We start from the raw sequence: 115,343 nt of genomic DNA on the forward strand, positions 1-115,343 counted from the left end.
CGCGGCGGGGTTCTGGACGGCCTGGCCGAAGCCGCCGGACCAGGTCCAGCCGCCGAACGACCAGAGGACCTTGATGTGCGGGTACTTGGCCTTCAGCTTGCGCAGCTGGTTGAAGTTGCCGCGCAGCGGCTGGTCCCAGGTGTCGGCGACGCCGTCGACGGACTGGTCGGCGGTGTACGCCTTGTCGTAGTCGGCGTACGCGTCGCCGATGGTGCACTTGCCGTTCTGCACGTTGCCGAAGGCGTAGTTGATGTGCGTGATCTTCGCGGCCGTGCCGGACGTCACCAGGTTCTTGACGTGGTAGTTGCGCCCGTAGACGCCCCAGTTGGTGAAGTAGCCCAGGTTGATCTTGTCGCCGCCGGGCTGCTCGCCGCCGCCACCGGTGGTGCGTACGGCGGTGGAGGCGGAGGCCGGACCGGTCTGGTCGGCGGTGTCCCGCGCCTGCACGGCGTAGGAGTAGTCGGTGCCCGCGGTCAGGCCGGTGTTGGTGTACGTGGTGCCGGTGACCGTGGCGACCTTCGCGCCGTCGCGCAGGACGTCGTAGTTCTTGATGCCCTTGTCGTCGGTGGCCGCGGTCCAGCTGAGCTTCACCGAGGTGTCGGTGATGTCGCTCGCGGTGGGCTTGCCGGGGGCGGAGGGCGCGTTGTCGCCGGGGACGCTGCCGCCGTCACAGGAGGCGCCGTTCAGCTTGCAGCCCGTGGGGGAGCCGGAGCCGGTGCCGTTGAAACCGAAGCTGACGCTGGCGCCGGGCGCGACGGTCCCGTTCCAGGCGAGGTTCTTGGCGGTGTAGTGGTTGCCGCTCTTGGTGAGGCTCGCGTCCCAGGCGGAGCCCGCCGCGGTGCCCGCGGGGAAGTCCCACTCGATGGTCCAGGAGGAGAGCGCGGTGGTGCCGGTGTTCTTCACCGTCCACTGGCCCTCGAAGCCGCTGCCCCAGTCCGACTTCTTGGTGTACGTGGCGGTGGCCGACGCGGCTGCCGAGGCGGGGGAGGCGAGGCCCACCATCGCGGCCAGCGGCACGACCAGCGCGGTGAGGCCCGCGACGACCTTGGATCTGCCGCTGAGGGCGGGCATCCATCTGAATCTGGAACGGCGTTGGGGGGTTTCAGTGCTCAACGGTGCTCCTCGGGTGAGGTCCAACAAACGGGGGTGATTCGTGGACTGCAAACCCTGCGCCGCCCTGAGTACGGGTGCTCTCGTACTCACCGCAGTGTGTGTTCGGTGACAGTAGAAAGGTCTGGACCAACCGTCAAGAGGTCTGGACCAAAGATCGAGGCCTGGCTCAGATCCCCAACTCCTGTGCCAGCACCGCCGCCTGAACCCTGCTGCGCAGCTTCAACTTGCCCAGCAACCTGCTGACATGGGTCTTCACCGTGGCCTCGGCCATCGACAGGCGCAGCGCGATGTCCGCGTTGGACAGCCCCTCGCCCAGGCACCCCAGCACCTCGCGCTCACGCCGGGTGAGCTCTTCCAGCGCCTCCAGCACCGCCGGATCAACCGTGCTCCGCTCGCGTACGGCCCCGCCTCCGCCTCCCGCGAACTCGGCGATCAGCCGACGGGTCACCGCGGGGGCGATCAGCCCCTCGCCGCGCGCCACCGTCCGTACCGCCTCCAGCAGTTCGCGGGCGTCGGTGTTCTTCAGCAGAAAACCGGAGGCGCCCGCGCGCAGCGCCCCGAAGACGTACTCGTCGAGATCGAACGTGGTCAGCACGAGGACGTCCGCCAGCTCCTCCGCCACCACCTGCCGGGTCGCCGACACCCCGTCCAGCCGCGGCATCTGCACATCCATCAGGACGAGATCCGGCCGGAGTTCTCGGGCCAGGCGCACCGCCGCCTCCCCGTCCCCCGCCTCCCCGACGACCTCGATGTCCGGCGCGCTGGAGAGGATCAGTACGAGCCCCGCGCGCACCGCCGCCTGGTCCTCGGCCACCAGTACCCGGATCGTCATTCCCGCATCTCCCTCTCCCGTACGGGCAGTTCGGCCCGCACCCGCCAGATCTTCGCGCCGTCGCCGCCCGGTTCGGCCCCCGCCCCGAACGTTCCGCCGAGCAGCGCCACCCGCTCCCGCATGCCGACCAGACCCGCCCCCGAGCCGGGCGCCGTGGGCCCGGTCCGGCTGCCGAACACGCTGGTGACCTCGACCGTCAGCAGCTCCCCGGACCGGCCGAGCCGCACCGCGACCGGGCCCGGCGCCGCGTGCTTGAGGGCGTTGGTCAGGGACTCCTGCACGATCCGGTACGCGGCCAGCTCGACCGGCGTCGGCAGCGCCTCGGCTCCTCGGTCCCGTGTGTCCTCCAGGGTGCAGACGAGCCCACCGGACGCCCCGTTGGCGTTCGTCTGCTCGACCAGGGTGTCCAGGGCCGCCAGCGTCGGGGCCGCGGCCGGGGCGTCGTCCTTGCCGCCCTCGCGCAGCAGCCCGATCAGCCGGCGCATCTCCGCGAGCCCCTCGACGCTGTTCTCCCGGATCACCTTCAGCGCGTTCCGCGAGGTCTCCGGTTCGTCGATGGACAGGGCCGCCGTGGAGTGGATCGCCACCGCGGAGAGGTGGTTGGCCACCATGTCGTGCAGTTCCCGGGCCATCCGGGCCCGCTCGGCGATCACCGCCTGCGTCCGGTCCATCTCGGCGAGCCGCGCGGTCTGCGCGGCCGCCAGCCGGGCCGCGTCGGCGGCGGTGCGATGGCTGCGCACACTGACCCCGGTGAGGGCGGGGATGAAGGAGACCAGCCCGATGACCAGGCCGATCAGCAGCGCCTCGGGCTTGCGGAACCAGGCCAGGAAGCCGATCGTCGACGCCACGGTGACCAGCAGCGTGGCCGGCGGAAGGCGGCGGGCGGCGGCCGGGGTCCCGTACAGGACAGCGGCGTACATGACGTCCGTGAACATCAGGATGGTGGCGAGGCTGCCCCGGGTGAACTGGTCCGCCACCAGCGCGAGCGTGCCGACGGCCAGCGCCGTGCGCGGGGCGTTGCGGCGCAGCAGTTCGGCCGAGGCCATGGCGGTCAGCGGTACGAGGGTGACCCAGGACGCGGAGAAGGGGCGGCCGCCCTGGGTGTGGAGGCCCAGCAGCCACAGCAGCAGCCCCCCGAGCAGCCCGGAGACGGCGAGGGCCACCGCGTCGCGGTCGGGGCGGATCGAGGTGAGCACCCCTCCATCCAACACGCACCGCCGCCCCCGGACCTCCCTTCGCGGGCCGATCCGCGACTACATCGAAGGATGCAGTCCGGTTTCGTCTCCGCCGACGACGTCACCGCGCCCGGCGACCGGGAGGCTGGAGGGGAACGGGAGGAGAGAGTCGTGATCGCCCTACTGGTCGTGGCCTGCGAGGTCGCATTCTGGGTTCTGCTGGCCGTCGGACTGGCCCTGCGGTACGTCGCGAGGAAGCCGAAACTCGGCGCGGCCGTGCTGCTGTGCGAGCCGCTGCTGGAGGTCGTGCTGCTGGTGGTGACCGCCATCGACCTGAAGAGCGGGGCCGAGCCGGACTGGAAGCACGGCCTGGCCGCCGTCTACATCGGCTTCACGGTGGGCCTCGGCCACCACACCATCAAGAAGGTGGACGCCTGGGTCGCCCACCGCTGGTTCGGCGGCCCGCCGCCGGTCAAGCCGCCGAAGTACGGCACGGCCCGCGCGATCCACGAGTGGCGCACGGCCGCCCGCTGGATCCTCGCCGCGGTGGTCGCCCTGGCCCTGCTCCAGGCGGCGGTCTGGTATGTCGGCCCGGACGGCGCGATCAACTCGCTTCAGAGCTGGCAGCAGAAGATGCTTCTGGTGATCGGCATCAACGTGATCATCGCCGGCGGCTACACGCTCTTCCCGAAGCAGGCCCCGAAGGATGCCGACGCGGTTGACCGCGAGCCGGCCGACCGGCTCTAGGCTCCAGGACCTACCGCTCGCCGCCCGGCACCCACAGCACGTCCCCGACCTCCTTGTTCGCGCTCCGCGCCAGGATGAACAGGAGGTCGGAGAGGCGGTTGAGGTACGTGGCCGTCAGGGTGTTCATCGACTCGCCGTGCACCTCCAGGGCCGCCCAGGTGGACCGCTCGGCCCGCCGGACCACCGTGCACGCCTGGTGCAGCAGCGCCGCCCCCGGCGTACCGCCCGGCAGGATGAAGCTGCGGAGCTTCTCCAGCTCCTCCAGGAAGCGGTCGCAGTCCGCCTCCAGCTTGTCGATGTAGGACTGCTCGACCCGCAGCGGCGGGTACTTCGGGTCCTCGACCACCGGGGTGGAGAGGTCGGCGCCCACGTCGAACAGGTCGTTCTGGACCCGTACGAGGACCTTCACCACGTCCTCGGGCAGCTGCCCGAGCGCGATGGCGGTCCCGATCACCGCGTTGGCCTCGTTGGCGTCCGCGTACGCCGAGATCCGCAGATCGGTCTTGGCGGTGCGGCTCATGTCGCCGAGGGCCGTCGTGCCCTGGTCGCCGGTCCGGGTGTAGATGCGCGTCAGATTGACCATGGGGTCAGCGTAGTTATGCTCCGGCCCGCCGGAAGACCCGTGTGCCCACCGTCACGGCCGCGGCGGCGAAACCCGCGGCGACCAGGACCCCGTACAGCATGTGTGTCGTGGCGTACGAGCCGCTGTAGGCGTCCCGCACCGCGTCCACCAGATAGCGGAACGGCGTGAAGTGCGAGAGCACGTCCAGCCAGCCGGGGCCGAGCGTGATGGGCAGCATCAGACCGGAGAGCAGCATGGCCGGCATCGTCACCGCGTTGATCACCGGCCCGAACTCCTGCGGGGTGCTGACGCGCATCGCCAGGGCGTACGAGAGGGAGGCCAGCGAGAGCGCCAGCACGGCGGTGAACGCGAAGCCGATCAGGACGCCCGCCAGCGGGGCGCGCAACCCCATGAGCAGCGCGGCGAGCACCAGCAGGACGGCCTGGAAGGTGAAGAGCAGGGCGTCGCGCAGCACCCGCCCCAGCAGCAGGGCGAGTCGGCTGACCGGGGTCACCCGCATCCGCTCCACCACGCCCGTGGACTTCTCGACGATGATCGCGAAACCGGCGAAGGATGCTCCGAACAGGCTGAGTTGGAGGAGCAGACCGGGGACGAGGACCTGCCAGGAGTCGACGGGGGAGCCGAGCGGCAGGTCCTGGAGCAGCGGGCCGAAGAAGAACAGATAGAGCAGCGGCATCAGCATCCCGAAGAAGATCTGGAAGCGGGAGCGCAGGGTCTGCCGGGCGTACCGCCCGAAGATGATCGCGGTGTCGTGGAGAAGCACGGGAGGGGTCCTATACGGCTGCGGGGGCGGAGTCGGCGGGGGTGGCGGGGCGGCCGGTGGCGGCCAGGAACGCGTTCTGGAGGGCGGCGTCGGGGGAGCCGGCGTACCGGGTCTTCAGCTCGGCCGGCGTGCCCTCGGCGATCACCGTGCCGCCGTCGACGATGACCAGCCGGTCCGCCAGCGCGTCGGCCTCGTCGAGGTAGTGGGTGGTCAGGACGACGGTGGTGCCGTCCTTGTCGCGCAGGCCCCGCACCAGGTCCCACAGGTCGGCCCGGCTGCCGGGGTCCAGGCCCGTGGTCGGCTCGTCGAGGAAGAGCACGGCCGGGCGGTGGGTGAGGCCCATGGCGATGTCGAGCCGTCGCCGCTGGCCGCCGGAGAGGGTCACCGCCTTCCGGTCGAGCAGTCCGCCGAGGCCGAGCGCGGCGGCCAGTTCCTCGGCGCGCTCCGCCGCCTCCGCCCGGCTCAGCCGGTACAGCCTGCCCTGGGTGACCAGCTCCTCCCGGACGGTCAGGAACGGGTCGACGCCGCCGGACTGGGCGACGTACCCGCAGACGGCGCGGACGGCCGCCGGATCGGCGAGCAGGTCGTGGCCGGCCACGGTGGCCGCTCCGCCGGTCGGAGTGAGCAACGTGGTCAACATGCGCAGAGTGGTCGTCTTGCCCGCGCCGTTGGGGCCGAGGAGGGCGACGATCTCGCCCGCGCGGATGGTCAGGTCGACGCAGCGGACGGCTTCCACCGGGCCGCTCGGGGTCGTGAAGGTCCGGGCCAGCCCGGAGGTGCTGATGACGGTCATGGGGTCAGAAAAACAGAGCAAGCCCAAAATTGCAATGACACCAAAAATTCAGAGGCTCCATGATCGTGTGGTGCGTCCTACGATGGAGGCATGGCTGAGGGACTCAGGGAACGCAAGAAGCGCCAGGCCAGGCAGCGCATCTCGGACATGGCGACCGGACTGTTCCTCGAACACGGCTTCGTGACGGTGACCGTCGCCGAGATCGCCGAACTGGCCGACGTCTCCGTCAACACCGTCTACAACTACTTCCCGGCCAAGGAGGACCTCTTCCTCGACCGGATGAAGCACGTCACCCAGCGCGTCGCCCGGTACGTCCGCGCCCGCGACCGGGGCGAGTCCGCCGCCGAGGCCGTCCTGCGCGAGGTGCGCGCCGCCGTCGTCGCGGTCTCCCCGGAGTTCGGACTCATGGACGGCTTCGCCGACTTCATGCGCGTCATCGAGGACGCCCCCACCCTCAAGGCCCGCCTCTGGTACCTCCAGCAGGAGGTGCTCCAGACCGTCGTCGCCACGCTGCGCGAGGACACCGGGGCGAGCGAGGACGACCCGCTGCCGCTCCTCGTCGGAGGCCAGATCGCCTGGATCGAGCACGCCCTCGTCGGCTACGTCAGCCAGGAGATGATGAAGGGCCGCAAGGCCGTCGACGTCTCCCACGACGCCCTCGGCGTCCTCGACGAGATCGAGGGGCTGCTCGGCGATCAGGTCCTCAACTACGCGCGGCGCGGAGCCGAATGACGCGTCCCGGTGTGATGTCCGTCATCTGAGACGTGACGCGCATCTCTTCACCGCCCCAGCACGCCCGACGGGTACTAACCTCCGCCGGAGAGTATGTGAACCCCCGTGAACTCAAGCGCACGGGCGAACAGAAACCAAGGGGTGCGAACGTGGCCAGGAAGCTCGCCGTCATCGGTGCCGGACTCATGGGATCCGGGATCGCGCAGGTCTCCGCCCAGGCGGGCTGGGACGTCGTGCTGCGGGACGTCACCGATGCCGCGCTGACCCGGGGCCGTGACGGGATCAAGGCCTCGTACGACAGGTTCGTCGCCAAGGGCAAGCTGGAGGCGGCCGACGCCGAGGCCGCGCTCGCCCGCATCACCACGACCACCGACCTCGACGCCGTGGCCGACGCGGACGTCGTCGTGGAGGCCGTCTTCGAGAAGCTCGAGGTCAAGCACGAGATCTTCCGCGCCCTCGACAAGGTCGTCGGCGAGCACACCGTCCTCGCCTCCAACACCTCCGCCATCCCGATCACCAAGATCGCGGCCGTGACCGAGCGCCCGGAGCGCGTCGTCGGCGTGCACTTCTTCTCGCCGGTCCCGATGATGCAGCTCTGCGAGCTGGTACGCGGCTACAAGACCAGCGACGAAACCCTCGCCACCGCAAGGGAGTTCGCCGAGTCGGTCGGCAAGACCTGCATCGTCGTCAACCGCGACGTGGCGGGCTTCGTCACCACCCGGCTGATCTCGGCGCTCGTCGTCGAGGCCGCCAAGCTGTACGAGTCGGGCGTCGCGACCGCCGAGGACATCGACATCGCCTGCAAGCTGGGCTTCGGCCACGCCATGGGCCCGCTCGCCACCGCGGACCTCACCGGCGTCGACATCCTGCTGCACGCCACGAGCAACATCTACACCGAGTCGCAGGACGAGAAGTTCGCCGCCCCCGAGCTGATGCGCCGGATGGTCGACGCAGGTGACATCGGGCGCAAGAGCGGGCAGGGCTTCTACACGTACTGATCGGATCCGAGGGCGGAACCTGATCGGATCCGCCCTCTCGGCCCGGTCGGCCCACCGCCGTCCGGGCCGGGGGAGCCGGGCACTCTACCCGGCGGAGCCCGCAAGCCGACGAACCGGAGTCACTCCACCGAGTGAATTCGGTATCGGTTCGCTTACAGACGGCAACTTCCCCGTCGCTGCGGCAGTCAGTGGTGGCAGAGGCACGGCCGGCGGCGACGGCGGATCAGACGGACAGACAGACGGACTTACTACGGAGCATGACCGGGGAGCGCATATGCACATCAGGGGCGACCACGCCGAGCTGGTCGTCGGGGGCCGCCTCGACGTCCGAAGCGCGGCGGACGCCCGTACGGTCCTGCACTCCGCCGTGGACGACGGAGTCGGCGACCTCGTGCTGGACCTGACCGAGCTGGACTCCTGGGACGCCACCGGGCTCGGCGTCATCATGGGGGCCCACCGCCGGGCCGGACGGGCCGGCCGCCGCCTCGTGCTGCGCGGCGTGCCGCCGCAGATGCAGCGCCTCCTGGTGGCCACCCGGCTGCACCGCATCCTGGCCATCGAGGGCGGCATCGCCGCGGAGTCGCTGCCGCGCGTCTGAGGAGTGCCCGGCGGACGGGCACGGGCATCAGGCGAAGAAGTCACGCAATCCTCACCGGAACGTGACGGTCTGGACGGCGTGGCACCCCGGCGCTTCATGAATACTGTGCCAAGGTCTAGGGTTCGGCCGTCCGCCGAATGACAACGAACCCATGGCGGACACCGGACCGGAAGCGACAGCGGGGCGCGTGTGAGGCCGGGAGGGGCAACCGCGCACGACGCGTCTGGGGGACTTTGCGATGGACCCGACACACCGGGCACCCGATGAGTACGGGCAGGGCCACGACCGCTCGGGCGGCGAGCCCGGCCACCGTCGGCCGTCCCGCGACTCCGGCGGCGCCGACTTCGGCCCGCAGACACCGCAGCAGGTCCGCGTCGTCCAGCTGACCGCGGGCGACCTGCTGCTCACGGTGAACCCCGTCGACGGCAGTGAGGTCGAGGCGATTCCGCCCGGCTCGGGACCCGAAGCCCCGGTCCGCCGCACCCCCGCCGAACGCGCCGACCACGAACGCGCCGGCGCACCCCCCGTGCCCGCCGGTCCGCCCGCCCCGCAGCTGCCGCTCCTGGAGCGCCAGGAGGAGCGCGAGCGCCTGGTCCGCCTGCTGGCGCGCGGCCGCAGCGTCCGCCTCACCGGCCAGCCCGGCTCCGGCCGCACGGCCCTGCTCGACGCCGTCGCCTCCGACTGCGCCGACCTGGCCCCCGACGGGGTCGTCCGCCTCAACGGCCGCGGCCGCACCGGCGCCGACCTGCTGCACGCCCTCTTCGACGCCGTCTACAAGGCGCCGGGCCACCGCCCCGACCGCGACGAACTGCTCGCGCTCGTCCGCTCCATCGGGGCCGTCGTCACCGTGGACGACCTGGAGATCGGCGGAGCGGCCCTCGGCGAACTGCTCGCCGCCACCCCCGAGTGCGCCTTCCTGCTCGCCGCCACCACCGACACCACCGGCGTCGACGGCCACCTGGAAGAGGTGCTCCTCGCCGGCCTCGGCCGCGGTGCCTCGCTGGCCCTGCTGGAGAAGGTCGTCGAGCGCCCCCTCACCGAGGAGGAGCGGAACTGGGCGGGCGACCTCTGGTTCGAGTCCGAGGGCCTGCCGCTCCGCTTCGTCCAGGCCGGATCCCTCCTCGTCCAGCGCGACCGGCTGAGCGCCGCTCCCGAGGAAGCCTTCGACGAGTACGACTACTTCGAGCCACGCGCGGACGACGCGCCCCCGCCTCCCGCCGCACCCCCCGCCGACGGCCTCGACGTCCCCCTGCCGAGCCTCGGCGAGGGCGCCGCGCCCGCCGAGCTGCTCGCCTCCCGGCTCAGTGAGGCGGCCCGCGCCACCCTGCGCTTCGCCGTAGCCCTGGGCGGCGAGGTGCCCCACCAGGCGCATCTGCCGGCCCTCGTGGGCGACACCCACGCGGACGCCGCGCTCGGCGAACTCGCGGGCTGCCATCTGCTCTCCCCGGCCGGCCCGCGCTACCGCCTCGCCGCCGGAGTCCTCGCCCAGCTCGTGGCCGCCGGTTACGAGGACGACGCCGCCACCCACGCCCGTACCGCCGCCCAGCACTACGCCTGGTGGACCTCGCACCCCTCGGTCACCCCGCAGCGGGCCGTCGCCGAGTCCGACGCGATCGTCGCCGCCCTGGCCCGGCTGGTCCCGGGCGACGAGGCGGGAGCGGCCAGCGCGGCCGTCCTGCTGGCCCGCAGCGCCTCCCCTGCCTTCGCCGCCGGTCTGGGCTGGGGAGCCTGGGAGCGGGCGCTCAGGATCGGCCAGGAGGCCGCCAGGATCGCCGGCGAGGTCGCCGAAGAGGCGTACTTCCACCACGAGTTGGGTGTCCTCGCGCTCTGCACCGGCAACCCGGACCGGGCCCGGACCGAGCTGGAGACCTCGATCGGGATGCGCGGCGTGCTCGCCGACAAGTCCGGGGCCGTGGCCGGGCGCCGCGCGCTCGCCCTGGTCGCGGACCGCTCCGGCGACTTCGCCCCCCTCGGAGGGGCTCCCTCGGGCGACGAGGCGACCTCCGTACGCCAGGACTTTCCGGGTACGCCGCAGGGCGGGATACCCGGGGCGCCGCTGTTCCTCCGCAACACCGCCGAGGAGGAGCCCACGGTCATCTCCTCGCTGCCGCCCGGCCCCGCCGCGCGCAAGGTCTCCGGCCGCGCCGTCCTGGGCGGCGCCCGGCGCAACCTGGCCGCCGCGGGCGCGGGCGCCCTGCTGATCGCGGTGCTCGGCACCGTCGTCACCCTCGGCGTCACCTCGGACGGCGACGAGCCGGACAGCCGCAACGTCACCACCGAGCAGACCGCCACCGAGGACCCGGCCGACGACGGCCTGCCCGCGGACGAGACGGACGACGGCTCGTCCCCGACCGGGGCGGCCACCGACGAGACGTCCGCGGCCCCGAGCGCCTCGGACTCCGCGAGCCCCAGCACCTCCGGATCGCCCTCCCCGAGCGCCTCCTCGTCGAGCGGTACGTCACCGACGGGCGAGCCGACGGACGGGGAGAGCAGCACGCCGGGTGAGCCGACGCCGACCGGGAAGCCGACCAAGCCCACCAAGCCGCCGACGACCCCGCCCACCACGCCGCCGACGACTCCGCCCACCGAGACGCCGACGACCCCGCCGACCGAGCCGCCCACCGACGGGCCGGAGCCGCCCCCGGCGGAGAACTCCTCCTCGGCCAGTGGCCCGGTGGAATCCGCCTCCGCCCCCGTCGAGTCCGCGAGCGCGTCGGAGTCCGACCCGGCGGCCTGAGCGGGCCCGGACGAACAGAGAGCCCGGGTGGTTCACGCGGAAGCGTGAACCACCCGGGCTCTCTGCCGTGGACAGAGGTGCCGGACGGTCAGAACAGCCGCAGCTTGTCGTCCTCGATGCCGCGCATCGCGTCGTAGTCCAGGACCAGACAGCCGATGCCCCGGTCCGTCGCCAGCACCCGGGCCTGCGGCTTGATCTCCTGTGCCGCGAAGACGCCCCGCACCGGCGCCAGATGCGGGTCGCGGTTCAGCAGCTCCAGATAGCGCGTCAGCTGCTCCACGCCGTCGATGTCACCGCGCCGCTTCAGCTCCACGGCCACCGTCTGCCCGTTCGCGTCCCGGCACAGGATGTCCACCGGACCGATCGCGGTGGGGTACTCACGGCGGATCAGGGTGTGTCCCTCGCCGAGGATCTCGATCCGGTCCGCGAGCAGCTCCTGGAGGTGTGCTTCCACGCCGTCCTTGATGAGCCCCGGGTCGACGCCCAGCTCGTACGACGAGTCGTGGAGGACTTCCTCCATCGTGATGATCAGTTTTTCGCCCGCCTTGTTCACCACGGTCCAGACGCCTTCCTCACCGTCGACGCCCTCCTTCAGGGTGCACGGCGGGGACATCCAGTTGAGCGGTTTGTACGCCCGGTCGTCGGCGTGGATGGAGACGCTTCCGTCCGCCTTCACCAGGATCAGTCGGGGGGCGGAGGGCAGGTGGGCTGTGAGCCGGCCCGCGTAGTCCACGGAGCAACGGGCGATGACGAGACGCATGGTGGGCAACGCTACTCGACGACGGGGGCCCGACGCGATTTCCCCATGCGTCGCCTCCCGTCACTCGGTGCACGCCGCACCGGGGCGGCGCGGGCTTGCCCCTCTTTGCGCCCCTTCGTTATTGGCCGGTTGTGTTCCCAATCTCCTGGTGCGGCCCCGACTGCGCGCTTACCGTGGAAGCAGGAGGTCGCCGCCCGTGCACGCTGCGTCGTCGCCCCCCTTCCCTGCCCGTAAGGCCCCGGCCACTCTCCGGGGTCGCGAGAGGAGAACCCATGTCGCTCGACGTCTCACCGGCTCTGTTGGAACAGGCCGAGCGAGGCGAGGTCGACGAAGCCGACTTCGTCGACTGCGTCCGGACCTCCCTGCCCTTCGCATGGGAGATGATCAGCTCGCTGGTGGCTCAGCTGAAGGTCGACGGCGGAGAGTTCGCCGACAACCAGACGCCGCCGCCGGACGAGCAGGCTCGTGGTCAGCTGCTGCGCGCGCTCGCGAGTGATGCGATACGCGGCGCGCTGCAGCGGCACTTCGGAGTGCGTCTCGCATTCCAGAACTGCCACCGCGTCGCGGTGTTCCCACTGGACGCCTCGGTCGACGACCGACTGGCCAAGTTCACCTCGGTGAGGGGCCAGTTGCTCAACCAGTCGCCCGAACTACGGGACTGCTGAACGCTTCTGCTGCCGTTCCGGGCCGCGGGAGGTGCAACTGGCTCCGGGGCGGCAGCTCCCGTACCACCGCACCACATGTCCCACGCGAGGTCCTCGTCCATGCACAGGCACAGGTCAGGTGAGCAGCGGCAGCACGTCGGCGCCCAGCCGCCGTACGTTCTCCTCGGTCGCCGCGAGATCGCCCGACCCCTCCACCAGCAGGGCGAACCGCGTGATCCCGGTCCGCTCGGCGGTGGCCGCGAGCCGGTCCGCGGCCAGCCGCGGCGTCCCCACCGGGTGCAGCCCGCACAGCAGTTCCGTGTACGCGACCGGGTCCCGCATCACGCGGTGCCTGCCGTCGACCGTGACATGGGCGTCGAGCCCCTGGCGCAGCCAGCCCGGCATCGTCTTCACCAGCAGCTCCGTGGCGTCCCCTGCGCCGTCCGCGATCTGGGCCACCCCGGCGGACACATGTGCGGCCCCCTCCACCACCTCGGGCGGATGCCCGGCCTCCCGCGCGGCCGTACGCCACAGGGCGACCATCTCCGCCTTCTCCTCGTCCCCGCAGTGCATGCCCAGCAGCATCGGCAGCGCCCGCGCCGCCGCGAGCCGCACGGTCCTGGGGGAGGTGCACGCCACGACGGTCTCGGGCCCCGAGGCATCCGGTCCCGGTCCCTCCAGCAGCTCGTCCGCGCGCGGCACCACCGCCACCTCGCGGAAGCCGAACCGCTCGCCGCGCCCCGCGACGCGCGGCTCCCGAAGCCAGTCGAGCACCAGGTCCAGCGCCTCGGGGAAGCCGTTCTCGTACGCGTCGAGACCGCCGCCGAACACCTCCAGGTCCACCCAGGGACCGCCCCGGCCCACCCCGAGCGAGAAGCGCCCGCCGCTGGTCAGATGCAGCAGCGCGGCCTGCTCGGCGAGCGCCACCGGGTGGTGGTTGGGCAGCACGCTGACCGCCGTGCCGACCCGGATTCTGCGGGTGCGGCCCAGCAGCAGCGCGGCCAGCGTCGTCGCCGACGGGCAGACCCCGTACGGCACGAAGTGGTGCTCGGCCAGCCAGACCGAGTCGAGCCCGCTCTCCTCCGCGGCCTCGGTGGACCGGACGGCCCGGTGCAGGGCCTCACCCGGCCCCTGTCCCGGGAACTGGGCTGCCAGAACGAACGTTCCGATGCGCATCGTTACTTGCCTCCTTGCGGCCCGACGCGTTTCTCCCCCACCGGCAACAACGTCTGACACGTGCCAAAGGCACGGTCCGGACGGAAGTTGTTGCGATTTTCCGCTAACTCACCCCACTGCCGGACCGGACCGGCGGGCTGACCGACGACTGCCCCGGACGAGACCGCCTAGGCTTGGTGGAACCCAGCCCGATCCGCTCCCGTGAGGTGTCCCGTGTCCCCGCGCCGCAACCGCCCCCGTGGCGGCGAGAGTCCCGACGAACGCCCCGGTACGGCGCCCGGCAGGTACGGCGGGGGAGGGGCCACCGAGAGCTGGCAGGGCGAGGAGTGGTCGGTGCGCCCGGTCAGCGGCGCGAGCGCCCAGGGCAAGCGGTACCGCTGCCCCGGCTGCGACCAGGAGATCCCCTCCGGGGTCCCGCACCTGGTGACCTGGCCGGAGTACGGCGGCATCGACGACCGCAGGCACTGGCACAAGGCCTGCTGGAACGCGAAGGACCGCCGCACCACGAAGGTGCAGCGGTCCCGGAACGCGCCGCGCTACTGAAGCCCGTTGTTCGTATCCGGCCTGAATCAGACGTCGCGCCGGTTCAGCAGGGCGACCGCCCCGCCCAGCGCCACGGCGACCAGGCCCAGCATCACCAGCAGCGGTTCCCAGGCGGACGGGCCGGTACTGGTCATCGTCGTGCCGTAGAGCGCGCTGAGCTGGTTGGGGATCGAGTACTCGACCAGGAAGCGCTGAACGCCCCGCAAGGCGTCGGCGAACATGAAGGGCGCGAGGACCAGCGGCAGCAGCACCACGCCGATCATGATGGTGATCGCGCCCGCAGTGTGCCGCACGATCGCGCCGACCCCGAGCGACAGCAGGCCGAGCCCCGCGATGTAGAGCCCGACGCCGACCGTCGCGAGCGCCCACGCGCCGCCCGAGGCGGTGACCGTACCGCTCAGGATCACGGTCTGGAACACCGCCACGACCGTGGCGGTCACCGTCGTGATGACGAAGACCAGCGAGAAGAAGACGATCGCCTTCGCCGCGAGCACCCGGGCCCGGCTCGGGCACGCCGTCAGCGTCGTACGGATCATGCCGGTGCTGTACTCGGAGCCGATGGTCAGCACCCCGAGCGTGATCACGCAGAGCGAGCCCAGCAACACCCCGAAGAGGCCGAGGGCCAGCGCGGGCTCGCCTGCCAGGTTGGTGTCGTTCGCCGCGAGCAGCAGCGCGGTGCCCACTCCGAGCGTCAGCATCAGCGCGACCATCACGCCGAGCGTCCAGACCGTGGCGCGTACGGAACGGAGCTTGGTCCACTCCGAGGCGATCGCATCGCCCAGGGTGGCGGGCCGGATCGGGATAGGCGACTCGTAGAAGCTCAGCAGGCCCGTCTCCGGCGCCTGCCGGCGGTCCTGCGGGGTGGCCGGGGACGTCATCTCAGGTCCTTGCTGGTCTGCTCTCCGGCCGGGACGGCGGAAGAGGGCTCGGCGGCCGGGGACGGCTCTGCGGCGGGGGAGTGCGCGGGGGCCGGGCGTGGACCGGGCGGCGGCGGGGCGTACCAGCCCTCCTGTGGCACCTCCACCGGTGCGACGGGCTCATCGACGTGGCCGCCGATCGGATAGCCGTACGCGTCCAGCGGCGGCGGCTCCGCGAGGCCCGCCTTGGCGTCGTCCGTCGAACGGTAGTCCACCAGGCCCTGCGTGAGGCGCATGTACGCCTCCTCCAGCGACGCCTGGTGCGGCGACAGCTCCCAGAGCCGTACGTCGCAGCCGTGGGCCAGATCGCTGATCCTCGGCAGCGGAAGCCCGGTGACCCGCAGGGCCCCGCCCGGCTCCGACATGACCCGGCCGCCCGCCTCGACGAGCGTGGCCGTCAGCTTCTGCCGGTCCTCGGGGCCGTCCTCGGGCACCCGGACCCGGGCGAAGTCCGCGGAATTGGCGGAGATGAAGTCGGTGACGCTCATGTCGGAGAGCAGCCGGCCGCGCCCGATCACGATCAGATGGTCGGCGGTGAGGGCCATCTCGCTCATCAGGTGGGACGAGACGAAGACCGTGCGCCCCTCGGCGGCCAGCATCTTCATCAGGTTGCGGACCCAGTGGATGCCCTCCGGGTCGAGACCGTTGACCGGCTCGTCGAACAGCAGCACCTGCGGATCGCCCAGCAGCGCCGCCGCGATCCCGAGCCGCTGCCCCATCCCGAGCGAGAAGCCGCTGGTACGCCGCTTGGCGACGTCCTGGAGGCCGACGACGCCGAGGACCTCGTCGACCCGGGCCGCCGGGATACCGGCCAGCTGGGCCAGGGACAGCAGGTGGTTGCGGGCGGTGCGGCCGCCGTGCACGCCCTTGGCGTCCAGCAGCGCACCGACCTGGCGCGGTGCGTTGGGCAGGCTGCGGTAGGGGTGGCCGCCGATGGTGACATGACCTGCGGTGGGGCTGTCCAGGCCGAGGATCATGCGCATGGTCGTGGACTTGCCCGACCCGTTGGGACCGAGGAAGCCGGTGACGGCCCCCGGCCGCACCTGGAAGGAAAGGTCGTCCACGGCCGTCTTCGCGCCGTAGCGCTTGGTCAGGCCGACTGCCTCGATCATGCTCCAGCCCCATCGACTCACTCTGTCGTTCGGGGCTCGGGCCACCTGGCCGCACACCCCCGTAAGACTTAGGAGGATAACCAGGCGCTGTCGGTTCCGGCCAAGTTGCGCACAGGGCGCGAGCGGGCGGTTACGGGCGTTACGCGTCCCGGTTCTTCAGGACCAGGAAGCCGCCGAGCACCGCCGCCAGCACCCAGAGCACCATGATCCCGAGCCCTCCCCAGGGACCGTACGGGGCGGGATCGGTGTTCATCGCGTCCGGGACGACCTGCATGATCTTCGACCCGGCCTGGTCGGGGAAGTACCGGGCGACGTCCTTGGCCCCCGGCACCGCCGCGAGGATCTGCGAGACCAGGAAGAAGAACGGCATCAGAATGCCGAGCGACAGCATCGAGCTGCGCAGCATCGCCGCCACACCCATGGAGAAGATCGCGATGAGACCCATGTAGAGCCCGCCACCGACGACCGCGCGCAGCACGTTGTCCGCGCCGATGTCGGTGCCCCGGTCGCCGAGCATGGCCTGGCTCAGGAAGAACGAGACGAAGCTGGTGAGCAGCCCCACGACGAGGGCCAGCACACCGGCCACCGCGATCTTGCTGAAGAGGAAGGTCGCGCGCTGGGGCACCGCCGCCAGCGAGGTGCGGATCATGCCGGAGCTGTACTCCGTGCCGACCACGAGCACCCCGAACACCACCATCGCGAGCTGGCCGAGCACCGTCCCGGAGAAGCTGACGAAGGTCGGGTCGAACGTGGCCTGCTCGGCCTCGGAGAGGTCGTCGAACGTGGCGTTCAGCAGGGCGCTCAGCGCCGCGCCCATCACGACCGTGACCACGAACGCGGAGATGAGGGTCCAGGTGGTCGAGGAGACCGACCGGATCTTGGTCCATTCCGAGGTGAGAACCGCGGGTACCGATGCCATCGTCGTCACTTCCCCTCGGTGTCGTTGCTGCCCGGCTTGTTCCAGGTCTCGCCCCAGCCGGCCCCCACCGCGGGGGGTTCGGCCGCCGGATCCCGGTCCGAATGTGCGTGGTACTCCACCGAGCCGGCGGTCATCTGCATGAACGCCTCCTCCAGCGAGGCCCGCTGGGAGCTCAGCTCGTGCAGCACCACCTGGTGCCGGGCCGCCAGCTCGCCCAGCTCCTCGGTGGTGGCGCCGTCGATCTCCAGGACGCCGCCCGCCGTCTCGACGGCGGTGAAGCCCTCCTGGTGCAGCACGTCCCGCAGCCGCTCGAACTGCGGTGAGCGCAGCCGCGTGTAGCTGCGGGAGTTCTCCTGGATGAAGTCCGCCATCGAGGTGTCGGCGAGCAGCTTGCCCTGGCCGATCACGATCAAATGGTCGGCGGTCAGCGCCATTTCACTCATCAGGTGCGACGAGACGAAGATCGTCCGGCCCTCCGACGCGAGCGCCTTCATCAGATTGCGGATCCAGTGGATGCCCTCCGGGTCCAGTCCGTTGACCGGCTCGTCGAACATCAGGATCTCGGGGTCGCCCAGCAACGCGGAGGCGATACCGAGCCGCTGGCCCATACCGAGGGAGAACCCCTTGGACTTCTTCTTCGCGACCGCGCTCAGCCCGACCATGTCGAGCACCTCGTCGACCCGGCCGCTCGGGATGCGGTTGCTCTGCGCCAGGCACAGCAGGTTGTTGTACGCGCTGCGGCCGCCGTGCATCGCCTTGGCGTCGAGGAGCGCCCCGATGTACTTCAGCGGTTCCTGGAGGTCGCGGTAGTGCTTGCCGTCGATGCGCACCGTACCGCTGGTGGGGTTGTCGAGATCGAGCATCATCCGCATGGTCGTCGACTTGCCCGCGCCGTTGGGGCCGAGAAAGCCCGTCACGATGCCCGGCCTGACCTGAAACGACAGATGATCGACGGCGACCTTGCTGCCGAACCGTTTGGTGAGTCCCTCGAGCTCGATCATGCGCACACGCTAGAACGCCAGAGCGCCCGGCGCCACCACAAAGGCGGAACCGGGCGCACACGGGGGTACGGCGCTGCTGGGGGTCAGCGGCTCTGCTGGGCCGGGACACCGCGGGTCGCGGGCTCGTCCTCCACCGGGGTGCCGGCGGCGGCCACGGCGGCGCCGGTCAGCGTCGCCAGCATCTCGCGGACGTTGGTCAGCTGCGCGTTGATCGAGTCGCGGCGGTTGGTGAGCGCCGCCAGCTCGCGCTCCGATTCGCTGCGGATCCGGTCGGCCTTGGCGTTGGCGTCGGCGACGATGTCCTCGGCCTGGCGCTGGGCGGTCTCCACCGTCTGGCGGGCCCGGCGCTCGGCGTCCGTGCGGAGCTTCTCGGCCTCCAGGCGGAGCTGCTCGGCGCGGTGCTCGATCTCGGCGAGACGCTTCTCGGCCTTGGCCTGGCGGGAGGCGAGGTCGCGCTCCGACTGCTCGCGGCGCTTGGCGAGGTTGGTCTCGAAGTCGGCCGCGGCCTGGGCGGCCTTGGCGCGGGTCTCCTCGAAGAGGGCGTCGGCCTCCTCACGCTTCTGCTGGGCGTCCTTCTGGGCGTCGGAGCGGAGCGTGTTCGCCTCGCCCTGGGCCTTCTCGACGATGCGGACGCCCTCGTCCTCGGCCTTCGCCTTGCGCTCGGCGGCGAACGACTCGGCGTCGTTGCGCACCTGCTGGGCGGCGGACTCGGCGAGCTCACGGTGCTGCTCGGCGGCCCGGCGGGCCTCCTCGCGCAGGTCCTTCGCCTCTTCCTCGGCGAGGCGGAGAATCTTCTCGACACGGGCGCCGAGACCGGCGTACGACGGCTCGGCGTCGTTTACCTGGGCCTGGGCGTTCTGCGTCTCGAGGTGCAGCTCCTCGATGCGCTTTTCCAGAGAGGTGATTCGGGCCAGGGCACTGTCACGGTCCGCGATGAGCTTGGCGATGCGGTCGTCCACCTGACCGCGGTCGTAGCCACGGCGCACGTGCTCGAAGCCGAAGGGGGAGGAAGGGTCACTCATGGGGTTCCTGTCGAATGAGACCGGTGAGGTGATAGAGGGAATCCTAGGGGCCATTGCGGCGTGTCAACGTGAAGATGCCGGTTTGATCTGGAGAATGACACCCCTTTTGAGTGGCTGACCCCCGGAGTGCTTGCCACTCGAAGGCTTGAATGTCCATGACGAAGCACGGCGCACCGCGGACCGGTCACCGCTCGGACGACTTGCCCCCCGACCGTGTGCCCGCCGCCGCTGGAGCCTTGGCGCCTCCCGCGGAACCACCGGCCGGTTTCCCGCCCCCGCCCGGAGTCTCGAAACCTTCCAACGCTTCCAGCACGTCCTGGACACGGGAGATCTCCGCATTGATGTCCTCGCGCCTGCGCACCAGGACGTCCAGCTCGCGCTTGCCCTCGTCGACCGTGGCCTCGGCCTCGGCCTGGGCGTCGGCCTTCAGCTTCTCCGCCTCGCGGATCAGCCCGGCCTTCTTGGTCTCCGCCTCCTTCAGCAGCGACTCGGCCCGTTTCACCGCGGCGATACGGACCTTGCTCGCCTCCGAATTGGCCTCCGCCATCAGCTCCTTGGCCTTCGCCTCGGCCTCGTCGCGCTGCTCGGTCGCCGCCTTCATCAGATGGTCGACGCGCTCTCCCGCGGTCTTCATCTGCTCGGACGTCTCCCGGCGGGCCCGCTCGTGCATCTCCTCGATCTCGCTCTCCAGCCGGGCCCGCAGCTCCTCGGCCCGCTCCCGGATCTGCGTCGCGTCACGCCGGGCGCCGACCAGCAGTTCGTCGGCGTCGGCACGGGCGCGCTCCACCAGGGTGTTGCCCTCGACGGTCGCCTCCGAGGTGATCCGCTGGGCCTCCGTGCGGGCCGCGCCGACCATCGTGTCGGACTGTGTCTCGGCCTCGGTGGCCGTACGCAGCGCCTCTTCCCGGGCCTTGTTGATGAGCTGGTCCGCCTGCTCGGCCGCGTCCGCCCGGCGTTTGGCCGCCGCCTCGCGCGCCTCGTCCAGCAGCCGGTCCGCCTCCTCGCGGGCCGACGAGCGCAGCTCCTCCGCCGCCGACTCCGCCTCGGCGCGCAGCCGTTCGGCCTCCTCGTGGGCGCGGGCCGCGTGCTCCTGCGCGGAGCCGAGCCGCTCGGCCGCCTCCGTGCGCAGCCGCTCGGACTCGGCGGTGGCCTCGGCCAGCATTCGGTCCGCCTTCTCGGTGGACTCGCTGCGGCGGCGGTTGGCCTCCGTGGTGGCCTCGACGACGAGCTGCTCGGCGGCCTGGGCGGCCTCGTTGCGGATGCGTTCGCTCTCGGTGGTCGACTCGCCGATCAGCCGGTCCGACTGGGCCGCCGCCTCGGAACGGATCCGGTTGGCATCCTGCCGGGCCTCGGCACGGGCGCGCGAGGCGTCCTGCTCCGCCGACGCCAGCGCGTCGGACCCCTCGGTGCGCATCCGCTGGCTGTACTCGGAGGCGTCCGCGCGCAGCCGCTCCGACTCGGTGATCGCCTCGGAGACCGTCCGCTCGGCCAGCGCCTTCGCGGCCTCGGTCTCCTCGTGCGCCTCCTGCCGGAGCCGGCCCGACTCCTCGTTCGCCTCCCGGCGCAGCCGGACCGCGTCCTCCGAGGCCCGCTCCCGCTCGGCGTGCGCGTCGGCGCGGACCCGGTCCGCCTCCTCCTGCGCCTCGGTACGGGTGCGCTCCGCGGCGTGCTCCGCCGCCGAACGCAGGCCGGTGATCTCCTCCTCGGCCTGCTCGTGCAGACCCGAGACGGAGTCCCGTACCTGCTGGGCGGTCTGCTCGGCCGCCGCGACCAGCTCGGTCGCCCGGGCGTCCGCCTCCTCGACCAGTCGGTGCGCCTCGGCCTCCGCGTCCTCGACCCGCTTACGGGCGGAGGCGAGCAGCTCCTCGCTCTGCTCGCGGGCCCGCTCACGCTCCTGCTCCGCCTCGGACCGGGCGGCGCCGAGGGTCTCCTCGGCCTCCCGGCGGCGACGGGTCGCCTCCTCCTGGGCGGCGGCCAGCGCCTCGGCGGCCTCGGCCCCGACCCGCTCGGCGGCGGCCGCGGCCTCCGCGCGCACCCGGCCGGCGCTCTCCTGCGCCTCGGACTTGAGCCGCTCCGCCTCGGCGGCCGCTTCGCTCCGCAGCCGTACGGCGACGTTCTCGCCCTCGGCCCGGGACTGAGCGGCGTCCGCGGCGGCCTCGTCGCGCAGCCGCTCGGCCTCCGTCTCGGCCTGCTCGGTCAGCGCGCGCTGCCGCTCGGCGGCCTCCGCGCGCAGCCGCTCCGACTCCTCGTTCGTCTCGCGGCGGATCCGCTCGGCCTCGGTACGGGCCTCGCCCAGCGCCTCCTCGGCGGCCGCGAGCTTCGCCTCGGCCTCGGTGTGCAGCCGGGTCAGCTCGTCGGCGGCCTCGGCCTGCCGGGCGGCTACGCCGCGCTCGGTCTCCTCGCGCAGCTCGGCCGCCGCAGCCTCCGCGGCCGCCGTGACGGCCGCCGCCTGCTCCTCGGCCTCGGCCCGCAGCGCGTCGGCCTCGGTCCGGGTGCGCTCCAGCGTCTCCTCGGCCTGCTTGCGCAGGGTCGCGGCCCGCTCGGCGGCCTCGGTGCGGATGCGCTCGCTCTCGCCGTTCGCCTTGGCGCGCAGCTCGTCGGCGTCGGAGCGGGCCTTGGTCAGCAGCTCCTCGGCGGTGCGGGCGCCCTCCTCCAGCTGCTGGACCGCCTCGCGGCGGGCCTCGCCCCGGATCCGCTCGCCCTCGGCGACCGCCTCGGAGCGCAGCTGCTCGGCCTCGCCGCGCAGTCGCCGGGCCTCCTCCTGGAGCTCGACCGTCTTGGCCCGGTACTCCTTGGTGTCGTCCTTGGCCGCGCCCTTGAGCTCGTCGGCCTGCTCGGCCGCCTCGCCGCGCAGCCGGTCCGCCTCGGCCTCCGCCTCACGGCGGATCCGCTCGGCCTCCTCGCGCGCCGCCTTCGTCGTCGACTGCGCGTCCTCGGAGGCCTTGGTGAGCACCTCCTCGGCGCTGCGGGCCGCCTTCGCCAGCTGGGCGGCGGCGTCCTCGGCAGCCGCCGTACCGGCCTTCTCGGTGGCCTCGGCGACCAGCCGCTCCGCCTCGGCACGGGCGTCGGCGAGGGCCTGCTCGGCCTCCTCCTTCAGCGCCTCGGTGCTCTTGGTGGCCTCGCCGACCAGCCGGGCGATCTCCGACTTGGCCGTACGGGTGCGCTGTTCGTTCTGCGACTCGGCGGCGGCCAGTTGCTTGGCGGCGGCCTCCTTCGCCTCGGCGAGGACCTTCTCGGCCTCCAGGCGGGATTCGCGCAGCCGGGTCTCCGCCTCCGCGAGACGCTGCTCGGCGGCGCGGTTCAGCTCGGCGGTCTGCTGGCGGGCCTGGTCGGTCTCCGCGGTCGTGCTGGAGCGCAGCTGCTCCGCGTGGCTGGTGGCCTCCTGCGCCTGGGCGGAGGCGGCCCCGAGCAGCCGCTCGGCGTCCTTGCGGGCGCGCAGCAGGATCGCTTCCGCTTCGGCCCGGGCGGTCTCGGCCTCCGAGCCGGTCCGCCGACGGGTCTCCTCCGCCAGCCGGGCGGACTCGTCGCGGGCGGCGGCCAGCGCCTGCTCGGCCTCGGCGCGGGACTCCTCCAGCAGCCGGCGAGCCTGCGACTCGGTGCGGGCGCGGAGCTGTTCGGCCCAGGCGACGTTCTCGTTGACATGCGATTCGACGGTCTGGCGGCGCTCCGCCAGCTCCTGGTCGAGCCGCTGCCTTCGCTGGACGGCCTCGGTGTGCAACTCGGCCTGGAGGCGCGCCTGGTGCTCGGCGTGCTCCTGCAGGATCCGCTGCGTCTGGGCCCGGGCCTCGCGCAGCTCGCGCTCGGCGTCGCTGCGCATCTGCTCGGCCTGGGCCTGCGCGTTCCGCAGCATCTGCTCGGCCTGGTAGCCGATGTCCGCGCTGTCGTAGGCGGGACGGGTGGCGAGATTGCGCCTGGCCTCGTGCAGCTTGGCACGCAAGACCTCGACCTGGTAACCGAGGTCCTCGGCGTGCTGGACGGCCTTCTCCCGGTCGGTCTTCAGCCGGTCCATCTCGGCTTCGAACCGCGAGAGATGGTCGTCTTCAGCTCGGTGGCTCTCCTGGCGTTCGTAGCCCCGCACTGCGCGGTCCCATCCTTCCCCGAGCTCTCAACTTCTGCGAGCAGGGGAGACCCCAACCCTGGTCGTGACTCTGCACACGGGGGGCTCGCCGACGAGCGGTCCCCCGGGGAATGGTGACAGACAAACGACGAGGACGCGGTACGGCCCCGACCCGGCCCCGGCCCGGAACCGCCCACTCTACCGGGCCGGGTATGCGGCGGTCAGTGGTCCGCCCGGCTCGTGACCAGTTCGGTGAGGACACCGTGGCAGTCCTTGGGGTGCAGGAACGTGATCCGGGACCCCATGGACCCCGTCCTGGGCTCGTCGTACAGCACCCGGACGCCCTTCTCGCGGATGTCCGCGGCGTCCCCGTCCACATCCTCCGTACCGAAGGCGATGTGGTGCACGCCCTCCCCGTTCTTCGCCAGCCACTTGCCCACGGCGGAGTCCTCGCGGGTGGGCTCCAGCAGCTGGAGGTACGAGGCCCCGCCGTCCGACGTCTCGTTGATCTTGAGCATGGCCTCGCGGACCCCCTGCTCCTCGTTGACCTCGGAGTGGAACACCTCGAAGCCGTACGTGGCACGGTAGAACTCGACCGTCTTGTCCAGGTCGAAACAGGCGATCCCGATGTGATCGATTCGCGTCAGCATGGATTCAGCATGGAGTGACCGCGGCCCTCCCGCCATGGTTACGCAACGTGCGCGCCGTCACACCGGTAGCCGGATGACGGGCGGGGGAGTGCTCAGTACATTCAGGTAAACCCTCGTTCACATCCGATCCCAAGGGGCCGTGCCCATGCCAGCAACGACCGGTACCACCACCTCAGTGATCGTCGCGGGCGCCCGGACGCCCATGGGCCGTCTCCTCGGCTCCCTGAAGAGCTTCTCCGCGGCCGACCTCGGCGGCGTCGCGATCAAGGCGGCCCTGGACCGGGCCGGCATCGGCGGTGACCAGGTCCAGTACGTGATCATGGGCCAGGTGCTCACGGCCGGCGCGGGCCAGATCCCCGCCCGGCAGGCCGCGATCAAGGCCGGCATCCCGATGAACGTCCCCGCGCTCACCGTCAACAAGGTGTGTCTGTCCGGGCTCGACGCCATCGCGCTGGCCGACCAGCTCATCCGCGCCGGGGAGTTCGACGTGGTGGTCGCGGGTGGCCAGGAGTCCATGACCAACGCCCCGCACCTGCTCCCCAAGTCCCGCGAGGGCTACAAGTACGGCGCGATCGAGATGCTGGACTCGATGGCGTACGACGGTCTCACCGACGCCCACGAGAACATCCCCATGGGCGAGTCCACCGAGAAGCACAACGGGCGTCTCGGGCTCGACCGCGCCGCCCAGGACGAGATCGGCGCGCTCTCCCACCAGCGGGCCGCCGCCGCCCAGAAGAACGGCGTCTTCGAGGCGGAGATCACCCCGGTCGAGATCCCGCAGCGCAAGGGCGACCCGGTCCTGTTCTCCCAGGACGAGGGCATCCGCGCCGAGACGACCGTGGAGACCCTCGGCAAGCTGCGCCCCGCCTTCGCCAAGGACGGCACGATCACCGCGGGCACCTCCTCGCAGATCTCCGACGGCGCCGCCGCGGTCGTCGTGATGAGCAAGGCCAGGGCCGAGGAGCTGGGCCTCGACTGGATCGCCGAGATCGGCGCCCACGGAAACGTCGCGGGCCCCGACAACTCCCTCCAGTCGCAGCCCTCCAACGCGATTCTGCACGCTCTGAAGAAGGACGGCCTGACCGTCGACGACCTCGACCTGATCGAGATCAACGAGGCGTTCGCGGCCGTCGCCGTCCAGTCCATGAAGGACCTGGGCGTCACCTCGGACAAGGTCAACGTCAACGGCGGGGCGATCGCGCTCGGTCACCCCATCGGGATGTCCGGCGCCCGGGTCGTCCTGCACCTGGCCCTGGAGCTCAAGCGGCGCGGCGGCGGCACGGGCGCGGCTGCGCTGTGCGGCGGCGGCGGTCAGGGCGACGCGTTGATCATCCGCGTCCCGGGCAAGTAACACCGTAGCGACACGAGGCAAGGCGAGAACGGAGCGGTGAACGTGGACGTGGACGTCCCCACGCTGGTCGAGCAGGCGCGAGCAGGCAGGCCGCGTGCGGTGGCCCGGCTGATCTCGCTGGTGGAGGGGGCGTCCCCGCAGCTCCGTGAGGTGATGGCGGCGCTGGCCCCGCTGGCGGGCCATGCGTACGTCATCGGCCTGACGGGCTCGCCGGGCGTCGGCAAGTCCACTTCCACATCCGCCCTGGTCTCCGCCTACCGCCGGGCGGGCAAGCGGGTCGGCGTCCTCGCCGTCGACCCGTCCTCGCCGTTCTCCGGCGGGGCGCTGCTGGGCGACCGGGTCCGGATGTCGGACCACGCATCCGACCCGGGCGTCTACATCCGCTCCATGGCGACCCGGGGCCACCTCGGCGGCCTCGCCTGGGCCGCCCCGCAGGCCATCCGCGTCCTCGACGCGGCGGGCTGCGACGTGGTCCTCGTCGAGACGGTCGGCGTCGGCCAGTCCGAGGTGGAGATCGCGTCCCAGGCCGACACCTCCGTCGTGCTGCTCGCCCCGGGCATGGGCGACGGCATCCAGGCGGCGAAGGCCGGAATCCTGGAGATCGGCGATGTGTACGTGGTCAACAAGGCCGATCGCGACGGCGCCGACGCCACCGCCCGCGAGCTGAACCACATGCTGGGCCTGGGCGAGTCCCGGGGCCCCGGCGACTGGCGCCCCCCGATCGTGAAGACGGTCGCGGCCCGGGGCCAGGGCACGGACGAGGTCGTCGAGGCCCTGGAGAAGCACCGCGCCTGGATGGAGGAGCACGGCGTCCTGGCCGAACGCCGCACCGCCCGCGCCGCCCACGAGGTGGAGTCGATCGCGGTCACCGCGCTCCGCGAGAAGATCGCGGACCTGCGCGGCGACCGCCGCCTGCACGCCCTGGCGGAGCGGATCGTGGCGGGCAGCCTCGACCCGTACGCGGCGGCGGACGAGCTGGTGGCGGGGCTGACGGAGGGCTCCTGAGCGCCTGAGCGAGCGGAGAAGGCCCCCGGAGCGGCGTGTGTGCCGCTCCGGGGGCCTTCTGGCGTACGGGGCCGGTTACGGGGCCGTGTACGGGCTCCCGTCAGTCGTCGTCGCCGTCCCGGTCGTCGTTCCGGTCGTCACGGTCGTCGCCGTGGTCGTCCCGGTCGTCCGCGCGGTCGTCCCGGTCGTCGCCGTCGTCGTCGCGGTCCACGGTGACCTTGCCGGTCTTGGCGTCCACGCGCAGTTCGTGCTGCTTGCCGTCCTTGCCCGCGACGTCGACGTCCCAGCGCAGGACGTCGCTCCGGCTGCCGTTGTCGTCGTCATCGTCGTCGTCCAGGTCGATCGACGTGATGGTGCCCGGCGCGGTCTTCAGGGCGGCCGCGGCCGCCTCGTTCAGGGTGACGGCGGAGGAGCGGGGCGCGTGGTCGTCACGGTCGTCGTTGTCGTCGTCGCGGGTCTTGAGGACCTTGCCGTCGGCGGCGTCCACCGTGACGTCATGCCACTTCTTGTCGGAGCCCCGGACGTCCAGCTCCCACACCGCACGGCCGTTGTGGTCGTCGTCGTCCCGGTCCAGCTCGGCCTGGGTGACCGTGCCCGGAACGCTCTTCAGCGCGGCGGCGACGGCCTGGTCGAGGGAGATCCCGGCGCTCTTCGCGGCGGCCGGGGCGCGGTCGTCGGCCCGGTCGTCCGACCGGTCGTCGGAGGCGTCGTCCGTACGGTCGTCCCGGTCGTCGTCGGCGAGGCTCACGGTGCCCGCGCTCCTGGTGGACGTGCGGTCGCGGTCGCCGTCGCTGTCCGCGAAGGCGACGGTGGCGGCGGTCGTGCCGCTGATCAGAACGGCCGCGGTGATCGCTGCGATGGTGACGTTGCGCTTCATGAGGTTCCTCCCCGAGAGCTGCTGTGCTGGTTGACGGGGTCCACACTGCCGACCCGATGCTGAACGCAGCCTGAAGCCACCTGAAGGCGTCTTCAGGTGGAGTTTGCGAGGCTGTGCGCATGCGCCTGTTGATCGTGGAGGACGAGAAGCGTCTCGCGGTGTCCCTGGCCAGGGGACTGACCGCCGAGGGCTTCGCCGTGGATGTCGTGCACGACGGCCTGGAAGGGCTGCACCGGGCGAGCGAGGGCGGCTACGACCTGGTGATCCTCGACATCATGCTGCCCGGCATGAACGGCTACCGCGTCTGCTCGAACCTGCGCGCCGCCGGACACGAGGTGCCCATCCTCATGCTCACCGCCAAGGACGGCGAGTACGACGAGGCCGAGGGCCTGGACACCGGCGCCGACGACTATCTGACCAAGCCCTTCAGCTACGTCGTCCTCGTCGCCCGCGTCCGCGCCCTGCTGCGCCGGCGCGGGGCCGGAACCGCCGCGCCCGTCCTGACCGTCGGCCCCCTGCGCATCGACACCGCCGCCCGCCGGGTGATCCGCGGTGAGGACGAAGTCACCCTCACCGCGAAGGAGTTCGCCGTACTGGAGCAACTCGCCCTGCGCGCCGGGCAGGTGGTCAGCAAGGCGGAGATCCTGGAGCACGTCTGGGACTTCGCCTACGACGGCGACCCGAACATCGTCGAGGTCTACATCTCCACCCTGCGCCGCAAGTTGGGCGCCGCCGCCATCCGTACCGTACGCGGCGCCGGCTACCGGCTGGAGGCGAAGTGAGGTCCGTCCGGGCCAGGGCCGCCCTCGGGGCCACCCTGGTCGTCGCCGTCGCCCTGATCGGGGCCGGTCTCGCCGTGCTCCTGGTCCTGCGGGACAACCTGATCGGCCAGGCGGACCTCCAGGCCGAGGTGGCGGCCCGCGACGTGGCCGGACAGCTCGCCACGGGCACCGCGTACGACGACCTGGAGCTGGACGACGAGGAGGACCACCCGGTCCAGGTGGTCGACGAGGAGGGCCGGGTCGTCATCGTCTCCAAGGACCTGCGGGCCGTCACCGGCACCGGCGCGACGGACGTCACCCCCGTGCCCTCGGCCTCGGCGGGGGCCACCCCGTCACCCGACGACGATGACGACGGGGACGACGGCCAGGACGACGACAGCAGCCGCCCGGACTCGGGCGAGGTGTCCTCCGACGACCCGGAGTTCTCCGACGGCACCGCCACCGTCGACCGCACCACCGCCGACTACCGCTTCGCCGCCGTAAAGGCGACCACCCGGGACGGGGTCACCCTGACCGTGTACGCGGGCGCCCCGCTCGCCGCCGAGCAGGAGGCGGTCGGCACCGTGCGCGGGGCCATGCTGACCGGGCTGCCGGTCCTGCTGGTCGTCGTCGCCGGGGTGACCTGGCTGGTGACCCGGCGCGCACTGCGGCCCGTCGAGGACATCCGCCGCGAGATGGCCGCCATCACCGCCTCCGAGGACCTGGCCCGCCGGGTGCCGGAGCCCGATTCGCGGGACGAGATCGCCGCGCTGGCCCGGACGACGAACGAGACGCTGACCGTCCTGGAGGCGTCCGTGGAGCGGCAGCGGCGGTTCGTCGCGGACGCCTCGCACGAACTGCGTTCCCCGATCGCCTCGCTCCGTACCCAGCTGGAGGTCGCCGAGGCCCACCCGGAGCTGCTGGACCTCCCGGGCGCGGTCGCCGACACCGTACGGCTCCAGGTGCTGGCGGCGGATCTGCTGCTGCTGGCCCGGCTGGACGCGGGGGAGAAGCCCGGCGGCGGGACGGTGGAGCTGGGCGCGCTGGTCCGCGAGGAGGTCTCGCAGCGGACCGGGGACCGGATCGCGGTGGCGGTGGAGGTCCCGGAGGGCGGCGCGTTCGAGGTGAACGGGTCGCGGGGGCAGCTGTCCCGGGTGATCGGCAATCTGCTGGACAACGCCCAGCGGCACGCCGAAGGCAGCGTCGCGGTGTCGGTGGCGGCCGACGGGCGCGGCGTGCGGGTCGAGGTCCGGGACGACGGGGCGGGCGTACCCGAGGACGAGCGGGAGCGGATCTTCGAACGGTTCGTCCGGCTCGACGACGCCCGCAGCCGCGACGACGGCGGCGCCGGTCTCGGCCTCGCCATCGCCCGGGACGTCGCGGCCCGCCACGGCGGAACGCTGACGGTGCACCGGGCGGAGGAGGGCGGTGCGGCCTTCCGGCTGTGGCTGCCGCGCCCGGCCTGATCCGCCGGACAGGCCCCGGTCGCTACAGCTTGCCGCGCTTGCCGCGCAGGTGTTCCGCGATCGGGGTCAGTGCCGCGTGCAGATCGGTCAGCGCCTCGGGGGACAGCAGGTCCATGAAGTGCTGCCGCACCGAGTCGACGTGGTGCGGGGCGACCTTCCGCATCGTCTCCGCGCCGTGCTCGGTGAGGACGGCGAACAGTCCGCGCCGGTCCGATTCGCAGTGCGTACGCCGTACCAGACCGGCGGTCTCCATGCGGGTGATCTGGTGCGAGAGCCGGCTCTTGGACTGCAGGGTGGCGGCGGCGAGGTCGCTCATCCGCATCCGCTGGTCGTCCGACTCGGAGAGGTTGACCAGGATCTCGTAGTCGTTCATGGTCAGGCCGAACGGCTGGAGGTCCTTCTCCAGCTGGTGCATCAGCAGCCTGCTGACGTCCAGGTGGGTGCGCCATGCGCACTGCTCCGCGTCGCTCAGCCAGCGGGTGGCCGTCTCGGTCTCCATATATGGATTCTACCTAAGAAGTTGAAAGCCGGACGAAATCGGCGAGGTCTGGGGAGTGTGACAATCGGCGCAGACGTTCGATGTCACACTCCGCAGACTACCGCTCACAAACCGAAGCGACGCTGGAGGTCCCCCAGCTGGCCGGGCATGCGCGGGGTGGTGCCGTGTTGACCGCCACCGCCCGGCCCGCCCGGAACGCCCGGCTCGTTCGGCACGAAGCCCGTCGCCTGCTCCGCCGTCAGCGCCTCGGACGACTGGAGCAGCACCGTGCCCGCCCCGACGAACTCGAACTGGTGCTCCTCGCCCGACGTCCCGCCGATCCCCGTCAGTGACCGGATCCCGCCCATCACGCCCGTCATGTACCCGTGGTCGTAGTGGTGGCAGGGGGAGGGGCAGTCGGCCCACCCCACCAGCGCCTGCGGGTCCACCCGCAGCGGCGGCTCCATGAAGACCACCGGACCGTTGGAAGCGGCCACGAACTTCCCTGTGCCGATCAGCGTCACGAACCCCGGCACGATCGACTGCTTCAGCGCGAGCGACGGCTCGTACGCCAGCAGGTTCCCGGACCGGATCGTCAGGTTCCCGTCGTCCAGGTCGAAGGAGTTCACATCGAAGGCCCGGTCGGCCAACAGCATCTTCCCGCTGCCCTCGGCCACCACCCAGTCGCTCGCGTGCAGCGGCGAATGGAAGCTCGTGCGCACCAGCCGCTCGAACCGGCCGTGCCCGATGCCGTCGAAGTTGATCTGCCCGTAGTAGGCGATCATCTTGCCCTTCTGCAGGAACCACCGGCTCCCCTTGAGCTCCACGCAGAAGGTGTAGGAGTTGACGTTGTCGTCCGACGGCAGCGTCATCGGATCGAAGACCACGGGCGTGCTCACAGCTTCTCCTCCGACGCCTGGACGTACACCGCACCGTTCCCGCTCAGCTCCAGCTGGAACGCCTCGCCGGAGCCCCGCCCGACCATGTCCCGCCAGCCGACCGCCGTGGACAGCTTGTTGCGGACGTCCCCGTGGTGGGCGACATAGGCCTGCGGATCCACATGGACGTCCCGGCCCGGGGTGATCGGCAGCTCGATCACCCCGCCGTGCGCCATCACGGCGACCGCGCCGTGCCCCTTGAGCGTGGTGGTGAACAGGCCCTGGCCGGTCACCTGGCCGCGCACCATGCCCATGACCCCGCCCTGCGAGCCCATGAACATCGTGCCCTGCTGGAGCGTCCCGTCGAAGGCGAGCAGCCGGTCGGCCTCCACGTACAGGGTGTCGCCCGACAGATTGATCACCTGGATGTGGTGGCCGCCGTGGCCGAACATCACCGTGCCCGACCCCTCGACCGTCATCAGCGGCGTCGCCTCGCCCGCCACCCGGCGGCCGATCATCGACGCGACGCCGCCCTGGCCGCCCTGGATGTTCGGGGTGAAGGAGACCTCGCCCCGGTACGCCAGCATCGCGCCGCGCTGGCTGAACAGCTTCTGGCCCGGGGCGAGCGTGGCCTCGACCATCTTGGAGTTGATCTCGCGGAACGGCATCAGACATCGCCCCCGACGGTGTTGCGCTCGCTGGGCTGGACGTAGACGAGCCCGTCGCCCTCGAAGCGGATCTGGAACGCCTCGCCGGAGCCCTCGCCCATCAGCGTCCGGAAGTTCACACCCGACTGGAAGCTCTGCTGGAGCCGGCCCTGGTGGGCGATGTACGCGCCGGGGTCGACCATCAGCGGATACTGCGGCGACACCCGCAGCAGCACCGCCGCCCCGTCCGACATGATCGCCGCCTGCCCGGTGCCCTCCACCGTGGTGGTGAACAGGCCGTTGCCGCTCGCCCCGCCGCGCAGCCCGGTGAACGTGGTGCCCGTGCGCAGCCCGGCGTCGGTGGCCAGCAGATTGCTCGCCTCCACATACAGGGTGTCGCCGTGCAGGGAGACCAGATTGATCTCGCTCGCCCGGTCGGCGAAGTAGCAGGTGCCCTGCCCGGACACTTCCATCACGGTCATCTGCTCGCCGGTCAGCCGGCGGGTCACCATGCCGCGCAGCCCCTCACCGCCGCCGGACATCTTCTTGAAGGTCATCCGGCCGTCGTACGCGACCATCGAGCCGTTCTTCGCCTTGACGGCATCGCCGGTCAGATCGACGGCGAGCGTCTTGCTGCCTTGGAGTCGGAACATCGCCACGCCCCGAAGGTAGCCCGCCACCCCGCGCCCGTACCAGGTCCGACCGAACCGTTACGCCCCTGATGCGTACCCGGACCGGCCCTGATATGCGGTGATACGCGCGGCCCTACCACGCGGCGGCCCCCGGCTCCGGGGGCGTAGCGGAGCGATGCCACAATGGGGGCGGCTTGTGCCCGCGTTCACAAGCCCGCATGCTCCCTCTCACCGAAGGTGCCCTCGTGGACATCAAGACCGCTTCCGCCCTGCACCGGCTGCGCCTCATCTCGCTTCCCGAGGCGCTCTCCTTCCCGGCGCTCCTCATTTTCGGCTCGCTGCTCATGCGCGTCTCGGACATCGACTTCCTGATGCCGCCCCTCGGCATGATCCACGGCGTCCTCTTCACGATCTACGTCGTGTTCCTGCTGGATGTCTGGGTCAAGGCCAAGTGGCCGCTCAAGCGCGTCGCGCTCTTCTTCCTCCTCGCCGTCATCCCCTTCGGCGGTCTCTACGGCGACAAGCTCCTCAAGAAGTACGAGGCCGACGGCGTCATCGCCGCCCGCGCCCGGCGCGAGGGCACGGTCAGCGCATGATCGTCGCGTTCTCGGTCTCGCCGCTCGGAGTCGGCGAGGACGTCGGGGAGTACGTCGCCGACGCCGTACGGGTGGTGCGGGAATCCGGGCTCCCCAACCGCACCGACGCGATGTTCACCTCCATCGAGGGGGAGTGGGACGAGGTCATGGACGTCGTCAAGCGCGCCGTGGCCGCCGTCGAGGCCCGCGCCGGTCGCGTCTCCCTGGTACTGAAGGCCGACATCCGGCCCGGCGTCACCGACGGTCTGACCTCGAAGGTCGAGACCGTGGAGCGGTATCTCGGGGGCTCCTGACCCTCTGACACACCGTCCGCGCGGCCTGTCGTGCGTTCACCCGAAAAGCCCCCGGCGCCACACGGCCGGGGGCTTTTCCGGTCCCGGACCAAAAACCGCTCACTCGGACCTGCCAAGTCGACACGCCGTTAACCGTCCCCTTCTGTGGGGATATCAACCCGTTCGACAGTGGGAGGCACGGTGCGGTCGGAGGGCTACGACTACGACACCTACAGCCGGCTCGCGGGTCCGCTCACGGAGCCGGAACCGACGGGGTACCGGGTGCGGTACAAGAGCCTGCTCTCGACGGAGAAGCACCGAATAAGAGCCGTCCTGCTGATGACGCTCGCCCCGGTGCTCACCGGGATCCTCCTGCTGTACCTGGTCTGGCCCACGCACTGGACCGAGCGGGAGAACGGGGAGCGCTGGCTGGTCGTCGCCGACACCGTGATGCTGGTGTCGATCGCCCTGATCGAGCTGTTCATGCTGGTCAACGTGGTCTCCATCGCGCACGCCACGCTCGTCGCGCGCGACCCGGTCCCGGTGACGCCCGAGCCCGGCACCCGGGTCGCCTTCCTGACCACGTACGTCCCCGGCAAGGAACCGCTCTCCATGGTCCGCGCCACCCTCAAGGGCGCTGTACAGATCGAGCACCCCGGCCCGCTGGACGTCTGGCTCCTCGACGAGGGCGACGACCCCGGGGCCCGGATGCTCTGCGCGGAGCTCGGCGTCCACCACTTCACCCGGCGCGGGGTCCCCGAGTGGAACCGCGACAAGGGCGTCCACAAGGCGAAGACCAAGCACGGCAACTACAACGCCTGGATCGCCCTGCACGGCGGCGACTACGACTTCTTCGCCTCCGTCGACACCGACCACGTGCCCATGCCGAACTTCCTGGAACGGATGATGGGCTACTTCCGCGACCCGGACGTCGCCTTCGTCGTCGGACCGCAGGTCTACGGGAACTACGACTCGGCCGTCACCAAGGCCGCCGAGTCACAGCAGTTCCTCTTCCACGCCCTGATCCAGCGCGCGGGCAACCGCTACGGCGCCCCCATGTTCGTCGGCACCAACAACGTCGTGCGCATCGCCGCGCTGCGCCAGGTCGGCGGCCTGTACGACTCGATCACCGAGGACATGGCCACCGGCTTCGAGATCCACCGTCGCCGCAACCCGCGGACCGGGCACTACTGGCGTTCCGTCTACACCCCCGACGTGCTCGCCGTGGGCGAGGGCCCCGCCTCCTGGACGGACTTCTTCACCCAGCAGCTGCGCTGGTCGAGGGGGACGTACGAGACGCTGTTCAAGCAGTACGGCAAGGCGCTCCTCCGCGTGCCCCCCGGGCGTCTCTTCAGCTACACGCTGATGCTCGTCTACTACCCGATGACCGCCGTCAACTGGCTGCTCGGCATGCTCAGCTGTGTGCTGTTCCTCTGGTTCGGGGCCTCCGGCACCCAGGTCGCCGCCTCCATCTGGCTGATGCTCTACAGCGACGCCGCCGCCCTTCAGATCGGGCTCTACCTCTGGAACCGCCGCCACAACGTCTCGCCCCACGAGCCCGAGGGCTCCGGCGGCCTGGCGGGCATGGCCATGTCCGCGCTCTCCGCGCCGATCTACCTGAAGTCGCTGGGCTCGGCCGTGCTGCGCACCGACGGCCGGTTCGTCGTCACGCCCAAGGGCGGCCAGGTCTCCCCGGACCGGCTGCTCACCTTCCGTATCCACCTCTTCTGGGCGGCGGTCCTGCTGTCCTCGCTCGCCGCGTCGGTGTACCTCGACCACACCCATGTCGCGATGCGCACGTGGGCGACGCTGGGCCTCGCGATATCCCTCTCGCCGGTCGCCGTGTGGGCCTGGACCGTCCGGCAGGACAAGCGGGCCGAGGCCGCCCGCGCCGTCCCCGTCCCGGCGCCCCCGCCGCCCGAACCGGCGTACGTCACCACGACGACGGCGCCCGCCCCGTCGGCGACCACCACGGCGAGCGCCGGCACCACCGCCACCACCACCGCAGGAGGGAACTGAGCCATGGCCTACCGGCCCTCGAAGAAGACGAGGAAGACGCTCCTGGGCGGCGGCGCGGTGGTGCTGCTCGCCGGCCTGAACGCTCCCGCGGCGCTGTCCTTCGCCGAGGACAGGTATCACGCGTACAAGATCGACCAGCCGGCGTACAAGGCGGAGTACGGCTCCTGGGAGCGCGTGAACATCCCGAAGGAGTACCGCACCAACGCCATCCACGCGGCACTCCTGCACACCGGGAAGGTCCTGATCGTCGCGGGCTCCGGCAACGACGAGAAGAACTTCGACGAGGGCACCTTCGACACCGTGTTGTGGGACCCGGCCGAGAACACCTTCCAGAAGATCCCCACCCCGGAGGACTTCTTCTGCGGCGGCCACGCCCAGCTCCCCGACGGCCGCCTCCTGATCGCGGGCGGCACCGCCCGCTACGAGGTGCTCGACGACAAGGTGAAGCGGGCCGGCGGCGGGATGCGGGTCAAGAACGAGAACCCGGACAAGCCGCTGAAGCTCAAGAAGGGCACGGTCTTCCGCTCGCCGTCGGGCGTCGAGTACCGGGCCAGGTTCGACGTCACCGTGCCCAAGGCGAAGCGCGAGTTCGAGGTCGACTACTTCGAGAGCGGCCAGATGAAGCCGTGGAAGACGAAGGTGACCGCCGCCGAGCAGCGGGTGTTCGTCGAGGCGGTGGACGACGGCCCGGACGCGGTGGCGACGGACGCCGCCCAGTACGAGATCGTCGGGCTGAAGGGCAAGGAGGCCGCCAACTCCTACGGCCTCGCCGAGAAGATCACCATGGACAAGCAGGACTTCCAGGGGATCCGGGCCGCCTACGAGTTCGACCCGACGGCGGAGAAGTACATCAGGGTCGACCCCATGAAGGAGGCCCGCTGGTACCCGACCCTCGTCGGTCTGGAGGACGGCCGGGTGCTCTCCGTCTCCGGTCTCGACGACGTCGGCGCGATCCTGCCGGGCGACAACGAGATCTACGACCCCAAGACCAAGAAGTGGGGCAAGGGGCCCTTCCACTACTTCCCGACCTACCCGGCGCTGTTCCTCACCAAGGGCGGCAAGCTCTTCTACCCGGGCGCCAACGCCGGTTACGGCCCGGCGGACAAGGGGCGCGAGCCCGGTATCTGGGACCTGAAGAAGAACACCTTCACCAAGGTCCCCGGCCTCACCGACACCGACCAGCTGGAGACGGCGGCCTCGCTGATGCTGCCGCCCGTGCAGGACCAGAAGGTGATGGTGCTGGGCGGCGGCGGGGTCGGCGAGTCGAAGAAATCCACGTCCCGCACGGCCGTCATCGACCTGAAGCAGGACAACCCGGCCTTCGAGGCGGGCCCGGACCTGCCGCAGGGCACGCGCTACCTCAACAGCGTGATCATGCCCGACGACACCGTCTTCACCAGCGGCGGATCCGAGGACTACCGGGGCCGCGGGGGCAGCAACATCCTGAAGGCGCAGTCCTACGACCCGAAGACCAACACCTTCAAGGAGGCCGCCGAGCCGACGGTGGGCCGCAACTACCATTCCGAGGCGCTCCTGCTGCCCGACGGACGGGTGGCGACCTTCGGCTCCGACTCCCTCTACGGCGACAAGGACAACACCAAGCTCGGCAAGTTCGAGCAGCGCATGGAGGTCTACACCCCGCCCGCCCTGCACCGCGGCAAGGACAAGCGCCCGGTGATCGGCAACGGCCCCGGGAACGCCGAACGCGGTACGACGGTCACCTACGAGAGCGCCGACGCGGACCGCATCGCCACCGCCCGGCTGATGCGCCCCAGCGCCGTCACCCACACCACCGACGTGGAACAGCGCTCCATCGAGCTGGGGCTGAAGAAGGCCGGCGGCAAGCTGAGCGTCACCGTCCCGGACGACCCCACGCTCGTGCCGCCCGGCTGGTACATGCTCTTCGTCACCGACACCGACGGCATCCCCTCCGAAGCGAAATGGGTCAAGGTCGCCTGAGGGCGCGCGGCCGCCTCAGGAGGCGGTGCTGCGGCCTCAGGAGGCGGCGCGCCGGGCGAGGCCGAGGGCGTACTCCGGCCACCAGTCGCCGGCCGGGGGGCCGCCCCGGCAGGTGCCGTCGGAGTCGCCCGGCCGCTTGATCCAGAGGTAGGCGTCGAGCCGGTCGTCGCCGGTGTCGGTGGTCGGGGGCGTGCCGAGCCCCCGGCCCGGCGGATTGCACCAGGCCTCCTCACGGCCCCCGGACAGAGGGCCGTTGCCGTTGCGGCTGGTGTCGATCACGAAGTGCGAGCCGCCCACCGCGTCGGAGAGCTGTCCCGCGTACGTCTTCACGCTGTCGTTCGACTGGAAGTTGGAGACGTTCAGCGAGAAGCCGTCGGCCCGCTCGACGCCCGCCTGCCGCAGCGGCTGCGCCATCTTGGCCGGCTCGTCGATCCAGTCCGGGTTGCCCGCGTCCAGGTAGACCTTGGTGTTCGGGAGGGCCCCCAGTGTGTCCACCGCCTCGGAGAGGAGCTGGTAGCGCTCGGTGTGGTGCTCGGGCGGGGTGCAGCCGTCCGTGATGTGGGGGAGCGCGTCCGGCTCCAGGATCACGGTCGCGGGGGCGCCCCCGACGGCGCCGGCGAACTCCCCGATCCAGGAACGGTAGGCGTCCGCGTCCTTCGCGCCGCCTGCGGAGTACAGCCCGCAGTCGCGGTGCGGGATGTTGTACGCCACGAGCACGACGGTCTTTTTCGTGCGGGCGGCGGACCGCACGGCGGCCCGGATCCCCGGGGCCGGGTCGTCCCACGCGGGCCAGTCGGCCACCGGCCGCTCGGAGATCCGCCGCAGGATCTTCGCCTCCGCGTCGCGCCCCTCCTTCTCCCAGGCGCGCACCTGGCGGGCCGCATCGCTGTTCGGGTCGACCCAGAACGGGGAGGCCGCGCTCGGGGCGGGTTCCCCCCGGACGGGTCCGTCCCCCTCTTCGGCGGCCCCGGTGACGCGCGGCTCCGGCGTCGAGCACCCCCCGGTGAGGGCGGTCGCCAGGGCGAGGGCGGCCAGGACACGGACGGTACGGGGGAGAGCGCGCGGGACGATGCTGCGGCCGGACATCCAGACCCCTCGGGCGGCGGTGGCTCACGGACACGGGGAAACTGGGGCAATCGTGACATAGCGGTTACAGAGAGTGGGGGCACGACACCGTCCGTGACGCGTCTGTACGTACGCCCGCGGGATTCCTGAGCTTCCTTACGCCCGCGCGCCTTCCTTACGCCCGCGGGCGCGCCCTCAGTCCGAGGCGGCCAGCGCGATCCCCAGCGGTGTGCGCTCGTACAGCACTTGGTGCCCGTAGCGCCGCGAGGTCAGCAGCCCCGCCCCGCGCAGCACGGACAGATGGGCCGACACGGACGAGGCGGCCAGGCCCAGCCGGTGTGCCAGCGCGCTCGTCCCGGCCGGTTCGTCCAGCGCGCAGAGCACATCGGCCCGGACCCGGCCCAGCAGCCGGGCGAGGGTCTCCGGCGTCCGCTCCCCGGCCTCGCTCCACAGCCCGCCGATCCCGCGCGCCGGGTAGATCAGCCCGGGCTGCCAGGGTTCCAGATGGCCGCCCACCACCTCGGGCCAGACGAAGACGCTCGGCATCAGCACCAAACCCTGGCCGCCCAGCACCTGTTCGTGGTCGCCCCGCGTCCCCTTCACGGTGAGCGTCGATCCGTTCCAGCTCAGCTGGGTGCTCACCTCGCCCAGCAGCCCTTCCAGGCCGCTGTCCGCCAGTCGGCGGGAGTGGTAGGCGATGTCGGCCTCCAGCAGGGCCCGCAGCCGGGGCCAGTACGGCTCGATGAGTGCCCGCCAGACCTGCTCCAGCAGATCGGCGAGCTCGCGCACGGCCCGTGCCGGATCGGCCAGCAGCCGTCGGCCCGTCGCGGATTCCCGGGCGCCGGGCCGTTCCGCCAGTGCCAGCGCCATGTCCGCCCACGCCACCTCCGGGTCGACCGCCCGGACGCCCGCGATCTCCTCGTCGAAGGTGGCGAACGGGCCGATCGGCGGCGGGCAGATGAAGTCCGGGTTGTGGCCGCCGTCCGGCATCAGCAGCCAGAGCGGCTCCAGATCCAGGGCCGAGGCCGCCTCCCGGATCCGCCGGAGCCAGGGCAGGTGGTAGCCGTGCCGGTGACGACGGGCCAGGGTGCGCACGGCCTCCTGGGTCTCGAACAGCGGCGAGAGGGCGAACCGGCAGCGCAGCAGATCGCTCTCGGTGAAGTGCAACCGGAACGGCACGCCTCTCCCTCCGCCGTGAAGCCCTTGCGGGTCCTCAACATTCGTGCTGGGCCGAAAGTCTACGGAGGGCGGGGGCCTGGGCCCCAGTCTCGTCCCATGCCGACCGACAGCCCCGCCCCGGCGGACACACCCCGTACCCCGCCCGCCCCGGCGGCGCCGGTCCCGGCTCCGTTCCCGGAGCGTGCCGCCCTCCCCGACCCGGGCCCCGCGCCCACGCTCCGGGACCCCGACGCCCGGGCCCCCGGGCCCGGTGGCCCGGCTCCCGCCACCCCGCGCGGCTACCGCGCGGTCTTCGCCGTGGCCGAGTTCCGGGCCGTCTTCGCCGCGCATCTGCTCTCGCTGCTCGGCGTCGTCGTCAGCGAGCTCGCGCTCACCGTCCTCGTCTACGACCTCACCGGCTCCCCGCTGCTCAGCGCGCTGACGTTCGCGCTGGGGCTGCTCCCGTACATCGTCGGCGGCACGCTCTTCGCCGGGGTCGCCGACCGCTACCCGGCCCGCCGCGTCCTGGTCGTCTGCGATCTGCTCTGCGCGGCCTGCGTCGCCGTGATGCTCGTGCCCGCGACCCCGGTCGCCGGACTCCTCGCGCTGCGCTGCCTGGTCGCCGCGATCGCGCCCGTCTTCACCGGGACGCGGATGGCGGCGCTCACCGACATCCTCGGCGAGGGCGACCTCTATGTGCTCGGCCGCTCCCTCCTGCGGATCGTCTCGCAGAGCGCGATGCTCATCGGGTTCGGCGCCGGCGGGATGCTGCTCACCGTGCTGTCCCCGCGCGGCGCGATCACCGTCACGGTGGTGACCTTCCTCTGCTCGGCAGCTCTCCTGCGCTTCGGCACCCAGGACCGCCCCGCCCGCGCCACCACCGGCGAGGGCGCGGGCGCGGGCGGGACCCTCCTCAAGGAGTCGCTCTCCGGGGCCCGCCTGGTCCTGGGCGACCGCCGCATCCGCGCCCTGATGCTGCTGTTCTGGCTGCCCGCGATGTTCGTCGTGGCCCCGGAGGCGCTCGCCGCCCCCTACGCCGACGCGATCGGGGCCTCGCCCGCCGCGCTCGGGCTGCTGCTCTGCGCGATGGCCGTCGGGCACATCGGGGCCGAACTGTTCGTCGGGTCCGCGCTCAGCCCCCGTAACCGCTCCCGGATCGTCCTGCCGGTCGCCACCGTCGGCCTGCTGCCTCTGCTGGTGTACGCGGTCCGGCCCGGGCTGCCGCTCGCCCTGGCCGCCCTCGCGCTGGCCGGGGCGGGAGCGGCGTACGTCATCGGGCTCGACCAGTGGTTCGTCGACGCCGTGCCCCAGGAGCTGCGCGGCCGGGCCATGACGCTGCTCACCGCCGGGCTGATGACCGTGCAGGGTCTCGGGATGGCGCTGGCGGGGCTCGCGGCCGAGTTCTTCCCGGTCCACCAGGTGGTCGCCGGATCCGGAATCATCGGTACCGTCTGCACGCTCCTGCTCGTCGCCGAGGTCCGCCGGACGGACCCCCGGCGGATGTCGTATACCGAAGAACGAGACGGGGCTGACCGGCATGTGACCAGTCGGTAAGGTCGGTGCCGTGCCGAAGCCGCTCAGCCTTCCCTTCGATCCCATCGCCCGCGCCGACGAGCTCTGGCAGCAGCGCTGGGGACCCGTGCCCTCGATGGGGGCGATCACCTCGATCATGCGGGCCCAGCAGATCCTGCTCGCCGAGGTCGACGCCGTCGTCAAGCCGTACGGGCTGACCTTCGCCCGGTACGAGGCGCTGGTGCTGCTCACCTTCTCCAAGGCCGGGGAGCTGCCGATGTCCAAGATCGGCGAGCGGCTGATGGTGCACCCCACCTCGGTCACCAACACCGTGGACCGGCTGGTGAAGTCCGGTCTGGTCGACAAGCGGCCCAACCCCAACGACGGCCGCGGAACCCTCGCCTCCATCACGGACAAGGGCCGCGACGTCGTCGAGGCGGCCACCCGGGACCTGGTCGCGGTCGACTTCGGACTCGGGGTGTACGACTCCGAGGAGTGCGCCGAGATCTTCGCCATGCTGCGCCCGCTGCGGGTGGCGGCCAAGGACTTCGAGGAGCGCTGAGCGCGGCCTTCCCGTGAGGGGCGTTTCTCCGTGAAGGGGGCCCTTCCGGTAGGAGGGGTCGCGCGAAGATCGCCCCGGACGCCCGGTTACGCTCGATGCCATGAAACAGAACGTGCTCACCCGCTACCGGGTGATGGCCTACGTCACCGCCATCTGGCTGCTCGTCTTCACCGTGGCGATCATCGCGAAGTACGGCTTCGAGACCGGCGACACCATGCTGATCTCCCAGATCCACGGCGTGCTGTTCATCGTCTACGTCGTCTTCGCCTTCGACCTCGGCTCCAAGGCGAAGTGGCCCTTCGGCAAGCTCCTGTGGGTGCTGGCCGCGGGCTGCATCCCCTTCGCGTCGTTCTTCGTCGAACCGAAGGTCAGCCGCGAGGCCCGCGCCCTGGTCACCGACCCGGCCCCGGCCCCCGCGAAGGTCTGACCCGGCACCTCCGGCACTCCCCGACCGCCCCGCGCACAAAGCGCCGGGCGGTTTGCCATCGACATTTACTAGGACGTCCTAGTAAATTCGAGGTATGGACGCTGACGCGATCGAGGAAGGCCGCCTCCGCTGGCAGGCCCGTTACGACAAGGCCCGCAAGCGTGACGCGGACTTCACCACGCTCTCCGGGGACCCGGTCGAGCCCGCGTACGGGCCCCGCCCCGGTGACACGTACGAGGGATTCGAGCGGATCGGCTGGCCGGGGGAGTACCCCTTCACCCGCGGACTGCACCCCACCGGCTACCGGGGCCGTACGTGGACGATCCGCCAGTTCGCCGGCTTCGGCAACGCCCAGCAGACCAACGAGCGCTACAAGATGATCCTCGCGGCGGGCGGCGGCGGCCTCAGCGTCGCCTTCGACATGCCGACGCTGATGGGCCGCGACTCCGACGACCCGCGCTCGCTCGGCGAGGTCGGCCACTGCGGGGTCGCCATCGACTCCGCCGCCGACATGGAGATCCTCTTCGGTGACATCCCCCTCGGTGACGTCACCACCTCCATGACGATCAGCGGCCCGGCAGTCCCCGTCTTCTGCATGTACCTGGTCGCCGCCGAGCGCCAAGGCGTCGACCCGGGCGTGCTCAACGGCACGCTCCAGACCGACATCTTCAAGGAGTACATCGCGCAGAAGGAGTGGCTCTTCCAGCCCGAGCCCCACCTGCGCCTCATCGGCGACCTGATGGAGCACTGCGCCGCCTCCATCCCCGCCTACAAGCCGCTCTCCGTCTCCGGCTACCACATCCGCGAGGCCGGAGCCACGGCCGCGCAGGAACTGGCGTACACGCTGGCCGACGGCTTCGGCTATGTGGAGCTGGGCCTCTCGCGCGGTCTCGACGTCGACACCTTCGCCCCCGGCCTCTCCTTCTTCTTCGACGCCCACCTAGACTTCTTCGAGGAGATCGCCAAGTTCCGCGCCGCCCGCCGCATCTGGGCCCGCTGGATGAAGGAGACGTACGGCGCGAAGACCGACAAGGCGCAGTGGCTCCGCTTCCACACCCAGACCGCCGGGGTCTCCCTCACCGCGCAGCAGCCGTACAACAACGTCGTCCGCACCGCCGTGGAGGCGCTCTCCGCCGTTCTCGGCGGCACGAACTCACTCCACACCAACGCCCTCGACGAAACCCTCGCGCTCCCCTCCGAGCAGGCCGCCGAGATCGCCCTGCGCACCCAGCAGGTGCTGATGGAGGAGACCGGCGTCGCCAACGTGGCCGACCCGCTCGGCGGCTCCTGGTACGTCGAGCAGCTCACCGACCGGATCGAGGCCGAGGCCGAGAAGATCTTCGACCAGATCAAGGAGCGCGGCACCCGGGCCCACCCCGACGGGCAGCACCCCATCGGGCCGATCACCTCCGGCATCCTGCGCGGCATCGAGGACGGCTGGTTCACCGGCGAGATCGCCGAGTCCGCGTTCCAGTACCAGCGCGCCCTGGAGAAGGGCGACAAGCGGGTCGTCGGCGTCAACGTCCACCACGGCTCGGTCACCGGCGACCTGGAGATCCTCCGGGTCAGCCACGAGGTCGAGCGCGACCAGGTCAGCCAGCTCGCCGACCGCAAGGCCGCCCGCGACGACGCCAAGGTCACCGCCGCGCTGGACGCGATGCTCGCCGCCGCCCGCGACGGCTCGAACATGATCGCGCCGATGCTCGACGCCGTACGCGCCGAGGCCACGCTCGGCGAGATCTGCGGCGTACTGCGCGACGAGTGGGGCGTCTACACGGAGCCGCCGGGCTTCTGAGGACGTGCGGCCGGGGCGCGGAAACGCCCCGGCCTCGGACCGGGCCGCTCAGCCGGGCAGGCGGCGGCAGTACAGCGCGTCCGGGGTGCCACCGCGGCCGATCGCCGTGGAGAAGGCGATGCCCGCCGCGTACTCGTCGGCCCGGCACTGCGCCTTGTGGTACCCCGTCGCGTAGTCCCCGCCCTCGCCGGAGGCCGGGCGGCTGTCGCCCCGGTCGTCCCACAGGGTGCGCCCCTCGCCCGCGAGCGCGACCCGCGCCGGGGCGCACAGCACCGCCGACACCCGGTCGCCGCGCACGCTGTAGCCGGTCATGAACTGCCCCGTGGCGCACTGGTACTTGGTGAAGCCGCGGGCCCAGTCCGTGGTGACGCCGGCCTCCGAGGTCACCTTGCTCAGCGCCCCCGGAGCACCGAGACCGGCGGCCCCCGCGTCGGTGCACAACCCGCCCTGACCGCGCTGACTGATGCCGATGAGGCGCTGGTCGTCCGGGCAGGTCAGCTTCCGGGCCCCGTTGTCCCAGTCGGCCGCCGTCCGCAGGGAGCGGTTGGCGTCCGCGTGGGTGGCCTTCAGCATCGACCAGGTCCGCACCGGCTCCACCACGCCCTGCCGCCCCGGGGCCGAGGTCAGCGCGCGCCAGGCGGTGGAGCGCCAGTCGTGGGGGTCCAGAACGCTGCGCCGCTCGCCGTTCCCGTCGTAGCGGACCAGGCCCCACTGATTGCCCCGGTCGCCGTCGTGGAAGCCGACGACGGGCCAGTAGGCGAAGTCGAGATCGTGCGCGACCAGGAAGTCCACGGTGTTGGTGAACCACGCGCGGTCCGTGGCGTCCGCGTCCTTCGCCACGCCGAACTCGCTGATCCAGACGGGCGCGGTGAAGTGCCGGTCGGGGGTGTCGGCCACATAGGCGGAGCTGCGGTGCATTTCGGCGAACAGCTCCGAGCGGCTCAGATCGCGGTAGCGCGGATCGCTGGTCTCCCCGATCCCGGTCGCGCCGCTGTGCCGGGGGCCGGTGTAGCCGTAGTAGTGGGCGGCGTAGACGAGTTTGTGTGAGCGCACCAGCGTGTGCGACAGCTCCGCCACCGGCTTGAGGTGCGGGCGGTCGCGCCAGAAGCCGTCCACCGGGATACCGGCCCAGTTGATGCCCTCGACCATGATGAGCAGATCCGGGTTGGCGTCCTTGAGGATGCGGTCGCCGGCGCGCTGGGCGGCGGCGGCCCAGTCGTGTCCGTCGCCGCGCCCCCAGTTGGGGTCGTCCCACACGTCGCGGCGGACCTCGTTGCGCAGATCGGCCCCGACCACACGGGGGTTGGAGCGGTAGCGCTCCGCCAGCAGCACCCAGTCCTCGACCCACTCCTCGGTGCTCTGGCCGCTGTTCCAGCGCTCGCTGCCGTCCACCCCGCAGCACCAACGGGTCTGCGTGCTGTGGTTGTTGAGGATGACCGCGAACCCTGCGTCGGTCAGCGCGCGGACCGCCCGGTCGAAGACCTCCAGGGGGCGCAGGCCGTTCAGCTCCGGGTTGGCGGTCAGCCCGGAGACCGGCCGGGTGTCGTCGATCATCTGGTTGGAAAAGGGCAGCCGGACACTGTTGAGCCCCAACTCCCCGAAATCGGCGATGATCTCGCCCATCGGCTTCCGGTCGAGCCCGAGGGGCGCTCGGTGACCCACCTCGCCCGCGTGGTTGTTGGCCGGGTCGTCCTCCGGCCCCGAGCCGTTCCAGGTGCCGCTGGAGCCGTGCCAGTTACCGGACTTGAGCTTGAAGCGGCGGCCCTCGGCGTCCACGACATAGCGGCCGCGGGTGCTCAGGGGCGGCGTCCAGTCGGGCGACGCGGCCGGTTGTGCGGCGGCGGGGGCGGTCGGTGCGGGCCGTTCCGGCTGGGCGGTGGCCGCAGTGGGGGAGAGCAGCACTCCGGTCAACAGGAGGACGAGCGGGGCCAGTAAGCGCGTACGCACGGGGCGACTCCTCTGGTCGGAAGGATCGCCCCGAGACTAAGGTTCACGCGGCCACTCTTGAAGGGCCACTGACAACCTTGTCACCCCGCCTGGGCGCCCGCCAGCCCCAGCAGCAGCAGCGAGGTGAAGCCGCTCGCCCACTCGGCGTCCACCGGCTCCGCGCTCACCAGGGTCCGGTGCACCACCGCTCCGGCGATCACGTCGAAGATCAGGTCCGCGTTCCGGGCCGCGGCCGACGCGTCGTCCTCGTACCGCAGTTCACCGCGGGCCTGGGCGCGCTCCCGGCCCAGCAGGACCAGCCGCTTCTGCCGGTCCACGATGGCCGAGCGGATCCGGTGGCGCAGCGAGTCGTCCCGGGTCGACTCGGCGACCACCGCCATCAGCGCCGTACGGGCCTCCGGCCGCTCCAGCAGCGCGGCGAACTGGAGTACGACGCCCTGCACATCGGCGGCCAGGCTGCCCCGGTCGGGCAGCTCCAGCTCGTCGAACAGGACCGCGACCGCGTCCACGACCAGCTCGTTCTTGCCCGCCCAGCGCCGGTAGAGGGTCGTCTTGGCGACCCCGGCCCGGGTCGCCACATCACTCATCGTCAGCTTCGACCAGCCGAGATCCACCAGGGACGCCCGCGTCGCCTCAAGGATCGCGGCATCGGCCGCGGTGCTGCGCGGACGCCCTGTTCGGGTGGCTTTGGGGTCGGTGTCGCTCATGATGCGGCGACCATACCGGTCGGTAGGGAGAACGGTTGTGCCCCGGTGCCCGTGAGACAGATCACCGGGATCACCTGTTCCGCCGGGCTGATCGGCAGTTACGCTACGGGTCGTAGCGTAAGGAAGGCGGTCAGGATCGCCCCGGACGCCACGGAACACACGAGCGACAGCCACCGGGGCCTTCAGAGGGCCCCAGGCGCCGGGTGGGGACCCGGAGCCGCACGGACCGGCCCGGATGGGGATCCGGCAGGTCCACCAGGGTCTTTCCAGGCCCACCAGGGTCTTTCAGGGGCCCGCAGCCGTTCCGGTCCGTCCGCCCTCGCACGCCAGTGAGGGCCCCGGGCCGGGCCGGTTCTCGCGCTCGCTTTTCGCAGCGGAGCGCTCTCGGGGGAGGATGTACGTATGCAGCCTAGGAACATGTCCATGAGCGGCGTTGTCGACCTCGCCGCGGTCAAGGCGGCCGGAGAGGCCAAGGCCAAGGCGGAGCAGGCCCGCGCGGAGGCCGCCCGCACCGGGGGCGCTCGCGCCGTGCCGCCCGCCGCCCTGGTGATCGACGTCGACGAAGCCGGTTTCGAGCGCGATGTCCTCCAGCGCTCCGCCGAGGTCCCCGTCGTCATCGACTTCTGGGCCGAGTGGTGCGAGCCGTGCAAGCAGCTGGGGCCCCTGCTGGAGCGCCTCGCCGTCGAGTACAACGGCCGCTTCCTGCTGGCCAAGGTCGATGTCGACGCCAACCAGATGCTGATGCAGCAGTTCGGCATCCAGGGCATCCCGGCCGTCTTCGCCGTCGTCGCCGGCCAGGCCCTTCCGCTCTTCCAGGGCGCCGCCCCCGAGGCCCAGATCCGCGAGACGCTGGACCAGCTGATCCAGGTCGGCGAGGAGCGCTTCGGCCTCACCGGGATCGCCGTCGACCCGGACGCCGGGGCGCCGGACGCGGCCCCGGCCGAGGTGCCGGCCGGACCGTACGACGCGCTGCTGGAGGCCGCCGCGTCCGCGCTCGACGCCAATGACTTCCCGGGGGCGATCCAGGCGTACAAGAACGTCCTCGTGGACGACCCGGGCAACCCGGAGGCCAAGCTCGGACTCGCCCAGGCGGAGCTGCTCGGCCGCGTCCAGAGCATGGACCCGCAGGCGGTCCGCAAGGAGGCGGCGGACAACCCGGGCGATGTGAACGCCCAGATCGCCGCGGCCGATCTCGATCTGGTCGGCGGTCATGTCGAGGACGCCTTCGGCCGGCTCGTCGAGGCGGTCCGCCGCACGGTCGGCGACGACCGGAACGCCGCCCGGCTCCGGCTGCTGGAGCTGTTCGAGGTGATCGGTCCGGAGGACCCCAGGGTCACCGCCGCGCGCACCGCGCTGGCCCGCGTCCTGTTCTGACCCGGCCCGCGTTCCGGTCCGGACGCGCCCGATTGCGCCGATGTGACAAGGCGGCCGCACTGCCCACCGGGCAGCGCGGCCGTTTTTCCGTTCCGACGCCGAATACGGGCACCGTAAGCCTTCGCTTTACCAAAACTTGACAAAGATGCAAGCTGTTACTCGCAGTAAGCCGGGCGGGCTGTTCTGTCCTGTTTCCAGGAAGTTTCCCGCCATTCCGATGTCCCTTTCGTGCCACCCTGCGTCGCCGCTCGATGCCGCCCTGTCGTCCCGTGGTTATCGGGCCGTTACTAGCCAGTAACGATCCCCCTTGTGTCAGGGCCGTGAATGGACCACGATCGGCCACGCTCGGTCCAATACCTTCAGCCCGGTCTCCAGCCGGTGTCCGAGGGTCTGTTGGGTCCCCACCGGGTGGGTCGGCGGCAGAGGCGCCGGCCGTGGACAGGGGGGTTCCCGCTCACAGGCGGGGCCTGTCCGACCGGCCGCGCGGACAGTGCGGCCAGTGGTTGTCGCTCGGGGGTGAACGCCGGTGGATCGGATGCGGGACACGTCTCCGATACGGGCGCTCTCCTTCCCGAGGACGTAGCACTTCTCCCATCCCAGGACGGGCACGACGCCCGGCCGGAGATGTACGTCCGAGAAGAAGGAGCAAGTATGGGTTCCCAGGTTCGCGGTGGGACGAGATGGAAGCGGTTCGCTCTGGTCATGGTGCCGAGCGTCGCCGCGACGGCCGCGGTGGGCATAGGCCTGGCCCAGGGTGCGCTGGCGGCTTCGTTCAGCGTTTCCGGCCAGGAGTTCAAGGTCAAGGCCAAGGAGCTGGAGGGCTGGGACTTCGTCCAGTACGGCAGCGTGGCGTCGGGCAAGACGCTGGACGGCAAGCCGCAGCACGCGCCCGTCGCGGTGTCCGGCTTCAGCAAGGCCTACATCACCAACATGTGCCAGTCGGTGGTGACGCCGAACCTGCCGTTCGGGCTGGGTAACGTCACCCTCCAGCTGACGGCCGGCACCGGCGACAAGAAGGTCTACGCCAAGGACCTCTACCTGGATGTCTCGGAGCTGGGCGCGGACGCCGAGTTCCGGAACATCGACATCGGTGTCGCGGCGGGTTCGCTGCCCAAGGCGGACGGCAAGCCCGGCATCCAGCCGGGAACGCAGGCCAATCCGAACGGCTTCTCCCAGCGCGCGGACAAGGCAGTGCTGACGGATGTCGAGCAGAAGGCATGGGCGACGACGGCGGGCACGTTCAAGCTCCCCGACCTGTCGCTGAAGCTGGTCTCCGGCGTCAAGGAGTGCTACTAGCACTCGCCCGGGCGGTCGGGGCTTCAACGGCGTCCGGCCGCCCACCCTTTCTTCTTCTCCTTCAGCAGTACCGGTTCCAGGGAGCTGTTTTCCATGAGCCCCGAGTCCACAGGGCAGAACGAGCACTACATCCGCGTCTATCGGCGACGCTTCCGCGCCTGGCGGGGTAACCGGCCGTTCTGGGCCGGACTGTTCACCATGGTCGGTGGTGTTCCCATCGCCTACTTCCCGTATGCCAACATGCACCTCGGCAACGTGACGCTGGCCATGTCCACCACGGCCGGCGCCGGATCCCTGATCATCGGGGTCCTGCTGGTCACGCTGGGCCTGACGATGTGGTTCCACAGCATCGTGCGGGTGTTCGCCGGCGTCGCGGCCATTCTGCTCGCGCTGATCTCCATACCCGTCGCCAACATCGGCGGCTTCATCGTCGGATTCCTCTTCTCCCTCATCGGCGGAGCCCTGTCCATTTCCTGGGCGCCGGGAGACCCGAAGAGCGTCGAGGAGGCCCCGCGCCCGGACCAGCCGTACGAGGAGCGCCCCGAGGGCGAGCTCCAGGGTGCGGCGGCCGTGCCGCAGCAGCAGGGCGCCGAGTTCGACGCGCCGGCCGAGGGCGGGAGGCATCGTGCGGGGTGACGACGGACAGCAGACCAGCACCTACCCCGGCGACGGCTTCCCCGAGCGCAAGGGCCCCCGCCACGCGGCCCCCAGGAAGTCGCTGCTGACCAAGCTCCACCTCCCCAGCGGTAAGAAGGCGCTGGCGCTCGCGGCGATGCCGACGGCGGTCTTCGTGGGCATGGGACTGACCCCCAAGCTCGCCCTGGCCGACGACAACGGCGACATCCCCTTCGCGGCGGGACCGTGTGTCACCCGGTCCGACGAGCCGAGCGAGAGCGAGTCGCCGAAGCCGACCCCGTCCCCCTCGGCCACCGAGAAGGACGACGCCTCCGGCAAGGACGACTCCGCGACTCCGAAGCCCTCGGCGAGCGGTTCCGCGTCCGACCCGGACAAGGACCCGGCGGCCGACGACGCGAAGCCGGACCCGGACAAGTCGGCTTCGTCCGCCGGTGAGAAGCCCGCCGAGAAGCCCTCCGCGACCCCGACGCCCACGAAGTCGAAGAACCCCCTCGACCCGCTCGGCCTCGGCGACGCGCTCAAGGACCTCTTCGACGGGCCGGACGACGACAAGGCGGAGGGCGAGGCCGAGGAGTCGGCCGACCCGTCCGCGAGCCCCACCACCGAGGCTCCCAAGCCGTCCGAGAAGCCCGAGGACACGGCGAAGGAGCAGCCGAAGGACCCGGTCAAGGGTGCCGCGGACAAGGCGAAGGAGACGTCCGACAAGACGGCCGACGCCATCCGTGAGGCGGCCGGGAAGGCCGGCAAGGACGTCGAGGAGCTCGACGAGGACGCCAAGGGACTCGACCCCAAGAAGGACGAGGACATCCCCGACGGCGCCAAGCCCCGCTTCCCGTGCCCCGAGGCCGACCCGGAGGCGCTGGCCGCGGCCGAGCTGGAGCCCGGCATCCCGCTGCTCCCGTCCGACCCGTGGACGCTGGAGTCGACGCTGCTCACGCTCAACGGGCTCGACTACCACGGCATCGTCGAGGTGAAGAAGGCGGACGGCAGCATCAAGAAGGTGCTGAAGTTCACCGCCAGTTCCATCGACATCAAGGACCTGCACCAGCTGACCGTGGGACCCGCGGGCACGACGGGCCATGTGAAGTCGCGGCCCGGCTCCACGTCGACGATCCGCGACGGCGAGGTGACGATGTACACGGAGGAGCTGAAGGGCAACCTCTTCGGCCTCATCCCGATCACCTTCAGCCCGGAGACCCCGCCGCCGCTGAACGTCCCCTTCGCCTTCTTCACCAAGGTGAAGGTGACGCAGGCCGGCCAGTTCGGCGGCACGCTCACCGTGCCCGGACTGAAGAACTACCTGGAGGGTGGCCAGGGCTAGCCGTCCCCCGCCCGCCTCCCCGAGCCCGTCCGGGAGCCGCACAACGCCGTGGGCCGTACTCCTCACCAGGAGTACGGCCCACGGCGTTGTGGTGCGGGTTGCGGGTCAGTCCCGCTCGCCGCCGCCCAGGTGGTGCACCCGGACCATGTTGGTGGTGCCGGGGACGCCGGGGGGCGAGCCGGCGGTGATGACCATCGTGTCGCCGGAGCTGTAGCGGTTCAGCTTGAGCAGCTCCGCGTCGACCAGGTCCACCATCGCGTCGGTGTTGTCCGCGTGCGGGACGACGTGCGACTCGACGCCCCAGCTCAGCGCGAGCTGGTTGCGGGTGGCCTCGTCCGTGGTGAAGGCCAGGATCGGCTGTGCCGTGCGATAGCGGGAGAGACGGCGGGCGGTGTCGCCGGACTGGGTGAAGGCGACCAGGGCCTTGCCGTCGAGGAAGTCCGCGATCTCGCAGGCCGCACGGGCCACCGAACCGCCCTGCGTACGGGGCTTCTTGCCCTGGACGAGCGGCTGGAGGCCCTTGGAGAGCAGCTCCTCCTCGGCGGCGCAGACGATCTTCGACATCGTCTTGACCGTCTCGATCGGGTACGCGCCCACCGAGGACTCGGCGGACAGCATGACCGCGTCCGCGCCGTCCAGGATGGCGTTGGCGACGTCGGACGCCTCGGCGCGGGTGGGCCGCGAGTTGGTGATCATCGACTCCATCATCTGGGTCGCCACGATCACCGGCTTGGCGTTGCGGCGGCACAGCTCGATGAGGCGCTTCTGCACCATCGGGACCTTCTCCAGCGGGTACTCGACCGCCAGGTCGCCGCGGGCCACCATCACACCGTCGAACGCCATGACGACGCCCTCCATGTGCTCGACCGCCTGCGGCTTCTCCACCTTGGCGATGACGGGGACCCGTCGGCCCTCCTCGTCCATCACCTTGTGGACGTCCTTGACGTCGTTCGCGTCCCGGACGAAGGAGAGGGCGACCAGGTCGCAGCCCATCCGCAGGGCGAAGCGCAGGTCCTCGACGTCCTTCTCGGACAGGGCCGGGACGTTGACCGCCGCACCAGGCAGGTTGATGCCCTTGTGGTCGGAGATGACACCGCCCTCGATGACGATGGTCTTCACCCGGGGGCCCTCGACCGCGACGACCTTCAGCTCGACGTTGCCGTCGTTGATCAGGATCGGGTCGCCCTTGACGACGTCGCCGGGCAGACCCTTGTAGGTCGTGCCGCAGATCGACTTGTCGCCGGGGACGTCCTCGGAGGTGATGGTGAACTCGTCCCCGCGGACCAGCTCGACCGGGCCCTCGGCGAACTTCGCCAGCCGGATCTTCGGGCCCTGGAGGTCGGCGAGCACGCCCACCGCGCGGCCGGTCTCGGCGGCCGCCTTGCGGACACGGTCGTAACGGCCCTGGTGTTCCTCGTGGGAGCCGTGACTGAAGTTGAAACGGGCCACGCTCATGCCGGCCTCGATCAGAGCGACGAGCTGCTCGTGCGAGTCGACGGCGGGACCGAGGGTACAGACGATTTTGGAACGGCGCATGAGGCGGATCCTATCGGTTTGTTTCGCTGCGGAATATTCCGTCTGGTGGAAGATACAAAGGGGCGCGGGGGCGCTCAGTTGTCGCTGTGCACCGGGCTGTCGGCGTTACCCCGGCTGACCAGTGCGAACGTCTGCTCGGCGATCTCCAGCTCCTCGTCCGTCGGCACCACGGCGACCGCCACCCGGGCGTACTCCGGCGAGATCAGCCGCGGCTGAGGGGATCGTACGGAGTTGAGCGAGGCGTCCACCGCCATGCCCAGCTCCTCCAGACCCGCGATGGCAGCTTCCCGCACCGGGGCCGCGTTCTCCCCGACCCCCGCCGTGAACGCCACCGCGTCCACCCGCCCGAGCACCGCCGTGTAGGCGCCGATGTACTTCTTCAGCCGGTGGATGTAGATGTCGAAGGCCAGCGAGGCCTGCTCGTCGCCCTCGTCGATCCGGCGGCGGATCACCCGCATGTCGTTGTCGCCGCACAGGCCGACCAGACCGCTCTTCTTGTTGAGCAGGACGTCGATCTCGTCGGCCGACATGCCCGCCACCCGCTTCAGGTGGAAGGTGACCGCCGGATCGATGTCCCCGGAGCGCGTACCCATCACGAGCCCTTCCAAGGGCGTCAGCCCCATCGAGGTCTCCACGCACCGCCCGCCCGCGACCGCCGAGGCCGACGCCCCGTTGCCCAGGTGCAGCACGATGACGTTCACCTCCTCGGGGGTCTTCCCCAGCAGTTCTGCCGTCTTCCGCGAGACGTACGCGTGCGAGGTGCCGTGGAAGCCGTAGCGGCGGATCCGGTGCGCGTCGGCGGTCTCCACGTCGATCGCGTACCGCGCGGCCGCCTCCGGCATCGTCGTGTGGAACGCCGTGTCGAACACCGCCACCTGCGGCAGGTCCGGCCGCAGCGCCTGGGCGGTGCGGATGCCGGTGATGTTCGCCGGGTTGTGCAGCGGGGCGACCGGGACCAGCCGCTCGATCTCCTTCAGCACCTCGTCGGTGATCACCGTCGGCGCGCTGAACCGCAGCCCGCCGTGCACCACCCGGTGCCCGATCGCGGCGAGTTCGGGGGAGTCCAGGCCGAGCCCGTCCGCCGCAAGCTCCTCGGCCGCCGCCTTCAGCGCCTCGTCGTGGTCCGCGATCCGGCCCGTACGCTCCCGGGGCTCGGCGCCGCCACCGGTCAGCGGCGTGTGCACCAGGCGCGAGGTCTCCTCGCCGATCCGCTCGACCAGACCCGAGGCGAGCCGCGAGCGGTCGCGCATGTCGAGGAGCTGGTACTTCACCGACGAGGAGCCGGAGTTGAGGACGAGGACGCGGTGCGGTTCCACAGGGGCTGCCGTGCTTTCGTGGTCGGGGGAGGGGGCGGACGGAGGTACGGAGGAAGGGGCCGGGGTCATGCGGGGGACTCCTCGCTCTGCGCCTGGATCGCCGTGATCGCCACCGTGTTGACGATGTCCTGGACTAGCGCGCCGCGCGAGAGGTCGTTGACGGGCTTGCGCAGACCCTGGAGGACCGGGCCGACCGCCACGGCGCCCGCCGAGCGCTGCACGGCCTTGTAGGTGTTGTTGCCGGTGTTCAGGTCCGGGAAGATCAGCACGGTCGCCTGGCCCGCCACCTCGGAGTCCGGGAGCTTCGTCGCCGCGACGGTCGGCTCGACCGCCGCGTCGTACTGGATCGGCCCCTCCACCCGCAGGTCGGGCCGCTCGGCCCGCACCCGCTCGGTCGCCTCGCGCACCTTGTCCACGTCCGCGCCGGAGCCGGAGGTCCCGGTGGAGTACGACAGCATCGCCACCCGCGGCTCCACGCCGAAGCGGGCCGCCGTCACCGCCGACTGCACCGCGATGTCCGCGAGCTGCTCGGCGTTCGGGTCCGGGTTGACCGCGCAGTCGCCGTACACGAGGACCTTGTCGGCCAGGCACATGAAGAAGACGGAGGAGACGATCGACGCGTCCGGCTTGGTCTTGATGATCTCGAACGCCGGGCGGATCGTGGCCGCCGTGGAGTGCACCGACCCGGACACCATCCCGTCGGCCAGACCCTCCTGCACCATCAGCGTGCCGAAGTAGTTCACGTCCGCCACCACGTCGTACGCCAGCTCCACCGTCACCCCGCGGTGCGCGCGCAGCTGCGCGTACCGCTCGGCGAAGGTCTGCCGCAGCTCCGAGGTGTGCGGGTCGATCAGCTGGGTCTCGGCGAGGTCGATGCCGAGGTCGGCGGCCTTCTTGCGGATCACGTCCACATCGCCGAGGAGCGTGAGGTCGCAGACGTCCCGGCGCAGCAGCACATCGGTGGCGCGCAGAACCCGCTCCTCGGCGCCCTCCGGCAGCACCACGCGCTTGCGGTCGGAGCGGGCCTGCTCCAGCAGCTCGTGCTCGAACATCATCGGCGTGACCCGGCCGCTGCGGGCCACCGAGATCCGGTCGAGCAGCGCCGCGGTGTCCACGTGGCGCTCGAACAGACCGAGGGCGGTCTCCGCCTTGCGCGGGGTCGCCGCGTTCAACTTGCCTTCGAGGGTGAAGAGTTCGGCGGCGGTGGGGAAGGATCCGCCGGCCACCGACACGACCGGGGTCCCCGGTGCGAGCCGGGCGGCCAGCGTGAGTATCTCCTCGCCGGGCCGCTCGTCCAGCGTCAGCAGCACCCCCGCGATGGGCGGGGTGCCCGCGCTGTGCGCGGCCAGCGAGCCCACCACCAGGTCGGCGCGGTCCCCGGGGGTGACCACCATGCAGCCGGGCGTCAGCGCGTTCAGCAGGTTCGGCAGCATGGCCCCGCCGAACACGAAGTTCAGCGCGTCGCGCGCAAGACCCGAATCGTCGCCGAGCAGCACCGTGCCGTTCAGCGCCGCGGTGATCTGGGCGACCGTGGGGGCCGAGAGCGCCGGATCGTCCGGCAGGACGGAGACGGGGACGGGCAGCCGGGCCGCCAGCCGCTCCGCTATCGCCGCGCGGTCCTCGGCGGCGACCCGGTTCACCACCATGGCCAGCACGTCGCAGCCGAGACCGGCGTAGGCGCGGTAGGCGTTCCGGGTCTCGGCGCGCACGGACTCCGCGGTCTGCCCCTTGCCGCCGACCACCGCGATCACGGAGGCCCCGAACTCGTTGGCCAGCCGCGCGTTCAGCGCCAGCTCGTCGGGGAGCTGGGTGTCCGCGAAGTCGCTGCCCAGCACGAGGACCGCCTCGTACTCCCTGGCCACCTGGTGGAACCGGTCGACGAGCCGCGAGACCAGCTCGTCGGTGCCCTTCTCCGCCTGCACGGCGGAGGCCTCGTGGTAGTCCAGGCCGTAGACGGTGGCCGGGCTCTGGGAGAGCCGGTAGCGAGCCCGCAGCAGCTCGTAGAGCCGGTCGGGACCGTCATGGACCAGCGGGCGGAAGACCCCGACCCGGTCCACCTGACGCGTCAGAAGCTCCATGACTCCCAGCTCGACGACCTGCCGGCCGTCCCCCCGGTCGATCCCGGTCACGTACACGCTCCGCGCCACGCGTGCTCTCCGTCCATGTTCGGTGCCGCGACCCGCGGGGCGTCCGGACGTGCGGTGCTGCCCCCGTGCCCGCCCGGTGTTCCGCCGGGTGCGGCATTGGCCTGCATTGCCTCTTGACGATACCTGCGGGGGCCGCTATATCGCCCGCCGGAGGTCCCGGCGGGCCACGGCCGGAGGCCCCGTCCTCGGGATTCCTCCTACCCAAGAAAGGCCCGCCCGGCCCGGCCGAAAGCGCGGGGTCCGTGCCGGGCGTGGGACAATCGTCGCGGTTCAGGGCAGGGGGGCCGCCACCGTCGGCCTCCCGGAAAAGCGCGACTAGCGAGCAGGAGACATACCTCGATGCGCATCGGAATTCTCACCGCGGGCGGCGACTGCCCCGGCCTGAACGCAGTGATCCGGTCGGTCGTCCACCGGGCCGTCGTCGGCCACGGCGACGAGGTCATCGGCTTCGAGGACGGCTTCAAGGGGCTGCTCGACGGCCACTTCCGCCCCCTCGACCTCAACGCGGTCAGCGGCATCCTGGCCCGCGGCGGCACGATCCTCGGCTCGGCCCGCCTGGAGCGCGACCGGCTGCGCGAGGCCGCCGAGAACTGCGAGGAGCTGGCCCGCCGTTACGGCATCGACGCGCTCATCCCGATCGGCGGCGAGGGCACGCTCACCGCGGCCCGCATGCTCGCCGACGCCGGGATGCCGGTCGTCGGCGTCCCGAAGACCATCGACAACGACATCTCCTCCACCGACCGCACGTTCGGGTTCGACACGGCGGTGGGCGTCGCGACCGAGGCCATAGACCGTCTGAAGACCACCGCCGAGTCCCACCAGCGCGTGATGGTCGTCGAGGTCATGGGCCGGCACGCCGGCTGGATCGCGCTGGAGTCCGGGATGGCCGGCGGCGCCCACGGCATCTGCCTGCCCGAGCGCCCCTTCCAGGTCGACGACCTGGTCAAGATGGTCGAGGAGCGGTTCTCGCGCGGCAAGAAGTTCGCCGTCATCTGCGTCGCCGAGGGCGCGCACCCGGCCGAGGGCTCCATGCCGTACGCCAAGGGCGAGATCGACCAGTACGGCCACGAGCGCTTCCAGGGCATCGGCAACCGCCTCGCCATCGAGCTGGAGACCCGGCTCGGCAAGGAGGCCCGGCCGGTCATTCTCGGCCATGTCCAGCGCGGCGGCACCCCGACCGCGTACGACCGGGTGCTCGCCACCCGCTTCGGCTGGCACGCCGTCGAGGCCGTGCACCAGGGCGAGTTCGGCCGGATGACCGCCCTGCGCGGCACCGACATCGCCATGGTCCCGCTCGCCGAGGCCGTCACCCAGCTGAAGCGGGTGCCTGTCGAGCGGATGGACGAGGCCGAGTCGGTCTTCTAGGACCTGCTTCTTCCGGTCGCTCCGAACCGCACGGGCCGCACGGGCGGCCCGTGCGGAGTCACACCCCGGCGGTCCGCCAGAACTGCTCCACCACCCGGGCCAGGAACGCCCGGCCCGCGTCGCCCGTGGACCCGGAGCGCTCCTGGCCGGTGCTGCTCCAGCTCAGCGTCGAGACCATCAGGGCCTGGTAGTCGGTGTGCAGCTGCTCCAGCACGTCCTGGATCAGCGCCCGGTCCAGCGGGACGACCTTCGCCACCGGCCGGACGTACGCCTGCCAGCGCGTGGTGACCGCGCTGCTCAGCAACTCCGCCAGCTCGTCGTCACGTCCCGTCGCCGTCAGGAACTGCGCCGCCGTCAGACCCAGGGCCCGACACAGCGCCGTGGACTGCTTCTCGTTGCCCCGCCAGCGCCCCGACTCCTCCATCCGCAGATACGAGGCGCCGGTCATCCCCAGCTGCCGGGCCAGCTCGTCCACGGTCAGCTCCCGGGTCATCCGGTGCTCCCGCAGGGTGGCCGCGGCGGCCAGCAGCTCTCCGGGCGCGCACCACAGGACGCCGGCGAGGGCGGTCAGCTCGCGTTCCCCGGGGGTCGCGATGCCGCGCTCCCAGGCGACGACGGTCTCTGCGCTGATCCGGAGTCCGTACTGGGCGGCGAGCCCGTAGGCGACATGGCCGGGAGCCATCCCCAGTGCCTCGCGGAGACGGCGCGCGGCGGGGGCGTTGAAGGGCGGGGTGGGGTGCACGGGCCCACCGTAGAAGTCCATTTCCGCCCTGGCTACGGTACGTTCCCCACAGAACACGCTTCGTAGGAACCTCCAGCCGCGAACCGGGCGGGCGGTACGGGAAACCCGCCCCACCAGCGCTTTCTTTTCCGGCGCAGAAAGGGACCTCCGGGACCGGAAAACCGACCGGCAAGCGCTTGTCGGCCCGGCGGGCGCCGAACGGTCAGCGCCCCGCGGCCAGCCAGCTGTAGTGCAACTCCGGTCTGCCGACCTGCCCATAATGTGGACGCCTCGCGGCGCTGCCGACGGTCACCAGGTGCTCCAGATACCGCCGGGCCGTGATCCGCGAGATACCGAGGCGCTCCCCGGCGGCGGCCGCCGTCACCCCTTCCGGGGACTCCTTCAGCACCCGGGTGACCGCCTCCAGCGTCGGGCCGCTGAGCCCCTTGGGCAGCGCGGCCGGATGCGCGACCCGCAGCGCGCCCAGCGCCCGGTCCACCTCCTCCTGACCGCTGGCCTCCCCGGCGACGCCCCGGAACTCCGCGTACCGCACCAGCCGGTCCCGCAGCGTGGGGTACGTGAACGGCTTCAGCACGTACTGCACGACGCCGAGCGACACCCCCTCCCGCACCACCGCGAGATCCCGCGCCGAGGTCACCGCGATCACATCGGCCCCGTGGCCGGAGGCGCGCAGCGAACGCAGCAGCCCGAGCCCGTGCCCGTCGGGCAGATAGAGGTCGAGCAGCAGCAGGTCCACCGGGGTCCGCTCCAGCGCGCGCACCGCCGCCGCCCGGGTGTGCGCCACCGCGGTCACGGTGAAGCCCTCGACCCGCTCCACGTACATCTGGTGGGCGTCGGCGGCCACCGGATCGTCCTCCACCACCAGCACTCTGATCACGCCGTGACCTCCTTCGCCCGGGCGCCCGCCGCCGACCCCGCCGTACGGTCCCCGAGCGGCAGCCGTACGGTGAACCGCGCACCGCCGTCCGGACCCGCGTCCAGCTCCACCGTGCCCCCGTTGCGGTGGGCCGCCTGCCGCACCAGCGCCAGGCCGAGCCCGCGCCCCGCCCCGTGCGTGGACCAGCCCCGCCGGAACACCTCGTCCGCCGCCTCGGGCCCGATGCCCGCCCCCGTGTCCGCGACCCGCAGCAGCAGCTCCCGCTCGTCCGCGAGCGCCGTCACCGTCACCCGGGCCCGGGCCGCCGGGCCCCCGGCCGTCCGGGGCGCGGGCACCGCCGCCCCGGACTCCTCCGCGCCCTCGGGACCCTCCGACGCCGCGTCCACCGCGTTGTCGATCAGATTGCCCAGGATCGTCACCAGATCCCGCTGGGCCAGCGAGGGCGGCAGCGCCCCGTCGTCGATCAGGCTGTCCTCCGCGAGCACCAGCTCCACCCCCCGCTCGTTCGCCTGGGCCGCCTTGCCGAGCAGCAGCGCGGCCAGGACCGGTTCCTCCACCGCCCCCACCACCCGGTCGGTCAGCACCTGGGCCAGCTCCAGCTCCGCCGTCGCGAAGTCCACGGCCTCCTCCACCCGGCCCAGCTCGATCAGCGACACCACGGTGTGCAGCCGGTTCGCCGCCTCGTGGGCCTGGGAGCGCAGCGCCTGCGTGAAGCCGCGCTCGGAGTCCAGCTCCCCGGTCAGCGCCTGCAGCTCGGTGTGGTCCCGCAGGGTCACCACCGTGCCCCGCTGCTCACCGCCCACCACCGGACGGGTGTTGACCACGATCACCCGGTCCGCCGTCAGGTGCAGCTCGTCCACCCGCGGCTCCGACGCCAGCAGCGCCCCGGTCAGCGGCGCGGGCAGGGCCAGCTCGTCGACCGTACGGCCGACCGCCTCGGCGTCCGGCCCCAGGCCCAGCAGCTCCCGCCCCGCGTCGTTGATCAGCGCGATCCGCCGCCGTCCGTCCAGCATCAGCAGCCCCTCGCGCACCGCGTGCAGGGTGGCCTGGTGGTAGTCGTGCAGCCGGCTCAGCTCGGCCGCGTTCATCCCGTGCGTGTGCCGCCGCAGCCGGGCGTTGATCACGTACGTGCCGATCCCGCCGAGCGCCAGCGCCCCGCCCGCCGCCAGCGCGAGGGCGCCGAGCTGTTCCCGTACCTGCGAGGAGACCCGGTCCACGGTGATGCCCGCGCTGACCAGGCCGACGATCCGGCCGTTGTCGCGGATCGGGGTCACCACCCGTATCGAGGGGCCCAGCGTGCCGGTGTACGTCTCGGTGAAGGTCTGCCCGCGCAGGGCCTTCGCGGTGTTCCCGAGGAAGGTGTCGCCGATCTGGCTGGTGTCCGGGTGCGTCCAGCGCACCCGCTCGGTGTCCATGATCGTGACGAAGGCGATCCCGGTGTCCTCGCGCACCCGCTCCGCGTACGGCTGGAGTACCGCCGACGGGTCCGGGGTACGGATGGCCTCCCGTACGGAGGGGGAATCGGCCACCGCGAGGGCCGCCACCCGCACCTGCCGGGCGGCCGTCTCCTCGGCCTGCGCGCTGCCGGAGACGTACGCGAACACGGCGCACCCGGCCACCACGGCGGCGATGAGCACGACCTGCATGGCGAAGAGCTGGCCCGCCAGGCTGCGGGGGCGGGTACGGGGGAGGCGCATACCCCACAGTCTGCCTGGCCCGGCCGGACGCTCCCAGAAGTCTCCCGGATGGCCGGAAAGCGACTGTGAACGATATGAACGCAAGGGTGACCGGGGTCACAGGCCGGTGGATAGTCACCGAAGCCCCCAGGGACGGGGGCGCAACCCCCTGACCGAGCCGAGGAGCCCCACCATGGCTGTGGCAGCCAAACAACGGGACCGCACCCACTACCTGTACATCGCCGTGATCGCCGCCGTGGCGCTCGGCATCCTGGTGGGCTTCGCGGCCCCCGGCGTGGCCGTCGAGCTGAAGCCCATCGGCGCCGGCTTCGTGAACCTGATCAAGATGATGATCTCGCCGATCATCTTCTGCACGATCGTCCTGGGCGTCGGCTCGGTCCGCAAGGCCGCCAAGGTCGGCGCGGTCGGCGGTCTGGCGCTGGGCTACTTCCTGGTCATGTCGACCGTGGCCCTCGCCATCGGCCTGCTGGTCGGCAACTTCCTGGAGCCCGGCTCCACCCTCCACATCACCGAGGCCGCCCGCGAGGCGGGCGCGGAGCAGGCCGGGGGCGCGGGCGAGTCCACCGCGGACTTCCTGCTCGGCATCATCCCGACCACGATCGTCTCCGCCTTCACCGAGGGCGAGGTCCTCCAGACCCTCCTGGTCGCGCTCCTCGCGGGCTTCGCGCTCCAGGCGATGGGCAGGACCGGTGAGCCGATCATCCGCGGCATCACCCACATCCAGCGTCTCGTCTTCCGCATCCTCGCCATGATCATGTGGGCCGCCCCGGTCGGCGCGTTCGGCGCGATCGCCGCGGTGGTCGGCGAGACCGGCCTCGACGCCCTGAAGTCCCTGGCGATCATCATGATCGGCTTCTACGTCACCTGCGCGCTGTTCGTCTTCGTGGTGCTCGGCGCACTGCTCCGCATGATCGCCGGGGTGAACCTGTTCTCGCTGCTGAAGTACCTGGGCCGCGAGTTCCTGCTGATCCTGTCCACCTCCTCCTCCGAGTCGGCGCTGCCGCGGCTGATCGCGAAGATGGAGCACATGGGCGTCAGCAAGCCCGTCGTCGGCATCACCGTGCCGACCGGCTACTCCTTCAACCTCGACGGCACCGCGATCTACCTCACGATGTCCTCGCTGTTCATCGCCAACGCGATGGGCGACCCGCTGAGCGCGGGCGAGCAGATCTCGCTGCTGGTCTTCATGGTCATCGCCTCGAAGGGCGCGGCCGGTGTGACCGGCGCGGGCCTGGCGACCCTGGCCGGCGGCCTCCAGTCGCACCGCCCCGAACTCGTCGACGGCGTCGGCCTGATCGTCGGCATCGACCGCTTCATGAGCGAGGCCCGCGCGCTGACCAACTTCGCGGGCAACGCGGTCGCCACGGTGCTCGTCGGCCACTGGACCAAGGAGATCGACAAGGACCGGGTGGGCGAGGTGCTGGCCGGACGGATCCCGTTCGACGAGAAGACCCTCGTCGACGACGGCCACGGCCCGGCCCCCTCCGACGAGGTCCCCGAACAGCGGGACAGCGCGCCCGCCGAGCAGCCCGCCAAGGTCTGACCCGCGCCACCCACCAGGCCCCGCGTCACCACCGGGGCCACCGCGCCACCCACCAGGACCGCGGCGGCTTCCCCCCGGCCGCTGCGGTCCGCCCGAGGACACCCGTATCCACCCGGTACGGGTGTCCTCGCGTGGGCTGCGGGTACCGGTGGCCGGTACCGCCCCCTTGTGTCCGTGTTCTGTCACGACCGGTCCGGCCCGGACAACCCTCCTCGTCCGGCACCGGTCTTGAGAGATGAAGGACCGCAGTCAGCCCCCATGCGCCCCACGACCGAAGGACTTCCATGCGTATCGCCCCTTCCCGCAGCCGTACCCTGCGCGGCGGGACTGCCGCCGTTGCCGCCGCAGCGCTGGTGGCGCTGGGCGCCGTCCCGGCGCTCGCCGCGGACCCGGAGCCGGACCTCGGCGTCGGAACGATCGCGCCGGTCAAGGGGGTCCAGCCCGGAAGCTCCTTCTCGACCCCGCTGACCTTCCTCAACAAGGGGACGGAGGAGGTGCCCTCGGCCTGGGTGACGTACTCCGTGTCACCGGGCCTGAAGGCGGAGGAGACGCACGAGAACTGCACCTACTACACCATCGGCTCCTACGACGAGATGCCCGCGTCGAACGTCGCCTCCTGCAAGATCGACCAGCCGCTGAAGCCGGGCGTCGTCTACGGCACGGCGAAGCCCGTCTCGCTCAAGGCGCTCGACTCCGCGTTCCGGGACAACCTGCGGGTGTCGATCGGCGTGCACGAGCCCGGCCCGGACGACGGGGGCTCCACCGAGCCGGTGCCCGGGACCGGTGACCCGCTCACCCTGGTCGAGAAGGGCCCGGCCACCGACGCCGACCGGACGAACCACCCCGAGGCGTACGCCAGGGCGGACGTCACCGCCGCGAACACCGCGGACTTCGCCCTGACCGGCGACGAGAAGCGGGGGAAGGTCGGCGAGAAGGTCACCGCGACGGTGAAGTTCGCCAACAAGGGCCCCGCCCGCGTCCAGGGGCTCCCCGACCAGAGCGTCACCACGGTCGACATCCACATCCCGAAGGGCACCTCCGTCGTCAAGCCGTACGACTTCTGCGAGGTGATCACCAAGACCCACTACCGCTGCGGCACCTCCCAGTCCTGGGTCGACGTGAACGGCGGCGAGAGCTACCCCTTCGTCCTGCGCATCGACAAGGCGGTCGGCCGCACCACCGGCGAGGTCTCCTTCACCGGCCAGGAGCGCCCCTTCGACCGGAACGCCGGGAACGACACCGCGCAGATCGTGATCGACACCGGCAAGGACGAGGGCACGGCGGGCTCCTCGGGCTCCAACGGTTCCTCCGGCTCCACCGGGGGCTCCTCGTCCACCGGAGGCTCCGGCTCCACCGGCTCCACGAGCACCACCGGCTCCACCGGCACCTCCGGCGGCGCCGCCGACACGGGCGGCTCGACGACCGGCGGCGCCACCCCCCAGACCGGCGGCAACCTCGCGGCGACCGGCTCGGACTCCACCGGCCCGCTCATCGGCATGGCGGCCGCGGCGGTGGCCGCGGGCGGCGGCATCCTGTGGGCCGTGCGCCGGCGGTCGGCGGCCCAGGGCGGCTGACGACCGGACCGACACGACCGGGCGGGACCCTCACGGGTTCCGCCCGGTCGGCCGTTGACCTGCATCCTTTCCCGGAAGTGCGTATCTGACAGTCAAGTGGGTTCTGGTCAGGCCCTGTTCGCGCGCCAAGGATGGTCCCCATGACGCAAGCGCACACGACCACCGAACCCGCACCCGCATCCACCCCCGTCACCGTCCTGGGCCTCGGTGACATGGGCCGCTCCCTGGCCCGAGCCTTCCTTGCCGCCGGCCACCCCACCACCGTCTGGAACCGCTCGCCCGGGAAGGGCGAGGACGTCGTCGCGCTGGGCGCGGTGCGGGCCGCGTCCGCCGAGGAGGCCGTGCGGGCGAGCGGACTCGTCGTGGTCTGCCTCGTCGACTACGACGCCTCCGACGCGGTCCTGGAACCGCTGGCCGGAGCGCTGGAGGGGCGGGTCCTGGTCAACCTGACCTCGGACACCCCGGCCCGTTCCCGGCAGGCCGCCGCCTGGGCCGCGAAGCACTCCCTGGCCTACCTCGACGGGGCGATCATGGTGCCGGTCGACGTGGTCGGCACAGCGGACGCCCTGGTCTTCCACTCCGGCGACCGTGCCGCCTACGCCGCGCACGAGGACACCCTCAAGGCGCTCGGTGAGCCCGCCACCTACCTGGGCGAGGACCACGGCCTGGCCGCCGCCCACGACATGGCGACGCTGGACTTCTTCTACGGGGCCATGGGCGGTCTCGTCCACGCCTTCGCGCTGGCCCGAGCGGAAGGCATCGAGCCCGCCTCGCTCGCCCCGTACCTCACCACGATCACCGGCATCCTGCCGCCGATCGTGGAGTACACCGCGGCGGAGGCCGGCTCCGGTGCGTACCCCGCCAACGGCGCGAACCTCGGCATGATGGCGGCGAGCGTCGACCACATCCTGCACACCGCGAAGGACCGGGGCCTGGACGTCTCGCAGCTGGCCGGGCTCAAGTCGCTCACCGACCGGGCGATCGCCCAGGGACGCGGCCCCGGCTCCTGGTCGAGCCTTGTCGAGGTGATCGCCGCCGAACGCTGACCGGCCCGGAACGGGGGAGGGGCCGGTACCGCGCCACATCGGACGCGGTACCGGCCCCGGCCGCTTTCACGGTCCCGTACGGGCTACGCCGGGCGGAACCACACCGTCGCCAGCGGCGGCAGCGTCAGCGAGATGCTGGACGGCCGGCCGTGCGCGGGCACCGCCTCCGCCTTGAGCGGCTCCTCGTTGCGCACATCGCCGCCGCCGTACCGGGCCGCGTCGGTGTTGAGGACCTCCACCCAGCCCTCCGTGCCGGTCTCGGGCACCCCCAAGCGGTAGTCGCTCCGGACCGCCGGCGAGAAGTGCGAGACCGCGAGCAGCGGCGAGCCGTCCGCGTCGTAGCGCAGGAACGCGAACACGTTGTCCTCGGCCGCCCCGCCGTCCACCCAGCTGAACCCCTCCGGCGAGGTGTCCCGCTGCCACAGCGCGGGCACCGCCCCGTACACCGCGTTCAGATCGCCCACCAGGTCCCGCACCCCGCGGTGGTCGCCGGACGCCTCGTACGACGGGTCCAGCAGCCACCAGTCCGGGCCGTGGCCCTCCGACCACTCCGCGCCCTGGGCGAACTCCTGCCCCATGAAGAGGAGTTGCTTACCCGGGTGGGCCCACATGAAGCCCAGATAGGCGCGGTGGTTGGCGCGCTGCTGCCACCAGTCGCCGGGCATCTTCGACACCAGCGCCTGCTTGCCGTGCACCACCTCGTCGTGCGAGATCGGCAGCACGTAGTTCTCGCTGTACGCGTACACCATCGAGAACGTCATCTCGTTGTGGTGGTACTTGCGGTGGATCGGCTCCTTGGACACGTACTGGAGCGAGTCGTGCATCCAGCCCATGTTCCACTTCAGCCCGAAGCCAAGCCCCCCGCTGTCGGTGGGGCGCGTGACGCCGTCCCAGGCGGTGGACTCCTCGGCGATGGTGACGACGCCCGGGTTGCGGCGGTAGACGGTCGCGTTCATCTCCTGGAGGAAGGCGACCGCGTCCAGGTTCTCCCGGCCGCCGAACTCGTTGGGCGACCACTGGCCGTCCTCGCGGGAGTAGTCGAGGTAGAGCATCGAGGCGACCGCGTCGACCCGCAGCCCGTCGATGTGGAACTCCTCGCACCAGTACGTGGCGTTGGCGACCAGGAAGTTGCGGACCTCGGTGCGGCCGTAGTCGAACTCCAGCGTCCCCCAGTCCGGGTGCGCCGCGCGCTGCGGGTCGGCGTGCTCGTACAGCGGACGCCCGTCGAACTCGGCCAACGCCCAGTCGTCGCGCGGGAAATGGGCCGGGACCCAGTCCATGATGACGCCGATGCCCGCCCGGTGCAGGGCGTCGACGAGGAAGCGGAAGTCGTCCGGGGTGCCCAGCCGGGAGGTCGGCGCGTAGAACCCGGTGACCTGATAGCCCCAGGAGCCGCCGAAGGGGTGTTCGGAGACCGGCATCAGCTCGACGTGCGTGAACCCGAGGTCCTTGACGTAAGCGGGCAGCTGCTCGGCAAGTTGACGGTACGTCAGTCCGGGTCGCCAAGAAGCGAGATGCACCTCGTACACCGAGAACGGGGCCTCGTGCACCGGGCGGTCGCCCCGGTGCGCCATCCAGTCCGCGTCCTGCCACGCGTGGTGCTTGGCGGTGACGATCGACGCGGTCGCGGGCGGGACCTCGGTGCGCCGGGCCATCGGGTCGGCCCGCACCGTGTGCGAACCGTCCGGGCGGCAGATGTCGTACTTGTACAGCGCGCCCTCGCCGACCCCCGGCAGGAACAGCTCCCACACTCCGGTCGAGCCGAGCGACCGCATAGGGAAGCCCGTGCCGTCCCAGTAGGTGAAGTCACCGGTGATCCGCACCCCGCGCGCGTTCGGCGCCCACAGGGTGAACCGGGTCCCGGCCACCCCCTGGTGCTCCATCGGCTCCGCGCCGAGCGCCCGCCACAGCTCCTCGTGGCGTCCCTCGCCGATCAGATGCAGATCGAGGTCGCCGATCGACGGCCAGAAGCGGTACGGGTCCTCCACCTCGACGGTGTTGTCGTCGTACGCCACTTCCAGCCGGTACGCGGGCACCTGCGGCACCGGCAGCACACCGGAGAAGAAGCCGTCCCCGTCGTCGTGCAGCTCGGCCCGCAGCCCCGTCGCCAGCACGGTGACGGTCCGGGCGTACGGCCGCAGCGCCCGGACGAGCACCCCGCCGGGGATCGGGTGGGCGCCGAGCACGTCGTGCGGCGCGTGGTGGTCGCCGGCCAGCAGCCGGCCGCGGTCCGCGCCGTCCAGGGCCGGTGCGGGGCGGGCGCCCTGGCCGTCACCGGCCTGCCGCGGGCGCGGCGGGCCCGCGTCAGCCCGCTTGGGCCGGGTGCGCTTGGCGGGCGCGGCCTTGGTGGCGGTGGCGGCGGGCACCGGTGCGGGGGTGGCCGCCGTGTCGGCTGCGGTCTCGGCGGCTGCGGGCTCGACGGCGGGTTCGGCGACGGTCTCGACAGCCGCCTCGGCGGGAACCTCGGCGGACTTGCGGGATGCCTTGCGGGACGGCTTGCGGGCGGTCACAGGGACTGCCTCCTCGGGGAGTGAAGGGGAGAAGCACGGGCGGAGGGGCGGGAGCGACGGGAGGGGGAGGGGAAGGGTCAGGCCGCCGCGGACTGGGCCAGCCGTTGGATGGCCGCCATCGGCACCGGCAGCCAGTCGGGGCGGTGCCGGGCCTCGTACACCACCTCGTACACGGCCTTGTCGGTCTCGTGGGCGCGCAGCAGCTCCGGTTCGCCACGCGGATCGCTGCCCGAGGCCTGCGCGTACCCCTCGCAGTAGGCGGCACGGCAGCGGGCCGCCCACTCCGGGTTCCACGGGCGGTGCGAGCGGGCCGCGTAGTCGAAGGACCGCAGCATGCCCGCGACATCGCGCACCGGAGGTGCGGGCATCCGGCGCTCGGGCAGCGGGCGGGCCGGTTCGCCCTCGAAGTCGATCAGCGACCAGAAGCCGTCGGCGGAGCGCAGCGTCTGCCCGAGATGGAGATCGCCGTGCACCCGCTGCTGGGCCCAGCCGCTGCCCCGGACCCCGAGGTCCGTCACCGCGTCGAACGCGGCGCGCAGCCCGGGGACGTACGGCACGAGCGCCGGGACCGCCTGGGCGGCGGCCTCCAGCCGCTGGGTCATCTGGGCGACGAGCTGCCGGGTCTGGGTGCCGCGCAGCGCCGGGGTCGGCAGCGCGGCGGCGAGCGCCGTGTGCACCTCGGCGGTGGCCCGGCCCAGCGCCCGCGCCTCGGGCAGGAAGTCGCGGCCCGCGGCGAGCGCGGCCAGCGCGAGCTGCCAGCCGTCACGCGCCCCCTGCAGGAAGGGCTGGAGGACGCCGAGGGTGAGCGGTTCGGCGCCGGGGGCCTCGAACCAGGCGATCGGGGCGGGTACCCGTTCGCACCCCTCGCCGGTGAGGGCGAGCGGCAGCTCCAGGTCCGGGTTGGTGCCTGGGAAGATGCGCCGGAAGATCTTCAGGATGAACGCGTCCCCGTAGACCAGCGAGGAGTTGGACTGCTCGGCGTCCAGCACCCGGGGCGCGAGACCGGCCGGGATCTCGGCGGTCCGCTCGAAGCGCAGCGAGCCGAGACTGCCGGGGCGGCGGAACCGTTCCAGCAGCACATCGGCCAGCCGGGGGTCGTGCAGCGCGTCGTACACGGTCCGTCCGGCGAGCGGCCCCCGCTCCACCCGGCCGACCAGCGCTCCGGCGAGCACCGGCGGCAGTGACGTCCTTACGCCCAGGAGCAGTTGGTAGCAGTCGTCGGCCGCCCGGACCGACCGGGAGGGCTGTTCGACCCGCAGCAGGAGGTGCAGGAGCCCGGGGCCCGCCGTGCCGTGCACCGGCACCATCTCGGTGGCCGAGACCAGCCGGAAGCCGGTGACGGGCCGGCCCTTGCCGGCGAACCAGCGCTGCCGGGGCAGCCATTCGTGGAGCAGCGGAGCGAGGGACGGGAGCAGGGCCCCGTCCGTCGTACTTCCGGTGGTTGCGCTGTTCCTCGTGCTCTTCGCCAGGGCGACGTGAGTGGATGCAGCCTCCGACATGGCATCGCGTCCTTTCCCCGGGCACACAGGATGCGAAGAGTGTCCCGGATTGCGGCAATGGCTGTCCGGCTGTGCGGGACGTGTCGGGAGAGGAAGGTGCTTACGGACTCGAACGGCGGAACCGTGACGGCCCGGGGCGAGGGAACCGGTGAGTGCCCCGGGGTTCTCGTTTCGCTCAGAGTGCCCCGTGCGGGGCGGTGGAAACCGCCCCGCACGTAACCGACGCTCTCTCAGGCCGGCGGCGCGTCCTTGCGCAGCCGGAACCAGTAGAAGCCGTGTCCCGCAAGGGTCAGCAGGTAGGGCCACTGACCGATGGCCGGGAAGCGTACCCCGCCGATCAATTCCACCGGATGACGTCCGTTGAACGATCGGAGGTCCAGTTCCGTCGGCTGCGCGAACCGCGAGAAGTTGTGCACGCACAGGACGAGGTCGTCCTTGTACTCGCGGGTGAACGCCAGCACCGCCGGGTTGGAGGACGGGAGTTCGGTGTACTCGCCGAGACCGAAGGCCGGATTCTGCTTCCGGATCTCGATCATCCGGCGGGTCCAGTGCAGCAGCGAGGACGGCGAGGCCATCGACGCCTCGACGTTGGTGACCTGGTAGCCGTAGACCGGGTCCATGATCGTGGGGAGGTAGAGCCGCCCCGGATCGCTGGAGGAGAACCCGGCGTTGCGGTCGGGCGTCCACTGCATCGGTGTGCGCACCGCGTCCCGGTCGCCCAGCCAGATGTTGTCGCCCATCCCGATCTCGTCCCCGTAGTAGAGGATCGGGGAGCCGGGCAGCGACAGCAGCAGCGCGGTGAACAGCTCGATCTGGTTGCGGTCGTTGTCCAGCAGCGGGGCGAGCCGCCTGCGGATGCCGATGTTGGCGCGCATCCGCGGGTCCTTGGCGTACTCCGCGTACATGTAGTCGCGTTCTTCGTCCGTGACCATTTCGAGCGTGAGCTCGTCGTGGTTACGGAGGAAGATGCCCCACTGGCAGTTCTTCGGGATCTCCGGGGTCTTGGCCAGGATTTCGGAGACCGGGTAGCGGCTCTCGCGGCGCACCGCCATGAAGATCCGCGGCATCACGGGGAAGTGGAACGCCATGTGGCATTCGTCGCCGCCCGCCTCGTAGTCGCCGAAGTAGTCGACGACGTCCTCCGGCCACTGGTTGGCCTCGGCGAGGAGGACGGTGTCCGGGTAGTTGGCGTCGATCTCCTTGCGGACCCGCTTGAGGAAGTGGTGGGTCTCGGGGAGGTTCTCGCAGTTGGTGCCCTCGCGCTGGTAGAGGTAGGGCACCGCGTCGACCCGGAAGCCGTCGATGCCCAGGTCCAGCCAGAACCGCAGGGCCGCGAGGATCTCCTCCTGGACCGCCGGGTTCTCGTAGTTGAGGTCCGGCTGGTGCGAGAAGAAGCGGTGCCAGTAGTACTGCTTGCGCACCGGGTCGAAGGTCCAGTTGGACGTCTCGGTGTCGACGAAGATGATCCGGGCGTCCTGGAACTGCTTGTCGTCGTCCGCCCAGACGTAGTAGTCGCCGTACGGCCCGTCGGGGTCGGTCCGGGACTGCTGGAACCACTCGTGCTGATCGCTCGTGTGGTTCATGACGAAGTCGATGATGACGCGCATGCCGCGCTGGTGCGAGGCGTCCACGAACTCCACGAAGTCGGCGAGGTCGCCGAACTCCGGGAGCACGGCGGTGTAGTCGGAGACGTCGTAGCCCCCGTCGCGCAGCGGCGACTTGAAGAACGGCGGCAGCCAGAGGCAGTCGACGCCGAGCCACTGGAGATAGTCCAGCTTGGCGGTGATGCCCTTGAGGTCGCCGATTCCGTCGCCGTTGGAGTCCTGGAAGGACCGGACGAGCACCTCGTAGAAGACGGCTCGTTTGAACCAGTCGGGATCGCGGTCCTTGGCGGGGGTGTCCTCGAACGTGTCGGGGACAGGCTCATTGACGATCATGGTGTGGGTGACCCTCCGGTCGGCGGGGACGGTCGCAGGACCGCGATGTGCGCGGGCGTGATGCCCGGCTCTAGGCGCACGTAGAAGTTCCTGCCCCAGTGATAGGTGTCGCCGGTGAGCTCGTCGCGCACCGGAACGCGCTCGTGCCAGGAAAGGCCGAGCCGCTCCATGTCCAACGAGACGGTGGCCTCCTGGGTGTGGTGCGGGTCGAGGTTCACGACCACCAGAACGGTGTTCGTTCCGGAGCGCTTGCTGTAGGCGATCAGCGCTTCGTTGTCGGTGTGGTGGAAGTGGACGTCGCGCAGCTGCCGCAGAGCGGGGTGACGTCGGCGGATCCGGTTCAGCGAGGTGATCAGGGGGGTGAGCGTGCGGCCCTCGCGTTCCGCCGACTCCCAGTCCCTCGGGCGCAGTTCGTACTTCTCCGAGTGCAGGTACTCCTCGCTCCCGGGCTTGGCCGGGGTGTTCTCGCACAGCTCGAATCCCGCGTACACGCCCCAGGAGGGGGCCAGCGTCGCGGCCAGCACCGCCCGCGCCTCGAAGGCCGGGCGGCCGCCCTCCTGGAGGTAGCCGGGAAGGATGTCGGGGGTGTTCACGAAGAAGTTGGGCCGCATGTAGGAGGCGGCGTCCCCGGCCAGCTCCGTGACGTACTCGGTCAGTTCCTGCTTGGTGTTGCGCCAGGTGAAGTACGTGTACGACTGCTGGAAGCCGACCGCGCCGAGCGTGTGCATCATCGCCGGGCGGGTGAACGCCTCCGCCAGGAAGATGACGTCGGGGTCGGTGCCGTTGATCTCGGCGATGACCTTCTCCCAGAACACCACCGGCTTGGTGTGCGGGTTGTCGACCCGGAAGATACGCACCCCGTGGTCCATCCAGAAGCGCAGAACGCGTACGGTCTCCGCCACCAGACCGCGCATGTCCTTGTCGAAGGCGATCGGGTAGATGTCCTGGTACTTCTTCGGCGGGTTCTCGGCGTACGCGATCGAACCGTCGGCGCGGTGGTGGAACCAGTCCGGGTGCTCCTTGACCCACGGGTGGTCCGGCGAGCACTGGAGCGCGAAGTCCAGCGCGATCTCCATCCGCAGATTGCGGGCGGTCGCCACGAAGTGGTCGAAGTCCTCCAGCGTGCCCAGCTCCGGGTGGACCGCGTCGTGCCCGCCGTCGGGCGAACCGATCGCCCACGGCACGCCCGGGTCGTGCTCCCCGGGCGTCAACGTGTTGTTCGGGCCCTTGCGGTGGGTCGTCCCGATCGGGTGGATGGGCGGCAGGTACACCACGTCGAACCCCATCGCGGCGACCGCGGGCAGCCGTTCGGCGGCCGTCCGGAAGGTGCCGCTGACCAGCCGGGTCGGCGCGTCCGGCGAGGTGTCCGCCGGGTCCACCGGCACCCGCTCCGCCCCCTCGGAGCGCGGGAACAGCTCGTACCAGGACCCGAACAGCGCCCGCTCGCGCTCCACCCGGACCGCCAGCGGCTTGGAGCGGGTGACCAGTTCGCGCAGCGGATAGCGGGCCAGCACCGCGTCGGCGGCCGGGGTCAGGGCCGCCGCCAGCCGGGCCTCGGCCGGGTGGCCGGTGTCGCGCAGCGCGTCCACCGCGGCCAGCACCGCCTCGCGGCCGTGCTTCTTCGGCACGCCCGCGGCGGCCCGCTCCAGCAGCGCCGCCCCCTCGGCCAGCACCAGGTCCGTGTCGATGCCGGCCGGGATCTTGATCGCGGCGTGGTGCCGCCAGGTGGCGACCGGATCGCTCCAGGCCTCCACCGTGTACGTCCAGCGGCCCTCGGCGTCCGGGGTGATGTCCGCCCCCCACCGGTCCGTGCCCTGCGCCAGCTCGCGCATCGGGGTCCACGGCCCGACCCGCCCGCTCGGATCGCGCAGGACGACATTGGCGGCCACCGCGTCGTGGCCTTCGCGGAAGACGGTGGCGGTGACCTGGAAGGTCTCACCGACGACGGCCTTCGCCGCCCGTCTGCCGCAGTCGACGAGGGGACGGACGTCCAGGACGGGAATACGACCGATCATGGAATCACCTGGGGGCTGGAGGAGCTCGGCGTGCACGGAGGACGGCACGGGCGCGGAGGACCGACCGCGTGTGCCGCGAAGACGGGGATCTGTCCTTTGTAACTGCTCAGCTGTCTGCTGACGGGCTGTGGGCATGGCCGCTCCTGTCCGCGTTCACTCGAATGGCACTCGAATGGGTGGGTCGCGGGGGTTTCGTGCATGTTTCGGGATGCACGGGAGAACGAGTGCGGGCCGGGTCGTGCCGTGTACCGGGGAAGCCTTCCCCGCGTCGGAGGGTGGGAAATCCGGCGCCGTGTTAACTACTCGGTCGTAACGGGCCGCTCGGGCTCCGCCGCACGCGGCGCGCACGCCCCGCCCGGCGCAGGAGACCCGAAGCGCCCCCACGGGTTCCGGATACCCGCTCTGCGGCGCCACACGGCAGCTTTCCCTGTGGCAATGAGGTCCACAAGGCCGCGTACGGGAGGGAAATCGGCCAAACCCCCAGGTGGGAGGAGTGGCGGGAGATCACTGATGGGGTGCGTGGGGCATCTGTGGGGAGGCGCGCGGCGTGTGGGCCCCGGGCCGGGCGCGCCCTCCGCGCGCCGTGGCAGCCCGCCACGGACGGCCGCTACCGTCAGGGGTGACGGAAGGGACGCACACCGTGGTGCGTCCGCTCGGATGCGCAAGTCCCCTGTAAAGGTGGAGCAGTGAAGGCCATTCGTCGATTCACCGTGCGTCCTGTTCTCCCCGAACCCCTTCGACCCCTCCACGACCTCGCGCGCAACCTGCGCTGGTCGTGGCACACCGAGACCCGCGAGCTCTTCCGGGCCGCCGACCCCGAGGGCTGGCGGCCCGCGGACGCCGACCCCGTACGCCTGCTCGGCTCGCTGTCCGCCGGGCGGCTGACCGAACTGGCCGGCGACGCGGAGTACCTCGGCCGCCTCACCGCGGCCTCCGCCGATCTGGCGGAATATCTGGACGGCCCGCGCTGGTATCAGGAACAGCGGGCCGCCGGAGCCGAACTCCCCTCTGCCATCGCCTACTTCTCACCCGAATTCGGTGTCACCGCCGCCCTGCCCCAGTACAGCGGCGGCCTCGGCATCCTGGCCGGCGACCACCTCAAGGCCGCCAGCGACCTCGGCGTCCCGCTCATCGGCGTCGGGCTGCTCTACCGGCACGGCTACTTCCGCCAGACCCTCTCGCGCGAGGGTTGGCAGCAGGAGCACTATCCCGTCCTCGACCCCAACGAACTCCCGCTCGACCTGGTCCGTGAGGCCGACGGCACCCCGGCCCGGGTCGTCCTCGCGCTGCCCGGCGGACGCTCGCTGCACGCCTGCATCTGGCTGGCCCGGGTCGGCCGTGTGCCGCTGCTCCTCCTCGACTCCGACGTCGAGGAGAACGCCCCCGGCGAACGCGACGTCACCGACCGGCTCTACGGCGGCGGCAGCGACCACCGCCTCCTCCAGGAGATGCTGCTCGGCATCGGCGGGGTGCGCGCCGTGCGCACCTGGTGCCGTCTTACCGGCACCCCGGAGCCGGAGGTGTTCCACACCAACGAGGGCCACGCCGGCTTCCTCGGCCTGGAGCGCATCCGCGAACTCATCCCCACCGGACTCGACTTCGAGGCCGCCCTCGAAGTGGTCCGGGCCGGCACCGTCTTCACCACCCACACCCCGGTGCCCGCCGGCATAGACCGTTTCGACCGGGGGCTCGTCGCCCGCCACTTCGGCGATGAGGGCGAACTGCCCGGCGTACCCGTCGAGAAGATCCTGCCGCTCGGCACCGAGACCTACCCCGGCGGCGAGCCGGAGCTGTTCAACATGGCGGTGATGGGCCTCAGGCTCGCCCAGCGCGCCAACGGGGTCTCCACCCTGCACGGGGCGGTCAGCCGGGAGATGTTCTCCGGGCTCTGGCCGGGCTTCGACCCCGCCGAGGTGCCGATCACCTCCGTCACCAACGGGGTCCACGCCCCGACCTGGGTCGCCCCCGAGGTCTTCCGGCTCGGGGCGGGCCGGGTCGGCGAGGGCCGCGCCCACCAGGTGCTGGCCGGCGGCCCGGTGGCCGACGAGGCCTCCGCGCAGACCGGCACCCCCCGCCGCTGGGACGCGGTGACCGGCATCGGCGACCAGGAGATCTGGGACCTGCGCCGGGACCTGCGCGGACAGCTCGTCACCGAGGTCCGCCGCCGCCTCTACGCCTCCTGGCGCAGGCGCGGCGCGGGCACCGCCGAGCTGGGCTGGATCGACGGCGTCCTCGACCCGGACATCCTGACCATCGGCTTCGCCCGCCGCGTCCCCTCGTACAAGCGGCTGACGCTGATGCTGCGCGACCGCGACCGGCTGCGGTCCCTGCTGCTGCACCCGACGCACCCGATCCAGATCGTCGTCGCGGGCAAGGCCCACCCGGCCGACGACGGCGGGAAGCGGCTGGTGCAGGAGCTGGTGCGGTTCGCGGACGACCCGCGTGTGCGCCACCGCATCGTGTTCCTCCCGGACTACGGCATGGGCGTGGCGCAGAAGCTCTACCCGGGCTGCGACGTCTGGCTCAACAACCCGCTGCGCCCGCTGGAGGCCTGCGGCACGAGCGGGATGAAGGCGGCGCTCAACGGCTGCCTCAACCTGTCGGTGCGCGACGGCTGGTGGGACGAGTGGTTCGACCCGGACTTCGGCTGGGAGATCCCCACCGCCGACGGCTCCGCGGTCGACGAGGACCGCCGGGACGAGCTGGAGTCGAACGCCCTCTACGCCCTGATCGAGGACCGGGTCGCCCCGCGCTTCTACGACCGGGGCGCCGGGGACCTGCCCGACCGGTGGATCGAGATGGTCCGCTCCACCCTGGTCAACCTCGGCCCGAAGGTGCTCGCCGGGCGGATGGTGCGCGAGTACGTGGAGCGCCTGTACGCCCCCGCCGCGCGGGCCCGCCGGGCACTGGAACCCGCGGTGGCGCAGGATTTCGCCGCGTGGAAGGCCAGGGTCCGGGCGGCCTGGCGCGGGGTCTCCGTCGACCATGTGGAGACGGTCACCGGGGACGCCGCGGGCGGTTCGGCGGAGCTGGGGGCCACCCTGGCGCTGCGGGTACGGATCGCGCTCGGCGGCCTGGAGCCGGACGACGTCGAGGTCCAGGTGGTCGCGGGCCGGGTCGACTCCGGCGACGCCATCGCGGACGCCCAGACCTTCCCGCTGAAGCCGGCGGGCGGTCAGGACCTGGAGGATCGCTGGCTGTACGAGGGCCCGCTCACCCCGGACCGGACGGGACCGTACGGCTACACCGTGCGCGTCCTGCCCGCCCACCGGCTGCTGGCCACCAGCGCCGAACTGGGCCTGGTCGCCCTGCCGACCGAGGCGACGGGGGAGGGCGGGGGCGTGCTGATGCGCTGAGCGCGCGTCATCGCGGACCCGAGGGGCCCGGCACCCGCGCGGTGCCGGGCCCCTGCGTGTGTGCCGGTGGGTTCCTTCGTGGGGTGAACACAGAACCTTGACGTGCCCATGGAATGGCTTTACGTTCCTGACTCATCGCAGAGTTCAACATGCGGCCCATCGTTCATATCCATGAACTGCTGTGTCGGGCCGGGCTGTTGAACCGCCACCCCACCGGAAGGCACCCCACATGCGTACCGGCACCATCCCCCGCGTCCTCGGCACCGCCGCCGCCCTGGCCGCGCTGCTCACCACGGCCCTCGCCGCACCCGCCGTGGCGGAGAGATCCACGACGCCCGGCCGGGCGCCCGCCGAGGCCGCCGCCCCGGCGAGCTTCACCCACCCCGGCGTGCTCGTCAGCCGCCCCCAGCTGGACTTCGTCCGGGGCCGGGTCCAGGCGGGCGCCCAGCCCTGGAAGAGCGCCTACGACCAGATGATGGGCAGCAAGTACGCCTCCCTGACCCGGACCGCCAAGCCGCGCGCGGTCGTCGAGTGCGGCTCGTACTCCAACCCCAACAACGGCTGCACGGACGAGCGCGAGGACGCCATCGCCGCGTACACGCTCTCGCTCGCCTGGTACATCACCCAGGACAGCCGGTACGCCCAGAAGGCGATCCAGATCATGGACGCCTGGTCGGCCGTGATCAAGGACCACACCAACAGCAACGCGCCGCTCCAGACCGGCTGGGCCGGATCCTCCTGGCCGCGCGCCGCCGAGATCATCAAGTACACCTACAGCAGCTGGCCGGGCTCCGGCCGCTTCGGCACGATGCTGCGCAATGTGTACCTCCCCGAGGTCACCAACGGCTCCCACTCCAACGGCAACTGGGAGCTGTCCATGACCGAGGCGGCGATCGGGATCGCGGTCTTCCTGGAGGACCGCGCCGCCTACGACAAGGCCGTCGGCAAGTTCCGCGGACGTGTCCCGGCGTACATCTATGTGACCGCCGACGGGTCGCTGCCGAAGGTCGCCCCCGGCAGCGGGCTCGACACCCGGGCGAAAGTCATCAACTACTGGCAGGGGCAGTCCACCTTCATGGACGGGCTCTCCCAGGAGACCTGCCGCGACCTGACCCACACCGGCTACGGCCTCTCCGCCATCTCGCACATCGCCGAGACCAGCCGCATCCAGGGCCAGGACCTCTATCCGGAGATCGCCGACCGGCTGCGCCACGCGATGGGGCTGCACGCCAAGCACCAGCTGGGCACGCCCGTGCCGTCCTCGCTCTGCGGCGGCTCCCTCAAGGACAGTCTGGGCCCGGTCACCGAGGTCGGCTTCAACGCGCTCGCCAACCGTCTCGGGTACGCCATGACCAACACCCAGACGCTGACCGAGCGGCAGCGGCCCGCCGGGTCGAACAACCTGTTCGTCGCCTGGGAGACCCTGACCCACGCGAACAACCCGGCCTGACAAGGCCTTTCGCACGACGACCAACGGCCCGGGAAGAGGTCTCCCTCTCCCGGGCCGTTCGGTCACAGCGGGTGGATCGGTCGGATCCGGTGGATCAGAAGGTCAGCTTGAAGCTGTTGATCTTTCCGGTGTCCTGCCGGGCGACGTCCTGGACCTTCAGCTTCCAGACCCCGTTGGCCACCTCGGACGAGGCGTTGACCGTGTAGGTCGCCACCACGTTGTCCGCGGAGTCGCCGGAGGAGGAGTTCTTCAGCCGGTAGGCCGTGCCGTCCGGGGCCACCAGGTCGATGACCAGGTCACCGCGCCAGGTGTGCGAGATGTTCACGTCCACCTTGAGGGTGCTCGGCGCGTTGCCGGTGACACCGGAGACGGTGACCGAGCTGGTGACGGCCGCACCGGCGTCCGGGATGTTCACCGCGGTGGTGTTCTCGAACACCTTGCCGCCCGGGTCGGGGTTGCCGCCGCCGGGGCGGGCGCCCACGTTGATGCCGGCCCAGGCGTGGGCCACGGCCGCGTACTCGGGGCTGGTGGCCCCGTACAGCTCACTGGCGACCGCGAGCGTGCCGGTGCGGGCGGCGGCGTAGTTGGTCGTCGAGGTGAACTTCGTGGTGAGCGCCTTGAACCAGATCTGCAGCGCCTTGTCCCGGCCGATGCCGGTCACCGGGAGCCCGTCGGAGGTCGGCGAGTCGTAGTTGACCCCGTTGACGGTCTTGGCGCCGCTGCCCTCGGAGAGCAGGTAGAACCAGTGGTTCGCCGGGCCCGAGGAGTAGTGGACGTCGACGTTGCCGATGCCCGAGTACCAGTAGTCCTTGGACGAGCCGTCCTTCGAGGGCTTGTCCATGTAACGCAGCGGCGTGCCGTTGCCGTTGATGTCGATCTTCTCGCCGACCAGGTAGTCGCCAGGGTCCTGGGTGGTGTTGGAGTAGAACTCCACACCCGCGGCGAAGATGTCGGAGGTGGCCTCGTTGAGACCGCCGGACTCACCGCTGTAGACGAGCTTGGCGGTGACCGAGGTCAGGCCGTGCGTCATCTCGTGGGCGGCCACGTCCAGGGAGGTCAGCGGCTTGACGTTGCCGCTGCCGTCGCCGTACGTCATGCAGAAGCAGCTGTCCTGCCAGAACGCGTTGACGTAGTTGTTGCCGTAGTGGACGCGGGAGTACGCGCCGACGCCGTCACCGCGGATGCCGGAGCGGCCGTGCACGTTCTTGTAGTAGTCCCACGTCTCGGCCGCGCCGTAGTGGGCGTCCGCGCCGGCCGTCTCGGCGTTCTGCGGAGTGCCGTCGCCCCAGATGTCGTCCGGACCGGAGAACAGCGTGCCGGTGCCGGAGCTGCCCCGGTTCAGGTTGTACGTCTTGTGGTTGCCGCGCGTGGTGTCGGTCAGGGTGTACGAGGGCGCGGTGCCCAGGGTGACCTGGCCGTTGTACTGCGTGTTGCCCGTGCCGTTGTGGACGGCCTGCCACTCGTAGAGCTTCTCGCCCGAGGTGGCGTCGGTGAGCACGTGCAGCTCGTTCGGGGTGCCGTCGTGCTGGAGTCCGCCGACCACGGTCTCGTACGCGAGCTGCGGGGAGCCGCTGCCCAGCCAGACCACCTTGCGCGGGGCGTTCTCCGCCTTCTTGGCCTTCGAACCCTCGGCCTTGGCCGCGCCGAGCGCCTGCTTCTCGGCGGCGGCCGGGGCCACGTCGGCGGTCAGGCCGACGGCCTTCAGCTGCGCGCTGGTCGCCTTCGACGCCTTGCTGACGCCCTCGGTCTTCCCGGCCGCGGACTCCTTGACCACGAGGTCGCCGCCGAGGACGGGGAGCCCGTCGAGGGTGCGCTCGTAGCGGGTGTGCGTGGTGCCGTCGCGGTCCTGGACCACGTCACGGACCACGAGCTTCTCGGAGGACCCGAGACCGAGCTCCTTGGCGGTGGCCGCCTTCGTGGCGTTCGCCTCGCTGAGCAGCTCCGCGCGCTGGGCGGGGGAGAGCTTGGCGGGCAGGGCGCCCGGGTCGGCCTTCGTACCGGCGGTGATGCCGCCGAGCGGGGCCGAGGCGGGGGCGGAGGTGGCGGTCGCGGCGCCGGACGGGACGGCGACGGCTATGAGGGCTGCTGCGGCTATCAGAGCGCCGGTCGCGGTGGCGCGACGGCTGGGCGTGGATCTCACGCGGACTCCTTCTGCGAGGGGGGTACCGGGCGGCCTGGAGGGGCTGTCCGGACGGTGCAGGCGGTGCGCAGAACGGGGTGAAGAGTGTCAGCCGACGACCGTGCCTGTCAGGAGCGCGTCAATAACTTGGCCGGTTTTCGTTCGTTGCCGGAAAGGTCATGTTCGTTAAGCGGACGTTTCGCCGATCATTGCCACAGTGTTACCGGGCGTTCTGGAGCCCGGTATTCACAGGGTGGTCACAGGTTTCGCGCGTGAAGGTCACCGGGCCGTCGCGGGCGGGAAGAGGTGTGATGACCGCCAGATGAGACGGCGTCGGGTTCTGGCCAGATCCGCGCGCCGGAATGTGCCGGTCCGTCAGGGTGCGGGGATCCTGCCGGGATCGGGGTGCGGGCTTCAGGTCGTCGCTGCCGGGCGGGTCGCGTGCGCTCGGGTGGTCGCGTCCGCCGGGCCGGGCATGGCGCCCGGGTGTTCGCCGTCGGGCCGGGCGTGGGCCTCAGGCCGTCGCGTCCGGCGGGTACACCGTGTCCAGGAGGTCGCGCACGAAGCGGTCCGGATCGTCGAGTCCCGCCGCCGCGAGCGTCTCCGGCCCGTCCGTCAGGAGGTGCGGGACCGCCGCGTGCAGGGCGAGGGTGACGACGGCGGCCCGCTGCGGGGTCACGGGCAGCCCGGCGGCGCGCTGGGCCAGCGCGAAGCCCGCGAAGTCGCCGCTCGCCATCGGGTCGAGGATGCCGGAGAGCCAGGGTCGCCGGGTCGCCTCGGCCTGGAGCTCCAGCACCGCGAGAAGACGGGGGCGGCCCGGCCCCGCGACGTTCTCCAGGAGCGAGCGGAAGAGGGCCACCAGTCCCTCGCGGTCCGCGGGGCCCGGGCCGGCGGCGAGCTGTCCGGTGAGTGCGAGGTACTGCTCCAGGCAGCGCTCCGCCACCGCGCGGAGGACGGCGTCCCGGGTGGGGAAGTAGTTCTTGGTGGTGCCGGACGGCACCTCGGCGGCCTGGTCCACGGCCCGGTGCGTCAGCCCGCGCCCGCCGTCCCGGGCCAGCACCTCGATCGCCGCGTCCCGCAGCCGGTCCCGCCGGTCCGGATTCACCCGCGCCCGCTCCCTCGTCTCCGCCACCTGTCCTTGCCGATGCTACCCCAGCCGTGGTACCACGGATGTGGTGGTTCTTCTGCATGGCCCTACGAGCTCCGGGAGCGCGACATGACAGGGACGGCGACCGTGGTCGGCGCGGGCATCGGCGGACTGGCGATCGCGATCGGACTCCGCCGCGCGGGCTGGAGCGTGACGGTGCTGGAGCGCCGCACGGAACTGGAGCGGTACGGAGCGGCCTTCGGCATCCACCCCACCGCGCAGTCCGCGCTCGACCGCCTCGGCGTCGGCGACGCACTGCGCGAGCACGCCGTGCCCTACCGCGACGCGCACATCCGCACCCCGGACGGCACGTCGATCGCCCGGCTTCCGCTGGAACGCATCGAACGCAAGGCGGGCCGCCCCGAACTCCTCATCTCCCGGCCGTACTTGCTCGACGCCCTGCTCGCGGGGCTGGACGCCTTCGGTGACGTACCGATCAAGCTGGGCGAACGGGTCACCGATGTGGACGCCCTCGCCGCCGGGCAGGACCTGGTGATCGGCGCCGACGGCATCCGCAGCGCCGTACGCACCGCCCGCTTCGGCGACCGCAGCGGCCCGCGCGAGGTCGGCACCGTCGCCTGGATCGGCATCGCCGACATCGAGAGCCCGGTGCACGGAGAGACCTGGGGGAGCGGCCGCTTCTTCGGGCTGACCCCGGTCGAACCGGGCCGCACCAACTGGTACGCCACCGCCCCCGAGGCCACCACCGCCGACGACCTGCGCGGCCTCTTCGCCGGCTGGCACGACCCGATCCCGCGCATCCTGGCCGCCACCGACCCGGCGACCTGGATCCGCTACGAGATGCGCCACCTGCACCCGGCGCTGCCGTCCTTCGTCTCCACCGCCCCCGTGGCCCCCGTCGCCCTGGTCGGCGACGCGGCCCACGCCATGACGCCCAACCTGGGCCAGGGCGCCTGCACCGCGATCCTGGACGCGGACGCCCTGACCCGCGCGCTCACCGCGGCGCCCCGCGGCCGGGAGGGCGTCGCCGGGGCCCTGCGCGCCTACGACCGCGAACGCCGCCGCAGCGCCCAGCGGACCGCCTTCGCCTCCCGGACCCTGCACCGCTTCATGAGCACGGAACGCACCCGGCTGCGGGACGCGGCGGTGCGGCTGCTGCCGGGGTGAGGGCGAGCCTCGTCGGTGGGGGCTGTGCTTTTAAGGCCCTTTCATGCAGCCCTGGCCGTGGAAGCCGACTGCTCCAACGCGGAGCGCGACGGAGGGCGGTGTTGTTGGCTGAGGGCGTTGGCTTTGGGGGTTTGCAGGCACCGACTGGTGGCTACCAAGCATGCGCGGTGGGGTGGCGGCACTCGCCTGTCAACTAGGTGATCTCGTTGTCACCCCTACGTCGAAATAATTCCCTTTGAGGGGCGTGCATCCTTGGTTGAGGGCGTGGTTTCCCAGGTGCCAAGGAAAATTTCAGTGCGCCGTTGCTTGGACGTCGTGCCGCGAGACAAGAAGTTGTGGATGCGGCCGCTTTGTGTGCGCTGGTTAGCCACTATGGTCGCACCGATGAGAGAGGAGGGGAGGCGTGGCTCGCAAGGCATACCTTCTGTCTGGCGCGCGCCAACTGCAGGAGTTGAGAGATCGTGATGCTCTTGCATTGGAGGAAGCGCGTGAAGCAGCACGGGCGGCGAACGGCAAGGTTGAGGAGATGGTCCTGAGGTCTCAGGCTTCCGCTCTCGCGCTTGAAGTGACTCAAGCGCTCTTGCATGAGCTCGTGCCTGGCCCTGGCGTCGGGCAGGACGGGCTGAGTGGCTCTTACCGGGCACAGCAAACGCAGACCGCACCGGAACAAGACCCCGTAGCCAGCTTGATCAGGGCTTTCATCGAGGAGCGAAGCCAAGCCGCACGAAGTGAGATCGTCGATCACGTTCAGCAGCTGCGCCCCGGCACAAAGCCCGGGAGTGTGAGTGCCGAATTGAGTCGGCTGATCAAGCGCGGTGACGTTGTTCGGTGCGGTCGTGGTGTGTACGGGAGCGGCTCGCAATCGGCAGGGAATGGTGCTTCCTGAGCGAAGCGGTCCCGGACGGCCGGGAGCGTACGAGCACCGCCGGCAGGCAGGCCGACGGTGCCCGGGTGCGCATGCGAACGTAGAGACATTCGATTTTTCGATCGCGCGTGGTCACTATAGCGAAGCAACATCGGTCACGCGCCTTCGAGTCGGCAACTAATCGAAAAGTAGGGCTGATGTTCCAACCTGACTTCGCAGAGCTGAGCCTTGAAGGTGGCGGGCGGTGCGGCAGTGAGTGCTGATGCTTCACTGGAGCGCGTGCTGCCGACCAGTAGGACAACCTTGAAACATCAGGAACAGATCCTGCTCGCAGCCATTCGGCTCAGCGGTCCTGATTTCCTCACCGTCAAAAGCTCGCAGGTTGCCGCGCAGATCCAGATCGGCAGCGAGACCGTGACCGAGTGTCTTCGATTCTTTGTCTCCGTGGGACTGCTCTCCGGTGCGCGCGGGCGGTACTCGTCTACGGCCGCGGGTGATTCGTGGGCAGAGATCAGGGTGGATGACCATACCCGAGGTAGGCTTCTGCTGCACGGTTTGTTCCAGCGGCACTGGTCTGCGCGATCTGCGCTTGCGGCTCTCGAGGACGGGCCGGTCCAGTCAGAGGCGTTGGCGCAGCATCTGGCGCGAGGCTTGTCCCGTAATCCGAGGCGCGGGATGTACTTGATCGAGTGGCTGACAGAGGCCCTGATCATCCACCGCGACCGCTATGGACGTGTGCACGCGCCTGCTGGCGGTCAGTTGCCTGATTCAGCAACTGCCGACCTGCCCAGTAGGCGTGAACCGGTGCGAGACGAAGGGCTCATTCTGGGAATGAGCACACAGGAGCTGGCTGCGATGCCTACAGCTCAGTACGTGACACTGCTCAAGTCGTTCACCGAGATGCTCCAGGTTTCGCTGAACGCTTCCTGATGCTCGCTATATGCAGCCTCTGGGCTTGCTTCTACTCGTCCAGAGGTCTGCGTGAGCTTCTGCGTCATGTCGACCGACTCGGTTCTGAGGTCGATCGAACCCTTCGTGCTGCCTACCTCATCGTTCCCTGGCGTGCTGGCGTGGGCATGCCGCATCAGCGGATGCGACTAGAGAGCTTTTCTCATGAAACTTCGTACATCATCACAATTTCGCCCCCTTTGTGGGTAACTCTGGCGGCTGCAGCTGTCTCGGGAGCCGTTCGAGCAGTTATTGGCTGGCTGCTTCACGCTCTTGGCTGGGAGGGAGCCAGCCATCGGTGACGCCCCGGGCCCGGCGGGCGTCGTCGGAGCCCTGCGCGCCTACGACCGCGAACGCCGCCGCAGCGCCCAGCGGACCGCCTTCGCCTCCCGGACCCTGCACCGCTTCATGAGCACGGAACGCACCCGGCTGCGGGACGCGGCGGTGCGGCTGCTGCCGGGGTGAGGGCGACGATCCGCTCGCCCGGACCCGGTGTCGGCCGGTGCTCGGCGCACACGCCGGAGGGGGCCCGTGCCCCGCGTCCGTCGGTTCGGGCCTCAGCCGAGCCTGATCACGGTGAAGGTCTCACCGTCCTGCGGCGGCCGGGTCCAGGAGCGGGTGGTGAACGTGTGTAGCCGTCCCCACGTGATCGCGTGGCGCGGCAGATGGACTCCGAACTCGCCGGCTATCGCCTCCAGCAGCGCCCGTTCCGTCCCGATGACCGCCTCCGTTCCGGCGGGCTCCTCTTGGGACGTGAAGAACCGGTCCGGGTCCAGAGCCGGTGGGATCGGCCCCGTCCGCCGCACCTCTCCGTCCGCGTACGTGAAGGCGTACATCTCCGCACCGGCCTTCGCCACGGAGAGGTGGAAGAACGGGTCCCCGAACCCGTCCCGCAGACCGCCCCACACGACCACGGCACGGGCGTCCGCACAGGCGGCGGCGGCCGGGGAGACGAACCGCTGCGGTGCGAGACGCGGACGGTCGCCGTCGAAGGCGAAGCTCCAGCGAGCGCCCGCCCGGCCGACCGCCACGAGGGCCCGGTCGTCGAAGGACGAGAACTCCCGCCGCCCGCGGAGCCATCGGCTGTGGGCTTCGAAAGAGGTCATCGGCTGGTCCAGCGCGGCCCCTTCCTCGTCCGCGAGGCGTCCGGGGAGGTCCCACGGCTCCACCCCTTCGACCAGGACGAACCGGTAGGACGTGTGGTTGCCGGGGGAGTCCGGGTCGGCGAGCCAGGACAGGCCCGCCGGATCCGATGGTGCCTCATCGCCGCGTGGCTCACCCGGCTGTCCGCCCCTGGGGGAGGACAACAGCTCCCGCCCCCGCTCCGGGGTCAGCAGCGGGCCGAGCAGCGGATCGGCCACCCAGCCCAGCGGCGCCAAGTGGTCGGGCCCCAGCGGCTGCCACAGCGGCAGGGCGTCCGTCATCGTCCGCCACGCCCCGTCGGTGTCGCCCCACCGCGCCGACTCGCGGGCCCGTTCGACCGCTTCCCCGAACGGCCCGGCCGCCGTGTACTGGTAGGCGCCCGAGCGCACCTGCTCCAGTAGCGAGTGCGCCGACGCCATCACGTCGTCGGTTGCTCCCCTCAGGCTGTACTTCAGCCCGGAGTCGTCCCGGTGCCGGTGCCTCGCGTAGTCGGCGACCAACGGCGGGAGCAGCTCGACGGCGTACCGTGGGTCGATCGCCAGGTCCTGGTAGGACAGGTCCGTCTGCCCGAGCAGGCGGCGTATCTGGTCGCTCAGCCCGTCGGCCCTCGGCCTGCCGTACCCCTTCGCCTCGTCCAGCGCCCGCTCGGCCCGCTCCCAGTCGCCGCCCAGCGCCCGCAGCCGGGCCTCCTCCACCTGGGCGTCCAGCCGTCGCGTCGTGGCGTTGACGAACTCCGGCTCCCCGTCCGCCGGACGGGCCCGCAAGCGGTGGAACTCCCGGTGCTTGTCCCGCATGAACGTGGCGAAGTCCGGGAACCGCTGGGGTGGTTCGGCCAGCCAGCTCGCCCAGGTGAACACGGCCCACTCGCCGTTCTCGTCCACGTCCTCGGGATCCAGCACGACACTCATCGCGTCGGACTCGACGTCCAGCTGGAGCCCGCGGCGCCAGATCGCCACGTCCCGCAGCTCCTCGGGGGTGGGATCGTCGTCCAGGTATTCCTCGAACATCGCCGCGAGCCCGGACGCGTCGTTGTGCCAGCGGGCCTCCGAGGTCCCCGCCAGCAGGGTGATGAAACCGCCCGCGTGCCGCCATCCGTCGCTGACGGCGAGGAACTCCCGGTACGACGGGGGCATCCGCCGGCCGAGGCGCTCCTCCAAGGCCGCTATCCGGTCCTCGGGCGCCGCCGGAAACCCCAGCCAACGATCCCGCCGGGCGGTCTCGTCCTCCCGCGCGTGCGTCTCGTCGTCGGAGAGGGAATCCGACCACTCCCCGCTCCAGTCGCGCAGGAACGGGCCCCAGGTGAATGGCGTCGCATCCGTCATACGACCGATGCTGCCACCCACCACTGACAGCGCCCCGCGACGCCCGGACCACGGGGGCCACGGCAGAGTAGGGGCATGGACGTACTCGAAGTTGCCCGTGCCTTTGTTTTGGAGCGTCACCCCGACGCCCGCGCCGCGTTCCTCGGCGGCAGTGTCCTGACGAGCCGCCGCACCGCCCGGTCCGACCTGGACGTCGTCGTCCTGCTCGACGGCCCGCCCGCCCCGTACCGCGAGAGCCTGCGGTACCGGGACTGGCCGGTGGAGCTGTTCGTGCACACCGAGGACTCCTGGCACAGCTTCGTGACCCCGGAGATCGCGCAGCGGAAATCGCCTCTGCTGTGGATGTGCGCCGACGGGGCGCTGCTGCTCGACGCCGACGGGACCGGGGCACGGATGGCGGAGACGGCGAAGCGCCTCGCGGCCGCGGGCCCGCCCCCGGTCACCGGCGCGGCGCTGGAGGACGCCCGGTACGCGCTGACGGACCTGCTCGACGACTTCGGCGCCGTTACGGACGCGGGGGAGCGGCTGTTCGTCGTGGCCGAACTCGTCCGGCGGACCGGCGAACTGGCCCTGCTGACCCACGGCACGTGGCTCGGCGGCGGCAAGTGGCTGGCCCGGCGCCTCGAACCGGTCGCGCCGGACCTGGCGGCGCGCCTGGACGAGGCGGCGCAGGCCGCGCTGCGCGGCGCTCCGGAGGGTCTCACCGCCCTGGTCACGGAGGTCCTCGACGCGGCGGGCGGGCCCGTCTGGGAGGGATACCGCCGCAGCGGACCGCGGAGGATGGACTGAACCCCTGCCTCACCTCCCTGCTGTCAGCAGGGTCCTCCCCAGGGCAGAACCCTGCGCAGTCGGCCTGCCGTGACCGCGCTCGCTACGCCGAGGGCCGCGCCCGCGGTCACGTCGCCGGGGTAGTGGACGCCGGTGTGGACGCGGGAGTAGGCGACGGCGCTCGCCAGGCTCCAGAGCGGCAGCAGGGCCCCTGGCAGGACGGTGCCGGCTCCGATGGCGAAGGCGACGGCCGAGGCGGTGTGGCCGGACGGGAAGGAGGCCGAAGCGGGCATGGGGACCTGGCGTGCGACCGTGACCCGGGCCGACTCCCGGTCCGGGCGCCGCCGGCGGACCAGGCGTTTGGCGAGCAGGTTCGCCGAGGCGGAGGCCACGGCGACCGCGCCGAGCCCCGCACAGGCCGCCTGCCGGGGCCGTCCGGGGAAGACGGCGAGCCCTGCGGCGATGCCCAGCGAGAGCTTGGAGTGGTCGGCCGCCCGGGACAGCCGCCGCAGCGCCGTGTCCAGCGTGGGCGTGGGTGTGGTGGCCACCGCCGCGTACACCGCACCGTCGATGGCGCGCAGGTCGCGCAGCGCGGCGGCGACGATCGCCCCCACGGACCCGGCCCGGCGCGACCCGCCCGTCTCGTCGTCGGGAACGCCGGTGGCACCGTGTGCGTCCGCCGCCCTCATCGCGCACGCCCGAGGGCCAGCGCCGTGATCCAGCGCCAGTTCAGCGGTGAGGCCGGCGCCACCGTGCCCGGCCGGGTGCGGGGGACCAGGACGCGCAGGGCCCGGTGGCGCACCGTACAGACGACCGGGGCGGGCAGCATCAGCGCCTCACCGTCCACCGCGACCGGAATCGCGTCTTCCGGGGCCGTCACCTCGACGCCGCGCACCGTCGCGAAGACGACGCCCTGCGCGTGTGCGCCCCGGACGGCGAGGTCGGCGGCCTGGGCCGCGCTCTCCACGCGCACGGCGATCACCCCGAGCTTGCCGCGGTCCAGGCGCGGCCGCAGACCCCCGGCGAGCGGATCGGGCCCGGCATAGGGGTTGTTGGTGACGAGGACGGCCTGCTGTCCGGTGAGCAGCTTCTCCCCGACGGCCGCGTCGAGGCGCCTGCCCTGCGTCCCGAGCAGGTCGGGCAGCAGCGCGAGCGCGGTCCCCGCCTTCGCGTCGCGGTACTCGGGCTGCTGCACGATGTCCGCGTACGCCCCGAAGGACACGGTGTTGACGAAAGGCCGCCCGTTCACCATGCCCAGGTCGACGCGGAGTTCCTCGCCGTCGGTCAGTGCGTCCAGGCAGCGGGCCGGGTCGGTGCGGTCGAGGCCGAGGTCCATGGCGAAGTGGTTGCGCGTGCCCGCCGAGATCACCAGGAACGGCAGCCCGTGCTCGGCCGCGACCCCCGCGACCAGCGCCTGGGTGCCGTCACCGCCGGCCACGCCGAGCAGGTCGGCACCGTTCGCGGCGGCCTCGCGCGCCAGCTCCTCCACATCGGTCCCGCCGCCCTCGGTGTCGAGCAGGTGCACCCGCGCACCGAGCCGCTCGGCCTTCTCCACGAGGCCGAAGCGGCCGACCTTCCCGCCGCCGGAGCGCGGATTCATGATGAGGAAGGGCTGCCGCGGCTGCTTTCCGGCGCGGCCGCGCACCACGTACGCCTTGCCATGCGCGCGCATCGCCGCCCGGCCGCAGACCAGGGCCAGGCCGTACAGCACCAGGGCGAGCAGCGCCCAGACCCAGACGCCCCGCCAGATGTAGTAGACGAGCACCGCGACCGGCGCGGCGACCGCGAGCAGTGCGCCCAGCAGGCGGGACAGCCCGCGCAGGGAGAGCAGCCACCACAGGCCCGCGGCGGACAGGACGAGACCCGCGATCCCGGCGACGAAGACCAGCACCCCGACGTCGACGAGCGCCAGACACAGCACCGCTACCACGGCCGCGAGCGCCACCAGCGCGCACCGGGCCAGGAACCGGGCAGCTCCCCGAGAGGACCGACGACCGGTCACCCTTACCACCTCCGGTCCGATTCTCAACGATGCCGCCCGGTCCGGCACCCGGGGCCGGGCCGCACGCGGCGACGCGGCGCGCGGGCTCCCCGGAACCGTGGATCCCCGGTCGCCGCCTCCCCTCAGCTCAGACTCTCCTTCCACGTCCGGTGCAGCCCCGCGAACCGCCCCTTACCGCCGATCAGTTCCGCGGGCGCGCCGTCCTCCACGATCCGGCCGTGCTCCATCACCAGCACCCGGTCCGCGATCTCCACGGTCGAGAGCCGGTGGGCGATCACCACCGCCGTGCGGCCGTGCAGCACCGTGTCCATGGCCCGTTGGACCGCGCGCTCGCCGGGGATGTCCAGGGAGCTGGTCGCCTCGTCGAGGATCAGCACCGACGGGTTCGCCAGCAGGGCGCGGGCGAAGGCCACCAACTGGCGCTGGCCCGCCGAGATCCGGCCGCCCCGCTTGCGTACGTCGGTGTCGTAGCCGTCCGGCAGGGCCGCGATGAATTCGTGCGCGCCGATCGCCTTCGCGGCGTGCTCGATCTCCTCGCGGGTGGCGTCCGGGCGGCCGATCGCGATGTTCTCCGCGACCGTCCCGGAGAACAGGAACGCCTCCTGCGTCACCATCACCACCCCCCGGCGCAGCTCGGCGGTGGACAGGTCGCGCAGGTCCGTGCCGTCCAGCAGGACCCGGCCGTCGGTCGGGTCGTAGAACCGGGCCAGCAGCTTGGCCAGCGTCGACTTGCCCGCGCCCGTGGAGCCGACGACCGCCACGGTCCGGCCCGCCGGGATGCGCAGGTCGAAGGCGGGCAGCACCTCGCCGCCCGTACGGTAGGCGAACCGCACCCCGTCGAACACGACCTCCCGGCCCGGGAGATCGCCCGAGCGCGGCGGCAGTTCGGTGGGGTGGTCGGTCTCGGGGACGTTCGGCGTCTGGGCCAGCAGGCCGGCGATCTTCGTCAGGGAAGCGGCAGCCGACTCGTAGGAGTTGAGGAACATCCCCAGCCGGTCGATCGGGTCGTACAGCCGGCGCAGATACAGCACCGCCGCGGCCAGGACTCCGAGCGCCAGCGTTCCCTCCGCCACCCGGTAGGCGCCCCACAGCACCATCCCGGCGACCGCCGTGTTGGCGATCAGCCGGGAGCCGACGACATAGCGGGCCATCTCCAGGATCGCGTCGCCGTTCGACCGCTCGTGGCGGGTGTTCAGCTCCGTGAAGGCGGCGTCGTTGCTCCGCTCCCGGCGGAACGCCTGGACCGGGCGGATGCCGTTCATCGTCTCCGCGAACTTCACGATCACCGCCGCGATCGCCGTGGAGCGCGCGGTGAACGCCACGGACGCCCGCCGTCGGTACATCCGGACCATCAGATACAGCGGTACGAAGGAGAGCGTGGCGATCGCGCCGATCCCCAGGTCCAGCCAGAGCAGCACCAGGGCGATCGACACGAACGAGAGGACCACGCCGATCAGTTCCTGGAGCCCCTCGCTCAGCAGCTCCCGCAGCGACTCGACGTCCGTCGTCGAGCGCGAGATCAGCCGGCCCGAGGTGTAGCGCTCGTGGAAGTCGATGCTGAGCGCCTGCGCGTGCCGGAAGATCCGGCCGCGCAGCTCCAGCAGCACGTCCTGGTTGATCCGCGCGGCCGCCCGGATGAAGCCGTACTGGAGGACGCCAGCGCCGACCGAGCAGAGCGCGTAGCCGACGGCGACCGCGACCAGCGGCCCGTAGTCGTGGTCCCGGAACGCCGGGACCCCGCTGTCGATCGCGTACGCCACGAGCAGCGGGCCCGCCTGCATCGCCACCTGCTGCACCACCAGCAGCAGGGCCGCCACCGCGACCCGGCCGCGCATCGGGGCCAGCAGCGAGAACAGCAGCGCCAGGGTCGCCCCGGGCGGCGCGGGCAGGTCGTCCTGGTCGAACGGGTCGCCGGAAGGCCGTGGTCCGGGCGCGGCCGGACTCTTCTTCCGCAGGCCGTCGTCCTCGGCCGCGGGAAGCGAGGCGTCGTCGGTGGTCGTCGTCATCGGGAACTGCCCTCCTCGGCGGGAATCTGCTCGGCGGGGGCGCTCGTCGGCGCCGCGGGGGACTTTCGTCCGGGTGCGGGACCGGACTCCGCGCCCGACATCAGCCAGGCGTACTCCGCGTTGTCCCGCAGCAGCTCCTGATGCGTGCCGACCGCGGCGATCCGGCCCCCCGACAGCAGCGCCACCCGGTCCGCCAGCATCACGGTCGACGGCCGGTGCGCCACGACCACCGCCGTCGTCCGCGCCAGGACCTGTCGCAGCGCGGCCTCGACGAGCGTCTCCGTGTGCACGTCCAGCGCGGAGAGCGGGTCGTCCAGCACCAGGAAGCGCGGCTCGCCGACCACCGCGCGGGCCAGCGCAAGACGTTGGCGCTGACCGCCGGAGAGGCTCAGGCCCTGCTCGCCGACCTCCGTGTCCAGACCCTGCGGCAGCTCGTGCACGAAGTCCGCCTGGGCCACGGAAAGCGCCCGGCGCACCTGCGCCTCGTCCGCCTCGGCCGCGCCCATCGTCACGTTCTCGCCGACCGTCGCCGAGAACAGCGTCGGCTCCTCGAACGCCACCGAGACCAGCTCCCGCAGCCGCGAGCGCTCCATCGTGGCGATGTCCTCGCCGTCCAGCGTGATCCGCCCGCCGGTCACCTCGTGCAGCCGGGGCACCAGCGCCGTCAGCGTCGTCTTGCCCGACCCCGTACCCCCGACGAGGGCCAGCGTCTCGCCCGGCCGGATGTGCAGATCGATGCCGGACAGGACGGGCGGTGACTCCGGGTCCGCGTCCGGGTAGCGGAACGCGACGCCCTCGAACACCATTCCCGGCGCGGTGGCCGGCGCGCCCTCGCGTACGGCGGCGGCACCCCGCTCCTCCGCCACGTCCATCACCTCGAAGTACCGGTCGGTGGCGGTCGCCGACTCCTGGCTCATCGCCAGCAGGAAGCCGATCGACTCCACCGGCCAGCGCAGCGCGAGCGCCGTGGACAGGAACGCCACCAGCGTGCCCGCCGACAGCGACCCGTCCGCCACCTGGATCGTGCCGAGCACCAGCGCAGCCCCGATCGCCAGCTCCGGGATGGCCGTGATCAGCGCCCAGATCCCGGCGAGCAGCCGGGCCTTGCCCAGCTCCGTGTCGCGCAGCCGGTGCGCCATGGCCTTGAACGCCCGCGCCTGGCTGCGGTGCCGGCCGAAGCCCTTGACGATGCGGATGCCCAGCACGCTCTCCTCGACGACCGTCGTGAGGTCGCCGACCTGGTCCTGGGCCCGGCGCGCGACCACCGAGTACTTCGTCTCGAACAGCGAGCACAGGATGATCAGCGGCACCGCGGGCGCCAGCAGCACCAGACCGAGCGTCCAGTCCTGGGCGAACAGAAGGACGAACCCGACGAGGATCGTCGCCGTGTTGACGACCAGGAAGGTCAGCGGGAACGCCAGGAACATCCGCAGCAGCATCAGGTCCGTCGTCCCGCGCGACAGCAGCTGACCCGAGGCCCAGCGGTCGTGGAACGCGACCGGCAGCCGTTGCAGATGGCGGAAGAGGTCCGCCCGCATCGCCGCCTCGACCCCGGCCAGCGGCCGCGCCACCAGCCAACGCCGGAACCCGAACAGCAGCGCCTCCGCGATGCCGAGCAGCAGCAGATACAGCGCCCCCAGCCACACCCCGCCCGGATCGCGGTCGGCGACCGGGCCGTCCACCATCCACTTCAGGACCAGCGGGATCACCAGCCCCAGACAGGACGCCAGGATCGCCACGAAGGCGGCCGTGAACAGGCGCACCCGCACGGGTCGGACATAGGGCCACAGACGCAGGAGGGAGCGCACGGCGGACCGGTCCGTGCGCTCTGCAGGCATTTTGGGCATCAGGGCCGACTGTACGTTTCACCACTGACATCGGGCCTCCCAATTTCCGGCCGCCGGCATCCCCCGCCGCCCTCCAGCACCAACCCGCCGCCCCGGTCGTACTCCGCCGTCAACCGATCGGCTGATACGACGTCGAGCGTGACGGCGGATACCGGCCCGGCCCGCCCGCCGGAACCCTGAGGGCATGGCAATCATCGAAGTCACCGGGGTGCGCAAGACCTACGCGGGCCGCGACGTGGTCGACGGCGTCTCCTTCTCCGTCGACGAGGGCGAGATCTTCGGCATCCTCGGCCCCAACGGGGCGGGCAAGACCACCACCGTCGAATGCGTGGAGGGCCTGCGCATCCCCGACGCGGGCACGGTCAGGGTCGCCGGGCTCGACCCCGTCGCCGACCACGACCGGGTGACCCGGCTGCTCGGCGCCCAGCTCCAGGAGAGCGAGCTCCAGGCCAAACTGACCGTACGGGAGGCGCTGGAGCTCTACGCCGCCTTCTACCCGGCCCCCGTCGACTGGCGGCCGCTCGCCGACCGGCTCGGCCTGACCGACCGGCTCTCCACCCGCTTCGCGAAGCTCTCCGGTGGCCAGAAGCAGCGGCTGTTCATCGCCCTCGCCCTGATCGGCGACCCGAAGGTCGTCGTGCTCGACGAGCTGACCACCGGGCTCGACCCGCGCGCCCGCCGCGACACCTGGAAGCTCATCGAGGAGATCCGCGACGGCGGGGTGACCGTCCTGCTCGTCACCCACTTCATGGAGGAGGCCCAGCGCCTCTGCGACCGGATCGCCGTCATCGACCGGGGCAAGGTCGTCGCCCTGGACACCCCGGCCGGGCTGATCCGGCGGGCCACCGGATCCACGGTCATCTCCTTCGCGCCCTCCCGGGCGCTCACCGGCCCCGACCTCACCCGGCTCACCGCGCTTCCCGGCGTCGCGTCCGTGACCCCGCCCGACCGCGAGGGGGAGCTCGCGCTGCACGGCACCGACGAGACGTTCACCCCGTTCGTCGCCCTGCTCGCCGAACTCGGCGTCACCGCCCTGCGGCTGCGCATCACCGAGACCAGCCTCGACGAAGCCTTCCTCGACCTCACCGGACAGGACGCCTGACATGCCGACCGAGACCACCACCGCACCAGCCACCGTCCCGGAACCCCGCGCCGCCCGGCGACGCGGCCCCGCGGCCGCCGTCCTGATCGCCGAGACCCGGCTCTTCCTCCGCGAACCGGGCAGCCTGTTCTGGATCCTCGCCTTCCCCTCCGTCCTCCTGGTGATCCTCGGATTCATCCCCGCCTTCGACGAGGCGCGGGACGACCTCGGCGGACGGCGCGTCATCGACCTGTACGTCCCGATCTCGATCCTGCTCGCCATGATCACGGCAGGGATCCAGGCGATGCCGCCGGTCCTCACCGCCTACCGCGAGCGCGGCATCCTGCGCCGGATGTCCACCACTCCGGTGCGGTCCTCCGCCCTGCTCTCCGCCCAGATCCTGCTGCACGGCGCGGCCTGCCTCGGCTCCGCGCTGCTCGTCACCGCCGTCGGCCGGATCGGCTACTCGGTGCCGCTGCCCGAACAGCTCCCCGGCTATCTGCTGGCGCTGCTGCTCGCCGTCGCCGCCGCGCTGACCCTGGGCGCCACCCTCTGCGCCCTGTCCCGCACGACGAAGGCGGTCACCGCGGTCGGCTCGGGCGCCTACCTCGTGATGATGTTCACCGCCGGGGTCTATCTGCCGGTCCAAGCGCTGCCCGACGCCCTGCGCCGCATCGTGGAGATCACCCCGTTCGGGGCCGCCTCCCAGGCGCTGGAGCAGGCCGCGTCCGGGAGCTGGCCGGGCTGGATCCACCTGGGGATCCTCGCCCTGTGGACCGTTGTTCTGGGCATCGCGGCCGCTCGACTCTTCCGGTGGCAGTGACGGAGACTTCGGGCATGACGTTGCCGCCCCGCTCCTCGTACCCGTCGGGTGCGACGGGGCCCCGCACGATCGAGGACCGCTGGGAGCAGTTCCACCGGTACGGTGCCTACGCCGTCCTCACCCTGTCGGTCCTCGTCGGGGGTGTCGCCGCCGACCTCATCATGACCCGCACCGAGATGTACGCGGCCGGGGCCCTGGCCGTGGCGGCGTACGGGCTGCAGATCTGGTGGGGCAGTGCCCGCCCGCGTACCGTTCCGGGCGCTCCGGCCGGGGTGGCCTACTACACCGCGAGGACCGTCCTCGCCTTCGCGCTGTCCTGGCTCAACCCGTTCTTCGCGATCTACGCGGCGCTCAGCTACTTCGACGTCGAACCCCTGCTGCCCAAGCGCTTCATCCGCGCCGGGCTGCTCACCACCGCCGTCACCCTGGCCGGTTCGCAGAGCGGAGGGCTGCCGCCCGCCTCCCTGATGAACTGGGTCGCCTTCTGCGTGCTCTACGCCGTCAACGCCACCCTCGCCCTCTTCTTCTGGCACGTCGGGATGCGCGAGGACGAGAAGGCCCGCATCCAGGGCGCGACCATCGCCGAGCTGGAGCGCACCAACCTCCGGCTGGAGCAGGCCATGGCCGAGAACGCGGCCCTGCACGCCCAACTCCTCGTCCAGGCACGCGAGGCCGGGGTCGACGACGAGCGGCGCCGGCTCGCCGCCGAGATCCACGACACCCTCGCCCAGGGCCTCACCGGGATCATCGCCCAGCTCCAGGTCGTCACCTCCCTCACCGACCGCGATCCGGAGACCGCCCGCGTCCACCTCGACCGGGCCGCCGCGCTCGCCCGCCACAGCCTCGGCGAGGCACGCCGCTCCGTGCACAACCTGGCCCCGGTCGCCCTGGAACACGACGAACTGGCCGGGGCGCTGAAGAAGTCGGTCACCGCATGGGCCGAACAGCACCGCGTCCGGGCCGACTTCACCGTCACCGGCACCGTCGAACCGGTCCACGACGAGATCGCCGCCACCCTCCTTCGCATCGCGGGCGAGGCGCTGGCCAACGCCGGGCGGCACGCCGGGGCATCCAGGGTCGGGGTGACGCTGTCGTTCATGGACGACGAACTGACCCTGGACGTACGGGACGACGGCCGCGGCTTCGACCCGGCGGCCGCCGCCCCGGCCGGCCGCACCGGCGGCTTCGGCCTCGGCGGCATGCGGGCCCGCGCGGAGCGCATCGCGGGCGCGGTCGAGGTGGAGTCGGAACCGGGCGGCGGCACGGCGGTGTCGGCCAGGGTTCCGCTGGTCAGGCACCCGTGAACGGCCCCGCGGCGCAACCCGGCCGGGCACCCGTCGACGGCCCCACCGCAGGCCCTGGCCAGACACCCGTGAGCCCCTCTACGGTGCGATCATGACCGAGACCCCCGCCCGTACCGTCACCCTCGTCGTCGTCGACGACCACCCGGTCGTCCGGGACGGGCTGCGCGGCATGTTCACCGCGGCCCCCGGCTTTGAGGTGCTCGGCGAGGCGGCCGACGGGGTGGACGCGCTCGCCGTCGTCGGTGAACTGGACCCCGACGTCGTCCTGATGGACCTGCGGATGCCCGGCGGCGGGGGAGTGGCGGCCATCGCGGAGCTGACCCGGCGCGGCGCCCGCTCGAAGGTCCTGGTGCTGACCACGTACGACTCCGACTCCGACACCCTCCCCGCGATCGAGGCGGGCGCGACGGGCTACCTCCTCAAGGACGCCCCGCGCGAGGAGCTGTTCGCCGCCGTCCGGGCCGCCGCCGACGGGCGCAGCGTCCTGTCGCCCGCCGTCGCCTCCCGGCTGATGACCCGGGTCCGCACCCCTGCCGCCGACCCGGCCGAGTCCGCACTGTCGGCCCGGGAGCGGGAGGTGCTGGTCCTGGTGGCGCGGGGCACCACCAACCGGGAGATCGCCGCCGAACTGTTCATCAGCGAGGCGACCGTGAAGACCCACCTCACCCATGTCTTCGCCAAACTGGGCGCCAAGGACCGGGCCGCGGCCGTCGCTGTCGGCTACGACCGGGGCATCCTCGGCTGACCCCTCCCACCCCGCTACTCCACCACCCGCAGCAGCAGCACCGAACGGGCCGGCACCGTCATCTCCGTACCGCCGTCCAGCAGCGTGCCCGGAGCCTCGGCCTGTTCCTCCCGCGAGGTGTCCAGGACCAGTTCGTACGCGTCTCCCCACGGCGCTCCCGGCAGGACGAAGGACGTCGGCTCCGCGCCCGCGTGCAGGACGGCCAGGAAGCTGTCGTCGGTCACCGGCTCGCCCCGCGCGTCCCGCCCCGGGATGTCCCGCCCGGAGAGGTAGAGCCCGAGCGTCGAGGCGGGCGCGTACCAGTCGCCCTCCGTCATCTCCCGGCCGTCCCGGGCGAACCACGCCAGATCCCGCAGCCCGTCCGGAGCCTGCGCCCGGCCGGAGAAGAACGCGCGGCGCCGCAGCACCGGATGGGTCCGGCGGAGCGTCAGCACCCGGGCCGTCAGCGCGGTCAGCTCCCGCCACTGCGGCTGGTCCAGCAGCGACCAGTCGACCCAGCCGGTCTCGTTGTCCTGGCAGTAGGCGTTGTTGTTGCCGCCCTGCGTCCGGCCCATCTCGTCTCCGGCCACCAGCATCGGCACCCCGGTGGACAGCAGCAGCGTGGTCAGCAGATTGCGGAGCTGACGGCGGCGCAAGCGGTTGATCTCCGGATCGTCGCTCTCGCCCTCGACCCCGCAGTTCCAGGCCCGGTTGTCGTTCGTCCCGTCCCGGTTGCCCTCCCCGTTCTCCTCGTTGTGCTTGTGCTCGTAGCTGACCAGGTCGCGCAGCGTGAAGCCGTCGTGCGCGGTGACGAAGTTGACCGAGGCGTACGGGCGGCGCCCGCCCCAGGCGTACAGGTCGCTGGAGCCGGTCAGCCGGTAGCCGAGATCCCGTACGTCGGGGAGCGCGCCGCGCCAGAAGTCCCGTACGGCGTCGCGGTAGCGGTCGTTCCACTCGGTCCACAGGGGCGGGAACGCCCCCACCTGATAGCCGCCGTTGCCGACGTCCCACGGCTCCGCGATCAGTTTCACCCGGCGCAGCACCGGGTCCTGGGCGATCACCGCGAGGAACGGGGAGAGCATGTCGACGTCGTGCATCGAGCGGGCCAGCGCCGCCGCCAGGTCGAAGCGGAAGCCGTCGACGCCCATCTCGGTGACCCAGTAGCGCAGCGAGTCGGTGATGAGCCGCAGCACCTGGGGCTGCACGACGTGCAGGGTGTTGCCGCAGCCGGTGTAGTCGGCGTAGCGGCGCGGGTCGCCCTCCAGGCGGTAGTAGCCCCGGTTGTCGATGCCGCGCAGCGACAGCATCGGCCCCAGCTCGCCCGCCTCCGCGGTGTGGTTGTAGACGACGTCGAGGATCACCTCGATCCCGGCGTCGTGCAGCGCGCGCACCATCCGCTTGAACTCGCCGACCTGCTGGCCGGCCGTGCCGGACGCGGAGTAGTCGGCGTGCGGGGCGAAGTAGCCGATGGAGTTGTAGCCCCAGTGGTTGTGCAGCCCGCGCCGCAGCAGATGGTCCTCGTGGGCGAACTGGTGCACCGGCAGCAGCTCCACCGCCGTGACGCCGAGCCGGGTGAGGTGCTCGATCGCCGCCGGATGCGCGAGACCGGCGTACGTGCCGCGCAGCTCGGGCGGGATGTCCGGGTGCCGCTTGGTGAAGCCGCGCACGTGCAGCTCGTAGATGACGGAGTCGGCCCACGGGGTCTTGGGCCGCCGGTCCTCCACCCAGTCGTCGTCATCGTGGACGACGACGCCCTTGGGGACGTACGGGGCCGAGTCCCGGTCGTCGCGCACGGTGTCCGCGACACGCTGGTCCGGCCAGTCCCGAACGTGCCCGTACACCTCGGGCGGCAGGCCGAAGGTCCCGTCGACGGCACGGGCGTAGGGGTCGAGCAGCAGCTTCGCCGCGTTCCAGCGGGCCCCCGTCCACGGGTCCCAGCGGCCGTGCACCCGGTAGCCGTAGCGCTGACCGGGCAGTACGCCGGGGACGAAGCCGTGCCAGATCTCATGGGTCAGTTCGGTCAGCGGGCAGCGCGTCTCGACGCCCCGCTCGTCGAACAGACACAGCTCGACCGCCTCGGCCCCACCCGCCCACAGCGCGAAGTTCGTCCCCGCCACCCCGTCCGGGCCGACCCGGAAGCGGGCCCCCAGCGGCATCGGGGCTCCCGGCCACACGGCGGGGGCCGGGGCCGCGGCCCGTACGGCTTCGGCGTACTCCGTGCGCTGCACCTCCACGATCTCCGCCCGGAGGGCGGCCACCGTCCCCGGATCCTGCACCGCCTCCCGCTCGGGATCCTGTACTGCCTCCTGCTCGGCTGCGCTCGACACCGTGTAGCCTCCCGCGGCTCGTGGGACGGGCACCTTCGAGGGGGCGCGCGGCGTCCCGGCCGCGGCCCTTCGGGGTAGTCCTCCCCTCTGTTCTGCCCACCGGGCGGCCCGCACTCACGTTTCCCCCGACCGGCCCTGGTCGTTGGGGGAGCGTGAACCACACAGCGAAGAGCGCACGAGCCTCGTCGGCCGCCGTGCTGACCTGGGCAGGACTGCTGACCGTGCTGGCCCTGCTGACCGGCTGCACCGACACCCGGGAGGCCCTGCTCAACGGCAAGGCACGGTCCCCCGGCGACGTGATCAGCGTCTTCCCCGAGAACGGGGCCAAGGACGTCGACGAGGAGACCCGGATCGCGGTGAAGGTCCCCGACGGGCGGCTGGAGAGCGTGAAGGTCATGCGGATCGAGGACGCGCAGCAGCAGACGGTCGCGGGGCGCATCGCCGAGGACGGACGCTCCTGGGCCCCGGAGCCCAGGGTGGCCCGGCTCGCCCTCGCCGCGAAGTACAGCATCGACGCGGTCGCCGTGGACGCACAGGGCCGCCGCTCCGCCCGGCACGCCACGTTCACCACGCTCGTGCCCGAGCACCGCTTCATCGGCTACTTCAAACCGGAGAACCGGTCCACCGTGGGCACCGGCATGATCGTTTCCTTCGCCTTCAACCGCCCGGTCGCCGACCGGGCGGCGGTGGAGAAGGCCATCCGGGTGACGTCCGATCCGGTGGTGGAGGTCGCCGGCCACTGGTTCGGCAAGGACCGGCTCGACTTCCGCCCGAAGACGTACTGGAAACCCGGCACCGAGGTGACCGTCGACATCGGGCTGCGGGACGTCGAGGGCGCCCCGGGCGTCTACGGCAGCCAGGACAAGACCGTCGTCTTCACCGTCGGCCGCCACCAGATCTCCCGGGTCGACGCGGAGGCCAAGACCATGGAGGTACGCCGGGACGGCGAGCTCGTCAGTACGGTCCCGATCACCGCGGGCGCCCCGAAGACCACCACGTACAACGGGAAGATGGTGGTCACCGAGATGCACGAGGTGACCCGGATGAACGGGGCGACCGTCGGCTTCACGGACAAGAAGGGCAAGGGCGAGTACGACATCAAGGACGTACCGCACGCGATCCGGCTCACCACCTCCGGCACCTTCCTGCACGGCAACTACTGGGCCGACGAGTCCGTCTTCGGCGAGGAGAACGTCAGCCACGGCTGCATCGGACTGCGCGACGCCAAGGGCGGCGGGGGCTCCACCCCCGGCGGCTGGTTCTTCGACCGGACCCTCATCGGCGACGTGGTCGAGGTCGTCAACTCCAAGGACAAGAAGGTCGCCCCGGACAACGGGCTCAGCGGCTGGAACATGACCTGGAAGAAGTGGACGGCGGGCTCGGCCCTGCGCTGAATTCCCGGGGTTCCGGCTGCCTGTTCCGCACAGGGCCCCCGCCCGGGCCGCGTCGCCCTCGCATGGCCGCCCCGGCTCCGGCGGCTCCACCCCCGGCACCCCGCGCCACCTGCACAGCTCCCCGCGATCCCGCCGGACCAGTTGGGACGGAACGGTGACATTCCGGAGGGAGTTCACCGCGCCCGCGATGTGATTATCTTGCGGCGGGCGTGCAGGTGTAGCGCGCGGGGGTGCGGGCCATGGCGGGAGCCGGGCCGTGCGAGGGGAGACGACCACAGTGAACGGGCAGCCGATATCGGGGGCATCGGCCGGGGCGAGCGGGAAGCGGCGCGGCGGACCGGGGCTTCTGGCCCTGGTTCTGGGGGCACTGCTGGTGCTGGTGACGGCGTGCGGAGGCGGCGGCAGCGACGACGCGGGGGACAAGAAGGGGCCGGCGGGCGGTACGAAGAAGGAGGACACGACGGCCTCGCAGGCGGTCGTGACCATCGCGCCCAAGGACGGGGCGGATTCCGTGGCGACCAGCGGCGCCCTGAAGATCGGCGCCGAGCAGGGCAAGCTGACCACGGTGAAGGTCGCCGACCCCAAGGGCAACGAGGTCGAGGGCGAGATCTCCGCCGACGGCGCGAGCTGGACGCCGGAGCGGCACCTCGCCGCCTCCACCAAGTACACGGTGCACGCGGTCGCCAAGGACTCCGAGGGCCGTGAGTCGGCGAAGGACACCACCTTCACCACGCTCGTCCCGGCGAACACCTTCATCGGGCACTACACGCCGGAGGACGGCTCCACCGTCGGCGTCGGCATGCCGGTCTCCATCAACTTCACCCGTGGCATCACCGACCCGGACGCGGTGGAGAAGGGCGTCAAGGTGACGGCCGAACCGGCCGTCGAGATCGAGGGCCACTGGTTCGGCAACGACCGCCTCGACTTCCGCCCGGAGACGTACTGGAAGCCGGGCACCAAGGTGACCGTCGAGCTCAACCTCGACGGCGTCGAGGGCCGGCCGGGCGTCTACGGCAAGCAGGCCAAGACGGTGAAGTTCACCATCGGCCGCAGCCAGGTCTCCACCGTCGACGCGAGCGGCAAGCGGATGAAGGTGGTCCGCGACGGCAAGCAGATCAAGGACATCCCGATCTCCGCGGGCGCCCCGGCGACGACCACGTACAACGGTCAGATGGTCATCAGCGAGAAGCTCAAGGTGACCCGGATGAACGGCGACACCGTCGGCTTCGGCGGCGAGTACGACATCAAGGACGTCCCGCACGCCATGCGGCTGTCCACCTCGGGCACCTTCCTGCACGGCAACTACTGGGGCGCGTCCTCGATCTTCGGCAACACCAACACCAGCCACGGCTGTGTCGGTCTGCGCGACGTGCGCGGCGGCTACGACAACCAGACGCCGGCGGCCTGGTTCTACAACAAGTCGATGATCGGCGACGTGGTCATCGTGAAGAACTCCAAGGACAAGCAGATCGCTCCGGACAACGGCCTCAACGGCTGGAACATGGACTGGGAGGAGTGGAAGAAGTAACGCTCTTCCCCTCTTCGACCGACCCGGCGGGCCCGGTGCTGTGACCAACGGCACCGGGCCCGCCGTCGTTAGCGCTGGTTAACCTCTAGTCATGACTGTGACCTTCGAAGTACGCGACGGCGTCGGCACCATCCAGCTCGACCGGCCGCCCATGAACGCCCTGGACGTCGCGATCCAGGACCGGCTGCGGGAGCTGGCCGAGGAGGCGACCCGGCGCGAGGACGTGCGCGCCGTGATCCTCTACGGCGGCGAGAAGGTGTTCGCGGCGGGCGCGGACATCAAGGAGATGCAGGCGATGGACCACACCGCGATGGTCCTCCGCTCCAAGGGCCTCCAGGACGCCTTCACCGCCGTCGCCCGCATCCCGAAGCCGGTCGTCGCCGCCGTCACCGGTTACGCGCTCGGCGGCGGCTGCGAGCTGGCTCTCTGCGCCGACTTCCGGATCGCCGCCGACAACGCCAAGCTCGGCCAGCCGGAGATCCTCCTCGGCCTGATCCCCGGCGCGGGCGGCACCCAGCGCCTCGCCCGCCTGATCGGCCCCTCCCGCGCCAAGGACCTGATCTTCACCGGCCGCATGGTCAGGGCGGAGGAGGCCCTGACCCTGGGTCTGGTCGACCGGGTTGTCCCGGCCGCCGAGGTCTACGACCAGGCACACGCCTGGGCCGCCCAGCTGGCCAAGGGCCCCGCACTGGCGCTGCGCGCGGCCAAGGAGTCGATCGACGCCGGCCTGGAGACGGACATCGACACCGGCCTCACGATCGAGCGCAACTGGTTCTCCGGTCTGTTCGCCACGGAGGACCGCGAGCGGGGGATGCGCAGCTTCGTGGAGGAGGGGCCGGGGAAGGCCACGTTCCTCTGATCCGTAGTCAGATGACCGGTGATCCGTAGTCAGGTCGGGCCCGCCGATAGTCGGGTCGGGTGGGCCTCGCGTGCGGGGTTCACCAATCAGGGCGGATTATCCGGGCCTTAAGGCAACCTTAAGGCCCGGTGCCGTCGTCGTCCGGGGCGTGCGCGTCGGGTGGGGCGTCGTCGCAGCTCAGGCCGGTCGTTCGTGGGGTTGGATTGCCATGGGCATATGCCGAGAGCCTTCCCAGAACGACGTCGGCTCGGGGTGCGGATTCCGAAGGAACGGCCCCGGAAGGCGATACGTGCGGCCATGATGGTGGGCATGGCGGGCCTGGAGGGTGTGGAGCAGCCGCGACCGCGCAGCAGCGCGACGGCGGCACGCAGTTCGTCGATCATGGATGACGAACAGGCGTTCAAGGCGCTGGAGTTGTTCGGAAATCCGACCGAGGCGGAAGTCCGGCTGCCGTCCCGCCCGGAGTCGGCGGCGACGGCCCGTCGGCTCACCTCCTGCGTCGTGCTCCGCCAGTGGGCCCTCTCGCCGCAGACCGCGGAGTACGCGGTGCTCCTGGTCTCCGAGCTCGTCGGCAACGCGGTGCGTCACACCGGGGCCCGGGTCTTCGGGTTACGCATGGTGCGCCGCCGGGGGTGGATCCGTGTCGAGGTGCGTGACCCCTCGCGCGGGCTGCCGTGTCTGATGCCGGTGCGTGAGATGGACGTCAGCGGCCGCGGGCTCTTCCTCGTCGACAAGCTCTCCGACCGCTGGGGCGTGGACCTGCTGCCGCGCGGCAAGACCACGTGGTTCGAGATGCGGATCTCCGACCGCTGATGCGGGGCAGCCCCGGGGCGACCCTGCCGCCGGAACGCAGAAGCCCCCGGTCGGCCGTGGTGCGGCGCTGCGGGGGCTTCTGACGGAGGCCGTGGCATGGGGGGTGTGTCCACGGCCGCTCAGGGCGACCTGGCCCGGGTCAATGGGGGTCGTGGCTCCGACTATGGCAGATGGGCGACCCCGGTGCCAAAGCGACTTGTCGGAATATTTAAGGAACAAACGGGCAACTCTCGGTTGAATCGCAGGTGTGCTCGGTCACTCGCCTGGTTTTCCATGCATTTTTATGGCGACGTTTGAATGATTCATTGATCATCTACTGAACTGCTCAATCGTCCCATTTCGCTCGTTCCGCCCCTACTGTGTCCCCCGGGAATCGGTCGTACCCGTGGAACGTGAGGTGGTCGGGCATGGACGGACGCAGGGCTCCGATGGGCCGCCGTGACGTGCTGGGCGCGGGGGCCGGGGCGCTGGCCGCCGCCCTTGCCGCAGGCTGTGCCGCCCCGGCCCCCGGGGCCCCGGCCGCCCCCGGGCCCAGCGCCCCCGGCTCCGCCGCCCCGGCCACCCTCCCGGCCGCTGCCCCGCGCCGCTTCCCCGGGCTGCCCTTCCGGATCGCCCACGGCCCCCGCGACCGGCCCCGCGTCGCCCTCACCTTCGACGGGCGGGGCGATCCGGACCTCGCCCGCACCGCACTCGCCCGGTGCGAACGGGCCGGGGCGCGCGTCACGGTCCTCGCGGTCGGCACCTGGCTCGCCGAGCACCCCGGACTGGCCCGCCGGATCCTCGACGGAGGCCACGAGATCGGCAACCACACCGAGCACCACCTCGACCTCGCGGCCCTGGACGAGCGCGCCGCGTACGAGGAGATCGCCGCCTGCGCCCGGCGGCTGCGCCGGCTCACCGGATCCATCGGCGCCTGGTTCCGGCCCTCGCCCACCGCGTACGCCTCCCCGCTCGTCCAGCGCCTCGCCCGGCGGGCCGGCTACCCCCATGTCCTCGGCTGCGACGTGGAGTCGCGCGACCACGCGGCCACCCGCGTCGCCGCCGTCACCCGGAAGGTCGCCGGGGAGCTGCGCAACGGATCGGTGGTGGAGCTGAGCCTCGGCCGCCCGGTCACCATCGAGGCGCTGCCGCTGCTGCTCGCCGAGATCGGCCGCCGCGGGCTGCACGCGGTGACGGCCACGGAGCTGCTGGACCGACCGGCCGCCGACGTCACCCGGACGGCCCGATAATCTGACCCCTGACATTCGGCATCACGAAGGGGCGGAACAGTGGCGGACATCGAGTCGGCGCGCGCGGTATTCGAGAAGTTCGACGCGAACGGCGACGGCCTCATCACGGCCAACGAGTACAAGAGCGCGATGGCCCAGCTGGGCGACCCCTTCGTCACCGAGACGGTGGCGCAGGCGATCATCAACGCACACGACGGCAACGGCGACGGCCTGCTCACCTTCGACGAGTTCTGGGCCGCGCAGAACAAGGCCTGAACCACGTAGAGCTTCATCCGCCGCGGCGGTCGGTCCCGCGCCGTCGGGGGCCGACCGCCGCCGCGTACGTCCGGAGGGACCCCTTCGGTGCGGAGCACGGTGGTGAGCCCCGCGCCGGGTATCCGGAGTTCGCCGGTGCCGCGGGCCATGAGGCCGGGCCCGAACAGCGCGATGAGGAGGGCGAGGACGCCCGCCGCGCCGAGCAGGAGAGGGATCGTCCACAAGCGGCGGGCCGACGCCGCCCCGGACGCTCGCTCGGATATCTCAGATATCTCGCCCGTCTCGCCGACGAGCGGTACGGCGCTCGGCGCGCCGCTCGCCTGCATCGTCGGCGTGGCCGGATCGGCCGGGGGTCCGGAGAGCATCACGGCTCGATCCTCGCGGGTGGACAAAGCCACAGCAAGCCGCGCACGGCGGGCGGAGGCCCTGCGCGCCCACCCGGAGGTGTACAGCCCGGAGTTCGGCGCCGCCCTCACCGTCGTCCATCTGACGGCCGCGTCGCTGTGGACCGGCGGGCTGCTGTACGTCCTGCGCACCATGTGGCTCTGGCGCGGCTCACCCATCGCGGCCCGCGCCCTGCTCGGCCGGTACGCGCGCCTGGCGATCTGGCTGTACGTCGCCCTCGCCGCCACCGGGACCGCCTCGGCCCTGCGCCGGCTGCCGCTGGACGTGGTGTTCACCTCCGCCTACGGGCGCACCCTGCTGCTCAAGCTGGCGCTGATGGCCGTCGTCAGCGTGCTGGCCCTGGCGGCGCGGCGGGGGATGCTCCGGGACACCGACCCGTCGGTCGCGCACCGGCTGGCCCGCCGCGAACAGGTCGTGCTGGGTCTGGTCGTGGTGGTCTCGGCGGTCCTCACCGTGGTTCCTGACCCGCACTGGATCTCGCTGCGCCCCTAATCCCGCTGCCAACTCCGCAACTCGTCGTCGCGCGGGGCGAGGACCACGGCCGGGCCGTTCCGGCCGTCCTCGGTGTCCTGGCCGTCCTGGCCGAAGAACCCGACCGGCCGTCGCGCGTCCCAGGACGGCCACCCCGGGTCCCCGCCCGTCGCGAAGTCCACCCAGGCCCGGTGCATCGTGTCCGCCAGTTCCTGCGGGGCGTCCGGTCCTGTCAGGGCCCGGGTGTCGGGGTGGGCGAGCGTGTCGAAGACGAAGCCCAGCTCCAGCGCGTGGCAGGCGCCGAGCCGCTGTACGGGGGTGGGCCAGCCGAACTCGTACACGTACGTGGCACCGGGCGCGGCCGTCCGGGCGTCGGCCAGCCGGTTGAGCGGGACCCGCAGCAGCAGGTCCGTCGCGAGCGCGCCGAGGATCTCACCCGGCGTGGCGTCCGGGCGGTTGGCGCGGTAGGTGCGGGCGGTGGCGTTCGGCACCCGGAACTTCAGCAGCGCCAGCCGCAGCTTCAGCCGGCTGATCTTCTCGGTGAGGCCGCCGGGCACGAACCAGAGCCGGTACTCCTCGGTGTTCGTCCCCAGCAGCAGGTCCACTCCGTCGGACGCGCCCGCCTGCAGTGCTTCCATCGGGTCGTGGGGCAGCAGGTCGCCGTCGACGACGAGCTGGAAGGAGTGGCGGCCGGTCAGCGGGTTGCCGCCGCTGGTGACCTCGGTCTGCGCGGTCAGCAGCGCCTCCGGGTCCACGGCGGCCAGCGCGGCGGCCGTCGCGGGCACCCCGAGCCGTTTCGCGATCAGCTCGGTCGTCCCGCGCGCCGCGTCCGGGGGCAGCGCGGTGGGCGCCCCGCTCTGGAGCACCGCCCGCCGGAAGAGCCCCGCCGACCGGGGCGCGGCCAGCAGCCCGGCGATACTGATCGCGCCCGCCGACTCCCCGGCCACCGTCACCCGGTCCGGGTCGCCCCCGAACGCCGCGATGTTCTCGCGCACCCACTCCAGGGCGGCCAGCTGGTCCAGCAGGCCCCGGTTGGCGGGCGCGTCCGGGAGGACGCCGAAGCCCTCGACGCCCAGCCGGTAGTTGACGGAGACGAGGACCACCCCGTCCCGGGCGAACGCGGACCCGTCGTACACCGGCACCGCCGAGGAGCCGTGCACCAGCGAGCCGCCGTGGATCCACACGAGGACGGGCAGCAGCCCGGCGGCCCGGTCCGGCCGCGGCGAGGGCGTCCACACATTGAGGTTCAGCCACCCGTCGCCCGGCACCGCCGGGTCCGGCAGCAGCCGGTCCAGCGGCGGGGCGTAGGGCCGCTTCGGGGCGGTCGGACCGAACGCCACGGCCTCGCGCACCCCCGTCCAAGGCTCGGGCGGTTCCGGCGCGCGGAACCTCCGCGCGCCCACCGGTGCGGCCGCGTACGGGATGCCGCGGAAGACGGCGACGCCCCGTTCCACGGCACCGCGCACGGTGCCGTGCACGGTGGTCACCTGCGGGGCGCCCGCCACGCTGTCGTGGGGAGCCCTTGCCGCGATGTCGGTCATGATGCCTGCCGATCCCTCTCGCCGGGCGGCCCTTCGTGCCGAAGACCAGGGCACGGACGTATGCCTGCCCCGAAGCGGTGACCCGCGACACCCCCCAGGCGGCTGATCGGCCGGTGGGCGTCCAGGTCGGCCCGTACCCGGGCCCGGGAATCCCCCCGGGCCCGGGTACGGGCGGTCCGGCCGCTCAGGCCGCGAAGTACTGGGACAGCGAGTCCCGTTCGTCCAGCTCCACCAGGTCCGGACGGGTGTAGCGCTCGGCGCGCGCGTGGTAGTCGAAGTCACCCCGGACGAGGCCCCGGTAGTCCTGGACGCAGCGCTCCAGGGCCGCCCGGGTCGGGCCGGTGATGCCCGCCGCCTCGATTTCCTGGATCAGTTCCTTTTCCGCCCGCTGCACCCGCTCGGCTATCCGGGCCAGTTGGATCCCGGCCTCGTCCACGGCTTCCTGGAGGGTGCATCCGCGGTCGCGCTGAATGAGGCGTACGGCGTTGTGCTCGTAGCCGAGGGCGGCTTCCTTCTCGAAGGAGCAGATGTCATTGCAGAGCCCGGAATGATCGGTGACCGCGTTCCGCAGGGCGATATACGCGGGCAGGCTCCGGGCGGAATCCGGGAGATCGATTTCCGCGGTGATCTCGTGCAGGCAGAGAAAGGGCTGCATGGCGACCGAATCCCGCCGGTGCTTGGCGAATTCGGAGCGGCTCGGCACCTGTCCGGCGGCCCGCTCGACGGCTTCGGCGTAGTACGTCCACAGCCAGGCGGCGGTGTCCCGCCGGAACTGCCGGTTCCACTGCGGCGACCGTCCGGGGCAGGTCCGGTCCCGCAGCCCGGCGAGCGCCCGCTCCATGGGCCCGTTCGGTGCGGCCCCGTCGAGGACGTCCACCAGGCGGGTGATCGCTTTCTCGCACATCAGCGGATTACGTCCGGCCGGTCCGTCGTCGAACTCGTCGTCCACCAGGAAGGCCCAGAAGAGCCATTGACAGAACAGGTCGAGATGGTCCTGCGAGGCCTTCGGGAAGATGAGGGATATCCACAGTTCCGGACGGGTTCGGATCATCTTCTTCCGGGCCGGTACGGAGAGGTCGAGTCCCTCGGATTCGGCCCATTCCCAGGCGGCCTCACGAGTTTTCGCCAGGCCTGGGTGGCATCCAGCACTCTGGAACGGCATATGAAACGCCGGTAACGTGATCTGGCTCATTGCTGCCCCTCGTCTGATGAATACGGGCGGACGATGTGAACGGCGCATTCCGGGTGATCGAGCAGGGGACGGGCCCGTCGGAAAGCGGCCGCCGCGAGCCTCGGGGACCGGGCGCCGGAGCGGCGTCGCGAGGCGGGAGGGCTGGCCAACCGCTGTCCTCCTTCCTCCGCCGGGAGCCACGGAGCCCGGGCAGGGCCGGTGAGCCGGTGGGCGGGCGCGTCACCATGTGTAATGCCCAGTCAACCGCGTGTGGGGGTGCCGAGGGAAGCCATTTGTGACCGAAATTGTTTGATCGTCAATAACTCTCTGATCGTTACTGGGGCGTTGGTGAACTTCTGGGGCGGCGGCCCGGTTCAGGTACGCCGGAAGAACTCGACCTCGCCGAGGGCGATCGGGCGCCCCTCGCCCTGGCCGGTCGCCTCCCTCAGCACCAGCTCGACGGAGCGGACGTCGCTGATGCCCATCCGTACCGTCTGCTTGCCGGGCTTGTCGTTGAAGGTCACCGCCTTCTTGTGGACCTTGCCGTCCTTCGTGGTGACGAGCAGGTCCGCCCGGGTCGGCCGCGCGCCCCGCCGGAACTCCTGCGGCTCCTTCGACACCCCGGTGTGCACCACGATGCCGACCAGCCGGAACGGCGTCCCGAACGAGCAGGTCAGCGATGTGCCGAGCGCGGGTGCGCCCCAGTACTTGTTCGTCAGACCGTCGATCGCCGCGCTCCCGGGATGGCCGGGGGCCGCCGCGCTCGCGGACACCCCGGTGGGGCTGATCTCCGCCGTGCCGCCGAGCTTGTCCCGGACGTCCTCGAAGGCGTACCGCCCCAGCGGGAAGAACAGGAAGCCCGCGAGCACCAGGCCGGCCACGGCCAGCACCAGCAGGGTCCGCCGCAGCGCCCGGCCCGAACCGCCGCGCACCCGGCGGCGGAACGGCCACACCGTGCGCCACCACGGCAGGGCGGCGGGCTGCTCCCGGACCTGGAGGGGCGCGGCGCACCGCCGGCAGAACTTCCGCCCGGCCAGGTTCGGCGTACCGCAGGCCGGACAGGGCGGCCCGTCCGGCGCCTCGTCCGCCGCCACCGGCCGCACGACGGGCCGCCGGGCCACGGGCCGCGCGGGCCGCACGGCCCCCACCGGCTCGTCCGCGTCGGACGCGGTCCCGGGCCCGCTCGTCGTCGCGGTGGTCGGGACTCCCGGGCGTACGGGGGCGGGGGCCGGGGCGGGCCGTACGGGAGGCACCGAGGGCACGGGGGGCGCCGGGGGTACGGAGGGGCGCGCCGGGGGAGGCGTCGCCGGTACGGGGGTGGGTGCGGGGGCCTCCGGGCGCGCGGTCGCGGGCGGTGCCGGGGGCGGCGCGGGCTCGGCCTGCGGCGCCCGGGTTCCAGCTCCGGCCTCGGGCTTCGCCCCCGGCCCGGACGCAGGCTCCGGCTCGGCCGTCCGTGCCGGTTCGGGCTCGGGTGCGGGGACGGACTGCGGCTCGGGGCCGGGGGCGGACTGCGGCTCGGGCTTCGAAGCCGGAGCCCCGGCTGCGGCCTCCGGCTTGGGCGGCGGCTCGTCGGCGGGCTCCGGGGCCACCTCCGGCTCCGGTACCGACTCCTCCTCCGGCTCAAGATCCGGCGTGCGGCCTCGTCGTACGGGCTCCGAGGACCAGCCCAGGTACGCACCGCAGTTGCCGCAGAAGTCGTCGCTCTCGCCGTTGGCCGTACCGCACGCCGGGCACGAACGCATCACGTCAGCCTCCAGTCTGTTCAGGCGCTCCGGGCGGGCCCGGCAGGACCTCCACCCGGCAGGTCAGGTGGACGGGGCACGAGGCGGTGGCGACCTCCAGGACGCGGTGGGCGTCCACCGCGTCCACCCCGTCGTCCGCGCGCACCGGCCAGACCCGGACCAGGAGTTCACCGGTCGGCGGCGGCGGGAGCACTGCCCCCGGCTCGGCGGACCAGGTCGCGCCCCCGCCGTCCCGGACCTCCGCGTGCACCCCGCAGCACAGCCGCAGCCGCTCCACGAGACCCCGCCGGGTGCCGCGCCACCGGTGCAGCTCCACGGCGCGCGCCACGACCGCCCGGCGCAGCGCCACCGGCCACGCCGGATCGGCCTCCACGCCCACCCAGGACGCCAGCCACGGCAGGAAGTCGGCGGGGGCGAGGGCCGGGTCGACGTACGCGGGCAGGTTGTCCAGCGTGGACAGGACCGGCGCGAGCACCGTGTCCAGGCCCGCCGTGAACCGCTGGGCCAGGTCGTCGTCCGCGTACAGGGCGGGCAGCAGCTCGCCGATCGGGTAGCGGCTGGGCAGGCCGGGTATCGCCGCCCGGGTCATACGACCTCACCGGCCCCGCTCGCGGTCACCACGACCTGGTGCTGGTGCGAGAAGACCAGGGCCCCCGGCGCCACGTCCACCCGGTCCGCCGCCGCCCCGCGCCGGCCCGTGATCGGGTCCGCCGGGAACAGGCGGACGTCCTCCACGAGCCCCGCCCCCTCCACGCTCTGGAGCACGGCGAAGACCTCCCCGTACTGCACGGGCCTGCCGAACGGCCACCCCCGCCCGTCCGCCCCGCCCCGCAACGGGTCGATGTGGCGGAACAGCGCCTCCAGCGCCTCGGCCCGCACCCGGTCCACGTCACCGGGCGCGGCCACCAGCCGGGCGACGACCGTGACGCCCTGGTAGGCGGGCGGTTCGACGATCAACCGGGTTCCCACCAGGCGCCGTTCGTCGAGCCGCTCCGTCACCGCCGTGAGCACCGCGTCCGAGGGGATCAGCTGCTCGAACCGCACCTGCCCGTCCTCGTCGGCCACCGCGTCCGGCACCACCAGCACCCGTACCGCACCGGCTTCGCCCGGCACCGCGGGCAGGCACCGCACCCGGCGCAGGGACGGCGCGGCCTCCCGGGCGATCAGCTCGTAGTCCTCGGCCGTCACCGCCCGCTCCTGCACCCGCAGGATGTTGGGCGCGCGCACCTTGGCGTTCTCGACGGTCTCCCCGTCGACCCCGCCTGTCGCCGCCTCGCGGTTGTTCACGCCCGCGACGTACGGCACGGAACTGCGCAGCACGGCGATCGCGCCCCGGGCGACGTTCCCGGCCGATCCGCCACCCGTGCGGTAGCGGGGGACGCGGAGCTGGGAGCCCTTCGCGGGCACCGCCCCGTACGCGCGCATCGTGCCGTCGGGCTCCCGCACCTCCGGCGGGAACGCGAACTCCCCGGCGACCGCGTCGACCCGGACGTGCCGGTCCCCGGGCCCGGACGCGCCGAAGTGCTCGACCGGGGTCCAGATCTCCCAGCCCTCGTCCGTCGACACCTGGACGACCGGCGGGTCCCCGTCCAGCAGCAGCGGCGCCCGGCTCACCGTGAACCGCTGCCCGGCGATGCCCTCCGACACCCCGAGGGGCACATCGAGGACGGTCTCCGCGTGCTCGGCCGCCGTCGTACCGCCGACCGTGAACACCTCGGCCTCCCGGATCGTCGGCGACTCCGAGTAGAACGGCTGGCCCGGCTCCGGGGCGGTCACCCGGCAGCGCAGCCACCCCGCCCGGGTCCCCGCCACGACGGACGCGGTGTGCCCGGCCGGGACGAACACCACGACCTCACCGGGCCGGTTGAGGCCGCCGGTGGAGTCGGTGCCGGTCGCACAGGCCACCCAGCGGGCCCCGTCCCACGCCTCCCACACCAGCGGCGGCTGCCGCGGGTCGACGCCCACGCCCTCCACCCGGCTGTCCAGCCGGACGGCGACGATGCACCGCGGCACGGCCGTCGGCAGCCCGAACAGCAGGGCGTCGCCGGGCTCCGGGCGGGCCTGGAAGCACGGGATGTCCTTGCCCGCGCCGAGCGGCGCCGTCCGGTCCGTCTGGTCGCCCGACACCGGCGCGGTCACCAGCCGTTCCAGCGAACTCGGCACGATCGGCAGGTCCTCGGAGGTGGAGAACACCACCGGCTCCTCGGCCTCACCGCGCGCGGTCGCCACTTCTGTACCGGCGGGCAGGTGCACGGTCTCCGGCTGCGGCGCGGAGAGCCAGAAGTCGATGTCGGCCCGTGCCACGGTCGGCGGGAACAGCGTCACGCCGAGCAGATCGAGGAAGGCCGCGTAGTTCTTGTCGGGCACCCGGTTCAGCCGGTACAGCAACTGGTCGACCATGTACGCGAACGTCTCGATCAGCGTGACCCCGGGGTCCGACACATTGTGGTCGGTCCACTCGGGGGAGCGCTGCTGGACGAACCGCTTGGCCTCGTCGACGAGTTGCTGGAAGCGCCGGTCGTCCAGGTTGGGGGAGGGCAGCGCCATCAGAGCCTCCCCGCTTCCGGAGCGGACTGTGCCGCCGAGCCCTCGGAGGAGGGGATCGTGTAGAAGGGAAAGACCAGGTTGCGCAGGTCGTTGGTGGCCCGCACGGTGTAGTGCACGTCGATGTAGAGCGTGCCCTCCTCGACCGCGTCGAAGGCGACGACCACATCCGTCACCTCGATCCGCGGCTCCCACCGCTCCAGCGAGGTGCGGACCTCCTGCGCGATCCGCCCGGCGGTCGCCCCGTCGCCGGGCGCGAAGACGTACTCGTGGATGCCGCAGCCGAACTCGGGGCGCATCGGCCGCTCACCCGGCGCGGTGCCGAGGATCAGCCCGATGGCCTCCTCGATCTCCTTGTCCCGTTCGACGAGGGCGATGCCGCCCGTCGGCCCGGTCCGCAGCGGGAAGCCCCAGCCGCGTCCGATGAATCCGCCGCCGCGTCCGGCGTACCCGTCGCCGCTCACATCGGGCCCCCGATCAGGACGTTGAACGCACCGCTGATGATCGGCGCGCCGCAGGTGGTCTTGTCGCCCATCCGGGCCGCGGGCAGCCCGCCGATCAGCACCGCGCCGCCGATCGCGGCGGCCGGGTTGGGCATGATCACGTTGCCGGGGCCGAGCGCCGCGTGCGGGGGGACGACGCACCCGTGCAGGCTCCCGGTGACGGCCGCGGGCCGGCCGCCGATGAGCACGGTGGCCACGGCCATCGCGCCCGGGGGCGGGGTGCCGATGAGGCCGCCGTGGGCGGTGCTGTCGCCCGTGCGGGCTGCGGGGGGCATGACCGGGGTTCTCCTTGCTGTGGAAAGGGGCTTCGGGGATGCGGGAGGGAGCGGGCGGGCGGTCAGTTGATCCTGATGAGCTTGGCCTTGAGGACGGCGAGCAGGCCGCCGTCGACCGTGACCCCCGTCTTGCCGTTGACGGTCACCGAGCGGCCCTTGATGTTCACGTCACCCGTGGCGCCCGCGTCGAGCGTGATGCCCGAGGCGGACAGCGTCACCGAGCTCAACTCCCTTGTCCCGCCTCGCGCTTTGACGGTGAGGGTGATCTCGCCCTTCTTCTCGTCGAGGACGACGTCGAGCCGTTTGTCGCCGGTGGCGATCCGTACGCCCGCCGGACCGCGCGGGGCGTCCAGCAGCTCCAGCCGGTTCCCCGAACGAGACACCAGGGAGCGGCGGTTGACCTTTCCGCTGGTCGGGTCGACGAGCGGGACGTCGTGCGGGGAGGGCTTGTCGACCCCGTTGTAGAGCCCGCCGAGTACGTACGGGCTGTCCAGCAGCCCCTGTTCGAACCCGACCAGCACCTCGTCGTTGACCTCGGGGCTGAACACCCCGCCGCCGCCCTGGCCGCCCCACTGCACGGTGCGCACCCAGTCGGTGACGTACGTGTCGTCGAGCCAGGGGAACTTCAGCCGCACCCAGCCGCGTTGGCCCTTGCCCTCCTCGCGGATGTCGGTGACCACCCCGATCGCCAGACCCGGCATGCGCGGACCGCGCGAGGGGGCGTTCGCACCGGCGGCGAGCCCGGAGAGCGACCGGTCCGGCGAGGCGCTGACGATCACCGTCGTGCGGTAGCCGGTGTCCGGTTCGAGTACGTGGTGCGCGGCTGTGGCGGTGTAGCGGCCGGAGAACGCGGGGCCCACATTGCCCAGCGTCACCGGCAGGCCCGCCCGCAGCTGCGGATTCCCGTACGCCACCGCCTCGACCTCCCCGAACCCGGCGCTCACGGACGCGGCGAGCGCCCCGGCCACGGCCCGGGTCTCCGCCTGGGTGCGGTACGGGGTGTCGGCGATCGTCGTCCGGGAGTTCCCCCCGAACATCTTGGCCGCCGTCGACGGGCTCATCCCCGGGGCGACGGTGTCGCTGCGCACGGACTGCTGCCGGGCCACCAGCCGGGTCTTGGTGTCGACGTTCCAGCCGCGCACCTCGACGCTGTCCGACCCGTCGGCCCCGGTCAGCACCGCGCGCAGGGCCAGCAGATTGTTCCCGTACTCCAGGACCATCGGGTCGCGCGTCGCGGACGTCGAGGGAGAGGGCGCCGAGGAGGCCGGGTCCGGCTTGGTGAACTGCAACCGGCCCTTGTCGTCGACCCGTACGGTGGCGCCGCTCTCGGCCGCGAGGTGCTGGAGGAACTCCCAGTCCGACACGTTCGGCTGGGTCAGCTGCTTGTACGTGACCGGCGCGGCCTCGATCCGCCCGACCGCAAGACCCGCCCCGGCGGCGACCTTGCGGACGATGTCCGCCGTCTTCATGTTCCGGTACGCCACCACCTTCCGGCCGCGCTGCAGCCGGTGCGCCTTGGAGAACGCCCGGACGATGGTGAACGACCCGGTCGTGTCGGTGTCCAGCTCGACCGCGGTGACCTCCCCGGTGAACAGCCGCTCGCGCCCCCGGTCCTTCACGGTCACGACCGAGATCTTCAGCGGGGTGCCCATGCCGATACCGGTCTTGGCGAGGAACGTGTGGTCAGGATCCCGGTACATCAGGACGGCCGTGTCCGGCAGACCCACGTTCTCGTCGACCACGCAGCTCACCAGCTGGGTGGCCCAGGCCGCGGGCAGCTCGGCGGGCGCCTCGACGATCGGGTCGGCGGCGAACGAGCGGCCGGGCGCTTCCTTC

General features: G+C 71.7%; 93 protein-coding genes and 2 pseudogenes (1 of these 95 cut by a window edge). 45 read left to right on the forward strand and 50 right to left on the reverse strand.

Annotated features, from left to right (window positions below; translation table 11 throughout):
* The 3 genes from IE134_RS34135 to IE134_RS14755 form a co-directional block, all read right to left on the reverse strand.
* The coding region (locus IE134_RS34135) for a cellulose binding domain-containing protein (protein WP_229823563.1) at positions 1–1,113 on the reverse strand (1,113 nt) is incomplete at its 3' end.
* A gap of 166 nt (positions 1,114–1,279) precedes the next feature.
* The gene (locus IE134_RS14750; protein ID WP_030715236.1) at positions 1,280–1,945 is read right to left on the reverse strand and encodes a response regulator; all 666 of its coding nucleotides are present in this window, start codon (positions 1,943–1,945) and stop codon (positions 1,280–1,282) included.
* Entirely contained in the window at positions 1,942–3,141 is a 1,200-nt protein-coding gene (locus IE134_RS14755; RefSeq protein WP_189430713.1) for a sensor histidine kinase, read from the reverse strand. The genes IE134_RS14750 and IE134_RS14755 overlap by 4 nt, the downstream gene beginning before the upstream one ends.
* A gap of 150 nt (positions 3,142–3,291) precedes the next feature.
* Between IE134_RS14755 and IE134_RS14760 the strand changes: the two genes are divergently transcribed.
* Positions 3,292–3,867, forward strand: coding sequence for a hypothetical protein (locus tag IE134_RS14760; protein WP_098894752.1), 576 nt, complete (start codon positions 3,292–3,294; stop codon positions 3,865–3,867).
* A 10-nt stretch (positions 3,868–3,877) separates the two neighbouring features.
* Here the strand turns inward: IE134_RS14760 and IE134_RS14765 are convergent, their stop codons facing one another.
* The 3 genes from IE134_RS14765 to IE134_RS14775 are packed head-to-tail and all read right to left on the reverse strand — an operon-like array spanning position 3,878 to position 6,006.
* The gene (locus IE134_RS14765; RefSeq protein WP_030715231.1) at positions 3,878–4,450 is read right to left on the reverse strand and encodes a cob(I)yrinic acid a,c-diamide adenosyltransferase; all 573 of its coding nucleotides are present in this window, start codon (positions 4,448–4,450) and stop codon (positions 3,878–3,880) included.
* A gap of 13 nt (positions 4,451–4,463) precedes the next feature.
* Positions 4,464–5,213 carry an ABC transporter permease gene (locus IE134_RS14770; protein ID WP_030715229.1) on the reverse strand — a complete coding sequence of 250 codons (750 nt, stop codon included), beginning with the start codon at positions 5,211–5,213 and terminating at the stop codon, positions 4,464–4,466.
* A 10-nt stretch (positions 5,214–5,223) separates the two neighbouring features.
* Complete coding sequence (locus IE134_RS14775; RefSeq protein WP_189430715.1) at positions 5,224–6,006, reverse strand: ABC transporter ATP-binding protein; 783 nt, start codon at positions 6,004–6,006, stop codon at positions 5,224–5,226.
* 90 nt (positions 6,007–6,096) lie between these two features.
* Between IE134_RS14775 and IE134_RS14780 the strand changes: the two genes are divergently transcribed.
* The 4 genes from IE134_RS14780 (at position 6,097) to IE134_RS14795 (ending at position 11,071) form a co-directional block, all read left to right on the forward strand.
* Positions 6,097–6,738, forward strand: coding sequence for a TetR/AcrR family transcriptional regulator (locus IE134_RS14780; RefSeq protein WP_030715225.1), 642 nt, complete (start codon positions 6,097–6,099; stop codon positions 6,736–6,738).
* A gap of 149 nt (positions 6,739–6,887) precedes the next feature.
* A complete protein-coding gene (locus IE134_RS14785) occupies positions 6,888–7,736 on the forward strand; it encodes a 3-hydroxyacyl-CoA dehydrogenase family protein (RefSeq protein WP_030715220.1) in 849 nt (282 codons plus the stop codon).
* A 274-nt stretch (positions 7,737–8,010) separates the two neighbouring features.
* Positions 8,011–8,334: an STAS domain-containing protein gene (locus tag IE134_RS14790; protein WP_003966237.1), complete on the forward strand. Its 324-nt coding sequence runs from the start codon at positions 8,011–8,013 to the stop codon at positions 8,332–8,334.
* Between the two features lie 238 nt (positions 8,335–8,572).
* A complete protein-coding gene (locus IE134_RS14795; protein ID WP_189430717.1) occupies positions 8,573–11,071 on the forward strand; it encodes an ATP-binding protein in 2,499 nt (832 codons plus the stop codon).
* 88 nt (positions 11,072–11,159) lie between these two features.
* On the opposite strand, the gene nucS is transcribed toward IE134_RS14795, so the two are convergent.
* Positions 11,160–11,831: an endonuclease NucS gene (nucS, locus tag IE134_RS14800; protein ID WP_006127607.1), complete on the reverse strand. Its 672-nt coding sequence runs from the start codon at positions 11,829–11,831 to the stop codon at positions 11,160–11,162.
* Between the two features lie 272 nt (positions 11,832–12,103).
* Between nucS and IE134_RS14805 the strand changes: the two genes are divergently transcribed.
* Complete coding sequence (locus IE134_RS14805) at positions 12,104–12,496, forward strand: SCO5389 family protein (protein WP_006127608.1); 393 nt, start codon at positions 12,104–12,106, stop codon at positions 12,494–12,496.
* Positions 12,497–12,610: 114 nt separating this feature from the next.
* Here the strand turns inward: IE134_RS14805 and IE134_RS14810 are convergent, their stop codons facing one another.
* On the reverse strand, positions 12,611–13,651 hold the full coding sequence (locus IE134_RS14810) for an LLM class flavin-dependent oxidoreductase (RefSeq protein WP_030715214.1): 1,041 nt from the start codon (positions 13,649–13,651) through the stop codon (positions 12,611–12,613).
* 213 nt (positions 13,652–13,864) lie between these two features.
* On the opposite strand from IE134_RS14810, the gene IE134_RS14815 reads away from it, so the two are divergent.
* Positions 13,865–14,194, forward strand: coding sequence for an Rv1322 family protein (locus tag IE134_RS14815; RefSeq protein ID WP_010060153.1), 330 nt, complete (start codon positions 13,865–13,867; stop codon positions 14,192–14,194).
* A gap of 26 nt (positions 14,195–14,220) precedes the next feature.
* Here IE134_RS14815 and IE134_RS14820 read toward each other — a convergent pair whose 3' ends face one another.
* The 7 genes from IE134_RS14820 to mce form a co-directional block, all read right to left on the reverse strand.
* Entirely contained in the window at positions 14,221–15,072 is an 852-nt protein-coding gene (locus IE134_RS14820) for an ABC-2 transporter permease (protein ID WP_098017204.1), read from the reverse strand.
* Positions 15,069–16,223, reverse strand: coding sequence for an ABC transporter ATP-binding protein (locus tag IE134_RS14825; protein WP_126930741.1), 1,155 nt, complete (start codon positions 16,221–16,223; stop codon positions 15,069–15,071). The genes IE134_RS14820 and IE134_RS14825 overlap by 4 nt, the downstream gene beginning before the upstream one ends.
* A 139-nt stretch (positions 16,224–16,362) precedes the next feature.
* The gene (locus IE134_RS14830; RefSeq protein WP_010060147.1) at positions 16,363–17,142 is read right to left on the reverse strand and encodes an ABC transporter permease; all 780 of its coding nucleotides are present in this window, start codon (positions 17,140–17,142) and stop codon (positions 16,363–16,365) included.
* A 5-nt stretch (positions 17,143–17,147) separates the two neighbouring features.
* Positions 17,148–18,143, reverse strand: a complete 996-nt coding sequence (locus IE134_RS14835; RefSeq protein ID WP_030715210.1) for an ABC transporter ATP-binding protein — start codon at positions 18,141–18,143, stop codon at positions 17,148–17,150.
* Between the two features lie 83 nt (positions 18,144–18,226).
* Positions 18,227–19,165 carry a coiled-coil domain-containing protein gene (locus IE134_RS14840; protein WP_010060145.1) on the reverse strand — a complete coding sequence of 313 codons (939 nt, stop codon included), beginning with the start codon at positions 19,163–19,165 and terminating at the stop codon, positions 18,227–18,229.
* Between the two features lie 184 nt (positions 19,166–19,349).
* Positions 19,350–23,243: a polarized growth protein Scy gene (gene scy / locus IE134_RS14845; RefSeq protein WP_189430719.1), complete on the reverse strand. Its 3,894-nt coding sequence runs from the start codon at positions 23,241–23,243 to the stop codon at positions 19,350–19,352.
* 200 nt (positions 23,244–23,443) lie between these two features.
* Positions 23,444–23,872 (reverse strand): methylmalonyl-CoA epimerase, encoded by a 429-nt coding sequence (gene mce, locus IE134_RS14850; protein ID WP_010060143.1) that lies wholly within the window; start codon positions 23,870–23,872, stop codon positions 23,444–23,446.
* Positions 23,873–24,017: 145 nt separating this feature from the next.
* On the opposite strand from mce, the gene IE134_RS14855 reads away from it, so the two are divergent.
* On the forward strand, positions 24,018–25,223 hold the full coding sequence (locus IE134_RS14855; protein ID WP_030715206.1) for an acetyl-CoA C-acetyltransferase: 1,206 nt from the start codon (positions 24,018–24,020) through the stop codon (positions 25,221–25,223).
* 36 nt (positions 25,224–25,259) lie between these two features.
* Positions 25,260–26,228: a methylmalonyl Co-A mutase-associated GTPase MeaB gene (meaB, locus tag IE134_RS14860; protein ID WP_179255731.1), complete on the forward strand. Its 969-nt coding sequence runs from the start codon at positions 25,260–25,262 to the stop codon at positions 26,226–26,228.
* Positions 26,229–26,328: 100 nt separating this feature from the next.
* Here the strand turns inward: meaB and IE134_RS14865 are convergent, their stop codons facing one another.
* Entirely contained in the window at positions 26,329–27,105 is a 777-nt protein-coding gene (locus tag IE134_RS14865) for a PepSY domain-containing protein (RefSeq protein ID WP_030715201.1), read from the reverse strand.
* 119 nt (positions 27,106–27,224) lie between these two features.
* Between IE134_RS14865 and IE134_RS14870 the strand changes: the two genes are divergently transcribed.
* Positions 27,225–27,887: a response regulator transcription factor gene (locus tag IE134_RS14870; RefSeq protein ID WP_030715198.1), complete on the forward strand. Its 663-nt coding sequence runs from the start codon at positions 27,225–27,227 to the stop codon at positions 27,885–27,887.
* Entirely contained in the window at positions 27,884–29,332 is a 1,449-nt protein-coding gene (locus IE134_RS14875; RefSeq protein ID WP_189430721.1) for a sensor histidine kinase, read from the forward strand. Before IE134_RS14870 ends, IE134_RS14875 begins: the two co-directional genes overlap by 4 nt.
* Positions 29,333–29,354: 22 nt before the next feature.
* On the opposite strand, the gene IE134_RS14880 is transcribed toward IE134_RS14875, so the two are convergent.
* The 4 genes from IE134_RS14880 to IE134_RS14895 all read right to left on the reverse strand — a co-directional run bounded on the left by IE134_RS14880 (position 29,355) and on the right by IE134_RS14895 (position 31,988).
* On the reverse strand, positions 29,355–29,831 hold the full coding sequence (locus tag IE134_RS14880) for a MarR family winged helix-turn-helix transcriptional regulator (RefSeq protein ID WP_030715193.1): 477 nt from the start codon (positions 29,829–29,831) through the stop codon (positions 29,355–29,357).
* A 104-nt stretch (positions 29,832–29,935) separates the two neighbouring features.
* On the reverse strand, positions 29,936–30,709 hold the full coding sequence (locus tag IE134_RS14885) for an AIM24 family protein (protein ID WP_189430723.1): 774 nt from the start codon (positions 30,707–30,709) through the stop codon (positions 29,936–29,938).
* The gene (locus tag IE134_RS14890; RefSeq protein ID WP_030715188.1) at positions 30,706–31,356 is read right to left on the reverse strand and encodes an AIM24 family protein; all 651 of its coding nucleotides are present in this window, start codon (positions 31,354–31,356) and stop codon (positions 30,706–30,708) included. The genes IE134_RS14885 and IE134_RS14890 overlap by 4 nt, the downstream gene beginning before the upstream one ends.
* A complete protein-coding gene (locus tag IE134_RS14895) occupies positions 31,356–31,988 on the reverse strand; it encodes an AIM24 family protein (RefSeq protein ID WP_030579900.1) in 633 nt (210 codons plus the stop codon). The genes IE134_RS14890 and IE134_RS14895 overlap by 1 nt, the downstream gene beginning before the upstream one ends.
* Before the next feature lie 224 nt (positions 31,989–32,212).
* Here IE134_RS14895 and IE134_RS14900 point away from each other — a divergent pair, with 224 nt between their 5' ends.
* From IE134_RS14900 to glxA, 4 genes are all read left to right on the forward strand, one after another.
* Positions 32,213–32,563, forward strand: coding sequence for a DUF3817 domain-containing protein (locus IE134_RS14900; protein ID WP_030579910.1), 351 nt, complete (start codon positions 32,213–32,215; stop codon positions 32,561–32,563).
* Complete coding sequence (locus IE134_RS14905; RefSeq protein ID WP_010060125.1) at positions 32,560–32,856, forward strand: MTH1187 family thiamine-binding protein; 297 nt, start codon at positions 32,560–32,562, stop codon at positions 32,854–32,856. The genes IE134_RS14900 and IE134_RS14905 overlap by 4 nt, the downstream gene beginning before the upstream one ends.
* 180 nt (positions 32,857–33,036) lie before the next feature.
* On the forward strand, positions 33,037–34,854 hold the full coding sequence (locus IE134_RS14910) for a glycosyltransferase family 2 protein (protein WP_179888062.1): 1,818 nt from the start codon (positions 33,037–33,039) through the stop codon (positions 34,852–34,854).
* Positions 34,855–34,857: 3 nt separating this feature from the next.
* A complete protein-coding gene (gene glxA, locus IE134_RS14915; protein ID WP_189430725.1) occupies positions 34,858–36,813 on the forward strand; it encodes a radical copper oxidase GlxA in 1,956 nt (651 codons plus the stop codon).
* Positions 36,814–36,849: 36 nt separating this feature from the next.
* Here glxA and IE134_RS14920 read toward each other — a convergent pair whose 3' ends face one another.
* On the reverse strand, positions 36,850–37,899 hold the full coding sequence (locus tag IE134_RS14920) for a glycoside hydrolase family 6 protein (RefSeq protein ID WP_189430727.1): 1,050 nt from the start codon (positions 37,897–37,899) through the stop codon (positions 36,850–36,852).
* 174 nt (positions 37,900–38,073) lie between these two features.
* Positions 38,074–39,057: an ArsR/SmtB family transcription factor gene (locus IE134_RS14925; protein WP_030715172.1), complete on the reverse strand. Its 984-nt coding sequence runs from the start codon at positions 39,055–39,057 to the stop codon at positions 38,074–38,076.
* 96 nt (positions 39,058–39,153) lie between these two features.
* On the opposite strand from IE134_RS14925, the gene IE134_RS14930 reads away from it, so the two are divergent.
* The 4 genes from IE134_RS14930 to icmA all read left to right on the forward strand — a co-directional run bounded on the left by IE134_RS14930 (position 39,154) and on the right by icmA (position 43,332).
* Complete coding sequence (locus IE134_RS14930; protein WP_030715170.1) at positions 39,154–40,590, forward strand: MFS transporter; 1,437 nt, start codon at positions 39,154–39,156, stop codon at positions 40,588–40,590.
* 10 nt (positions 40,591–40,600) lie between these two features.
* A complete protein-coding gene (locus tag IE134_RS14935; RefSeq protein ID WP_010060117.1) occupies positions 40,601–41,110 on the forward strand; it encodes a MarR family winged helix-turn-helix transcriptional regulator in 510 nt (169 codons plus the stop codon).
* Positions 41,111–41,210: 100 nt separating this feature from the next.
* Positions 41,211–41,537, forward strand: coding sequence for a DUF3817 domain-containing protein (locus IE134_RS14940; RefSeq protein ID WP_029182238.1), 327 nt, complete (start codon positions 41,211–41,213; stop codon positions 41,535–41,537).
* A 94-nt stretch (positions 41,538–41,631) separates the two neighbouring features.
* Positions 41,632–43,332 (forward strand): coenzyme B12-dependent isobutyryl-CoA mutase large subunit, encoded by a 1,701-nt coding sequence (icmA, locus tag IE134_RS14945; protein WP_098017199.1) that lies wholly within the window; start codon positions 41,632–41,634, stop codon positions 43,330–43,332.
* Positions 43,333–43,380: 48 nt separating this feature from the next.
* Here icmA and IE134_RS14950 read toward each other — a convergent pair whose 3' ends face one another.
* Together IE134_RS14950 and IE134_RS14955 are read right to left on the reverse strand one after the other, a co-directional pair.
* Positions 43,381–45,279 carry a glycoside hydrolase family 5 protein gene (locus tag IE134_RS14950; protein ID WP_189430729.1) on the reverse strand — a complete coding sequence of 633 codons (1,899 nt, stop codon included), beginning with the start codon at positions 45,277–45,279 and terminating at the stop codon, positions 43,381–43,383.
* An 80-nt stretch (positions 45,280–45,359) separates the two neighbouring features.
* Positions 45,360–45,986, reverse strand: coding sequence for a TetR/AcrR family transcriptional regulator (locus tag IE134_RS14955; RefSeq protein ID WP_030715156.1), 627 nt, complete (start codon positions 45,984–45,986; stop codon positions 45,360–45,362).
* A gap of 402 nt (positions 45,987–46,388) precedes the next feature.
* On the opposite strand from IE134_RS14955, the gene IE134_RS14960 reads away from it, so the two are divergent.
* The 4 genes from IE134_RS14960 to IE134_RS14975 all read left to right on the forward strand — a co-directional run bounded on the left by IE134_RS14960 (position 46,389) and on the right by IE134_RS14975 (position 50,613).
* Complete coding sequence (locus IE134_RS14960; protein ID WP_126930738.1) at positions 46,389–47,360, forward strand: tetratricopeptide repeat protein; 972 nt, start codon at positions 46,389–46,391, stop codon at positions 47,358–47,360.
* A 651-nt stretch (positions 47,361–48,011) separates the two neighbouring features.
* Entirely contained in the window at positions 48,012–48,656 is a 645-nt protein-coding gene (locus IE134_RS14965) for a DUF6230 family protein (RefSeq protein WP_097874905.1), read from the forward strand.
* A gap of 93 nt (positions 48,657–48,749) precedes the next feature.
* Positions 48,750–49,292 (forward strand): DUF6114 domain-containing protein, encoded by a 543-nt coding sequence (locus IE134_RS14970; protein WP_010060107.1) that lies wholly within the window; start codon positions 48,750–48,752, stop codon positions 49,290–49,292.
* Positions 49,282–50,613, forward strand: coding sequence for a prolipoprotein diacylglyceryl transferase (locus IE134_RS14975; RefSeq protein WP_030715143.1), 1,332 nt, complete (start codon positions 49,282–49,284; stop codon positions 50,611–50,613). Before IE134_RS14970 ends, IE134_RS14975 begins: the two co-directional genes overlap by 11 nt.
* Positions 50,614–50,718: 105 nt before the next feature.
* On the opposite strand, the gene pyk is transcribed toward IE134_RS14975, so the two are convergent.
* From pyk to pta, 3 genes are all read right to left on the reverse strand, one after another.
* A complete protein-coding gene (gene pyk / locus IE134_RS14980; RefSeq protein ID WP_010060103.1) occupies positions 50,719–52,149 on the reverse strand; it encodes a pyruvate kinase in 1,431 nt (476 codons plus the stop codon).
* A gap of 74 nt (positions 52,150–52,223) precedes the next feature.
* Entirely contained in the window at positions 52,224–53,465 is a 1,242-nt protein-coding gene (locus IE134_RS14985) for an acetate kinase (protein ID WP_030715140.1), read from the reverse strand.
* 65 nt (positions 53,466–53,530) lie between these two features.
* Entirely contained in the window at positions 53,531–55,612 is a 2,082-nt protein-coding gene (gene pta, locus IE134_RS14990; protein ID WP_030715137.1) for a phosphate acetyltransferase, read from the reverse strand.
* 339 nt (positions 55,613–55,951) lie between these two features.
* Between pta and IE134_RS14995 the strand changes: the two genes are divergently transcribed.
* Complete coding sequence (locus tag IE134_RS14995) at positions 55,952–56,977, forward strand: ATP-dependent 6-phosphofructokinase (RefSeq protein ID WP_030715135.1); 1,026 nt, start codon at positions 55,952–55,954, stop codon at positions 56,975–56,977.
* A gap of 58 nt (positions 56,978–57,035) precedes the next feature.
* On the opposite strand, the gene IE134_RS15000 is transcribed toward IE134_RS14995, so the two are convergent.
* The 3 genes from IE134_RS15000 to IE134_RS15010 form a co-directional block, all read right to left on the reverse strand.
* Positions 57,036–57,740, reverse strand: a complete 705-nt coding sequence (locus tag IE134_RS15000; protein WP_179888064.1) for a helix-turn-helix domain-containing protein — start codon at positions 57,738–57,740, stop codon at positions 57,036–57,038.
* Positions 57,741–57,921: 181 nt separating this feature from the next.
* Positions 57,922–58,596 (reverse strand): response regulator, encoded by a 675-nt coding sequence (locus tag IE134_RS15005; RefSeq protein ID WP_030715130.1) that lies wholly within the window; start codon positions 58,594–58,596, stop codon positions 57,922–57,924.
* Entirely contained in the window at positions 58,593–60,293 is a 1,701-nt protein-coding gene (locus tag IE134_RS15010; protein ID WP_030715127.1) for a sensor histidine kinase, read from the reverse strand. The genes IE134_RS15005 and IE134_RS15010 overlap by 4 nt, the downstream gene beginning before the upstream one ends.
* Before the next feature lie 172 nt (positions 60,294–60,465).
* On the opposite strand from IE134_RS15010, the gene IE134_RS15015 reads away from it, so the two are divergent.
* From IE134_RS15015 to IE134_RS15025, 3 genes are all read left to right on the forward strand, one after another.
* The gene (locus tag IE134_RS15015) at positions 60,466–61,836 is read left to right on the forward strand and encodes a cation:dicarboxylate symporter family transporter (protein WP_030715126.1); all 1,371 of its coding nucleotides are present in this window, start codon (positions 60,466–60,468) and stop codon (positions 61,834–61,836) included.
* Positions 61,837–62,120: 284 nt separating this feature from the next.
* Positions 62,121–63,410, forward strand: a complete 1,290-nt coding sequence (locus IE134_RS15020; protein ID WP_098017197.1) for an LAETG motif-containing sortase-dependent surface protein — start codon at positions 62,121–62,123, stop codon at positions 63,408–63,410.
* Between the two features lie 140 nt (positions 63,411–63,550).
* Positions 63,551–64,456: an NAD(P)-dependent oxidoreductase gene (locus tag IE134_RS15025; protein ID WP_030715120.1), complete on the forward strand. Its 906-nt coding sequence runs from the start codon at positions 63,551–63,553 to the stop codon at positions 64,454–64,456.
* Between the two features lie 83 nt (positions 64,457–64,539).
* Here IE134_RS15025 and glgB read toward each other — a convergent pair whose 3' ends face one another.
* The 4 genes from glgB to IE134_RS15045 form a co-directional block, all read right to left on the reverse strand.
* Positions 64,540–66,966, reverse strand: coding sequence for a 1,4-alpha-glucan branching enzyme (gene glgB / locus IE134_RS15030; RefSeq protein WP_189430731.1), 2,427 nt, complete (start codon positions 66,964–66,966; stop codon positions 64,540–64,542).
* A 77-nt stretch (positions 66,967–67,043) separates the two neighbouring features.
* Positions 67,044–68,465, reverse strand: a complete 1,422-nt coding sequence (locus tag IE134_RS15035; RefSeq protein ID WP_030715114.1) for a maltokinase N-terminal cap-like domain-containing protein — start codon at positions 68,463–68,465, stop codon at positions 67,044–67,046.
* A gap of 230 nt (positions 68,466–68,695) precedes the next feature.
* A complete protein-coding gene (gene treS / locus IE134_RS15040; RefSeq protein WP_030715110.1) occupies positions 68,696–70,402 on the reverse strand; it encodes a maltose alpha-D-glucosyltransferase in 1,707 nt (568 codons plus the stop codon).
* Positions 70,399–72,417 carry an alpha-1,4-glucan--maltose-1-phosphate maltosyltransferase gene (locus IE134_RS15045; RefSeq protein WP_030715107.1) on the reverse strand — a complete coding sequence of 673 codons (2,019 nt, stop codon included), beginning with the start codon at positions 72,415–72,417 and terminating at the stop codon, positions 70,399–70,401. Before IE134_RS15045 ends, treS begins: the two co-directional genes overlap by 4 nt.
* Before the next feature lie 686 nt (positions 72,418–73,103).
* Between IE134_RS15045 and glgP the strand changes: the two genes are divergently transcribed.
* Complete coding sequence (glgP, locus tag IE134_RS15050; RefSeq protein ID WP_189430733.1) at positions 73,104–75,773, forward strand: alpha-glucan family phosphorylase; 2,670 nt, start codon at positions 73,104–73,106, stop codon at positions 75,771–75,773.
* Between the two features lie 229 nt (positions 75,774–76,002).
* On the forward strand, positions 76,003–77,223 hold the full coding sequence (locus IE134_RS15055; protein ID WP_030715102.1) for an alginate lyase family protein: 1,221 nt from the start codon (positions 76,003–76,005) through the stop codon (positions 77,221–77,223).
* A gap of 94 nt (positions 77,224–77,317) precedes the next feature.
* Here the strand turns inward: IE134_RS15055 and IE134_RS15060 are convergent, their stop codons facing one another.
* A complete protein-coding gene (locus IE134_RS15060) occupies positions 77,318–79,363 on the reverse strand; it encodes a M4 family metallopeptidase (RefSeq protein WP_189430735.1) in 2,046 nt (681 codons plus the stop codon).
* Between the two features lie 493 nt (positions 79,364–79,856).
* Positions 79,857–80,447, reverse strand: coding sequence for a TetR/AcrR family transcriptional regulator (locus IE134_RS15065; protein ID WP_126930773.1), 591 nt, complete (start codon positions 80,445–80,447; stop codon positions 79,857–79,859).
* A 111-nt stretch (positions 80,448–80,558) separates the two neighbouring features.
* Here IE134_RS15065 and IE134_RS15070 point away from each other — a divergent pair, with 111 nt between their 5' ends.
* The 4 genes and pseudogenes from IE134_RS15070 to IE134_RS15085 all read left to right on the forward strand — a co-directional run.
* On the forward strand, positions 80,559–81,617 hold the full coding sequence (locus IE134_RS15070; protein WP_189430737.1) for an FAD-dependent oxidoreductase: 1,059 nt from the start codon (positions 80,559–80,561) through the stop codon (positions 81,615–81,617).
* A gap of 403 nt (positions 81,618–82,020) precedes the next feature.
* Entirely contained in the window at positions 82,021–82,503 is a 483-nt protein-coding gene (locus IE134_RS15075; RefSeq protein ID WP_189430739.1) for a hypothetical protein, read from the forward strand.
* A 258-nt stretch (positions 82,504–82,761) separates the two neighbouring features.
* Positions 82,762–83,412, forward strand: a complete 651-nt coding sequence (locus IE134_RS15080) for a hypothetical protein (protein ID WP_032783738.1) — start codon at positions 82,762–82,764, stop codon at positions 83,410–83,412.
* 324 nt (positions 83,413–83,736) lie between these two features.
* Positions 83,737–83,895 (forward strand): annotated as a pseudogene (locus IE134_RS15085) (FAD-dependent monooxygenase); the annotation flags it as partial.
* A 92-nt stretch (positions 83,896–83,987) separates the two neighbouring features.
* Here IE134_RS15085 and IE134_RS15090 read toward each other — a convergent pair.
* Positions 83,988–85,895, reverse strand: coding sequence for an SMI1/KNR4 family protein (locus IE134_RS15090; protein WP_189430741.1), 1,908 nt, complete (start codon positions 85,893–85,895; stop codon positions 83,988–83,990).
* Positions 85,896–85,970: 75 nt separating this feature from the next.
* On the opposite strand from IE134_RS15090, the gene IE134_RS15095 reads away from it, so the two are divergent.
* Positions 85,971–86,684 (forward strand): nucleotidyltransferase domain-containing protein, encoded by a 714-nt coding sequence (locus tag IE134_RS15095; protein WP_189430742.1) that lies wholly within the window; start codon positions 85,971–85,973, stop codon positions 86,682–86,684.
* Positions 86,685–86,707: 23 nt separating this feature from the next.
* On the opposite strand, the gene IE134_RS15100 is transcribed toward IE134_RS15095, so the two are convergent.
* The 4 genes from IE134_RS15100 to IE134_RS15115 all read right to left on the reverse strand — a co-directional run bounded on the left by IE134_RS15100 (position 86,708) and on the right by IE134_RS15115 (position 92,518).
* Positions 86,708–87,352 (reverse strand): phosphatase PAP2 family protein, encoded by a 645-nt coding sequence (locus IE134_RS15100; protein WP_098020072.1) that lies wholly within the window; start codon positions 87,350–87,352, stop codon positions 86,708–86,710.
* A complete protein-coding gene (locus IE134_RS15105; RefSeq protein WP_098020071.1) occupies positions 87,349–88,665 on the reverse strand; it encodes a diacylglycerol/lipid kinase family protein in 1,317 nt (438 codons plus the stop codon). Before IE134_RS15105 ends, IE134_RS15100 begins: the two co-directional genes overlap by 4 nt.
* A gap of 122 nt (positions 88,666–88,787) precedes the next feature.
* Complete coding sequence (locus IE134_RS15110) at positions 88,788–90,671, reverse strand: ABC transporter ATP-binding protein (RefSeq protein ID WP_189430744.1); 1,884 nt, start codon at positions 90,669–90,671, stop codon at positions 88,788–88,790.
* Entirely contained in the window at positions 90,668–92,518 is a 1,851-nt protein-coding gene (locus tag IE134_RS15115; RefSeq protein ID WP_229823566.1) for an ABC transporter ATP-binding protein, read from the reverse strand. The genes IE134_RS15110 and IE134_RS15115 overlap by 4 nt, the downstream gene beginning before the upstream one ends.
* Before the next feature lie 184 nt (positions 92,519–92,702).
* On the opposite strand from IE134_RS15115, the gene IE134_RS15120 reads away from it, so the two are divergent.
* The 4 genes from IE134_RS15120 (at position 92,703) to IE134_RS15135 (ending at position 96,471) form a co-directional block, all read left to right on the forward strand.
* Positions 92,703–93,620, forward strand: coding sequence for an ABC transporter ATP-binding protein (locus tag IE134_RS15120; protein WP_098020068.1), 918 nt, complete (start codon positions 92,703–92,705; stop codon positions 93,618–93,620).
* A 1-nt stretch (position 93,621) separates the two neighbouring features.
* The gene (locus tag IE134_RS15125; RefSeq protein WP_189430746.1) at positions 93,622–94,422 is read left to right on the forward strand and encodes an ABC transporter permease; all 801 of its coding nucleotides are present in this window, start codon (positions 93,622–93,624) and stop codon (positions 94,420–94,422) included.
* 14 nt (positions 94,423–94,436) lie between these two features.
* Positions 94,437–95,726, forward strand: a complete 1,290-nt coding sequence (locus tag IE134_RS15130) for a sensor histidine kinase (RefSeq protein ID WP_189430748.1) — start codon at positions 94,437–94,439, stop codon at positions 95,724–95,726.
* Between the two features lie 91 nt (positions 95,727–95,817).
* Positions 95,818–96,471, forward strand: a complete 654-nt coding sequence (locus tag IE134_RS15135) for a response regulator (protein WP_030715069.1) — start codon at positions 95,818–95,820, stop codon at positions 96,469–96,471.
* A 14-nt stretch (positions 96,472–96,485) separates the two neighbouring features.
* Here the strand turns inward: IE134_RS15135 and glgX are convergent, their stop codons facing one another.
* On the reverse strand, positions 96,486–98,777 hold the full coding sequence (glgX, locus tag IE134_RS15140) for a glycogen debranching protein GlgX (RefSeq protein WP_189430750.1): 2,292 nt from the start codon (positions 98,775–98,777) through the stop codon (positions 96,486–96,488).
* A gap of 152 nt (positions 98,778–98,929) precedes the next feature.
* Here glgX and IE134_RS15145 point away from each other — a divergent pair, with 152 nt between their 5' ends.
* From IE134_RS15145 to IE134_RS15175, 7 genes and pseudogenes are all read left to right on the forward strand, one after another.
* The gene (locus IE134_RS15145) at positions 98,930–100,171 is read left to right on the forward strand and encodes a L,D-transpeptidase (RefSeq protein ID WP_097992319.1); all 1,242 of its coding nucleotides are present in this window, start codon (positions 98,930–98,932) and stop codon (positions 100,169–100,171) included.
* 277 nt (positions 100,172–100,448) lie between these two features.
* A complete protein-coding gene (locus IE134_RS15150; protein ID WP_189430752.1) occupies positions 100,449–101,699 on the forward strand; it encodes a L,D-transpeptidase in 1,251 nt (416 codons plus the stop codon).
* Between the two features lie 91 nt (positions 101,700–101,790).
* Complete coding sequence (locus IE134_RS15155) at positions 101,791–102,558, forward strand: enoyl-CoA hydratase/isomerase family protein (RefSeq protein WP_010060061.1); 768 nt, start codon at positions 101,791–101,793, stop codon at positions 102,556–102,558.
* Positions 102,559–102,855: 297 nt separating this feature from the next.
* Positions 102,856–103,371, forward strand: coding sequence for an ATP-binding protein (locus IE134_RS15160; RefSeq protein ID WP_030715057.1), 516 nt, complete (start codon positions 102,856–102,858; stop codon positions 103,369–103,371).
* Between the two features lie 407 nt (positions 103,372–103,778).
* Positions 103,779–104,600: a polysaccharide deacetylase family protein gene (locus tag IE134_RS15165; protein WP_189430753.1), complete on the forward strand. Its 822-nt coding sequence runs from the start codon at positions 103,779–103,781 to the stop codon at positions 104,598–104,600.
* A gap of 39 nt (positions 104,601–104,639) precedes the next feature.
* Positions 104,640–104,855 carry an EF-hand domain-containing protein gene (locus IE134_RS15170; RefSeq protein WP_030715054.1) on the forward strand — a complete coding sequence of 72 codons (216 nt, stop codon included), beginning with the start codon at positions 104,640–104,642 and terminating at the stop codon, positions 104,853–104,855.
* A gap of 414 nt (positions 104,856–105,269) precedes the next feature.
* Positions 105,270–105,752 (forward strand): annotated as a pseudogene (locus IE134_RS15175) (CopD family protein); the annotation flags it as partial.
* On the opposite strand, the gene IE134_RS15180 reads toward IE134_RS15175, so the two are convergent.
* The 8 genes from IE134_RS15180 to IE134_RS15215 all read right to left on the reverse strand — a co-directional run.
* Positions 105,749–107,272: a carboxylesterase/lipase family protein gene (locus tag IE134_RS15180; protein ID WP_189430758.1), complete on the reverse strand. Its 1,524-nt coding sequence runs from the start codon at positions 107,270–107,272 to the stop codon at positions 105,749–105,751. The pseudogene IE134_RS15175 and the gene IE134_RS15180 overlap by 4 nt on opposite strands.
* A 184-nt stretch (positions 107,273–107,456) precedes the next feature.
* The gene (locus tag IE134_RS15185; RefSeq protein WP_435810470.1) at positions 107,457–108,323 is read right to left on the reverse strand and encodes a terpene synthase family protein; all 867 of its coding nucleotides are present in this window, start codon (positions 108,321–108,323) and stop codon (positions 107,457–107,459) included.
* A 494-nt stretch (positions 108,324–108,817) separates the two neighbouring features.
* On the reverse strand, positions 108,818–110,185 hold the full coding sequence (locus IE134_RS15190; RefSeq protein ID WP_189430760.1) for an NADase-type glycan-binding domain-containing protein: 1,368 nt from the start codon (positions 110,183–110,185) through the stop codon (positions 108,818–108,820).
* Between the two features lie 4 nt (positions 110,186–110,189).
* A complete protein-coding gene (locus tag IE134_RS15195) occupies positions 110,190–110,774 on the reverse strand; it encodes a phage tail protein (RefSeq protein ID WP_098020401.1) in 585 nt (194 codons plus the stop codon).
* Positions 110,771–112,732 carry a putative baseplate assembly protein gene (locus IE134_RS15200; RefSeq protein ID WP_030715031.1) on the reverse strand — a complete coding sequence of 654 codons (1,962 nt, stop codon included), beginning with the start codon at positions 112,730–112,732 and terminating at the stop codon, positions 110,771–110,773. The genes IE134_RS15195 and IE134_RS15200 overlap by 4 nt, the downstream gene beginning before the upstream one ends.
* On the reverse strand, positions 112,732–113,193 hold the full coding sequence (locus IE134_RS15205; RefSeq protein WP_030715027.1) for a GPW/gp25 family protein: 462 nt from the start codon (positions 113,191–113,193) through the stop codon (positions 112,732–112,734). Before IE134_RS15205 ends, IE134_RS15200 begins: the two co-directional genes overlap by 1 nt.
* Positions 113,190–113,507, reverse strand: a complete 318-nt coding sequence (locus IE134_RS15210) for a PAAR domain-containing protein (RefSeq protein WP_030715024.1) — start codon at positions 113,505–113,507, stop codon at positions 113,190–113,192. Before IE134_RS15210 ends, IE134_RS15205 begins: the two co-directional genes overlap by 4 nt.
* Before the next feature lie 62 nt (positions 113,508–113,569).
* On the reverse strand, positions 113,570–115,343 hold the 3' portion of the coding sequence (locus tag IE134_RS15215) for a VgrG-related protein (RefSeq protein ID WP_189430762.1). 8 nt of this gene lie beyond the right edge of the window; 1,774 of the gene's 1,782 nt are visible here — the last part of the coding sequence; its start codon lies beyond the right edge, outside the window — the gene reads right to left on this strand; its stop codon occupies positions 113,570–113,572.

This window comes from Streptomyces rubiginosohelvolus (genome assembly GCF_014649875.1).
GTDB lineage: Bacteria > Actinomycetota > Actinomycetes > Streptomycetales > Streptomycetaceae > Streptomyces > Streptomyces rubiginosohelvolus.

Excerpts from the sequence above, each read along its gene's own strand:
- IE134_RS14750 (WP_030715236.1), bottom strand. The coding sequence starts at position 1,945 with ATGACGATCCGGGTACTGGTGGCCGAGGACCAGGCGGCGGTGCGCGCG.
- IE134_RS14765 (WP_030715231.1), bottom strand. The coding sequence starts at position 4,450 with ATGGTCAATCTGACGCGCATCTACACCCGGACCGGCGACCAGGGCACG.
- IE134_RS14775 (WP_189430715.1), bottom strand. The coding sequence starts at position 6,006 with ATGACCGTCATCAGCACCTCCGGGCTGGCCCGGACCTTCACGACCCCG.
- IE134_RS14780 (WP_030715225.1), top strand. The coding sequence starts at position 6,097 with ATGGCTGAGGGACTCAGGGAACGCAAGAAGCGCCAGGCCAGGCAGCGC.
- IE134_RS14790 (WP_003966237.1), top strand. The coding sequence starts at position 8,011 with ATGCACATCAGGGGCGACCACGCCGAGCTGGTCGTCGGGGGCCGCCTC.
- IE134_RS14795 (WP_189430717.1), top strand. The coding sequence starts at position 8,573 with ATGGACCCGACACACCGGGCACCCGATGAGTACGGGCAGGGCCACGAC.
- nucS (WP_006127607.1), bottom strand. The coding sequence starts at position 11,831 with ATGCGTCTCGTCATCGCCCGTTGCTCCGTGGACTACGCGGGCCGGCTC.
- IE134_RS14805 (WP_006127608.1), top strand. The coding sequence starts at position 12,104 with ATGTCGCTCGACGTCTCACCGGCTCTGTTGGAACAGGCCGAGCGAGGC.
- IE134_RS14810 (WP_030715214.1), bottom strand. The coding sequence starts at position 13,651 with ATGCGCATCGGAACGTTCGTTCTGGCAGCCCAGTTCCCGGGACAGGGG.
- IE134_RS14820 (WP_098017204.1), bottom strand. The coding sequence starts at position 15,072 with ATGACGTCCCCGGCCACCCCGCAGGACCGCCGGCAGGCGCCGGAGACG.
- IE134_RS14825 (WP_126930741.1), bottom strand. The coding sequence starts at position 16,223 with ATGATCGAGGCAGTCGGCCTGACCAAGCGCTACGGCGCGAAGACGGCC.
- IE134_RS14830 (WP_010060147.1), bottom strand. The coding sequence starts at position 17,142 with ATGGCATCGGTACCCGCGGTTCTCACCTCGGAATGGACCAAGATCCGG.
- IE134_RS14835 (WP_030715210.1), bottom strand. The coding sequence starts at position 18,143 with ATGATCGAGCTCGAGGGACTCACCAAACGGTTCGGCAGCAAGGTCGCC.
- IE134_RS14840 (WP_010060145.1), bottom strand. The coding sequence starts at position 19,165 with ATGAGTGACCCTTCCTCCCCCTTCGGCTTCGAGCACGTGCGCCGTGGC.
- mce (WP_010060143.1), bottom strand. The coding sequence starts at position 23,872 with ATGCTGACGCGAATCGATCACATCGGGATCGCCTGTTTCGACCTGGAC.
- IE134_RS14855 (WP_030715206.1), top strand. The coding sequence starts at position 24,018 with ATGCCAGCAACGACCGGTACCACCACCTCAGTGATCGTCGCGGGCGCC.
- IE134_RS14865 (WP_030715201.1), bottom strand. The coding sequence starts at position 27,105 with ATGAAGCGCAACGTCACCATCGCAGCGATCACCGCGGCCGTTCTGATC.
- IE134_RS14870 (WP_030715198.1), top strand. The coding sequence starts at position 27,225 with ATGCGCCTGTTGATCGTGGAGGACGAGAAGCGTCTCGCGGTGTCCCTG.
- IE134_RS14880 (WP_030715193.1), bottom strand. The coding sequence starts at position 29,831 with ATGGAGACCGAGACGGCCACCCGCTGGCTGAGCGACGCGGAGCAGTGC.
- IE134_RS14890 (WP_030715188.1), bottom strand. The coding sequence starts at position 31,356 with ATGCCGTTCCGCGAGATCAACTCCAAGATGGTCGAGGCCACGCTCGCC.
- IE134_RS14895 (WP_030579900.1), bottom strand. The coding sequence starts at position 31,988 with ATGTTCCGACTCCAAGGCAGCAAGACGCTCGCCGTCGATCTGACCGGC.
- IE134_RS14905 (WP_010060125.1), top strand. The coding sequence starts at position 32,560 with ATGATCGTCGCGTTCTCGGTCTCGCCGCTCGGAGTCGGCGAGGACGTC.
- glxA (WP_189430725.1), top strand. The coding sequence starts at position 34,858 with ATGGCCTACCGGCCCTCGAAGAAGACGAGGAAGACGCTCCTGGGCGGC.
- IE134_RS14920 (WP_189430727.1), bottom strand. The coding sequence starts at position 37,899 with ATGTCCGGCCGCAGCATCGTCCCGCGCGCTCTCCCCCGTACCGTCCGT.
- IE134_RS14930 (WP_030715170.1), top strand. The coding sequence starts at position 39,154 with ATGCCGACCGACAGCCCCGCCCCGGCGGACACACCCCGTACCCCGCCC.
- IE134_RS14940 (WP_029182238.1), top strand. The coding sequence starts at position 41,211 with ATGAAACAGAACGTGCTCACCCGCTACCGGGTGATGGCCTACGTCACC.
- icmA (WP_098017199.1), top strand. The coding sequence starts at position 41,632 with ATGGACGCTGACGCGATCGAGGAAGGCCGCCTCCGCTGGCAGGCCCGT.
- IE134_RS14955 (WP_030715156.1), bottom strand. The coding sequence starts at position 45,986 with ATGAGCGACACCGACCCCAAAGCCACCCGAACAGGGCGTCCGCGCAGC.
- IE134_RS14960 (WP_126930738.1), top strand. The coding sequence starts at position 46,389 with ATGCAGCCTAGGAACATGTCCATGAGCGGCGTTGTCGACCTCGCCGCG.
- IE134_RS14965 (WP_097874905.1), top strand. The coding sequence starts at position 48,012 with ATGGGTTCCCAGGTTCGCGGTGGGACGAGATGGAAGCGGTTCGCTCTG.
- IE134_RS14970 (WP_010060107.1), top strand. The coding sequence starts at position 48,750 with ATGAGCCCCGAGTCCACAGGGCAGAACGAGCACTACATCCGCGTCTAT.
- pyk (WP_010060103.1), bottom strand. The coding sequence starts at position 52,149 with ATGCGCCGTTCCAAAATCGTCTGTACCCTCGGTCCCGCCGTCGACTCG.
- IE134_RS14995 (WP_030715135.1), top strand. The coding sequence starts at position 55,952 with ATGCGCATCGGAATTCTCACCGCGGGCGGCGACTGCCCCGGCCTGAAC.
- IE134_RS15000 (WP_179888064.1), bottom strand. The coding sequence starts at position 57,740 with ATGGACTTCTACGGTGGGCCCGTGCACCCCACCCCGCCCTTCAACGCC.
- IE134_RS15010 (WP_030715127.1), bottom strand. The coding sequence starts at position 60,293 with ATGCGCCTCCCCCGTACCCGCCCCCGCAGCCTGGCGGGCCAGCTCTTC.
- IE134_RS15015 (WP_030715126.1), top strand. The coding sequence starts at position 60,466 with ATGGCTGTGGCAGCCAAACAACGGGACCGCACCCACTACCTGTACATC.
- IE134_RS15020 (WP_098017197.1), top strand. The coding sequence starts at position 62,121 with ATGCGTATCGCCCCTTCCCGCAGCCGTACCCTGCGCGGCGGGACTGCC.
- IE134_RS15025 (WP_030715120.1), top strand. The coding sequence starts at position 63,551 with ATGACGCAAGCGCACACGACCACCGAACCCGCACCCGCATCCACCCCC.
- IE134_RS15035 (WP_030715114.1), bottom strand. The coding sequence starts at position 68,465 with ATGTCGGAGGCTGCATCCACTCACGTCGCCCTGGCGAAGAGCACGAGG.
- treS (WP_030715110.1), bottom strand. The coding sequence starts at position 70,402 with ATGATCGTCAATGAGCCTGTCCCCGACACGTTCGAGGACACCCCCGCC.
- IE134_RS15045 (WP_030715107.1), bottom strand. The coding sequence starts at position 72,417 with ATGATCGGTCGTATTCCCGTCCTGGACGTCCGTCCCCTCGTCGACTGC.
- IE134_RS15055 (WP_030715102.1), top strand. The coding sequence starts at position 76,003 with ATGCGTACCGGCACCATCCCCCGCGTCCTCGGCACCGCCGCCGCCCTG.
- IE134_RS15070 (WP_189430737.1), top strand. The coding sequence starts at position 80,559 with ATGACAGGGACGGCGACCGTGGTCGGCGCGGGCATCGGCGGACTGGCG.
- IE134_RS15090 (WP_189430741.1), bottom strand. The coding sequence starts at position 85,895 with ATGACGGATGCGACGCCATTCACCTGGGGCCCGTTCCTGCGCGACTGG.
- IE134_RS15095 (WP_189430742.1), top strand. The coding sequence starts at position 85,971 with ATGGACGTACTCGAAGTTGCCCGTGCCTTTGTTTTGGAGCGTCACCCC.
- IE134_RS15100 (WP_098020072.1), bottom strand. The coding sequence starts at position 87,352 with ATGAGGGCGGCGGACGCACACGGTGCCACCGGCGTTCCCGACGACGAG.
- IE134_RS15110 (WP_189430744.1), bottom strand. The coding sequence starts at position 90,671 with ATGACGACGACCACCGACGACGCCTCGCTTCCCGCGGCCGAGGACGAC.
- IE134_RS15115 (WP_229823566.1), bottom strand. The coding sequence starts at position 92,518 with ATGCCCAAAATGCCTGCAGAGCGCACGGACCGGTCCGCCGTGCGCTCC.
- IE134_RS15120 (WP_098020068.1), top strand. The coding sequence starts at position 92,703 with ATGGCAATCATCGAAGTCACCGGGGTGCGCAAGACCTACGCGGGCCGC.
- IE134_RS15125 (WP_189430746.1), top strand. The coding sequence starts at position 93,622 with ATGCCGACCGAGACCACCACCGCACCAGCCACCGTCCCGGAACCCCGC.
- IE134_RS15130 (WP_189430748.1), top strand. The coding sequence starts at position 94,437 with ATGACGTTGCCGCCCCGCTCCTCGTACCCGTCGGGTGCGACGGGGCCC.
- IE134_RS15135 (WP_030715069.1), top strand. The coding sequence starts at position 95,818 with ATGACCGAGACCCCCGCCCGTACCGTCACCCTCGTCGTCGTCGACGAC.
- IE134_RS15155 (WP_010060061.1), top strand. The coding sequence starts at position 101,791 with ATGACTGTGACCTTCGAAGTACGCGACGGCGTCGGCACCATCCAGCTC.
- IE134_RS15160 (WP_030715057.1), top strand. The coding sequence starts at position 102,856 with ATGATGGTGGGCATGGCGGGCCTGGAGGGTGTGGAGCAGCCGCGACCG.
- IE134_RS15165 (WP_189430753.1), top strand. The coding sequence starts at position 103,779 with ATGGACGGACGCAGGGCTCCGATGGGCCGCCGTGACGTGCTGGGCGCG.
- IE134_RS15180 (WP_189430758.1), bottom strand. The coding sequence starts at position 107,272 with ATGACCGACATCGCGGCAAGGGCTCCCCACGACAGCGTGGCGGGCGCC.
- IE134_RS15185 (WP_435810470.1), bottom strand. The coding sequence starts at position 108,323 with ATGATCCGAACCCGTCCGGAACTGTGGATATCCCTCATCTTCCCGAAG.
- IE134_RS15190 (WP_189430760.1), bottom strand. The coding sequence starts at position 110,185 with ATGCGTTCGTGCCCGGCGTGCGGTACGGCCAACGGCGAGAGCGACGAC.
- IE134_RS15195 (WP_098020401.1), bottom strand. The coding sequence starts at position 110,774 with ATGACCCGGGCGGCGATACCCGGCCTGCCCAGCCGCTACCCGATCGGC.
- IE134_RS15200 (WP_030715031.1), bottom strand. The coding sequence starts at position 112,732 with ATGGCGCTGCCCTCCCCCAACCTGGACGACCGGCGCTTCCAGCAACTC.
- IE134_RS15210 (WP_030715024.1), bottom strand. The coding sequence starts at position 113,507 with ATGCCCCCCGCAGCCCGCACGGGCGACAGCACCGCCCACGGCGGCCTC.